The sequence below is a fragment of the Brevibacterium sp. LAARM2_SD2 genome, from assembly GCF_057364785.1.
Window position 1 is genome coordinate 172,192 of record NZ_JBNFOM010000001.1, and the last position, 107,726, is coordinate 279,917.

Consider the following 107,726-nt stretch of genomic DNA (forward strand, 5'->3'; position numbering starts at 1 on the left):
AATGTCCGAATCATCGCGGGACTGATCTTCATCTGCCTCGGACCGCCCCCGGACGACATCGCCGAGGTCGCCGACGTCATCGCCCCCTACATCGCACCCCACGACATCGCCGGGGCGAAGGTCGCAGCCCAGGTCGACCTCATCGAGGACTCGAACTGGAAGCTCGTCATGGAGAACAACCGCGAGTGCTACCACTGCGAAGCCGGCCACCCGGAGCTCACCTGCACCTTCTTCCCCACCTACGGATACGCCGCCGACGAGATCCCGGCCCGGCTGCAACCCGCCTACCAGCGCTTCCTCGATGCCGAGCGCCGACTCCACGACAACTGCGACCGCAACGGCGTGCCTTACGCCCTCGTCGAAGACCTCAGCGGACGCCCCACCGGATTCCGCATCGAACGGGCAGCCCTCGACGGGAAGGGTGAGTCGTACACGATGGACGGATCGGCCGCCTCGGCGAAGCTGCTCGGCGACCTCGACACCTTCACCCTCGGACGCGCCTCCCTCCACATCCAGCCGAACATGTGGTTCCACGCGATGGGCGATCACATCGTCACCTTCAGCCTCGTCCCCCTCGCCGCGGATCGGACGCTCGTGCGCACGACGTGGCTCGTCGACGCCGAGGCGGTCGAGGGCGTCGACTACGACCTGGAGAACCTCACGACGGTGTGGATGAAGACGAACGAACAGGACGCGACGTTCTGCGAGCGCGGGCAGCTCGGGGTGTCGTCCCCGGCGTACCTGCCGGGACCCTACGCCCCCACCGAGGCGCACCTCGACGAGTTCTGCACGTGGTACATCGAGAGGCTCACGGCACACCGGGAGAGGATGGACGGGCGATGAGATACATCCGGTCACCGTTTCCCATCGAGGCAGGCCCGCGGCCAGGGGCGGCGGCGAGCAAGGCGACGTTCCGCGTGCCGGCGCGGGGTGCGGGTGCGGCGGTCCCCGCATCCTCGGCCGCCACGGCAGCCACAGCTGCCGTCGCAGTGAGCGGCGTGCTGACGGCAACGGTGCCGTCCGCGACGATGGCCGGTGAGGCCGAGGGGATCACCGGTCTCGCCGAATGCGTCGGGATCACCCGGGTCACCCACGACATCATCACGATCGAACTCCGCGCACCGTGGCTGGCCTCCGCAGACTTCGAACCCGGGCAGTACCTCACGGTGCGCGTGCCCGAGCTCGGTCTCGAGCGCTGCTACTCGATCTCCTCGGCGCCGTTCGGCACGAACACGTTCACCCTCACCGTCAAGCGCGTGCCCGGCGGTGCGGTCTCGACGCATCTCCACGACGTTCTCCGCATCGGCGACACCCTCCACGTCGACGGCCCCTACGGCCTCTTCAGCACCAGCTTCCACCCTGCTGACAAGCACCTCTTCGTCTGTGCGGGCTCGGGGACCACCCCGATCATGTCGATGATCCGCGCACTCCTGGCCAACCAGTTGCCGGATCCCGTCGACATCGTCCTCATCCACAGCGCCTCGACGCCTGAGGACATCGTCTTCCGGACCGAGCTCGACCAGCTCGCCACCGTCCCCGGAGTCCGCGTCGTCGCGCACTGCTCCCGGGACGCGGCCGAGGAGAGATGGACGGGCCCGCGCGGGCGGATCGGCCGGGAGATCCTCGCCGAGGCGGCCCCCGATGCCTGCGATCGCGAGACCTTCGTGTGCGGCCCGGCTCCGTACATGGACACCGTTCGCCCGCTTCTCGCCGCGGTGGGTGCCCGGAGAGTGCACGAGGAGTCGTTCGTCTTCGGCACCGCGCCCGCAGACCGGGTGGCCAGGCACCGGGCCGAGCAGTCGGTCGTCCCGGTGCCTGGCGCGACGTTCGCGATCGACTTCGCGTCGAACGGCACGCGGGTCGCCTGCGATGCCGCCACCACCGTCCTCGAGGCCGCTGCCGCCGCCGGCCTGCCCGTCCCTTCGTCGTGCGGAGCGGGAATGTGCGGGACGTGCAAGTCGACACTCGTCAGCGGCGAGGTCGACATGCGCCACTCCGGGGGGATCCGTCCGAAGGAGATCGCCGCCGGCAGGTTCCTGCCGTGCTGCTCGACGCCGCTCAGCGACCTCGTCATCGAGCGGTGATCAGCGCAGCACGAATCCCGGTACGAGATCGTCCCGCGGGTCGACCTCGAAGGTGCACGTCGCGACCCGGTGTGCGGTGCCCGTGACGAGCGGGACGACACTGTCGGCAGAGGCCCAGCCGTTTCCACTGTCCCCGAGACCGTCAGCGCCCCCAGTGCCCACTCTGTCCCCGTGGTCGTCACTGCCCTCGAGTTCGGCGAGGACCCTGGCCCGGAACCGCGTGCCGACGATCGATTCGTGGAGCAGCGTCTGCCCCGAGTCGAGTTCGCCCGTCGCGCTCAGCGCCGCGATGCGCGCGGCCGTGCCCGACCCGCAGGGCGAGCGGTCGACCTGACCGTCGGCGAAGACCGTGACATTGCGCTGCCAGACCTCACCATCGACGCTGGTGCCGAGCCGGTTGACGATGATCGTCCCGTAGACACCGCTGAGGCGGTCATCGCTCGGGTGCGCGGTGGCCGGATGCCCGGCGAGAGCGGCCTTGACCTCCCTCCCGAGGGCGATGAGCTCGCCGAGGCGGTCCGGCTCGACCGCGATCCCCAACGCGTCCCCGTCGACGAGTGCGTAGAGCGCCCCGCCCCATGCGAGATCGACGGCGGCCTCTCCCCGTGCTGTCGTCACCGGGAGGCCGGTGGCGACGAGGCGGCTCGGCACATTGACGAAGTCGACCGAGGTGACCCCGCCCGTCTCGTCCGTGTGCACCGCCGCCCGGACCCTGCCCGAGGGGACGTCGATGACGACCTCGGTGATCCCGGAATCGTCGGCCTGAATGAGTCCCGACTCGACCGCCCAGACGCCCAGAGCCATCGTGCCGTGCCCGCACGCGGTGGAGAATCCGTCCTTGTGCCAGAAGAGCACGCCGAAGTCGGCGCCGTCGTCTTCGGGTGGGACGAGGAAGCCGCCGTACATATCGGCGTGCCCGCGCGGTTCGAAGCAGAGGAGCTGCCGCAGCCCGTCGACCTCGGCCGAGCGGGTCGCGAATGCCCGCCGGTCGGCGACGGTGGTCCCGGGGATGTCGACCGGGGGCTCCGGGACGATCCGGAACGGCTCACCGGCCGTGTGATAGTCGACCGTCGTCACGGTGCCCATGTCGCGCGGCCCTCCCCGGTGGTCGTCCGTCCTGCTCATCGACCCACCCCCATCCCGACCCGCAGGCCCTCGAGCACGGCGGCATGGACGTTGCGGGAGGCGACCGCGTCACCGATCCGGTAGAGCGCGAACGAGCCGGTCGCCTCGGCGGATGGATCCGGCTGCGGCTGCCCGCGCACCCACGCATCGAGGTCGATCTCCCCGCGATTGGACGCCCGGTCGCGCAGCTCGAGGTAGATCTCATCGTTGGGCAGCGTCCCGTGATCGACGACGACGGCATCCGTCTCGATCTCCGTTTCGAGGTCCGAGTATTCGCTGGTGAGGACCGCTCGCACCCCGGTGCCGTGCGGCTGCGTCGTCGTCAGGCGCTCGCCGAGGCGGACCTCGACCCCGCATTCGGAGAACGTCCGCAGGTAGGCCGGGGAGTTCATCGACCCGACGTCGATGCCGATCGTCCGCTCCGGGCTGACATAGGTGACGTGCTGGCCGGCGCGGGCGAGCCGTTCGACGGCGTCGAGGGCCGGGTACGCCCCGTGGTCGTCGAAGACGATGACGCGCTGTCGACCGCGGAGGTGATCGTCCATGACGTCCCACACGTCGAACGCGGCGAGGTCACCGGAGTCGGGGATGCCGCCGGTCGCGACGATGACGACGTCGGGGGCGAGCGCCAGTACCGCCTCGGCGTCGGCATAGGTGTTGAGGCGCAGATCGACGCCGTGCTTGCGGCACTGCTCGACCCGCCAGTCGACGATCCCGATGAGGTCGCGACGACGCTCGGACCGGGCGGCGATGCGGACCTGACCGCCGGGCGCGGAATCGGCTTCGAGCAGGGTGACCCGATGCCCGCGGACCGCGGCGACGCGGGCGGCCTCGAGGCCGGCGGGACCGGCGCCGACGATGACGACGTGCTTCGCCTCGGCGACGGAATCCGCGGGCACCTCCTGCGGCAGATCCGCCTCGCGGCCGGTCGCGGGATTGTGGATGCACGTCGCCGATCCGGACGTGTAGATGCTGTCGAGGCACATGTTCGCGCCCACGCACGGGCGGATGTCGTCCTCGCGGTGCTCGGTGATCTTGGCGACGAGGTAGGGGTCGGCCAGCTGTGCCCGGGTCATCCCGACGAGGTCGAGGCAGCCGTCCTCGATCGCGTAGCGCGCGGTCGGGACGTCGGCAATGCGGGCGGCGTGGAGGACGGGGATGTCGATGGCCTTGCGGATCCGGCGGCACGTCTCGAGCCACGGTGCCGAGGGCGTGCCCATCCCGGGGATCGCCTCGGCGAGGACCCGATCGGAGGAGATCGTGCCGACGTTGAGATTGAGGAATCCGAGGCCGTGGGCGGCGTAGGTCTCGAGCACATCGGTCGCCCGGTCCTCGCGCATGCCGTCGTCGCGGAGTTCGTCGACGGCCATCCGGATGCCCACGAGGAAGCCCGCGGGCACGGCGGCGGTGACGGCGTCGATGACGCGCAGCGGGAAGCGCATGAGCGCGTCGAGGTCGCCGCCCCACTCGTCGCTGCGCTCGTTGAGCCAGGACGCGAGGAAGGAGTCGAGGAGGTGACCGGCGTGCATGATCTCGAGGCCGTCGAACCCGGCAGCGGCGACCCGGGCGGCCGCGGCCGCGAAGTCGGCGACGATGCGGTCCATGTCGAAGTCCTCGAGGGCCTTCGTGAACGACCGGTGCGCGGCCTCCCTGGTCCGTGACGGCGAGACGAGCGGCAGCCAGTCCCCGGCGAAGTTCGACGAGCGCATCCCCAGATGCGTCGCCTGGATCATCACCGCGGCACCCTCGGCGTGGCAGTCCTCGGCGATCGCGCGCAGCCAGGGGATCACCTCGTCGGTCGTCAGGTCGATGTTGCCGAACGCGGCCGGCGAGTCCTTCGACACGATCGCGGACCCGCCGATCATCGTCAGCCCGACACCGCCGCGCGCCTTCTCCCGGTGGTAGAGGCGGTAGCGGTCCGTCGGCATGCCGTTCTCGGTGTAGGCGGGCTCGTGCGAGGTCGAGACGATGCGGTTGCGCAGGGTGAGTCCGCCGAGGTCGTACGGCTGGAGCAGCGGGTCGTCCATTCCTCCTCCATCGCAGGAACGGGTTCCGGAGCCGGAGCGGGGTTACCGGGCTGGAACGGATTGTCGGGCTGGTATGGGTTGTCGGGGTCGTGGTTCGCGGTGCTGGAGCGGATTGCGGTGCGGGACTGGTTGCGGTGCCGGTACGGCTTGTCGGGCCGGTACTGATTGTCAGGTAATCGATTACCGACTACCTGTCTTCCATCGTGGATTCTCCGGGCTATGCTGTCAATAGTTCTGGCAGGGGAGGTCGAGAGTTCCGGCAGGGGGAGATGGCATGGACCGAGCGAAGCAGCCCTCGCTGCGCGAGCATGCGCTCTCGATCATCCGCGACGCGATCGCCACGGGTGAGCTCGCCGAGGATCGGATCTATTCGGCCGCCGGGCTCGCGAAGCAGCTCGGCATCTCGCTCAGTCCGGTGCGTGAGGCGATGATGGCGCTCGTCACCGAAGGCACCGTCGAGGCGGTGCCCAACCGCGGCTTCCGCCTCGTCCCGATCACCGAGGCCGACCTCGAGGAGATCATCCGCATCCGCGTCCTCCTCGCCGTGCCGGCGGTGCGGCAGCTGTGCGATCGGCTCGCCGAGGCGGGGCCCGGGTCTGCTGTGGGCGCTGGCGAATTGGATGACGACGTCCCCACGGGGACGGGCGGTGCGGGGTCGGCTGCCGGTGCTGGCGGTTCTGCGGCCGTCGACCTCGAGGGCGCCGACAGGAGAAGCGGTGGCGGTGCGGGTGACACCGTTCCCACGGGGATGAGAGACGGAGTCCCCACGGGGACGGGCGATGCGATCCGCGACGAGCTGCGCCGACTGCGCACCCATGCCGAGGCGACGGTGGCCGCGGCCGTTGCCGGCGACCTCGTCGCGTTCTATACCCATGACCGCCGGTTCCACGAGTCGCTCCTCGCGTTCGGCCTCGGACGCCGTGCCGCGGAGATCAGCCTGCGGCTGCGCGACCAGTCCCGGATCGGCCATCTCTCGACCGTCGACGCAGGACCCAGTGATGCGGAAACCGGCAGCGCGGAATCCAGCGGTGCGGGTGGCGGAGCCGAAGCCCAAGCGACTTCGGGAGCGGGATCCACCGGTGCAGGGGCTAAAGCCGACGCCGCGGCGGACAGTACGAGCGCCTCGGTGACCGGATCCGGCAGCTCACGGTCTGTCGGGAACGTCGCGGTCACCTCGGCGAAGGAGCTCATCGACATCGTCGACCTCATCGAAGCGAACCGGCCCGACGCGGTCGCCGACCTCGTCACCCGCAACCTCTACTTCTTCAGACGCACCGAGGCCTCCGTCTCGGATGCCTCGGAGTGAACGGCACCGCTGGACCTCTCAGCAGACGACATCGCCCCTCCCGCGCTCACTGCGCGGAAGGGGCGATGCTCGATGCCGGTTCGTCGTGACTGGTCAGGGCGGCGAAGTCGGTTCAGACGCAGCCGCGTCGCCTCAGGTCAGATCACTTGCTCGGACTGTGTCACTTCCCGGCGCCGATCGGCATGGTCTCGGGGTCGATGTCGGGATTCTCGTCCTGACCCTTGGCGAGCTCGACGGCCTCTTCATGCGAGGACACCGTCGGGAACGACCCGAGCAGCGGCCGGTGCGCGGATTCGCGCATGAAGAACACGGCGACGAGCGCGATGACCGAGAAGAACATGATGTAGAAGGCCGGCATGTACGAGTTCCCGGTGAGGTCGATGAGTGCCTGGCTGAACAGCGGCGTCGTGCCGCCGAACAGCGAGACGCCGAGGTTGAACGTCAGGCCCATCGCGCCGTAGCGCGACGCCGTCGGGAACAGCGCCGGCAGGGTCGAGGCGAGGCACGCGATGTAGAACGCCGCGGGCAGCGCGACCATGAACAGTGCGATCGTCACCGCCCACATCTCGCCGATCTGCATGACGGCGAAGGCGGGAACGATGAGGACGATCGTCATGCCTGCGGCCAGCCCGAAGACGAACCGGCGGCCGAGCTTGTCGGAGAGCCGACCGATGAGCGGCAGGCAGATCGACATGATGACGAGCACCGGGATGGTGACGACGGCGGCCTGGATGTTCGAGACCTTGACCGTCTCCTCGAGGTAGGTCGGCATGAAGCTCGTCAGCGCGTAGCCCACCGTCTGCGAACCCGCGACGATGGCGATGCCGATGAGGATCTCCTTCCAGAAGTGGCGGATGACGCCGATGAGGCCGTGGCGGGCGAACGGGTCGTCCGCGCTCTTCGTCACCAGGCCCTCCTCCTGGGCGGCCTCGAAGCCGGGAGTCTCCGGGATCTTCAAGCGGAACCAGATGGCGACGACGCCGAGCGGGATGGCGACGAGGAACGGGATCCTCCAACCGCCGTCGACCATCGCGGTCTCGCCCCAGATGCTCGTGGTCACCACGCTCGTGATGGCCACCGTGCCGGCACCGGCGGCGAAGCCGAGGTAGGAGCCGACGTCGAGCCAGGCGGCCCAGTAGCCGCGGGACTTGTCGGGGGCGAACTCGGAGACGTAGGTGGTGGCACCGGCGTACTCGCCGCCGGTGGAGAAGCCCTGGATCATCTTGAGGATGTAGAGGGGGATGATCACCCACAGGCCGACCTGTGCGGCTGTGGGCAGCACGCCGATGAGTGCGGTGGCCGTCGCCATCGTCGCCATGGTGAAGAAGAGGACCTTCTGGCGCCCGATCTTGTCACCGAGCGGTCCGAGCACCATGCCGCCGAGCGGGCGGACGAGGAAGGACACGGCGAATCCGAGCAGCGTGACGAGCAGTCCCATCTGCGGATCCATGCCCTCGGTGAAGACGGCGGTCATCGTCACGGCGAGGTAGCCGTAGACGCCGAAGTCGAACCATTCCATGAAGTTGCCGACGGTCGTGCCGCCGATCGCGGTGCGGATGGACTTCGGCTCGACGACGATGCAGTCGTCGGCTTCCAAGCGCTTCTTCTTCGTCGACCGCCGCTTGATGCGGAAGGGCTTTCTGCTCTCCGCGCTCGGTTCGGTGTGGCCGGATGTCATTGCTGATTCCTCACGTTGACTGAGATGAAAACGCCGCGGCAGCGGCCGGCGGCGTCAAGGCAATGGAGTTCATCTTTGCGCTGGGCGCAAGCACTGTCAACAGCAATTGTGAACCAGATCACGCACAGCACCGGCCGCCCGATGCGGATTTCGCACCCGCGCTTCGGTGCTCTCATGCGGCAAGCGGCGCTGTGGCGCCGCGGAGATCGCCGTGATCCTATTCACGTGCGAATCGTGACGGGGGTCACATCGCGAAACGGATGATTCCGTCAGGGAATCCTGCCGCGGTTCCGGCTCCCGAAGAGTGGGAAGGCTCTTCCGCCGAGGTGGTCGCGCGGTCGACGACGACGGCGCGCACTCAGGGACTCCCGCCCCGGCGTGCGCGCCGTCAATGTGGTGGATGCTGTCGGCGTCAGACCTCGTGAATCTGTGGTTGCCGTCAGTTCTCGTGAGTGTGCGAGGGAACGACGACCCGGAAGTTCGCGAGCTCGGGGTCGACGCTGCCGCGCACGTGTCCCGAAGGGCTGGCTGCGACCGCCTGCAGGAAGTCGATCGTCTCCTGGGTGATCTCCTCGCCGGGCAGGACGTTGGGAATGCCGGGAGGATACGCGGCCAGCGAGCTCACGCTGATCCGGCCGGCCGCCTCGGCGGCGGAGACGACCTCGGACTCAGCGAAGAACGCGTCGCGCGGAAGCATGACGAGGTCGCCTGCCGTCGGCAGCGGCGGGATCTCGACCGGAGCGTCGTCGGCGGACGCGGGTGCCGCACCCTGCTCGATCGTCCCGACGACCTCAGCGTCCGCCTCGGCGAGGACGTCTGCCTCGGCGTTCTCCAGGCGCAGCTGCTCGAGGGCGTCGAGGAGACGGCTGATGTCCGGGGACTTGCCGAGTCCGATGAGCGCGACGAGGGTCGTGGCCGTGGCCATCTCGGCGAAGATCCCGAAGTCCTCGGCCAGGCGCTTGCGGACGGTGTGCCCGTCGAAGCCGGTCGCGGTGATGTCGATGGGCAGGCGGAACGGGTCGATGTCGACGACGTCCGGGGAGCTGAGGAAGTCGGCCGAGAGCAGCCGGTAGTGCCCCGACCCCTCGATCTGGGCGCGGGCGTGCCGGATGTTCGTGAGCGACTCCGCGATCGCGTCCTGGGAGTTGACGAGATCGCGGCGGGCGATGTCGATCGAGGCCATGAGGTGCGCGTTCTCGCTCGTCGAGGCCGTCATCATGAACGCGCGGGCGAGTGCCGGTTCGAGGCGGTCGGCGAACTCGGTGTCGCCGAGGTGGAGGAGCGCGGACTGCGTGAACGAGCCGGCGAGCTTGTGGGTGCTCATGATGACGACGTCGGCGCCGAGCGTGACCGGGGAGGCAGGAAGGTCGGGGTGGAAGCCGAAGTGCGCACCCCAGGCCGCGTCGACGATGAGGATCGCGCCGGCCTCGTGGGCCACCTCGGCGAGGGCTGCGACGTCCGCGACCGCACCGAAGTAGCTCGGGGTGACGAGGTAGACGGCCGTGACCGTCTCCGGGTGGCTGCGGATCGCGTGGCGCAGCGAATCGGGGGTGACGCCGTGGGCGATGCCGTTGACCTCATCGACGTTGGGCGAGACGAAGCGCGGATTGATTCCGGCGAGGACGATGCCGTCGATGAAGCTCGAATGGGCGCTGCGCTGCGTGACGACGCCCGAGCCGAGGGTGCCGATGGCCAGCGCCGCCATCCGGTTGCCCTGTGAGGAGCCGTTGGTGAGGAACCACGTGCGGCGGGCTCCCCATGCCTCGGCGGCGAGCTCGAGGGCCTCGTCCTTCGGGGTGTCGACGCCGAGGTCGATGCCATCGAAGAGCGGCGGGATGTCGAGGGCGAGCACGTTCTCGCCGAAGAAGTCGGCCTGACCTGCGGAGATGCCGTCACCGTTGCCGCCGTGACCGGGAGTCTGGAGAAGCAGGGGATTGCGGGCGGCGGCCTTCGCGAGAGCGTCGGCGTACGGGGCGTGAGTGCGCGCGCGACCATCCTCGTGGGGGGTCGCGGGCACGGCGGAGTCCTGGTGCACGGTCATGCCTTCAGGGTAGGGAATGAGGGCCTTGGGGAGAATAGCAAGTTTCCTCGCCTACTCTATAGACAGTATTGAACTCATCGAGGGAGAGCTATGGAAGTTCTGGACACTCGCGGGCTCGTCGCGCTCCGCGCCGTCGCCGATGCCGGATCGGTCGCGGCAGCGGCGACGCGGCTCGACTGGAGCCAGCCGACCGTCAACCATCACCTCGCGAATCTCGAACGCACGCTCGGGGCGACCCTCATCGAGCGCACCTCCCGCGGTTCGCATCCGACGACCGTCGGCAGCCTCGTCGTCACTCGGGCGGTGGAGATCCTCGGTCTCGCCGACCGCCTCGTCGACGAGGTGGCGCTGTGGCGGGATTCGCAGGCGGTGCCGGTGAAGATCGGGGCCGTGCCCACGGTCGGCGAGCGTGTCATCCCGCTGCTTCACCACGAGCTGCAGAAGCGTCCGCGGTGGCAGGTCGCCGATGATGCGTCGGCCACGGTGCTCGGGGCTGCGCTCGACGTCACGATGGACGAGCATGCGAAGCTCGTCTCCCGGCTCGAGGCCGGCGACCTCGACCTTGCGCTCCTCGTCTCCACCGACGTCGACAAGGTGTGGATCCCGCCGAGCCTCACGGCGAAGAAGCTCTACTCCGAGCAGCTCTTCCTCTGCGTGCCCAAGGCCGTGGGGCCCGTGCCGATCGATCCGCACGGGCTGCCCGACTTCGCGGCGCTCGTCACGCAGTCGTGGGCGTTCAGCATCGACCCCGGTGACGCCATCGACGAGGTGATCCGCGCGTTCTGCCTGGCCGCGGGCTTCGAACCCCGGGTGGGGATGCGGATGGACGACTACGCGGCGATCAACAGGATGATCGCCGCGGGCCTGGCGATCGCGATGATCCCCGAGTCCTCACTGCCCACCGACCCCGAGATCGAGATCGTGCCGATGCCCCTGTCGGCCGCCCGCCGGGACGTCCTCCTCGTCTCCCGGGCACCGCAGCTCGGCCCGCGGCAGAAGTCCGCGCGGCACGATCCGATCGTCGCCGCCCATTCCGCTGCAGTCGCCGAGGTGGTCGCCGACGTCCGCACCGTCACCGCGGTCTGGAGGTAGGCAGGCGGGCTGTGTGGACCGCAGTCTGCGGCCCGCGGCGCTGGTCGGTCGGAGCGCCTCGGCGAGGTGGGCCTCAGTGCGGCTGCCAGGCGTCTTCGATCGCGACTCTGTCCGTGATCTCCGGGGGCAGGGTCTTGACCGCGAGGTCGGCCATCGTCACCTTCTCGAGGACATCGCGCAGGGCGAAGCGGGCGGCGACCCACACCTGTTGGAGGCATTCGGCGGCGTCGTCGTATTCGACGGCCTCGGGCCGCTGGCCGTAGATGGAGACGAGAGGGCCGTCGACGGCGCGGATGACATCGGCGGCGGTCACCTCGGCGGCTGGGCGGGAGAACCGCCACCCTCCGGACTTCCCGCGGACGGAGACGAGGATCCCCGCGCGACGCAGGTCGGCGAGGATCGACTGGAGGAAGCCTTTGGGTATGTCCTGCCGGCGTCCGAGCTCGTCGGCGCTGATGGGATCGCCGTCAACAGCGCCCGCGATCTCGATGAGCGCGCGCAGGGCGTAGTCGGATTTCGTCGTGACCCGCATCCCGATATGCTACCGCGCACGGCGGTTCGGTAGCACCCCGTCGTGCCGTCTGAGGGTGCGGAATACGACGGGCGCAGTGCGCTGGTGTCGGGCTGTCTCACGTTGGCGCGGACACTGCAGCCTCGCGGGTCGTGCTGACCCGCGAGGCTGTCCGTGACCCGTGGCTGGCTGGCCCGAGGCTGGTTGGCCCATGCCTGGCTGAACTGAGCCTGGCTGAACTGAGCCTGACTGATCCGCGCCCGGCTGACCTCGGGGTGGGGTCGGCGGGTGTGGTCTCAGGCCTCGGCGCCGACGGGTTCGGCAGCGGCCTCCGCGCGACGGGTCCTGCGCTCGAGCCGGACGACGTGGATGAGCAGGGAGATCCACCCGAGTGCCAGCGCCGCGAGGATCGTCGAGACCACGGGGGTCGACGCACCGAGGGCGAGGGAGATCGTCCGAGCGTTCGTGAGGATGATGATGCCGCCGGCCGCGATCGCGAGGACCTTGGCCGGGAGGATCTTCACGAGCCACGCCGCGAAGGGTGCGGCGATGATGCCGCCGACGAGCAGAGCGCCTGCGATCGACCACTCGATGCCCTGGGAGCCGAGGGCGAAGAGGAAGCCGAGCGACCCGCCGACGGCGACGACGAATTCGCTCGTGTCGATCGAGCCGACGACCTTGCGGGGCTCGAGGCGTCCCGAGGACAGGAGAGTCGTCGTGCCGACCGGGCCCCAGCCTCCGCCGCCGATCGCGTCGAGTGCGCCGCCGACGAGTCCGATGGGAACGAGCAGACCCTTGCCGGGGCGGCCCTTGAATGTCGGGCGGGCGCCGCCGAGGGCGAGGAAGCGCCAGATGACGTAGACGCCGAGAGCGAGCAGCAGACCGGAGATCCACGGGGTGGCGGCGTCGCCGTTGAGACCGGCGAGGAACGTCGCACCCGCGAAGGCGCCGACGAAGCCGGGGACCGCGAGGATGAGGACGGTGCGCCAGTCGACGTTGCCGAACTTGTGGTGGGAGATGCCGGAGACGAGCGAGGTGCCGATCTCGGAGAAGTGCACGGCCGCCGAGGCGGTCGCCGGGGCGATGCCGGTGGCCAGCAGCAGGGTCGTCGACGTCACGCCGTACGCCATGCCGAGGGATCCGTCGATGAGCTGGGCGATGAGCCCGACGATGCCTAAGACGATGAGCTGCCTCATGGTGGCCGCCTCTCCGTTGTGCGAAGCTGAGTGAGATTGTTGAGCAGTTTCACGTGCCTCCCACACAATACTCATTAAGTTGAGTGAATTACTACACTATGAACTTCTGTGACGGGGTGAGGCGGCAGACGAAGCGGGTGAGTGAGTCGCAGATGCGTGTGACGGGGCGAACTGCGGTGCGCACCGCGGGGCGAAACAGCGCTGCGCACCGCGCGTGCTCTCGACGGGACGTAAGGCGGGCGACGACAAGGCGCCGGTTCTGCGCCGCATCCATGGCGATCCCCGTGTTCTGCGCCAGGTCCATGGTGAAATTCGCGTCCAGATCACCATGAATCCGGCGCGCAATCGCCATGAACGCGGCGCACATTGCTCAACTATCGCCGCGACCCGCGACTCGGCGCCGCGACTCGGCGCTGCGACGCCGACAACGACCCGCGCCGCATGCGACCTGAAGTCGGCCCCGGTGCCACCCGAGGCAGGGACTTCCGGACGCAGAGTGTCGATTTCGGACTCGATCATCGACACTCTGCGTCCGGAGAACGACGACGCGGGCACAGGAGTCGTCGGGACGGCGCGTAACTGTCGGTTCACCGCGTATCTGTCGTGACACTGCGTCGGTGGGCGGGGTGGTTGGGGGTGCAGCCCCGTGCCGCGACGGGTTGATTCCCCTCAGTCGAAGGGCTGCGAGGACCGCGAGGACTGCGGGGCGTGGGCCTGTTCGGTCACGCGGAGGACGTCGAGGTCGACCTGCCCGTCGATGCCCGCGACGTTCGCGAAGTAGTGGACCTGCCACATCGTCCACTCGCCGCCGGGCCGGACGAAGAAGTTCGTCACCCACTGCGGGCGGTCGGCCAGCGTCCCGATCGAGTAGTCGGAGGTGAAGGAGCCGCGCGCATAGACGAGGAGCTCGCGGCCCCACGCCTCCTCGACGATGCGCCGGAAGTCCTCGAGCTCGGCGTCCACCGCCTCCTGCGGCGGTCGCTCCTGACAGGCGCCGATGAGTTCGAGGTCGATCGCCGGCGCCAGCGCCTCGGGTTCGGGCGGGGCGGCAGCGAGGAAGTTCTCGGCCTGCTCGGCACCGGGGGAGCAGAGGGTGAAGAAGTGATAGGCGCCGCGGCGCACGCCGGCGGTCGCGGAATCCGTCCAGTTCGCGGCGAATCGGGGGTCGACGTAGTCGTTGCCCTCCGTGGCCTTGATCATCGCCGCGGCGATGTCGTCGGAGGCCACTGCCCTCCAGTCGATGACGCCCTGGTGGTTGGAGACGTCGATCGCGTGGACCTCACCGGGCTCGAGCGCGGGCCGGGTGTTCGGCACCCACGCGAACCACCAGACGGCCACAGCGAGGACAGCGACGACGACGGCGGTCGCCGTGAGGGGAAGCGGACGGCGCCAGCGCGGGGTGCGGTCTCGGCGGGGTGCGGTCACACGACCAAATCTACCCGGCGGCCCCCTCCACCTCGCGGACGATCGGCAGCTCGCACGTCGTCGGCGCGTGCTGCCGGTACCCGGAGAGGAACTCGCCGAGGCGGTCGATCGATTCGGTGAGCACGTCGACCGACGGCAGTGTGACGAGCCGGAAGTGATCGGGCCGCGACCAGTTGAAAGCGGTGCCGTGCGAGACGAGGATCTTCTGCTCGCGCAGCAGGTCGAGAGCGAACTGCTCGTCGTCGGTGATCCCGAACTTCTCCGTGTCGAGCTTCGCGAAGAGGTAGAGCGCCCCGTCGGCGCGTTCGGCGCTGACGCCGTCGATCGAGTTGAGGCCCTCATGGGCGACGGTCATCTGCTCGCCGAGGCGGCCGGTCGGCAGGACGAGATCCTCGATCGACTGCTTGCCGCCGAGGGCCGCCTGGATCGCGTGCTGGGCGGGCACGTTCGCGCACATCCGCATGTTCGCGAGCAGGGTGATGCCCTCGATGTAGCTCTTCGCCTCGGACAGCGGTCCGGTGATCGCGAGCCACCCCGCCCGGTAGCCGGCGATCCGGTAGGCCTTCGACAGCCCCGAGTAGGTCAGGCACAGCACATCGTCGCCGGTCAGGGTCGCCATGTTGATCATCTCGACGCCGTTGTAGGTGATCTTCTCGTAGATCTCGTCGGCGAAGACGATGAGGTGGTGGCGGCGGGCGATGTCGGCGATCGCGGCCAGCGTCTCCCGCGGGTAGACCGCACCGGTCGGGTTGTTCGGGTTGATGACGACGATGCCGCGCGTGCGCTCGGTGATCTTCGACTCGAGATCCTCGAGGTCGGGCAGCCAGCCGTTCTCGTCGTCGCAGAGGTAGTGCTTCGGGGTGCCCCCGGACAGCGCCACCGAGGCGGTCCACAGCGGGTAGTCGGGACTGGGCACGAGGATCTCATCGCCGGGATTGCACAGGGCCTGCAGCGAGAGCGTGATGAGCTCGCTCACCCCGTTGCCGAGGAAGACCTCCCGCGTGTCGAGGTTCGTGATCCCCTTCGACTCGTAGTGCTGGACGACGGCTCGGCGCCCGGAGAGGATGCCCCGCGACTCCGAGTAGCCCTGCGCGACGGGCAGGTGGCCGACGATGTCCTGGACGATCGTCTCAGGCGCTTCGAAGCCGAACGGTGCAGGGTTGCCGATGTTGAGCTTGAGGATCGTGTGTCCCGCTGCCTCCATCGCCTCCGCCTCTTCGAGGACAGGACCCCGAATGTCATAGAGGACATTGGCCAGCTTCGACGACTGCCTGAACATGTGTGCCTTTCTCCAGCGACTTCTGCCACTTCCACGCTAGGGCCCGGACCTGAGTGCTTCCGACCAGACAGAGGCGCGTTTCGAACACCTTTGTCCGCGCCGACGGACCGAAGTGCAGACCTTTGGGCAGCCGCTCGCGCTGTCCGAGCGGACCCCGCGTCCCGGCTCCCGGCAGGCGACTAAGCTGAGTAACGTGTCCGATCCTGCACCGCGCCGCCGCGGCCGTCCGCCGAAGTCCTCGCGCGGCGACGCCCGCCAGGCGATCGCGAAGGCCGCGGCCGACGAGTTCTCCGACCGTGGGTACGATGCGACGTCGATGCGCGGCATCGCCCGCCGCGCCGGCGTCGATCCGGCGCTCGTCCACCATTATTTCGAGTCGAAGGCAGCCCTCTTCGCCGAGGCGGTGAGGCTGCCCGTGCGCCCCGACCGGATCGTCCGGCGCGCGCTCGACGCCCCGCTCGACCGCCTCGGCGAATCGATCGCCGGCACGGTGCTCACCGCCTGGGAGGATCCGAGGATCAGGCCGATCGGCATCACCCTGCTCAAATCCGTCATCGGCGGATCCGCGGCCGGCAGCCTGCTGCGGCAGTTCATGGTCCGCGAGCTCGGGTCGGCGATCACCGGCAAGCTCACCGCCGAGGGCATCGAATCCGCCGAGGCGGAGCTGCGGTCCTCGCTCGTGCTCAGTCAGATGGCCGGCGTGCTCATCATCCGCCACGTCGTCGCGCTCGAACCGCTCGCCTCGGCGCCGCTGCCGGAGGTCATCGCCCGGACCTCGCTGTCCGTGCAGCGGCACATCGACGGGAACACGCAGGTCAGCGACCCGGACCCGGGCGACGACCGTCCCAGCGACTGACCCTTCTACGGCCGTGCGGCGAACAGCGCGTCGTCGCGGAAGGCGGCTCGCGCTCGCCTGAGCGCGTCGATTCCGGACAGATTCCCCTTGACGCCTCCGACGAAGAGGCGTCTAATTCATCGTATGATGAATAATGTCATCGAGACCCGCGGCCTCACGGTCCGGCGCGGACGCACGACGGTCCTCGACCGGCTCGATCTCGACGTGCCGTCGGGCGCGATCGTCGGACTGCTCGGGCCCAGCGGCAGCGGAAAGACGACCCTCATGCGCGCGATCGTCGGCATGCAGATCACCCGCGGCGGCACCGTAACCGTGCTCGGTCGGCCCGCCGGGACGCGGGCGCTGCGGCATCGGGTGGGCTACATGACCCAGCAGGCGAGCATCTACGACGATCTCACCGTCGAGCAGAACCTCCGCTACTTCGCGCGGATCGTCGGCGCCCCGGCCGCGGATGCCGCCCGCGTCATCGAGCGCACGGGCCTGACCGGGCAGACGCGTCAGCTGGCGCGCACGCTCTCGGGCGGGCAGGCCAACCGCGTCTCCCTTGCCGCGGCGATGCTCGGCACCCCCGACCTCCTCATCCTCGACGAACCGACCGTCGGCCTCGACCCCGTCCTCCGCGCCGACCTCTGGGACATCTTCCGCCGGCTCGTCGACGACGGGGCGACGATCCTCGTCTCGAGCCACGTCATGGACGAGGCGACCCGGTGCGATCGGCTCCTCCTCATGCGCGACGGCCGCATCATCGCCGACACCACCCCACCCGAGCTCCTCGCCGCGACGGGAGCCGAGACCGCCGAGGACGCCTTCCTCACGATCATCGAACGCGATCGCACGGGAGGCCACCGCCTCCTCGGCGCAGGTCCGGACGGAGGCACGCGATGACGGCCCGGCGCACGTTCGCCACCGCCGGTCGCGTCCTCCTCCAGATCGGCCACGACCCGCGCACGATCGCGCTCCTCCTCGTCGTGCCGAGCCTCCTCATCGGCCTCGTCGCGTGGATCTTCGACGAGACCGAGGTCTTCGCCGACATCGGCCCGGCGATGCTCGCGCTCTTCCCGTTCATCGTCATGTTCCTCGTCACGAGCATCTCCACCCTGCGCGAGCGCCGCAGCGGCACGCTGGAGCGGCTGCTGTCGATGCCGCTCGGCAAGGGCGACTTCATCCTCGGCTACACGCTCGCGTTCGGTCTGCTCGCCATCGTGCAGACGGCGATCGCCGGGACCTACGCGATCTGGGTGTGCGGACTCGAGATCGAGGGGTCGATGGTCCTGCTCTTCGTCGTCGCGATCGCCGATGCCCTCCTCGGCACCGCGCTCGGCCTGCTCGCCAGCGCCTTCGCGCGCACCGAGTTCCAGGTCGTTCAGTTCATGCCCGTGCTCGTCTTCCCGCAGATCCTCCTCGGCGGGATCTTCCTCGCCCGGGACCGGCTGCCGGAGGTGCTCGAGACCATCGGCGACTGGCTGCCGCTGTCGCACGCGATCGACGCGCTCACCGCCGTCGCCACGGGATCCGAGGACGCCGACTGGGTGTGGCTGCGGATCCTCTTCATCGGCTGCTGGATCGTCGGTGCGATCGTCGTCGGCTCGCTCACGCTGCGCCGGCGGACCCCGTAACTGCGCGCAACTCCGCAGGTGTGTGCTCAGGAGGCGCTGACTCCGCGGCTGTGCGCTCAGGCCCGCTTGCGGTCGGAGGCGAGCATCCCGAAGACGAGAGTGTCCGTCCATTCGCCCTTCGACCACCAGTCGCTGCGCAGGTGGGCTTCGCGTGTCATGCCGATGCGCTCGGCCAGCTTCGCCGAGGCGGTGTTCCGGGCATCCATCTGCGCGACGACCCGGCGCAGCTGCGCGTCGTCGAAGGCATGGTTGAGCACGGCGAGCGCCGCCTCGGAGGCGAAGCCGTGGCCACCGGCGGCGGGGTTGAGCACCCAGCCGACCTCCGCCTTCGTCTCGTCCGCGGAGTCGAGCCAGATCGCGATGTCGCCGATGACGGTCGAACCCGCGAAGTCCTCATGATCGTCGTCGGTCTCGATGACGAGGGCGAGTGCCTTCGCCTCCCCGCCCAGCCCCGTACGGGGGATCCGCTTGCCGATCTCGGTCCGCGCCACCTCGGCGGTCCAGGGGTCGCAGAGAAGGAACCGCGAGACGTCCTCGCGCGCGTAGATCGGCAGCAGCGCCTCGGCGTCGGAGGGCCGGTAGGTGCGCAGGCGCAGCCGTGCGGTGCGGACGGTGAGCGCAGGGTCGGTCATGTCGTCTACCGAACCACGCCGCCACCCCCGGGTCAAGGTGCGCACAGACGGTGCCGCAGGGCGGAAACGCGAACGGCACGGTCGTCGACCCTCGGCACGGTGGGGAACCCGTGCCGCTGGTCGATGACCGTGCCGTTCGGAGAGGCGTGAGCCGAATCGGCTCACGCCGGACTTGGCGTCAGTGCTGCTCGCGTCAGCGCGGCCCGCTGCTCAGATGTTGATGAGCTTGCGGCGCTGGGCGTAGCGGACGAGGGCGGTGCCGCCGATGATCGCCGCGACGCCGAAGAAGATCGCCGCGCCGATCTCGACACCGGTGCGCGGGAGGGTGCCTCCGCCCTTGCCGGCGAGTCCGGGGCCCTGGTCGCCGCCGGAGGAGCCGTTGCCCTCACCGCCGCCCGAGCCGCTGTTGCCACCACCGGCGCCACCGGCGCCGTTCTCATCGGAGTTCCCGTTCGACTCATCGCCGCCGGCATCCGCACCGCCGGCATCGGCCGAGCCGTTCGACTCGTCCCCACCGGCGTCCGCGGATCCCTCGGAGGTGCCGCTCGAGTCATCGGAACCGGCGGGGTCGTCACCCGGGTCGCCGGGCACCTCGGCGTCGGGGTCGAGGCCGAGCCCGTCGAGGATCGTGAAGTGCGTGTCCGTCTGGTCGGTGAGTCCGACGACGTTCGCGGCTCCGGGGCCGTAGGCGGCGATGCGCACCTGCGAGCCGGTGTGGCTCTGCGAGTTGCCCTCTTCGGCGGTGCCGTACGCGACGGTCATCGGGCTGCCGTCCTTCGTCTCCAGCGTGCGGCTCAGGCCCGGCGTCGTCGATCCCGTCTCGACGATCTGGCTCGTGTGAGCGTGGTCGGCGGTCGTGATGACGAGCGTCTCACCGTCCTGCTTCGCGAAGTCGAGGGCCGCGGTGACGGCCTCGTTGAGGTCGACGGTCTCACCGATCTGACCGCACGGGTTCGCCGCGTGGTTCTGCTTGTCGATGCTCGCGCCCTCGACCTGGAGGAAGAAGCCCTTGTCGTTGTCGAGGAGGTCGACGGCCTTCGTCGTCAGCGCCTCGAGGCTGGGCACGGCGGAGGTGCGCTCGGGGTTGTCGGTGCACTGCGCGGCCGGTTCGCTGCCGCCGGTGCGGGTGGCCAGCGGGCCTTCCCAGCGGACGGGGAAATTGCCCTCGGAGAAGAGGCCGAGGACGGGGGCGTCCTGGTTCGCCTCGGTCACCGAATCGAGTGAGGACGCGTCGTCGACGAGCTGGTAGCCGCGCTCCTCGGCCTGCTGGCGCAGGGTCTTGCCCTCCCAGTCGCCGGCCTTCGCGGTCTGCTCGAAGGAGGCCGAGCCGCCGCCGAGGGTGACATCGGCGCGTGTGTCGAGGATCTGCTCGCTGATCGACCCGAGCCCGCCGTTCTCGAGGGCGGCCTCGGAGCAGTCCTGGCTCGTCTCCTCGGGGCCGTAGCAGCCGCGGGCGGAGATGTGCGAGGCCTGCGCGGCCGGAGTCGCATCCTGGATCTCAGAGGTCGAGACGTTTCCGGTCTTCAGGCCGTTCGCCCGGGCGATCTCGACGAGGGTCTTCTCCGGGGTGCCGTTGCGGTCGATGCCGAGCGCGCCGTTGTACGTCTTCACGCCCGAGGCCCAGCCGGTGGCGCTCGCCGCGGAGTCGGTGACGTAGTTGGGCTTGCCGGTCTCCTGGTCGACCGCGTACGTCGTGTAGCTGCCGGTCAGCGGCAGTTCGTCGATGCCGGAAAAGCGGCCGTTCGCGCCCTCGGCGTAGTTGCGGGCGACGGTGATCTCCGAATCGCCCATGCCGTCTCCGATGAGGAGGATGACGTTCTTCGCCCCGGCGTCCTCGATCGATTTCCGGATCGAGTCGGTCATGTCGCCGTCGAGCTGGCGGGCACCGCCGGGTTCGTCGATGCCGGCCGCCGCGGCGGGGGCGGCGACGCCGAAGAGTGCGAGGCTGAGCGCGCCGGTTGCTGCTGCGAGACGCAGAGTTCTCCTGGCCATGGTTGTCCTTTCGGATCGTGGTGCGCGATTGCGCGGATCTGCCATTCCAACCTACTCAGGGAACTCGCAGACTGGATTGATCCGGGATGAAGGGCGCGTGAATTGCCCTGTCACATGACCACCATGCGGACGACCGGCGACGTGCTCACGACCGGCCGAGCGCCTGCTTCCACGACACCTTCGGGCCCGACCTCAGGATCGACTGCTCGAAGATCCGGGTGGCCAGCAGCAGGGCGAGCAGCGTCGTGACCACGAGGATCGCCAGGGACACGAGCGGCTCCCACCAGGCGGTCGTGCCCATGAACACCCGCATCGGAACCGCGACGGCCGCGGAGAACGGAATGTAGCTGAGCACCGCCATGATCGCCTCGTTGTCGGAGAAGAGGACGACGCCCATGTAGGGCAGGAGGATGAGCATCATGATCGGCGTGCTCGTCGACCCGAGGTCCTCCGACCGGGAGACCATCGACGCGGCAGCCGCGTAGAGCGCGGCGATCATGACGAAGCCGACGACGAAGAGGGGGATGAACCACGCGATCGGGTCGGCGAGACGACCGAGGACGAGGTCGTTGCCGCTGATCGCGGCGCCGACGAGCACCGCGACCGCGGTGAGCGCGACCTGCGCGAACGCGAGCACCGAGCACGCGATGACCTTGCCGAACATGATCGCCCGCGCCGAGGTGGAGGCGAGCAGGATCTCGACGATCCGCGACTGCTTCTCCTCGACGACCGATGAGGCGATCGTCATCCCGAACGTCATCGCCGAGGAGAGGAAGATCAGCCCGAGGCCGAGCCCGATGAAGCGCGTGAGCGCCGGATCCGGGGCATTCGGGTCGAGGATGTCGACGGTCGGGGTGAGGCTGAGCGCGCCGCTCAGCGACTCGGGCGCCGCCCGCAGGGCGATGATCGTCGTCCCGGTCGGCGAGTCGGCGGAGTCGACGACGGCCGCGGTGACCTCTTCGCTGCGCACGAGCTCCTCGGCCTCCTCGGTGCTGCCGACGACGACCGGTTCGATGCCGTCGATGCCGGCCACGGAATCCGCCGAGGTGACCGCCACCTTGTCCGTCGAGGCGAACAGTGAGGGCAGCGACCCGGAGACGGCGACGACCGCGCCGAAGAGGATGACGCCGAGCAGAGTGGAGACGACGAAGGCCTTCGACCTCAGCCGGACCATGATCTCGCGTTCGATGACGAGACCGATCGCCGTGGTGAAGCTCGCCCGGGTCGTCGTCACCGGTGTCGAGAGATGGGTTCCGGGAATGGGCTGGTGTGCGCTCATGCCTGCGTGACCTCCTGGAAGAGACGGTTGAGGGGAACGGAATGGGGGGCGAACGCGCGCACGGACGACAGGGTCATCGCCTGCCGGAGGACCGCCTCGGCGGCATCCCCGTCAGGGGCGGAGAACCGCACCCACGTACCGTCGAACTCGGCGACGGCGACGTCGGGAAGGTCCCGGACCCATGCGAGATCCGCATCGGCCTCGAGGATCCACTCCGGGCGGCTGCGCTGACGGCGCAGCTCGTCGGCGGTGCCGGTCGCGACGAGGCGGCCCTGGTTGATGATGACGAGATCGTCGACGAGGCGTTCGACGAGGTCGAGCTGATGACTCGAGAAGAGGACGGGAGCACCGGTGTCGGCGAAGTCGGTGAGCACGTCGAGGGTGCGTTCGACGGCGATCGGGTCGAGACCGGAGAACGGCTCGTCGAGGACGAGCGCGCGGGGGCGGTGGATGAGGGCTGCGGCGATCTGCACCTTCTGCTGGTTGCCGAGGCTGACGGATTCGAGCGTGTCCGTCGGCTTGCCGCCCAGCTCGAGCCGCTCGAGGAGTTCGAGGCCGCGGCGCTTCGCCGAATGCCGGCTGAGGCCGTGGAAGCGGGCGAGGTAGACGAGCTGATCGATGATCGGCATCTTCGGGTAGAGCCCGCGCTCCTCGGGCATGTATCCGATGGTGCTGCGGTCGGCGGCGGTGATCGGCCGGCCGTCGACGGTGATGCGACCGGCATCGGCGGCGAGGACGCCGAGGAGGATCCGCATCGTCGTCGTCTTGCCCGAGCCGTTCGCACCGACGAAACCGGTCATCCGGCCGTCGCCGATGGTGAACGAGAGGTCGTGGAGGACCTTCTTGTCGCCGAAGCTGCGTGCGATGTTCTCTAGCGTGATCATGTCTCCACGCTATGCGGGGACACGGTTCCCGCGGCTCAGCCGAACGGGCGAGATCCGCCTCCTGCTGCCGGGGGAGCGGTCGCCCTGCGGTGCGGCGAACCGGTCAGTCCCGCGGCTCAGGCGGTTCGGGTTGGGCCTGCTCGATGAGGAGGCAGGCGAGGTTGACGGAGCGGTCGATGTCGACGTCGTCCAACGGCGGGGAGTGGGGGATGAGCGAGCGCATGAGGAACGCGCCGACGAAGGTCTCCATGAGGGCGTCGAGGTCGACGGCGTCGACGACGATCGCGTCGCGCGCGGCTGCACGGTCGAGGATCTCGGTGAGCACCGCCATCCGCTGCGGGAGGAAGCCCTTGACGAAGGCATCGGCCGCCTCGGCGGGGCCGTCGTGCATGTGGGCGAGCCACGCGGGCATCGCCGCGCGGACGAACGGATCGTTGAAGATCGCCGCCTGCTGGGATTGGAAGGCGCGGAGGTCGCCGGCGAGAGTGCCGGTGGGCTCCGGGGTGTCGAGTGGGTGCCGCCGATCGACGAGCGCGGGGATGAGGTCGGCGACGCTGGCGAAGCGGCGATAGAACGCGGGTTTGCTCGTCCCGGCGGCGGCGACGATCGCTGCGATGGTCGCGGAGCCGTAGCCCTCTTCGATGATGATCTGCGCCGCGGCATCGAGGATGCTGAGGTCGATCGAATCGTCGCGTGGCCGACCGGAGAATCGATTGGTGCTGATGTCGATCATCCTTCACATCGGTCGTGCGGTCGCAGAATTCGCTCTGACTGTAGCAGAGGAGAGGGGTGGGGTTGCCGGTTCTTTATCATTCCGTTACGCTACGTAACGAGCGGTGGCATACCATCCGCTCACCCCTCATGAGCAGTGCTCGTGATCCATCCCCAATGGACGTGGAGGCAGCGGCGCTGTGGACAGCAGCGCCCTGCTCCGTCCGTGGGGTGAGGTGCCCCGTCGGAGGTGGCGCCGCGAGGGATGAGGCGCCGAGGTGGTCACGTCGTCGGCGCGGACTCCCCGACGCGGACGACACCGTTCTCATACGCCCAGATGACAGCGTGCGTGCGGTCGCGGATGCCGAGTTTGGCGAGCAGGTTCGACACGTGCGTCTTCACCGTGGCCTCGCCGAGGTGGAGCTGACCGGCGATCTCGGCATTGCTCAGGCCCGTGGCGAGGAGGCGGAGGACCTCCTGTTCGCGCTCGGTGAGGAGATCGAGCGCGGGCGAGGGCTGCGCGGATGCGGCCGGGGAGCTCACCGAGCGTTCGATGACGCGGCGCGTGACCTCGGGGGAGAGCAGGCCGTCCCCGCTGGCCAGGGCCTTGACAGCGTCGATGAGCTGTTCGGCTTCGGCGGTCTTGAGGAGGAAGCCGCCGGCTCCTGCGGCGAGCGCTTCGAAGAGGAAGTCGTCGCGATCGAAGGTCGTGAGCATGAGGACGGCGCTGCCGGTGTCGCGCCGGACGATCTCCGCAGTGGCGGCGAGGCCGTCCATCACCGGCATCTGGACGTCCATGCAGATGACGTCGGGTGTGAGCTCGATGGCGCGGTCGATTGCGATCTGCCCGTTCTGGGCTTCGCCGACGACGGCGATCCCGTCCTCGGATTCGAGGATCGTGCGGAAGCCGGTGCGGACCATCGACTGGTGTCGACGAGGAGGACTCTGATCATGCGTGCCGTGCCTTTGCGCTCGGAGGTGCGGGTGTCCCTGACGGTGCGGTGGATTCCGGGGAGGCGTGCGCCGAGGCGGCGCGGTCCGTGGTCTCGGCCGCAGGCATTTGGTCTGCCATCGGTGAGGGAGAAGTCTCTGGCGTCGCAGTCGATGACGCGGTCGCCGCGGTCGATGGAGAGGTCTCGGGTGCCGTCGCCGCTGTCGCGGGCGAATCCGGGCGCGTGTAGGGGATGCGGGCGCGGACGAGCCAACCGCCGCGTGACTTCGGGCCCGCGTCGAGGGTGCCGCCGAGGGCGCTCATCCGCTCGCGCATCCCGACGATGCCGAGCCCTGTGCCCTGCGACCGGCCGGTGCCATCGGACCGTCCGGTGCCATGCGACTGCCCGGGTGACTGCCCCGTGCCGAGTGACGGATTGGCGCGCTCGCCGGTCGGGGAGGTGTCGCTGACCTCGACCTCGAGGTCGCTCGGGCCGTAGCGGAGACGCACCACCACCTCGGCGCCGGGGCCCGCGTAGCGCTTGGAGTTCGTCAGGGATTCCTGGATCACCCGGTAGACCGAGAGCTCGGTGATGGCGGTGAGCGGATGCGGTGTCCCGTACGTCGCGACGTCGAGGTGCTGCCCGCTGCGGCGCGCGTCGGCATAGAGGTCGGGCAGGTCGTCGAGTCCGGGGGTGCCGCTCGTCCGGTTCGCCGCAGCGGTCGCGGAGCTCGTGTCGCGCAGGGTGTAGACGAGGGTGCGGAGCTCGTCGACGGTCTCCCGGGTCGACGCCTCGATGGTCTGCAGCGACTCCCGAGCGCGGTCGGGGTTCCTCTCCAGGCTGCGCCGGGCGGCCGCGGCGTGGATGCCGACTCCCGCGATGTGATGGGCGACGCCGTCGTGGAGTTCGCGGGCGATGCGGACGCGTTCGAGGTCGAGCGCCTGGTCGGCGAGCTGCTGCTCCTGCCGGCGCACCTCGTCGTTGGCGGCGCGGAGTTCGCCGACGAGGTGCCGCTGGGTCCAGGCGCGGTCGCCGAACATCCATGCCCCGCCGAAGAAGAGGAGGTTGATGAGGAACGTGATGCCGGAGTTCGCCGCGTACTGCAGGACGGTGAGCTCACCGAGGCCGGAGAGCTGAACGACGGCAGCGCCGATGAGCGAGGCGAAGATCGCGATGCAGAGCAGGAGCCGCGACATGAACGCGGCCTGGCGGTTGCTCTGCCAGGCCCCGATCGAATAGACGGCGAGGAAGAGGGTGATCTGCGAGACGCCCGGCTCCATCATCCCCAGGAACTGGGCGGCGATGTAGAGGGCGGAGACCACCCACGCGACGAGGCTCGGATGCGTGCGCCGGAAGACCAGGGGCAGCGGCACGATGAGGGAGGCCAGGCAGGACGCCCACAGCGGAACCTTGAACGGCCAGAAACCGCCGGCGTTGTAGAGGGCGGCGAAGACGGCCGAGCCGATGCCGAGTGCGGCCACGAGGTACCAGTCCCGGGCTCGCGGTCGCCTCTCCGCGGCGGTGATCGGCTCTGCCATTCCTCCAGCTTAATCAGAGGGAGGTCGCCGGGGACATCCCTCGGAGAGCTGATTCGCCTCCGCCGCACGGGGGAGGGGCAGTGCTCACTCCCGTGAGTCGCGGCGAGAGACGACGAGCCATACGGCCCCGGCGAGCGGTGGGAGGAAGAACGCGATGCGCACTGCCGGCGGGATCTCGATCTGGGTGACGTTGTAGGCGGCGACAGCGAACCCGAGGGTCGTCAGCACGGCGGCCGACCACCAGCCGAAGCGCGACCGCTCGAGAGGGCGCACGGCGAGGAAGGCGAGTGCGACGAGCAGTCCGGTGCCGGCGATCGCGAAGAGGTAGGTCAGTGTCAGCGACGACGCCTCCTCGAGGCTGACCCCGGATGACGTGGGGTACTGGTAGGAGCTGAGCAGTGCGGGGCGGATCTGTCCGGCCGAGACGATCGTCGCAGCGATCGCCGCTGCGCTGGCGAATCCACCGATGAGCGCGACGGTGCGGGTCCGAGTCATGATGACCTCCGAGGTCGGGAGACATGATTGAGACATTATGTATCAATCGCGTGATGCTAGATTAAAGAGACACTATGTCTCATGTCAAGGAGGATCGCATGCCGCGCGCTCACCGATCGGTCGAGGAGACTCGCACACTGGTCGCCGAGGCGATCGTCGACTACGTCGCCCATCACGGCATCGCGGTGTGGCCCGAGATTCCGATGGAGCGCATCCTCGAATCCGCCGGCGTCTCGCGCGCCTCCGCCTATCGCATCTGGCCGGGCAGATCGGCCTTCGGAACGTTCGCGCTCGAGCAGTGCGTCGCCGGTCATGCGATGGCGACGCTCGATGAGCAGCGGGCGCTCGCCCTTGCTCGCGAAGTGCTCGGTGAAGCACCCACGGGGACCGCGTCACGAGTCGACAGCGCCGCGCGCTTCATCGCGCGCGCCGCGGAGGAAGAGCTCGATCTGCTGCTGAGCTCGGATCGGTGGCGAGCCTTCGTCCGGTTCCAGGCGGTGGCACTCGACGCGCCGACGCCCGAGATCCAGGAGCTGCTCGACCGCATCGACACCGAGGATGCGGCCCGGCTCCACGCGGTCTATGCGTCGGTGGCCGAGGTGTGGGGTCTCGCGCCGGTCATCGCCGGTGGGACCTCGGCGATCGCCGAGGCGGCTCTGCTGCTCGCGCGCAGCGCCGTGGCGAGGATCGTCGCCGGTCGCAGCGAGGGACGGCTGCGGTCGACGTATGCGACCGCTCTGGCGGCGCTGGTCCGCGGCTCCTTCCGCGAAGTCCCGCAGGGCGCGGTCGACCTCGAACGACTGACGGCGAGCTGAACCACGATCTTGTCTGGGGGCGACCGCGGCCTCAGCCCTCAGAGCTCGACGGCGACGACGGGATCGGTCGTCGGCTGCGGGGAGCCGCCTTCGGGTTCGACGGTGATGCCGAAGAGATTGCCGGCGGCGAAGTCGCTGCCGTCGATGTTCTCGGCGTCGCCGACCATGAGGCCCACGCTCTTCGGCCCGTCGTCGCCGATCACCCACATCTGCAGGGATGTGCCTTCGGCCGGGGTGACATCGCGCGAGGTCACATGGATGAGCTGTTCGGTCTCGGAGGACACGACGGTGACCGAACCGCCCGCGGCGAGATCGGCCGTCGTCGTCCTCAGGTCCGGGGCGTCCATGAGCCGCGCCGTCTCATCGAGTCGCTGCTGCGTCTCCGCCAGGGTCGCCTCGAGTTCGTTCTGCCGCTGCTGCATCTGCCAGGCGCTGATGCCGAATCCGCAGACGACGATGAGAGCGGCCGCTGCGGCCGCCCAGGGCAGCCAGCTCCGCTTCCGCCGTCGTGCGGCGAGATCGATGGGCTCCTCGGCACGAGACGCCGCGCCGCCGGCCCGAGTGCTGGGGGAGGAATCGGAGTCAGCGGCCGCGGTTCGGTCAGCTGCCTCGGTGGGCCCGGTGTCAGCGGTACGGTCTCCCGCCTCGGCGAGGATCCGCTCGTCACGGGACGGGGCATCGGTTCCGGCTGAGTCGCTGTCCGGACCCGCCGGGGCGGCGGTGTCCGGCGCCGCACTCCCCTGGGGGAGACTCTCCTGGGAGAGGTGGTCGGGCAGGGAGAGGATCGCGTTCTTCGTCTCCTCGCTCACGGCTGCCGGAGCGTCGGAGGCGGCCATGAAGGCGGCGGTCTCACCGTAGGCGGCGACTTCGGCCTGGAACTCGGGGTCGGTGTCGGCCAGCGCCTGCGCCTCGACGAGCTCATCGTCGCTCAGTCCGCCCAGCGCCAAGCCGACGGCCAGGTAGTCACGATCGGCGCTCATCGGCTCGCCTCCAATTCTTCGCGCATCTTCCTCATGCCGTCTCGGATTCTCGATTTGATCGTGCCCAACGGGACCTTGAGAGTCTCGGAGATCTGCGCATGGGTCATTCCCTGATAGAAGGCCATGACGATCGGTCTCGCCTGATCGTCGGGCAGGAGCTTGAGGGCGGCGACGGTGCGGTCGGACTCCGCCCTGTCGATGACGGTCTGCTCGACCTGTTCCCCGACCTCGGCCGCCGACCGCAGTCCGTCGGCGACATCCCGGTCACGGGAGGACTGGACGCTGCGGACGCAGTCGATGCCGCGTCGCCGTGCCATCGTCACGAGCCATGCCCGCCCGCTGCCGCGCTGCGGATCGAAGCTGCCGGCCCTCGCCCACACTTCGGCGAAGCACTCCTGGAGCACCTCCTCGGCGAGCGATCGGCTCATCACGATCCGCACGATCACCGCCATGAGGATGGTCGACTGCGTGGCGAAGAGCTCTTCGAAGGCGCGACGGTCACCGGCGGCCACCTGGATGAGCAGCTGCCCACAGGGGTCCGTCTGCGCGTGCGCCTCACCGTCTGCCCGCATCGTCCGACCGGGCGGCGATGCCCCGGGATCATGGGAAGTCATGATTACATCATGTCATCCTCGCCGAGGTGGTGCTCACCTCAGGTCGGGTTGTGCGGGGACGACGGTGACTGAGCCAGCGGGGCGGGGCGTCGAGGGGAGTGCCGGGATCGCGTGCTGCCGAGAAAGCATGCTGCCAGGGACCGGCCCGAGACCACTCGAGCCAGGCCCCTGGCAGCACACCGCCTCAGCGGTCCCCGATCACTTCGGGGGCATGAGCACGCTGTCGACCATGTAGACCGTCGCGTTCGCGGTCTTCACGCCGCCGCACACGAGCTTCGCGTCGCCGAACGTGAGGTCGTCGCCGCTGCCTTCGATCGTCACGGTCGAGCCCTCGACGGTCTCCTGGTCACCGGCAACCTCGTCCGGTGAGAGCTGGCCGGGGATGACGTGGTAGGTGAGCACCTTCGTCAGCTCATCGGCGTTGCCCGCCACCGCGTCGAGGTCCTCCTTCGGGATCTTCTCGAAGGCCTCGTTCGTCGGTGCGATCACCGTGAACTCGTCACCGTTGAGAGTGTCAACGAGGTTGACATCGGGGTTGAGCTCACCCGAGACGGCCGAGGTCAGGGTCGAGAGCATCGGGTTGTTCGAGGCAGCCGTGGCCACCGGGTCCTGGGCCATGCCCTCGACCGAGCCGGCACCATCGGGGTTCTGCTCGGCGTAGGCCGCGCAGCCGGGTCCGACGAGCTCTTCACCGGCCATGGCCGACGAATCCGATGCCGGAGCGGAGCTCTCGGAGGATTCGCTCGACTGGGTCTCCGAGCCGCCCGACTCCGTGTCGCCGCCGGAGCTTCCGCAGCCCGACAGTGCGAGGATGCCGATTGCACCGGCCGAGAGGAGGGTGGCAGTGCGAGTGCGCAGTGTTTTCATCGTTCTACTCCTTGTTTCTCCGTTTTCACGGTCGTGCTCTGGTCGACACAGCCTGGTGTGTCCTGCTGTGTTACTGGGGGTTCGCAGCGACCGAGGTTCCGGATGGGTGATCGGACGGGTTTTTCTCCTCTTTTCCGGATCTTCTTCGCCGGATCCCGCAGCCGGAGGCAGAGAACACCGAGGTGACGGGGGAGGAATGCGGGTGTGGGGCGGGGCTGCGCGTTCGGGCGAATCCCGGGCACGGCCGGCTCACTCGACGGTGAACTGGATGCGGTGGTGACCGGTCGCGGAGTTCGGGATGGCTTCGCGGCGCTCAGCGGTCTGGACGGTGCCGTCCTTGTCGACGGCGCGCACCGTGACGCTGTGGAGGCCCGACCGGACGTCGTCGAACTCGGCCCGCCACTGCCGCCATGTGTCGACGGTCGCCTCGGCGCCGAGTTCGGCCTCCGTCCAGTCGCCGTTGTCGAGGCGCACCTCGACGCGGTCGATGCCGCGGGTCTGCGCCCAGGCGCTGCCGCCGACGGTGATGGTCCCGGCGGGGAGTTTCGCCAGGGGACGGGGCACATCGATGCGGGAGGCGACGAGGATCGGCGCCTTCGCGTCCCATCCGCGCTGCGTCCAGTACGCCTCCTTCTCGTCGAATCGGGTGACCTCGAGTTCGGTCACCCACTTCGTCGCCGACACGAAGCCGTAGAGACCGGCGACGACGAGTCGGGCCGGGAAGCCGTGCACGGGGGTGAGCGGCTCGCCGTTCATTCCGACGGCGAGCAGCGCGTCCCGGTCATCGAGCATCGCCTCGAGCGGCGTCGACGCGGTGAAGCCGTCATGGGAGTGGGAGAGCACCATGTCGGCGTCCGGGCTCGGCCCCGCACGGCGCAGCAGCTCCCGGACGGGGTAGCCCAACCACGTGGCATTGCCGACGAGGTCCCCGCCGACGGGGTTCGAGACGCACGTCAGCGTCGTGTGCTGCTCCTGCAGGGGCAGCGCGAGGAGCTCGTCCATCGTGATCGTCACCTCTTGGTCGACCATCCCGCGGATCGTCAGCGACCAGTCCTGCGGGTCGATCGTCGGTGGGGCGAGGACGGTGTCGATGCGGTAGAAGTCCTTCTGCGCGGTGACGAACGGGCGGATGCCCTCGACGTCGAGGCTCGCCCCCGCGGGGATCGGTCCCGCCGTCCGGGCGGCGCGGGGGAGGACGAGGTTCGCCGCCGAGGCGGCCGCCTCCCTGGTCAGGGCGACAATCGATTGGCCCGTCGCCACCCCGACGCGCCGACGGCCGCCGCGATCCCGGTGAGCGCGAGGAAGCGCCGCCGTGAACCGGCCCGCTGTGCGCGGTCGGCGGGGGAGTCCCGGGTGAGCAGCGGGGTGCGCGCGGCAGTGGTCGATGCCTGCGCCTGTGCTGCCGTGGCCTGTGCGGCCCAGCGCAGGCCGACCCACAGCACCACGACCCCGGCGGCCAGCCCGACGAGGGTGGGAACGACGTCGATGAGCGTCGAACCCGTCCGGGTGAGGACGGCACCGGCGGGCACGAGGCCGGCGACGATGAACGCGGCCAGCGCCACCCGTGGTCGCGTCCCGCCGAGCCAGCCGATGAGGGCGCCGAGGATGAGGGCACCGAGCGCGACGGTGGCGACGAGGACGATCTTGTCATTGGCGCCGAAGAGCGCGATGACGGGTTTGATGACGCTCGTCGGGGTGAGCGGGATGATCGCCTGCCCGAGGACGAGCAGCGGCGCCGAGGTCGGTCCGATGAGCCGGGCGACGAGGTCGGCGAGGCCGAAGAGGAGGAGCGTCGCGGCGACGCCGACGAGGATGGAGCGCAGACGGAGTCTCATGTGGGGGATTCGGAGCGGAGGGACCGGCAGATGGTCCGGCCGCGCGTCCGCAATTCGCGAAACGTTCAGCCGGGCGTCTCCCTGCTGTCGTAGCATGGATTGATGACTGAGAATCCCGGATACGCCGAGCCGCAGGCGCGCCCCGCCGACTCGGACGACGAACCCAAAGGCCCCAACGCACCGATCTACACCGCTCGGGTGGAGAACCTCGGCGGCACGTCGGGAGAAGTGCGCGTCGAAGACGGTCCGACTCTCGCCACCGCCCCGACCTCGCACACGGAGCTCGGCAGCAACCCCGAGCAGTTCCTCGCGATGGCGTGGAGCACCTGCCTCGGCGAGACCCTCAAGGTCGTCCTCGCCGTCAACGAGGTCGACGCCCTGTCACGGGTGCGCTGCGAGGTCGACCTCCACAAGGAGAAGTCCGGCGGCTTCTACTTCGTGCCCCGCGCCTTCATCTCCGTCGAGGGAGTCTCCGACGCGGATGCGGAGAAGTACGCCGCCCGCGCCCACGCCCGCTGTCCCATCTCGAAGCTCCTCAAGGGGATGGGCACCCCGGTCGTCGAGATCGAGGACTACAAGAACCCCGACAACTTCCAGCTCAGCTGAGGCACCGCAGCCGGGACAGATGAGCGCATCGACCGTGCGCCTCCGCGATGAGCGGGGGCGCACGGTCGCGTGCTACCGGGCGCGCACCTCGGCGACGATGCCGGCGATGGCCTCGGCCGCCTCGGCGGGACGGATGAGCCACCGCAGATGCGAGGAGTCGAGCGTGATCACCCGGTAGGGATTGTCCGGGGTGAGGGCATCGCCCTCCCGGATGAGGCGGTCCTGCATCGGCAGGGGAATCGATCGATCCTCGCCGAGGCGGATGAACGTCCGCGGAATCGTGCCCCAGGTGTCCGCCTGGGCGCGGTCGTCCGGGCCGCCGGCGTCGAGGTTCTCGTCGGGCTGGAACGTGCCGACGAAGGTGAGGAACTCGTCGGCCGTGGCGTCGGCGCAGAAGAGGGCCTTGAGCGAGGCGAGCTGTTCGCCGGTGGCGCCGCGGAAGTTGCAGCGCAGGGCACCGAGCTGCCCCGGATCGCCGACGAGGAGGGACGCGAGGACGCCGGCATCGACGTCGGCCATCTCCGGTTCGGCGTTGTAGGCGGCGGCCTCGAGGTCGACCGGGGCCCACGCCGAGGTGTAGACGAGGTGGTCGAGCAGCTCGGGGTGCGCATTGCCCAGGGCGGTCAGGGCGATTCCGCCTCGGCTGTGGGCGAGGGCGATGACGGGTCCGGTGTCGCGGAGGCGGCCGATCGCCTCGGCGAGATGGGCGACGGTGTCGGCCAGGCTCACCCCGGCCATCGCACTCGGGGCAGTGGCCAGCGCCCCAAGATCCTGCGGGGGCTGATACCCGTCGGGGATGACGGCGGAGAAGCCGTGGCCCGGCAGGTCGAGCGCGGCCGAGCGGACCCCGTGGGCGGCGAGTTCGGCCTGGAGCGGGGCGAACGTCAGCGAGTTCGCGAACGCGCCGTGGATGAGGACGACAGTGGGTTCGGACATGCACTCACCCTAGCGGCACACGGTAGTGCGCAGGCGGGACGTGGTCTGACGCCACCGCGGCGGGGGCTCACGCAGGCCGAGTGCGTCGGTGGCGGAATGCGGAGCGCCCGGCCCGCATTACAGTGGGGGCGACAGTGATTGGGAGAGCAGAGGAGAGGTCATGTCATTCACGGAGACCGTGCTGCTGGTGCTCGACCTCCTCGGCACATTCGTCTTCGCAATCTCCGGTGTGCTGCTCGCGGCACGCCGCGGCTACGACATCACCGGCGGCCTCGTCCTCGGTCTGCTCGCGGGAATCGGCGGCGGCATGATCCGCGACATCCTCCTCGACCGCGTGCCCAATGCGCTCGCCCACCCGATCTACCTCGCCCCGCCGCTGCTCGCGACCCTGCTCATCTACCTCATCGGGCAGCGCACGCTGCGCGCCCGGATCTGGATCATCGTCTTCGACGCGCTCGGCATGGGGCTCTTCAGCCTCACGGGCACGGCGATCGCGCTCGAAGCCGGCGCCCAGGCGCCCGTCGCGCTCCTCATGGGCGCGCTGACCGCGTGCGGTGGCGGACTCCTGCGCGATGTCGTCGCGAACGAGGATCCCGCGATCTTCCGCGGCACCGACCTCTACCTCATTCCCGCCCTCTTCGGTTCGGGGCTGACGATCCTCGCCGATCGGCTCGGTCTCCTCGGCGGCGTCACCTCGGTGCTCATCGCGGCGTTCGCCTTCGGGTTCAGGATGCTCGCGTGGAGACTGCAGTGGCGGGTGCCGCAGCCGATGCGCCAGTGGTCGCTGCGCGCCAGGGACGGGCAGTCGCGGCGCAAGCGCCTGCCCGCGGTGTTCCGCCGCCCCGACTGAGCCCGCGGTCGCGGTGGACACGCTGCGGACGGGGGCTGTGCCGGTGACCTGCGCGGTCGTTGGGCCGGTCGTCCCGGACTCGGTCGCTGATGCGGTCAGAGGATCGGCGCCGAGGAGGCCGACGACGTCATGGCGAGCACGGCCCTGGCGATCTCCTCGATGATCTCCTGGGATTCCGGTGTCGCCTCGGCGGCGCTGACCTGTCCGCGTTCGATCTCCTTGAGTCGGGTCGCCACCTCGGCGTTCCACGGCATCCGCGGCTGGAGCTGGACGTAGACCTGAGCCGCGGAGATGAGCGCGATGATCGCAGCGGTGCGCGCATCCGGAGCCCGGCCGTCGTCGAGGACGGCGGTGACACGGTCGCGGAGGGCCGCCTCGGCGCGCACATCGAGCGTCGGCCACCGGGTCGTCGGGAGCACGCCGAGGACCTTCTTCGTCTCGCGGAGGATGATGCCCTTCGCGGCCAAGCGGTCGAGCACGGGCTGGCGGACGTCGAGGTCGAGACCCGAGATGAGGCCGTACGCGGAGTGCTCGCGCGTGCCCATCGCCCGCAGCGCCTCGGCGAGGATCGGATCGATCTGCGGGTCGGGGGTCGTGCGCTTCGCATGGATGAGGGTGCCGCCGACCCGGCGATGCGAATGGACCTCGAGGCGGCCGGTGAGCGCGAGTTCGGCGAGGACGGCGCCGGGCAGGACGCAGTGGAGGACCTTCGAGCCGGCGATCGCGCTGCCGTCATCGGCCAGGAGCAGGAGCATGAGCTCTTCGACGATGAGCAGTTCGTCTTCCATGGGGCGCCCCTCCCGCTGCGGTGATTCCAGGGTAGGCGATGGGATGCGGTCTCGCCCAGGGGTCGTCGGGTCGCCGGGGCCGGGGATACGTGAGTCTGTGGGTCCGGGGACGGCAGGTCGCCGGGACCGTGACTTGCGGGTCACTGGGTCCGTGACTTGCGGGTCACTGGGTCCGTGACTTGCGGGTCACGGCGTCCGAGGATTGTGGACGGCCGGTTGCCCACCTGCGAAGATGATCGCATGAGCAGCCATTGGACCGAAGATCCCCAGCCCCTTCTGCGCGTCGACGAGGGCTTCCGCCTCGCCGATGTCGATCCGGAGGCGACCCCCGGCTACGAAGGCGACAAGAAGACCGGTCAGAAGGAGCTCGCGGCGACCGCAGCGCAGCTCGATGACCTGCAGGAACGCCTGTTCGCCGCCCATCACGACGCGGAGACGGGCCCTGCCGTGCTCCTCGTGCTCCAGGCGATGGACACGGCGGGCAAGGGCGGGATCGTCCGTCACGTCGTCGGGTCCGTCGACCCGCAGGGCGTCGAGCTCGCGGCGTTCAAGAAGCCCACCGACGAGGAGCTCGAGCACGACTTCCTCTGGCGCATCCGTCCGCATGTGCCGGGGCCGGGGATGATCGGCGTCTTCGACCGCTCGCACTATGAGGACGTGCTCATCGGCAAGGTCCGTGAGCTCGCCGATGCCGAGGAGATCGAGCGCCGCTACCAGGCGATCAACGACTTCGAGGCCGAACTCGCCGCGGCGGGCGTCATCGTCATCAAGGTCATGCTCCACATCTCACCCGACGAGCAGCGCGACCGCCTCCTCGAGCGCCTCGACCGGCCCGACAAGTACTGGAAGTACAACACCGGCGACGTCGACGAACGACTCCTCTGGCCCGAGTACATGCAGGCCTACCAGGATGTCTTCGACCGCACCTCGACCGAGGTCGCGCCCTGGCACGTCGTTCCCGCCAACCGCAAGTGGTACGCCCGCCTGGCCGTGCAGCGCCTCATCCTCGATGCCCTCGAGCGCATCGACCCGCAGTGGCCGCCGGCCGACTTCGACATCGAGGTCGAGAAGAAGCGCCTCCTCGCAAGCTGAGGCGGGTGAGCGCCCCCGCGCAGGTCAGTCGCGGCGGACGCTGTAGCTCACGGGAGTCGCGTGCTCGACAGTGCGCGAGACCGTGCAGTACTTGTCGTGGGAGAGTCCGACGAGCTTCTCGATCTGCGCATCCGCACGGCGGCCCGCCTCATCATCGGGGAACGCGAGGTCGAAGTCGAGGTGGACGTTCTCGAGCCGGTTGGCGCCGTCCTCGACGATCTTGTCGGCGCTCGCCCGGACGTCGAACCGTTCAGCGTCGGTGTGACGGCTCGTCACGGTGTCGACGTCGATCGATGAGCATCCGGCCACCGCCGCCAGCAGCAGTTCGACGGGGGTCATGAGCCCGTCACCGCGACCGAATTCGATGCTCGCGCCGTTCGGGGCAGTGGCGCGGTAGTGGTTGGGGGCGATGCGGGTCAGTTCGATGCTGCGCTTGTCTTCGCTCATGGTCCCATCATGGCAGAGGCAGAGGCAGAGGCAGAGGCAGAGGCAGACGACGGTCTACTCCCTCGCCGACCGCCGGTCAGGCGGGGTCGCGCCGTGTCACCGGGTGCCGAAGTCGATGTCGGCGGATTCCTTCACCGCGGCGGTGCGACCGGGTCCCGATTCGAATCCCCAGTAGAGGTTCGTGTGGGAGACGACCATCTCCGGCTCTGGCGCGCCCCATGCGGTGAGGTCCTCGGTGGTGTGCGCGTCGGAGACGAGGGTGACGTCGTAGCCGCGCGAGAACCCGCCGTGGATCGTCGAGCGCACGCACGCATCCGACTGTGCGCCGGTGACGACGAGGTGGCCGATGTCGCGGCTGGCCAACACGTCCTCGAAGTCGGTCTCCTCGAAGGTGTTGCCGTGGGTCTTCTCGACGATCGCCTCACCGTCGGCGGGAGCGAGCGCGTCGACGATCTGCCACTGCGGGGAGTCGACCGGCATTTCGTCCGAGCTGTGCCGGACCCACACCACCTCGGTGCCGGCATCGCGCGCCCGGTCCACGAGACCCGAGATCGTGTCGATCACCTCGGGGGCCTTCCACGATTCGGCCATCACGCCGTTCTGCACGTCGATGACGATCAGAGCGGAGTCCGGCCGGTCCGCGGGGCGGGCGGGAGCGGGGGTGGATGCTGAGTCAGCAATCATGTGATCCTCCTCGATCCCTTCGATGATCTGCCAGTTCGGCTCGCCGGTCAAGGGCGGTTCCCGAACTCAGCCGAGGTTGGCGGAGGGACTGCGGCGGGCCGCGATGAACGAGCGGATGCCGAGGATGATGTAGATGATGAGGAGGACGAACGTGATCGTGCTGACGATGACGGCGGCCGGGCGCTCGGCGGTGCCGGCGAAGAGGGCGCCGAGCTGCAGGACGTTCATGAACGTGCCGATGACGCCGAGGAGGGCGACGACGAGCGCGATGTGGATCCCGATCTTCGGGCGGCGGATGCCGATGACACCGCAGATCGCGATGACGAGACCGAGGAACGCGGGGATGAGCGCGGTCACGCTGGCCATGGCGGTGGCGAACCACGCGATGACTCCGAGGACGATGAGGACGATTCCGAGGCCGATCGTGATCTTCGGCATGAGCAGACTCCTTGGTCAGGTGCGCTGTGTGCGCAGATGTGCGTCCGTGGACCAGCCTAGTGGGGGTGGTTCCGCGACGTGAACGATCCCCTAGTGTGGGACGCGGGCGCTCGCGAGATGGAATGCCGGGTTGTCCCCACGGTCGGCCTGTCCGGCTGGTGGAGTCGGCCGCGTCCGACTGGCATGATCGGGCGGTGCAGTCCGACTGGAGCGATAGGGCAGAGAGGAGAGCGCCGAGGTGATCGAGACCCGCGCTGTCGCGTTCACTCCGATCAAGGGAACTCGGCACAGCGTCCAACCGGACGCCGAGTTCGATGCGCACGGTCCGCTCGGCGATCGTCGCTTCTGCCTCATCGATGCCGTCCGCGGGCGGGTTCTGCGGACCGTGCAGCATCCGTCGCTGCTCTCCGTCGTCGCACGCCTGCAGGGTTCTCAGCTTTCGGTGACGCTGCCCGACGGCACCACGGTCGCCGAAGCGCCTCAACTCTCCGGTGAGACGCTGACCTGCGATTACTGGGGACGCTCCGTCGAACTCTGTCTGACGACCGGCGCCCACAGCGAGCTGCTCTCCGACCACCTCGGACAGGCGGTGCACCTGGCTCAGGCCCCGCGCGGAGCGATCGTCTTCGGACAGCCGCTGACAATCGTCGCCACAGCCTCAATCGCCGAAGTGGCCGACAGTGCGGAGGAGAACGGCACCGGGACAGCCGGGCATGCTGCGGTGGCCGACGGTGAACGGGCTCGGACGATCGGTGATACCGCAGTGGCTGATCTCTTCCACCGCTTCCGGGCGACGCTTCTCGTCGAGACCGACGAGCCGTTCGTCGAGGAGACGTGGCTGGGGAGGGTGATGACCGTGCGCGGGGCGGTCGACGGGCTGCGGGTGCGGATCGAGGGACCGGTGCCGCGCTGTGCGGTCATCGATTTCGATCCGATGACCGGGGAGCGCACCGGCCGTCTGCTGCGGACGCTTGCCGCGACGAGGGCGACGAACCGTGTGGGCGAGCCCTTCTTCGGCGTCTACGCCGAGGTGGTCCAGCACTCCGGATGCTGAGGGACTCGGCGCAGAGCGGCCGAGCGATGTGTTGTCGAGCGCAGAGCGGCCGAGCACTGTATTGCCGAGTGCCCTGAGGGTTGCTGAGATCCGTCGCTCGCGGCCTCAGGTGACCGCGCCGCGAACCTGATACTCGGGGGTGTCCCACAGGCGGTTGTCGAGGATGTCGCGCAGCGCTTCGACGGTGTCCCACACGTCGGTGAAGCCGAGGTAGAGCGGGGTGAGGCCGAAGCGGAGGATCGAGGGCTCTCGGTAGTCGCCGATGATGCCGCGGTCGATGAGCGCGCTCATGATCGCGAATCCCTCCTCGTGGGCGATCGAGACCTGCGAACCGCGGTGCGCATGGTCGCGCGGGGTGACGATCTCGACCGAGTGCGCGGCCAAGCGCTGCTCGACGAGGTCGATGAAGAGGTCGCTGAGTTCGAGCGACTTCGCCCGCACCGCGCTCATGTCCGCGCGCGCGGCCACGTCGAGCCCCACCTCGGCGACGGACATCGACACGATGCCCTGCGTGCCGGTGAGGAAACGGCGGATCCCGTCGGCGGGGGCGTAGTCCGGGCTCATCTCGAACGGCTTCGCGTGACTCCACCACCCCGACAGCGGCTGGGCGAACCGGTTCTGCAGGTCCTCGGACACCCAGATGAAGGCCGGGGACCCGGGGCCGCCGTTGAGGAACTTGTACGTGCATCCGACGGCCATGTCGGCGCCGTCGCCGGCGAGGTCGATGGGCAGGGCGCCGGCCGAATGGCACAGATCCCAGATCGCCAGGGCGCCGCCGGCATGGATCGCCTCGGTCGTCGACCGCATGTCGAATAGCCGGCCGGTGCGGTAGTTGACGTGGGTGAGGACGACGAGGGCCACCTCGTCGCTCATCGACTGGGGGAAGCCCGCGGTCACCTCGGCGTCGTCGACGAGGCGCACTTCGTACCCGTCGTCGAGCTGCTCGGCGAGGCCCTGGAGCATGTAGATGTCGGAGGGGAAGTTCTCCCGCTGGGTGAGGATGATCCGGCGGTCGGGGGCGTCCTCGCGCTGGATGCGCAGCGCCGCCGAGGCGGCCTTGAAGAGATTGATCGACGTCGTGTCCGTGACGACCGTGCTGCCGGCACCGCCGCCGACGAGGCCGGAGACCTTCTCGCCGAGTGCGGCCGGCATCTCGAACCAGCCCGCGGTGTTCCACGAGCGGATGAGGCCGGTGCCCCATTCCTCGGCGATGACCTCCTGCGCCCGCTCGGCAGCGCCGCGCGGACGTGCGCCCAGCGAATTGCCGTCGAGGTAGATCGTGCCCTCGTCGATGATGAAGTCGTCGCGGAAGCCGCGCAGTGGGTCAGCGGCGTCGCGGCGTTCGCAGGCGGCGCGGTCGATCTCGGTCATCGAGGGTCCTTCCTTCGCAGGTCCGTCACAGTCGGGCGGCGACGACGGTGACTCGTCGGGTCGCCTTCCCATCGTGCCAAAGATGCGAGAAGATCGATGCGGAAGTGAACGATCGACGGAAAACCTCAAGGAGAACGGTGAATCATTCGAGTCTCATCGCCGATCACCGTGCCGAACCCGGTGCACCCCTGGCCGCGACCGACCTCGCGATCCTCCGCGAGCTCAGCGCCGATGCCCGGATCTCGAACAAGGTGCTCGCCGAGCGGGTGGGACTCGCGCCCTCGACGTGCTCGGGCCGGGTGAGCGCTCTGCGCCGGCGCGGGGTCATCAGGGGCTTCCACGCCGACATCGACTGGGAGGCGCTCGGTCTCACGGTCTTCGGAATGGTCTCCGTGCGGATGACACCGGTCGGACGCGCCGCGATCGCCTCGGTCATCGCCCGTCTGCTCGACGTGCCCGAGACCCTCGAGGTCTTCCAGGTCTCCGGCGAGCGCGACCTCCTCGTCCACATCGCCGCGAGCCACCCCCGCGGTCTCCACACGTTCATCGAGGAGCATCTCTCGGACACGACGATCGCGCACACGCAGACGAGCCTCGTCTTCGGCCATCACCGCGGGTGAGCTCGCCCGCCGAGGTGAGGTCGGGCAACCCGCACCCGCCGAGGCGGGCGCATGCAGCCGTGACCGTTGACTCGGCGTCGGCGACCGGTGAGGATGAGGTGCGGCACCGCACCCACGCGATCACCCCACTGCGAAGGAGCAGTCATGTCCCAGATCTTCGTCAACCTGCCCACCCTCGACCTCGAACGGGCGAAGGCCTTCTACTCGGCGCTCGGCACGCAGATCGTCCCCGAGTTCTCCGACGACAACGCCGCGTGCGTGAAGTGGGACGACGCGATCTTCTTCATGATCCTCACCAAGGAGTATCTGCAGACCTTCACCGACAAGCCGATCGCCGATCCGCACTCCGTGGCGCAGGTGATGACCGCGCTCTCCCGGGACTCCCGGGCCGATGTCGATGCGATGCGCACCGCGATCCTCGAAGCAGGTGGCGGAGAGAACCGCCCACCGACGGATCACGGGTTCATGTACGGCATCAGCATGACCGATCCGGACGGGAACATCCTCGAATTCATGTGGATGGACCCGGCTGCCGCCGAGGCGGGACCGGAGGCGTTCGCGCAGACGGAGGCGACGGCCGATCAGCCTCTGTGAGCCGCGAGGACCTCGAGCACCGCGTCGCCGTAGCGTTCGAGCTTCTTCAGTCCGACACCGCTGACCTGGCCGAGGCTCTCAAAAGATGTCGGTTTGGCCTCGACGATGCCGTAGATCGTCGCGTCGGGGAAGATGACGTAGGCGGGCACGCTCTGCTCCTTCGCCTGTCCCGCGCGCCAGGACCGCAGGGCCTCGAACAGGGCGGAGTCGGCGGGGTCGAGCGCGACCTCGGGACCGCCTCGGCGCTTCGATCCTGAGCGCGAGGCACCGGACTTCTTCACCGGATCGACGCGCATCGACACCCCGGTCTGCCCCCGCAGCACCGCGTCGGCGGCGGGCCCGAGGACGAGCACGCCGTAGTCGCCGTGGGACTCGAGGAGTCCGCGGGCCAGGCTCTGTCGGATCACGGCCTTCCATTCGCCCTCGGACAGGTCGGCGCCGACGCCCCACACGCTGAGGCTCTCATGGTCAGAGGCCCGCGAGCGGTCGTTGGCGCTGCCGCGGAGGACGTCGATGACCTGGCCGGAGCCGAAGCGCTGGCCGCGTTCGCGGTCGAGGCGGATGACCGTCGAGAGCAGCTTCTGCACGGCCACGGTCGCGTCCCACGTCGCCGGCGGCGTCAGGCACGTGTCGCAGTTGCCGCACGGACCGGACTCCTCGTCGAAGTAGCGCAGCAGCTGGACGCGGCGGCAGTCGACGGTCTCGCACAGCGCGAGCATCGAGTCGAGGTGGGCCATCACCCGGCGCTTGTGGGCCTGGTCGCCCTCCCCGGATTCGATGAGGCGGCGCTGGGAGACGACGTCGCCGAGGCCGTAGACCATCCACGCATCCGCGGGCAGGCCGTCGCGTCCGGCTCGTCCGGTCTCCTGGTAGTAGCCTTCGACGCTGCTGGGCAGGTCGAGGTGGGCGACGAAGCGGACGTCGGGTTTGTCGATGCCCATGCCGAAGGCGATCGTCGCGACCATGACGAGGCCGTCCTCGCGGAGGAAGCGGGCCTGGTGCTCGGCGCGCACCTCGGCGGGCAGGCCTGCGTGGTACGGGAGGGCGGGGATTCCGCGGGCCACGAGCGCCTCGGCGAGCTGTTCGACCCCGCGCCGGGACAGGCAGTAGACGATCCCGGAGTCGCCGGGGTGTTCGGTGGTGATGAAGCTGATGAGCTGGGAGCGGGCCGAGGCCTTCGGTTCGATCCGGTACGTGATGTTGGGGCGGTCGAAGCTCGCGACGAAGTGCTCGGCGTCGCGCAGCTGCAGCCGTTCGGTGAGCTCGGCGTGCGTGGCCGGGGTCGCCGTCGCGGTCAGTGCGATGCGGGGGACCGTGGGGAAGCGGTCGGCGAGCACCCCGAGGCCGAGGTAGTCGCTGCGGAAATCGTGACCCCACTGGGAGACGCAGTGCGCCTCGTCGATCGCGAAGAGGGAGATGTCCGCCCTCTCGAGCAGCTGCATCGTCCGCGGCAGGACGAGGCGTTCGGGGGCGAGATAGAGGAGGTCGAGCTCCCCGTCGAGGAGGCGGCGCTCAACGTCCTGCGCTTCGTCGATGTCGAGGGTGGAGTTGAGGTAGGCGGCCCGCACGCCGAGGTTGTCGAGCGCTGCGACCTGATCGGCCATGAGGGCGATGAGCGGGGAGATGACGATCCCGGTGCCCTCGCGCACGAGCGCGGGGATCTGATAGCACAGCGATTTGCCGCCGCCGGTGGGCATGAGCACGACGGCATCACCGCCGGAGATGAGCTGGTCGACGATCGCCGCCTGTTGGCCGCGGAAGTCCTCGTACCCGAAGACATCGTGGAGGACGTCGAGGGCGGAGGTCGTGGCTGGGGCGGTCATGCGCCCAGCCTAGTGGACGACCCTGACGCGAACGTTCAGGGCCGGAGCGGGAGCCGCGATAGGCTGGAGGGGGAGACCCACCGACGAGCTGAGGAGAGCTGCATGGAACCGAACAGGCGCACGATGATCACCTCCGCGGGAGCTGTCGGGACAGCCGCGGTCGTCGGACTCACCTCGGCGTGCAGCCCCGACGATTCGGAATCCGGTTCGGGGTCCTCGGCCTCGGCGCCGCCGGATGCGACTGTGCCGGCGAGCGACGTGCCCGTCGGGTCGGGCATCGTCGTCGACGAGGCCTACGTCGTCACCCAGCCGAAGGAGGGGGAGTTCCATGCCTTCTCCTCCGTGTGCACCCATCAGGGGTGCCAGGTCCGCACCGTGACCGAGACCGAGATCGTCTGCCCGTGCCACTCCTCGCGCTACTCGGCGACGAGCGGCGAAGTGCTCTCCGGTCCGGCGACCGAAGCGCTGGCGACCTACCAGGTCACCGACTCCGGCGGGACCCTCAACCTCTCGGCGCAGTAGCCGAACCGCACAACGCAGTAGCCGGACCGCACGGCGCAGCGGCTCACCTTCTCAGCCGAGCGCATGAACCTTTCGGCGCAGCAACTGCGGCCGCGGCGTCGTCGCTGAGCGGGGCGCGCCCGTCCTCAGTCGCCGGGGGAGTCGGGGCGGTCGTCGGGCTTCTTCGCCGACTGGACGCTGTAGGCGCCTCCGATGCCGACGAGGAAGCCCATGACGGCGAACGGGACCGCGAAGAGCGGATCGAAGAGCAGGAATCCCACGATCCCGCCGAGGATCGCTGCGATGACGGCGGTCGTCCACGATGATGCGTTCGGACGCGGGAGCTGTCGATTGACCATGATGCATTCTCCTTGAGGTGTTCTCTTGCGTGTCGTCTCTCGAGTTCTCTGATCGGCGGTTGTCGGTGCTCTGAACGGCGGTCGTCAGTGCTCTCAACGGCGGTCGTCGGCTGGCGGTGCCCAGCGTCGCGACCGATGGCATTCACCCCAGGAACAGGCCCGGGAGGACGAGTGCTCCGGCGATGGCGGCGGCGAACGCCGCTCCGATGATGAGGCGCGGCATCTCACCGCGTGCGACCTTCGGATCGGCAGCGCTCCACGGCAGGTCCGGCCACACCGAGGCGGCGCGGAACGCCGCCCAGACGCAGGCGACCATCACGGCCAGCCATACCCAGAGCGCGGCGTCCGTCCATCCCCCGAACGCCCCGATGAGACGGATGAGCAGGACGAACGCGACGGCCGGGAGAAGGCCCGCGAGCAGCTGTCGGCGCGACTGCGCTCGTCGGGCGGCGGCCAGCGCGGTCCACGCGGCGTACGCGAGGACGAGGGTCGTGACGATCGTTGAGACGAGGGCTGCGCTCATGAGCGTTCTCCTTCGGTCCAGGCGGAACGGGGTGCGGTGGAGTCGGGGACGGATCGCGCCGAGGCGGCCCCCACCTCGGCGGACTCCGTGAAGTGGGACCCGGCGGAGGCAGCCCTGGTGGGTGTGGGCGCGGCGGAGCCCGAAGCAGTGGAGATGAGGTCGATGGCGCGTCGACGGAGATCGCGGAGTCGGCGAGGACGACGATCCCCGTGCCTGCGTCCGCAGTGAAGCCGAGGAACGAGCTGTACCCGCCGGTGCCGCCGTTGTGCCAGGTGACGGCCGGGGTGCGCCCTGTCGTCGTCATCCACGCGAAGCCGATGCGGTCGGCCGCGTCGAAATCGGCCCGCGGCACGGCTGCGGCGGCTCCCGGCGCGGTGCCCTCCATCGTGGCGCGCAGCCAGATCGCCATGTCGCCCGCGGTCGACCGGATCGCCCCCGCCGGAGCGGACGCACCCAGGGTCCACGGGGCCGCCGGCAGGCCCGATGCCGTGTACCCGTGCGAGAGCCCCGTCGCCGAGGTGGGCACGAAGGTCCGCGTCATCCCCAGCGGCTGCGTGATCCGCTGCTCCACGAGTTCGCGGTAGCTCAGGCCGCTCACCTTCGCGAGCGACTGCCCGAGGACCGCGAACCCGAAGTTCGAGTACTCCGGGGTCGTATCGCTGACGTCGGTGTCGCCGAGGGTGCGGATGAGGTCGTCGACGCTGCCGCGGTACGGATCCCGGTGGAGGTAGGTCGCGAAGACCGACGCGACCGCATCACCGACGCTCGGCGCCGGCTCGACCCGCGGCAGTCCGGAACGGTGCATCGCGAGTGAGGACAGCGTCACCTCGGCGACGTGTCCCTCGAGCTGGGGCCAGATCTCGCCGAGGCGGGTCTCCGCGGTCACCTCACCCCGGTCGATCGCATCGGCGAAGAGGGCGGCGGTGAAGGTCTTCGTCAGAGAGCCGATCTCGAACTCCGTGGTCGCGTCGGCACCTGTTCCCGCCGTCGTCACCGTGTCCCCGTCGACCTTCGCGACGGCGACGTGCTGCCAGTGCCCGCTGCCGAGCGCGGTAGCGGTGGCCGCCATGAGCGCTTCGTCGCCGGTGACCTCACCCTGGAATCCGCGGGGGAGAGGGGTGAGGAGGACGGCGACGATCGCCGTGAGAGCGGCCGCGGTGATGGCGATTTCCCTGCGCCGAGGCGACCGCCGGGTGTCCGTGTCAGTGGCGGATGTCACAGTCATGGCAACTCCTGATATCGAGTGATTGAAGTGATGCGATGCGGAGGTGATGAGACGGGTCGAGTGGGTGCCTGGCCGGTGCAGTGCTGATCCGGTGGGTCGGGTGGTCGGTGGTGTGGGTGGTCGGTGGTGTGGGTGGTCGGTCCGGCGATTGGCCGGATCGACGATCGGTCGATGAGACGGCTGGTCGTGGTGCCGAGGGCACGTCAGGATGTGGGCGGCGCGATGATCGCCGCCGGTGGGGTCATTGGGTTCCGATGAGGATGAGGGTGAGGAGCGGGATGACCTTCTGTGCGGGCACTCGCCAGTGACCGCGCGGGAAGTTCTCGAGCCAGCCGGCGGAGGCCAGCGCCTTGAGGTGGTGATAGACCTGGCCGGTGGTGCCGAAGCGGTCGTCGGCGCTGAGTTCGGCGACGGTCGTCGTGCCCGTGTAGATCGCCTGGAGGAGCGCGAGCCGGACGGGATGACTGAACGCCGACAGTGCCGGTGCGGCCTGTGCGAAATCGATCTCGTCGAAGGCTGCCGCGGTCAGCCCCATCTGCCATGCGACCGGGGAATCGGTGCCCGGCGGCGTGACGTGACCGGCGTAGGTGACGCCGGCGTCCTCGCCGAGGCGGTCGACGAGTCCGTTGAGGACCCAGAACGTGTCGTCGTCCGGTCCGCCCGCAGAGAAGCGGGGCGCCGCGGTGCTGCGCGTGCTCGCCTGCTCACCGTTGCTCGGGCGCTCCCCGGAACGTGCCTGGTCACGAGTGCTCGGGCGATCCCCGGAACGTGCCTGGTCACGAGTGCTCGGGCGATCCCCGGATCGTGGGCGCTCACCGTCGTTCGCCTGCTCACCGTTGCTCGCCGTGGCCGGTTCCCCCGCCCGGGAGCCTTCGAGCTCCTGTGTGCTTTCGAGCTCGGCCACCCGCGCTTCGAGGGCCCCGAGACGAGCCTCGAGGGCGGTGCTCCCTGTCGCCGAGAGGTGCGCGGAATCGGATGACGAGGTGCTCATAGCTTGAGAATACGCGAATTACGTAATTACGTAAAGAGCAGAATATTCAGCCGCTGGGACTCGGTGGGGTCGGAGACCTAAACTGGACGGGTGATGAGTACTGAAGAATCCCGCACCGAACCCGTCGCCCCCGCCTCGGAGCTGCTCGCCGAGGCCAGGACGATGGGCGCGCCGATGATCGTCCGCGGCATCCTCGGTGTCCTCTTCGGCTTCGCCACCGTGTTCTGGCCGCGGGATGCGGCCAATCCGATGCAGCTGTCCCTCGGCGTCGACATCGTCGATCTGCTCAGCATCGGCTACCTCGCGCTGCTCGCGCTCGCCCTCGTCTACCAGGCCCTGCGCTCGCCGCTGTCGGTGCGCACCGCGATCTTCGGTCAGGCGATCATCACGATCCCGGCGATCGTCTTCCTCTTCATGGCCGACCAGCCCGCCGAGGTGCGCGCCGCCCTGAGCATCTGGGCCGTCCTCCACGGGCTCATCGAACTGTGGAACTACCGCAAGCTCGTCCACCACCCGATGGCCTCGGACTTCCTCATCTCCGCCGCAGTCCACATCCTGCTCGGCATCATCCTCATGTTCGGCACCGACTTCCAGGCACTGGCGATCATCGGCTTCACGGGAGCCGCTTCGCTCATCGCAGGGGTGATCTTCATCATCGGCGGGTACTCGCGCATCAGCAAGGGCAGACAGGCAGCCCGCAGCGCGGATGCCGCCGACGACGCGCACGACACCGCAGCCGAATAATCCGCACCACCGACCGACACCCGACCTCCGACCCGAAGCCTGAGGTGAGATGAGCACTGTCGAGAACGACTACGGCCATGTGTCCCCCCTGACTCCGATCTCGGCGTCCGTGTCGTCGTCGGGCCTCCTCGGCGATCTCGCCGAAGCCAGTCGCGCCCTGCCCGATGAGCTGTTCCGGCGCCTCTTCCAGGTCTCACGGTCACCGTCGCTGCTCATCGCCACCGACTACGACGGCACGATCGCGCCGATCGTCGCCAATCCCGCCGAGGCGTACCCGCTCGAGAGCTCGGTCGACTCGCTCCGCGCCCTCGCCCTGCTGCCGTCCACCTCGGCGGGCGTCATCTCCGGGCGCAGCCTCCGCGATCTCGCGGCGATGTCACGGCTGCCGCGCGAGGTCCACCTCTTCGGCTCCCACGGCGGCGAGACCGACAGCGAGGTGCACCGGGCGCTCGAACCGCGGCAGCGGACGGCACTCGCGGCCTTCCGCCGCGACCTCGTCGACACCCTGCCCGCCGAGGTGATCGAGCACAAGACGGCAGGTGCGGCAGTCCACCTGCGCGGCCTCGACGACGATGCCCGGCAGAAGGTCGAGGACGGCATCGCCGCGCTCGTGGAGAAGCACGAGATCTTCCCGACCCGGGGCAAGCAGGTCGTCGACCTCTCCGTCGTGCCCTCGTCGAAGGCCGAGGCCCTGGCGAATCTGCGCGCGGAGACGGGTGCCGAGGTCGTCGTCTTCATCGGCGATGACCGCTCCGACGAGCTCGCCCTCGAGATCCTCGGCGACTTCGACCTCGGTCTCAAGGTCGGCGACGACGGGACGGAGACCCACGCGGAGTTCCGCATCGATTCGCCCGACGTCGTCTCCGTCGTCCTCGCCGCGATCTACGAGCTGCGCAAGTCGTGGCTGTTCGGGCGCGAGGCGATCCCGATCCAGCGTCACAGCATGCTCGGCAACGGGCAGTCGACGGCCCTCGTCGACCCGGGCGGCAGCATCTGCTGGATGCCCCACCCGCTGCCGCATTCCTCGTCGATGTTCTCCGAGATCCTCGGGTCCGCGGCCGCCGGCTACTTCGCCGTGGGCGCCGAATCCGGCGTCGACCCGCTCACCCAGCGCTACCTCACGCATTCGACGCTGCTCGAGACCCGGTGGCCGGGGCTCAGCTGCATCGACTACCTCGCGCCCGTCGACGGCGCGAGCGACGACACGATCGTCGTCCGCGTCCTCACCGGCGACGCGCCCGCGCGGATCCGCTTCGCCCCGCGACTCGACTACGCCACCGTGCCGACCAGGCTCGCGCCGATCCGTGACGGGGTGCGCGTGCTCGGCACCTCGGAGCCGATCCGGCTCTTCGCCCCCGGCGTCGATTTCGAGATCGTCGAGTCGGGACAGTCCCAGACCGCCGAGGCGGTCGTCGTGCCCTCGGACTTCCCCGGCGGCCAGGTCGTCCTCGTCCTCGCGTGCGGGTCGGGCACCGGCGACGCCCGGTTCATCGCCGAGGGCGGAGAGGGCCATGTCCGAGATCGGGCGCTCAACTTCTGGCGCAACTGGGCGAGCACGCTCGCCATCCCCGGCCATCACCGCGAGGAGGTCATCCGGTCGGCGATCACCCTGCGCGCACTCTGCCACGAGCCCACCGGCGGCATCCTCGCCGCCCCGACGACCTCCCTGCCCGAGGGCATCGGCGGCGTCCGCAACTGGGACTACCGCTACACGTGGCTGCGCGACGGGTCGATGACGGCGCGGGCGCTGCTCGCCCTCGGATCGACCGCCGAGGCGGAAGGGTTCCTCTCGTGGCTGACCGGGATCCTCTCCCACACGGTCGCCCCCGAACAGCTCCACCCGCTCTACGCCGTCGACGGTTCGGCACTGACCACCGAGGCGGTGCTCGCGCATCTGCCCGGATACGCCGGGTCGCGCCCGGTGCGGGTCGGCAACGCCGCTGAGCACCAGGTGCAGCTCGACGTCTTCGGGCCGGTCACCGAGCTCCTCGACGAACTCACCGAGCGCCTCGGCGAGCTGCCCGACGCCTACTGGACCCTGACGACCCAGATGGTCGAAGCGGTGAGCCGACGCTGGTTCGAAGCCGATCACGGCATCTGGGAGGCCCGGCGTGCGCCCAAGCACAACGTCTACACGCGGGTGATGTGCTGGGTCACCGTCGACCGCGCCCTGCGCATCGCCGAGCGCTTCGACAAGCAGCTGCCGGGGGCGTGGCGTCAGCTGCGCGAGGAGATCAAGAGCGACATCCTCACCCATGGCTTCAACGAGGAGGTCGGTGCCTTCACCGTCGCCTACGGGGAGCCGGATCTCGACGCGGCAGGTCTGTTCGTGGGTCTGAGCGGTCTGCTCGAGGCCGATGACCCGCGGTTCATCGCGACCGTCGACGCCATCGAACGGGAGCTGCGCGTCGGGCCCACGGTCTTCCGCTACCGCTACGATGACGGCCTGCCCGGTCTCGAGGGCGGGTTCCACATCTGCACGACGTGGCTCATCGAGGCGTTCATCAAGGTCGGTCGCATCGACGATGCGTGGGATCTCTTCCGGCAGCTCGACAATCTGCTCGGGCCCACCGGGCTGCTGCCCGAGGAGTACGATCCCGTCGCCGAGATGCACCTGGGCAACCACCCCCAGGCCTACTCGCATCTCGGCTACATCCGCGTCGCCCAGATGCTCGACGAGTACCGTCCCAGCTGAGCACCCCGCGCCGCGCTTGGCGCGTCACAGGACTCGACGTGCTGCCTTGCTGAACGAGTCACATGACTGAACGCGTCGCCTCACTCGACGAGGAGGCTGACCATCTCCGCGATGCAGGCCGGCCTCTCCTGGCCCTCGATCTCGATGACGTGCCTGATGACCAGCTGCGTGCCCTTCGGACTGCGCGTCACCTCGGTGAGGGTAGCGGTGTCGCGCAGTCGGGAGTCGACGAGGACCGGCTGCGGGAAGCGGACCTTGTTGAGCCCGTAGTTGATCTTCATCGACACTCCCTCGATCGCGAAGATCTCGGAGGAGAACTTCGGCAGGAGGGAGAGCGTGTAGAAGCCGTGGGCGATCGTCGCGCCGAACGGCCCGGCGGCCGCGCGCTCCTCATCGAGGTGGATCCACTGGTGGTCGTCGGTGGCGTCGGCGAACGCGGTGATCATGTCCTGGTCGACGGTCAGCCACTCCGACGTCCCGAGTTCCGTGCCGACGGCCGCCTCGACCTCGTCGATGCCGGTGAGTGTGCGCATGTGGGTTCCCCTTCGATCCGATGGCGTGGTCAGGCCGACGGCCGCCATCGAGTCCCTTATCGGACATTCGATCGTCGACGGCCGTCCCCTCGCACTCTACTGCCGAACGCCGCTCCGCACACCCCTTCGATAGGTTGGGGAGATGACTTCGCCGAGCATGGACGACTCCGCACTGCTGACCCGACCGCACTCGCCGAGGTGGCTCGACCGTCCCGCAGACCACCGCACCTATGAGGCCGCATCGTTCGTCGGTCACGGGCGGGCCACGTTTGAGCGCTGCGCCGAGGAGCTGCTCCATTGGGAGGTGAAGACCCGCAGCGGCTTCGACATCGATCCCGCAGGCATCCGGGTGGCGGTGGGACAGGAGCCGACGATCCGGGTGCGTCTGGGTCCGTTCCGTCTGCCGGAGCCCTCGCAGGTGCTCGCCGTCATCGAGGCGGAGGACGTCCGCGGCTTCACCTACGGCACGCAGCCCGGCCACCCGATCACCGGCGAGGAGTCGTTCCTCCTCGTCCGTCTCCCCGACGACCGGGTCTTCCTCGTCCTCCGCTCGGCCTCACGGGCCGGAATGGGAATCTGGCGCCTCGGCGAGCCCCTCGTGCGGATCGCGCAGGTCTTCTACCGACGGCGCTATGCCCGCGCCCTGCGACGACGGTGAGGTCCGGGCCTGGTGAGCTTCGGGCTCGGTGAGCGGCGGGCTCGGTGAGCGGCGGGCTCGGTGAGCGGCGGGCGTGGCTGGGGCGATCTCCGTGCCAGGGCCGTTCCCGAGGTGGATCCGACTCGAAGAATCGCCCGATCTCGAGCCGGATCCACCTCGGGAACTCGCGGGGACCGTGTCCGTGGCACCGGATCGGACCATGGCATCGGCACCCGGGGGAACCGCCTCGGCGACGGGATTCGTCGCGGTCGAGGCCGCGTGCGGTGATACCTTCGGGGCACGTCTCGCGGGCCCGCCGCGCGACCCGTGACCACTGACACCGGAGTCTCCATGAGCCACCTCATTCCCCAGCGTTCACCCGAGATGATGAGCACGGAGTTCGCCGACCTCTGCGCTCTCCTCGATGACACGGCGATCGCCCACGTGTCCGTCATCCGCGACGGCAGACCGTTCACCTTCGGCACGCTGATCGCCCGCGTCGACGATGGCATCGTCATCCACGGTTCGACGGGGTCACGGTGGATGCGTCAGCTCACCGCCGAGCCGTGCGCGGTCGCGGTGACGAAGGTCGACGGCGTGGTCGTCGCACGCAGCGCCTTCGAGTCCTCGATGCTCTACCGCAGCGCACTCATCCTCGGACAGTTCGCGGAGGTGCCGGAGGCGAGGAAGGAGGAGGTGCTCAGGCTGCTGACCGATCGGCTCATCCCCGGTCGAACGGCGGAGGTGCGGCCCTCGACGAAGAAGGAGCTGGCTGCCACGATGCTGCTCGAGATGCCGATGAACGAATGGTCGCTGCGGATCTCCGATGACTGGCCCGAGGACCCCGACGACGATGTCGCAGGTGACGCGTGGGCGGGGAAGATCCGGTTCACGGAGCTGCGCAGCCGGTTGGAGGCGACTCCGGATCTGCGGGCGGGGATCTCTCCGACCCCAGCGATCCTGGCAGCGCAGAAGGCTGCCGGCCGACTCAGTTCCTGATGCTGCGTCGGACCTTGACGCCGATTCGCTCACTCAGCTCATCGAGCCGCGTCAGTCCTTGGTGCCGCGTCAGCCCTTGATGCTGTCGCGGGCGGGGACGTACTCCCAATGCCAGGGCTCGTACTTCGACGACTTGGCCCAGTCCGGGTTCTCCCAGCCGTACTTTCCGGCGTTCTTGACCAGCCAGTCCCACGGACCGGTCTTCGATTCGGTGCCGCCGCCGAGGTCGAGGGCGATGCCCCAGCCGTGCATCGACGTGCCCGGGCGGGCGGAGAGGCCGGGCTTGCGGCCGGCCACGGAGATCTGACCGGCGAGGTCGCGGTAGGAGTCGGTGATCGGGATCTCCTTGCCCGTCTCCTTCTTGTACGCGGCATTCATCTCAGCGAACGACACCGCGGCATCGGCGCGCAGTCGGTGCCCGCCCTTGCCGAGGTCGCAGAGCCACTCTTCGGGCAGTTCGCCGTTGCTCGCTCCCGCGCTGTACTTCTGATCGGCCGAGCAGCCGGGCAGCGCGCTCTTCTCGATCGCGCGGCTCGCGGCCTGTGCGCCGTCCTGCTTCGCGCTCGGCGCGCCGATCTCGACGCTCGTCGTGTCGTCGGAGGCCGGGATCGCGGCGTCGACGGATTCGGCGCTCACCTGCTTGGGGCCGGCCTCGGCGATCGCCTCGACCTTGACCTCGCTGCCACCGCCCGCGGTGGCGAACATCACGGCGGCAACCGCGGCACCGGTCACGGACAGACCCGACAGAGCCGTGACCGTCGTCGCACGCTTCCGGCGCACCGACCGCAGCAGCGCACCGTCGGAACCGCGGTGCCCGGAGTACCCGGCACCGACCGTTCCGTGGCCGGCCTCCTTGGCCATCGCCTCGCGCCGAGGCGACCCTGACGCAGTGCGTGCCTCCGCGGCCATCGCGGCGCGGCGGGGTGAGAGAGTCGAGTGTTGGGTGAGGTGAGAGGGGGTGGGGTGAGTGGAGGGGAGGGGTGCTGCGGGCGGGGTCTGGGGGGTCGACTGCCGGTTGCGGAGGTCTCTCCGCCGGACCGTTCCCGCTGCCGTCAGCTCACCCGTCATCATGCTCCAAGTCACCTGTGTCGTACCCATAGTTCAGCCGTCGAGAGGTCCCGACGGCTGGAAAACTCACTGTTACAGGAGTGTAACGGTTACATAACACCGTGTCATATCCGCGAACGAAACCGTGACCGATCCGGTCTGGGCATCCCACTGCCATCATCGGCCGCCTCGGTGGGGGATCCCTACTCACTCCGAGCTGCTGACGCAGGGCGATCGCCTGCGCTTCGGCATCGGGGAAGATCACCTCGGTGCGGGCACCCCCGGTGTCGGGGTCGTTGCTGAAGACCAGCCGGATCCCGAGCAGCCGCGCCTGCCCCTGCGCGATGACGAGACCGAGGCCCATGCCGCCGCCGCCGGCGGAGACGAACCGGGTCGGCCCCGTCTCGACGATGTCGGCCGGGTAGCCCGAGCCGGAGTCGGTGACGACGATGTGCTCGGGGCTCGTGGTCAGACGGATCGGGTCGGCTCCGTGTTTGATCGCGTTGACGAGCAGATTGGAGATGATGCGCTCGAACCGGCGGACGTCGGTGACGAGGAGGGCGCCACGGGCGTCGTACTGCGCGTCGATCTCATGCCCGGCGAGTGCTCCCGAGGCCGACATCGTGCCGAGCAGCGAGCGGATCGCCTGGTCGATGTCGATGCGGGTGAACTGCGGGTTCGCACGTCCCGCGTCGAGCCGGGAGACCTCGAGGAGGTCCTCGACGAGGACCTGCATCCGCTGCACCCGATCCTTGACGAGCTCGGCCGGGCGCGAATCCTCGGTGAGCAGGCTTGCGGCGTTGACGAGCCCGGTGAGCGGGGTGCGCATCTCGTGTGCGAGGTCAGCGGTGAAGCGCTGTTCGGAGTCGATGCGCTCGCTCAGCCGCGTCACCGCGGTGTCGACCGCCGAGGCGAACGCCCACACCTCCTGATCCGATTCGTCGACGACGTCGGCGATCCGGATCGACGTGTCCCCGGCGGCGATCTTCCGCGCCGCCTGTGCGCCGAGGGTGAGTCGGCGGGAGATGCGGCCGGCGACGAGCGAGCCGACACCGCCGACGACGAGGGCGGAGCCGATCATGCCGACGAGCAGGGCCTGGTCGATGCGGCCGATGAGCTCCTGGCTGTCGGCTGTCGACGCGCGCACGGAGATCACCTCGGTGTACGTGCCGACCTCGATCGGGGCCGCCGCCCACACGATCTCCTCCCCGTCGACCTCTGAGCGGATCGTCACCGACTGGCCCCTGAGCGCCTGCGCGCGGGCGTCGGCGGGCAGCTGCGGATCGTCGATGCGGGCGTTGAGCGTGAGCACCCCGGTCTCGGAGAAGATGTTGACCGCGTTCGTCAGCTGGTCGGTCACGGTCGAGCGCATCCGGTCGTCCTCGGCCCGGCGCGGACTGGCGCAGGATGATGCTGCACGAGAGCACCGCGATGATCACGGACGCGACGATGAGGAGGGAGATCTTCCAACGCAGCGACATGGCTCAGCCCGCGAAACGGTACCCGAAGCCGCGGACCGTCTCGATCATGTTCGCGCCGATCTTCTTGCGCAGGCGCTGGATGTGGACGTCGACGACCCGGGAGTCGCCGGCCCACTCGTAGCCCCACACCGTGAACGCGATCTTCTCCCGCGAGTACACGTGCTCGGGCTGCTCGGTGAGCAGCAGGAGGACGCGCAGCTCGGTCGGGGTGAGGTGGACCTCCTCCCCGTCGACTTCGACGGTGAGCCGTCCGGTGTCGAGGACGAGGGACCCCAGCCGGGTGCGGAACGGTCCGAGCTCACCGGACTCCGGGGCCGCCTCGGCGGTCGTCTGAGGTGAGGACGCGGGGCGCGGGGGGATCGCCACGTCGTGCGTGTCCGGCCGTGACGACGTGAACTTCCCGCCGGCGCCGAGGTAGGTGTCATCGGCCGCGAGACGGGACTTGATCCGCTCCCGGGTGTCCATGCCGGGGCTCGGCCCGAGGACTTCGGGGATCCCGTCGCCGGTGATGACGCCGCCGGGGCCGATGACGGTTTCGTGTTCGTCGATCGCCTCGGTGGTGGGGGAGTAGCCGAGGCGATCGGTGCCGGCGGTGATGAAACGGCGGACGACGGCGCGGATGCGGGCGTTGAGCACCTGCATGTCGAAGGGCTTGGTGAGGTAGTCGTCGGCGCCGGCCTCGAGGGCCTGGACGATGTCGATCGCATCCGAGCGGGCCGAGATGATGATGATCGGGATGGAGGAGCGCTCGCGGATCGCGCGGCAGATCGACGCGCCGTTCATCGTCGGGAGCATGAGGTCGAGGAGGAGGACGTCGGCACCGTGGGCGGCGACGAACTCATAGCCCTCACGGCCGTCGGCGAACGCCGACACCGTGTAATCGAACTGCTCGAGCCCGATCTGGGTTGTCTCGCGGATGACCTCGTCATCCTCGACCAGCACAATATGCATTACGACTCTCCATTTAGACGCGTGAAGCGTTGTCCCGGTTCAAACCTACCGTCATGCAGGCGGAATACCTGCACCGACCAGCCCGAAGGGCAGCAGTCCTCATCACCGTCGGCGTACATCGCCTCCTGCACCACGAGCGTGCCGTTCCTGCCGGGGCTGAGCGTGAGCTGATTGCCCGTGGCGATGAGCTCGAGGCGCGGTTCGCCCTCGAACTCGCTGACGACGACCCCGGCGATGACTTCGCTCATCTGCTGCGGGTTGAGCACCGTGACGACCTGGAACTTCCGGTCGCCGCTGAGGAACGGGGTGCCGAACTTCATGCACTCCTGGCAGTCGGCGACGACCTTCGCGGTTTCCGACGCCCGACCGGTCACCGCGACCCCCGAGCTGTCCTCGACGAGGGTGCGGATGTCGGCAAGCGAATACGGCTTGTCCGCGGGCCCGGAGTCCTCGTTCGACTCGTCGAAGAGCGTCGGCGAGGTGCTTCCCGCGGGCTCGACGCGCAGCCCCCTGTCCGGCCCGCAGGCCGCGAGCGCGACGAGCAGCGCAAGCGCGCAGGCACACGCGACCAGCGTCCTGAGACCGCCTCTGGTCAGGACGCCTGCCGTGACGGCAGCGCGCGACGCGTGCGCAGACCTGCGCACTGGTGTGGGGATGGGCACGCTGTCATTTTCGCGTGTTCCCCCGCACTCGTCCACTTGGTCCGGGTTCCGGGGTGTGTGCGGGTGTCGGCTTCATGGTCGCTTGGCTGTCCAGTGCAAGGGGTGCTCGAGTGCCGGGGTCAGGGCCGTTCGGCAGTCGGGTCGAGGGTCACTCGGCTGTCGCCTCTCAGCCCGAGTCGGTACCCTGGTGGTATGGCAACGTCGAACTCCGCGAAGAAGTCCTCCAGCACCGTGTCCTACAAGGATGCGCTCAAAGTGGGGCTGGTCTGCGGCGTCGCCGTTCTCATCCTCTCGATCATCGTCACCCGCGCATGGCAGGACTCCGATGCGTTCGGTTATGCCTTCATCTACGCCGGGATCGCATTCGTCCTCGTCAGCGCTCTGTCCGCGGTGCTCAACTGGGTGATGCGCAACGACACGCAGAACGACGACCAGTCCTACCCCGTCCTCAAGTAGGGTCCCCGGGGCAGGCGCGAGGATCGTCGAACCGACTCGTGCTCCCACCCGACCGCCGCCCTCACCTCAGCTCACACGTGCGACTCGGGAGCCGCCTCGGCGCAGGATGACGGCAAGGGCACCGACACCGGCGAGGACGGCCAGGCCGCCGAGGGCCGCGAACATCGGGCCATCAGTCTGGGCGACGGACTGTCCGCGCAGCGCCTGCACGGTGGCCAGGGCGACGACGCCGAGATAGAACAGCGCGACGATCCGCACGAGGCCGACCCGCACCGATGCCGGCCGCAGCCGCGGCCACCGACGCCCGAGGAGGACGAGTCCGAGGGCGGCGAACGGGATGATCTGGAGCGCGTGGATCCCGAGGAAATGGGGGACGCGGATGTCGCCCGCCTCGGTGTTCCAGCCGGTGATCGGCATCATCGGACCGCCGTCGACGGCTCCGACGCTGTGAGCGCCGGCCAGACCCTGCGCCTCGGCGGCGTCCATGTCGACGACGTTGAGCTCGCCGACGGTCATGAGGAACGCGATCGCCATGCCGATGAGACCGATCGCGGTGCCCCAGCGGATGCCGGCGGCGATGCCCCGGTCGGGCAGTCGGCGGAACGCGAGCACGATGCCGAGGACGAGATTCGCCAGCCACACCACGGTGATGAGCCCGCCCATGCCGTAGTACAGGCCCGCGTCGAGTGGTGTGCGCACGTTGAAATGGCTCATCTGGCCGCGGATGATCTGCACGACGATGAAGGCGAGCTCGACCGAGATCCCGATCGCGATGATCGTTCCGAGCACCCGGCCGATGCGGCTGCGACGGGGCAGGAACTGGAGCATCCAGGCGATCGTCACGGTGTAGATCGCGATCGAGATGCCGAACTTTGCGGCCTTGTGCCAGATCGGCGCCCCGACGAGGGTGCGGTCGTCGGTGAAGTACCCGACCGTGGCGATGACGGCGATGAGGGCGGCGAAGACCGCGGCTGCGATGAGGGGGCGATGGAGTCGGGAGAGTCCGGAGGCGATCGTCGCCGGATGCAGGGTGGTCTCGCCGAGGCGGCCCGTCGACGCGGGGGTCGCGCCGTTCTCCCGGGGTCGTCCGACGTCATTGTCAGATAGTCCGCTATCCATAAACAGATAGTAGACTATCCGGAGTGGGCGTGCAAGAGTGCTCGCCGACGGAACTGATGGGGAGGGCGATGCGGATTTCTCAGCTCAGCGAGCAGACCGGGGTGCCGATCCCGCGGATCAAGTACTACATCCGCGAGGGCCTCGTGCCGCGGGCGACCGTCACCGCCGAGGATCCCGGCGGGTACGGCAGCGACCATGTCCACCGGGTGCGGCTCGTGCGCGCGATGGTGACGATCGGCGGCATGTCGATCGCGTCGGCGCGGGCGGTGCTCGCCGAGCTCGATTCGCCGCAGCCGCAGGTGCCCGTCGCGCTCGGTCAGGCGATCATCGGGGTCAACGCCCGCCCCGGCGACCCCGATCCCGGCGGTGGGACGCCGAGCGCCCGCGAGCAGGCCGCCGCCCTCATCGCCGCCCTCATCGCCGACCGCGACTGGAATCTCGCGGCGGATGAGCCGGCGCTCGCCCCGCTCATCACCGCAGTGGAGACGATGATCGACACGGGGCATGAGGATCTGCTCGGCCATCTCGATGTCTACGCCGAGGCGGCCGAGCGCATCGCCGACGCCGACGTCGCGAGCCTCGCCCCCACCGACGACCCCGCGACGATCGTCGAGAAGTCGGTTCTCGGCACGGTGCTCGGCTCGGTCTTCATCGACAGTCTGCGCAAGCTCGCGCACTCCGACCGCGCGAGACGCCTCTTCTGGCCGGCCGAGGACCTCGCCCGCGCAGCTCGCGAGGATTCCGGGGAGGCGGGAGAGTCCGGGGAGTCCGGGAAGTCCGGCGCGTCCGGGGAGTCTGGAGGGGTGCCGTCGCAGCCGGATGCCGGGCCGCAGGAGTCCAGCGAGGGGCCGGAAGGGGCCTAGAAGTGCCCGGTCTGTCACCGGCTCTCAGGTCTGCGGAAGGGTGAAGGCGATTGTGCGCCGCCCCCAGGGTGAATTCGAAGCTGAGATCACCATGGAAGCGGCGCAGAACCTCGAGATCACCATGGAAGCGGCGCAGAGCCTTGGGGCCTGCCCCGCCGGAGGGGCCCGTCTACCGGAATCGCAGGAGCCGGAGACTATTGAGGATGACGAACACCGAGGAGAACGCCATCGCGGCACCGGCGATCATCGGGCTGAGCAGTCCGGCCGCGGCGATCGGGATCGCTGCCGTGTTGTACGCGAAGGCCCAGAACAGGTTGCCCTTGATGAGCCCGAGCGTCCGCCGCGACAGGCGGATCGCCTGCGGGATCTGCCGCGGATCCGACCGCACCATCGTGATGTCCGAGGCCGCCATCGCCGCGTCCGTGCCCGAGCCCATCGCGATGCCGAGGTCGGCGCCGGCCAGGGCCGCGGCATCGTTGATGCCGTCGCCGACCATCGCGACCGAGCGTCCGTCCGCCTGGAGTTCGTCGACGACGGCGATCTTGCCCTCGGGACGGACGTCGGCGACGACCTCGGTGATCCCGAGCTTGCCGGCGACCGCCTCGGCGGCTGAGGCATTGTCCCCGGTCAGCAGCACCGTGCGCAGACCGAGGCGATGGAGTTCGGAGATCGCCGAGGCGGCCCCGTCCCTCACCTCGTCGGCGACGAACGTCAGCCCGCGGAAGTCCCCGTCGACGGCCAGTGCGACGAGCGTCGCGCCCGCCGGAACCGCGTCGGGGGCGACGTCGACCGTGATCCCGCGTTCGCGGAGCAGATCGGGCCGACCGGCGATGACCTCGCGTCCGTCGATCCTCGCCTCGAGCCCTCCGCCGGGGATCGCGGTGAAGTCCTCGACCCTCGCCGAGGCGGTCGCCGCCCCGGCCGTGACACGCTCCGCCCGTGACGCCTCGACGATCGCGCGGGCCACCGGGTGCTCGCTCTGCTCTTCGAGGCGGGCGAGCACGGCGAAGTCCGCGTCGGACAGCTGCGAGCCGATGAGCGTCATCACGCCCGTCGTCAGAGTCCCGGTCTTGTCGAGCACGACGGTGTCGATCGACCGCGTCGACTCGAGCGCCTCGGGGCCCGAGACGAGGATCCCCAGCTGCGAACCGCGGCCCGAGGACACGGCGAGGGCCGTCGGGGTCGCCAGCCCGAGCGCACAGGGACACGCGATGATGAGGACCGTGAGCGCCGCATGCAGGCCCATCGCCCAGTCGCCGCTGATGAGACCCCATGCGAGGAACGTCAGCACGCTGATGACGAAGACGATCGGCACGAACACCGCCGAGATGCGATCGGCGAGGCGCTGTACGGCCGGTTTGCCCAGCTGTGCGCGGCTGACGAGATCGGCCATTGCCGCCAGCGTCGTCTCCGCGCCGACGCGTTCGGCGCGGACCTCGAGCACCCCTGAGGTGTTGATCGTCGCACCGGTGACGGTGTCGCCGACCCCGACCTCGACGGGGGCGGATTCGCCGGTGAGCATCGCCTCGTCGACAGCCGAGTGACCGGCGACGATGACCCCGTCGGTGGCGATCTTCTCGCCCGGACGGACGCGGAAGACGTCACCGACGCGGAGTTCGGCGATGGGCACCTGAACTTCGACGCGCTCGCCGGAACCGGACATGTCACCTGAATGACCGGACAGGCCACCTGAATGAGGGGACCCCGGACCGGAATCGGATGAGCCCTCGCCTGCCCCCGCCTCGGCACCGGGAGAACCGGGATCGGCCGCACGCAGCACGGTCGCCGACTTCGCTCCGAGGTCGAGCAGCATGCGCAGGGCGGCGGTCGCGCGGTTCTTCGCACGATCCTCGGTGAGCTTGCCGATGAGGAGGAACACGGTGATCGCCGCTGCCGCCTCGAACCACACGTGGTAGGTCCCGGGGATCGCCCAGCCGTGCCCGTCGACGACTGCCCGCAGCAGCGTCGCGTACGAGTACCCGCTGGCGACGATGATGCCGACGCTGACGAGGGTGTCCATCGTCGTCGACCCGCCCCGGGCGGCCTTGAACGCCGCGGAATGGAACGGCCACGCACCCCACGTGACGACCGGGAGGGCGAGGAGCCCGACGACCCACTGCCAGCCCGGGAAGTGCCAGCTCATCACCATCGAGACGGCGATGATCGGCACCGCGAGGATGAGGGAGCCGATGAACCGCGGCCGCAGGTGCCGGGGGTCGTAGTCGACGATCTCGGGACCCGCCGAGGCGGCTTTCCGCACGCTCGCACCGTACCCGGCCTTCTCGACGGCGGCGGTGACGTCGCCGTCGGTGAGGTCGGAGTCGATGACGACGTGGGCGGTGTTGAGCGGCAGATTGACCTCAGCGGTCACCCCGTCGAGGCGCGAGAGCCTCTTCTCGATCCGGGCCGAGCACGATGCGCAGGTCATTCCCGTGATGTCGAGATCAACCTCGCGCGACATCACTTGACCTCGTAGCCCGCTTCGTCGACCGCGGCGCGGATGTCCGCGTCGTCGAGGTCGGTGGTCGAGGTGATCGTCACGGGGGAGTCCCCGCCGGCGTTGAGGTCGACGGCGACGTCGGTCACGCCGGTCAGCGCACCGATCTCCTCCGTGACCGAGGCGACGCAGTGGCCGCAGGTCATTCCGCTGACGGTGATCGTGGTGGTGGTCATGTCTCCTGCTTTCTTCGCACGTCTCGCCGGCCGGTCGACCGGCGATCGACGCCGTGCCTCATCAGGTCAGCGCAGCCTCGGCGGGATGACCGTCCCGAGAGGAAGGGGGACGGAGCCCTGGAGGGGCGCTCAGCTCTTGATGAGTCGGGCGATGGCGGCTGAAGCCTCCTCGATCTTCTTGCGCGCTTCGTCCTCGCCGGCGGCGGAGGCGTCGACGACGCAGTGAGCGATATGCTCTTCGAGGAGGTTGATGGAGACCGCGTGCAGTGCGGCTGTGGCTGCCGAGACCTGGGTGAGGATGTCGATGCAGTACTTGTCCTCATCGATCATCTTCGCGATCCCGCGGACCTGTCCTTCGATCCGCTTCATCCGGCGTTCCAGAGCGTCTTTCTGCGGGGTGTATCCATGTTGCTCAGTCATGACCTGACTTTATACCCCCGTAGGGTATAGCGCAACCCCCGCCGAGGCGGTCCCTGTGCGATTCGTCTCATCACCCCGCCCGCGTCGCCCCGGTGCTCCTAGAATCGAGGCATGCGTGCTGTCAGACTGTTCCGCTTCCCCGTCAAGGGGTTCCCGGCAGAGGAGATCGCCGAGACGGTCGTCGATGCGAACCGCGGCATCCTCGGCGACCGGGTCGCCGCCTTCACGAACGGAAGCCTCGACGTCCCCGCCGACCAGTGGCAGCGATACTCCGCCTTCACGGTCCTGAAGAACGACCCTGACCTGCAGAGATGGCAGGTGGCCAGTGCCCCCGCCGAGGCGGTTCCCGCGCTCACGCTGACCGCGCCGGACGGGGAGGCGACGACCTTCCGCGCCGACGATTTCGAGAGCCGGGCCACCGCGGCGGAGTTCCTCGGCGCCCGCATACCCCCACAGGGCAGTTTTCCGCGCAGTCTCGTCGTCGCCGGACAGGGCATGTTCGACTCCCGTGAGTCCGGCATCTCGCTCATCAACCCCGCCACGGTCGCGGCCATCGGCGCCACCGACGAGGGGCGGGCGGCACTCGGCGCCGGCGACGACCTCGACCCGCTGCGCTTCCGCGGCAACGTCCTCCTCGACGGGCTCGCGCCGTTCGCCGAGTTCGGTCTCATCGGCCGGATCATCCGCCTCGGCGGGGTGCGGCTGGCGATCAGCCAGGCCATCGAGCGCTGCCCGGCGACGACCGTCAACCCGGTGACCACCGAGGTCGACGTCAACGTTCCGCGCCTGCTGGCCTCCGCGTGCGGCCACGTCCACTGCGGGGTCTATGGGCGGATCCTCGAGTCCGGGGTGATCACCGCCGGCGATGAGATCGTCGTCGAGGGCGAGGCGCCCCGGGAGCACGTGCCCACGGCGCGGACCCCGCGCTTCATGACGGTGCTCGACTCCCGGCAGATCTGCCACGACACCGTGGAGATCTCCCTGCGCGACGAACTCGGCTGGATCCGGGAGTTCGACGAGCCGGGGACCAATCTGCGCGTCCACCTCGAACTCGGGGCGCCGTTCTGGCGGACATATACGATCACCGACGTCACCGACGACATCGTCTCGATCGCCGTGCGCACGCAGGGCAAGGGGTCCCGGGCCGTTGCGAGCCTGCCGGCCGGGGAACGGGTGCTCGCGTCAGGACCGCATGGAACGATGACGGCAGATCGCGTCTTCGGCGGCACGACGGCGCTCATCACCGCAGGCATCGGGATCACCCCGAGCCTCGGACTGCTGCGCGAAGCGGCCCGTCAGCCGGTGGCCGTCGGGGCCGGCATACCCGGCAGCGGGGCTGAAGCACCTGCCGACGGGACTGAGGGCGTTGCCGTCGGGGCCGGCGCCTCCGTCGGCGGCAGCGCTGTGCCCGCAGCCGAGCGGCTCAGGCTCCTCCACGTCGACCGGGACCAGCGCACGGCGTGCCTGTGGAATCGGCTCCTCGACCGCGCCCACGGCACCGGTCTCCCCGTCGAGGCGCAGCATCGGGACACTGCGGTGGCCGGCCGCCCCGACCACGCCGAGCTCGTCGCGCTGCTGACCGGCTGCGACAACGTCATGGTGTGCGGGCCCGCGGACTTCACGCGCGCCGTCCTCGCCGCGGCCGATGAGGCCGGGGTGCCCGGCGTCCACCAGGAGACCTTCGCGTCCCCGCGGTCCGGGATGACCGAGGCGATCGCCGAATGGCCTCCCGCCGAGGTGACCCTCGCCGATTCGGGGACGAGCTTCCTCTGGGAGCCGACCCAGGGCACTCTCCTCGAGGCACTCGAGGCGCGCGGCATGCAGGCGGCGAGTTCGTGCCGCGGCGGATCGTGCGGCACCTGCTCGGTGCGGCTCGCCGCCGGTGCCGTCGCCTACCCGATCGAACCGGCAGCCCAGGTCGCCGCCGACGAGGTGCTCGTGTGCTCGGCCGTCCCCGCCGGTCCGATCAGCCTCGCCCTCTGACGGTTCCGACCGGGCCGGACAGCCCGGGCCGGACAGCCCGGGTGACACGATCCCGGCACGGCCGGGTGACACAATGGGGCCATGACGACCCCGGCCGACGAGACGACGCGTCCGACGCTCACGCGTGCGCTCGTGCGTCCCGTCGTGCGGCTCAGCCGTCGGGTGCGCTACGGGGTTGCCGGGCGGATCATGTTCGCGAACTCGGTCATGCTCGTCGGCATCATGGTCCTGACGACGAGCCTGCTCTACCTCCAGCTCTCGCAGATCAACACCGCCCGCCAGCAGGATCTCCTCCGCTCGGCCGCGGACAGCATCTCGCTGTCCCTCGGCATCGTCGACGCCGGTGACACCGACGTCAGCGATGACCTCCTCGCGCCGTCCTCCCGCGCCGACGTGCGCTCGATGCTCAACAACGTCGTCAACGAGTATCAGTTCGACACCGCAGCGGTCGTGCCGATCGACTACCTGCGCACCCCGCCCTCGCTCGGGTCCGCCGATCGCCGGGTCGCGATGGAGCGCAACATCGTCACCGCATCCTCGGGTGACATCCCCGATGACTCGATCGACCAGCTCGCCGCGTCGATCGGCCCCACCCGCATCCTCAGCGGGCGCTCCGTCGTCCGGTTCCTCGACGACGGCGGGGAGGGCGGCGGCACGATGTACGTCGTCACCCCGGTCTTCGCGAAGCATCTGGGCATCGACGAGGTGGGACCGAACACCGTCGTCGGCGCCGTCATCGTCGGCAACTCCGCCGACGCCGTCCGGGCCGGCTTCCTCGCCCAGAGCAAATGGCTCATCGGCATCGCGATCGCGACTCTGCTGCTCGGCATCGGCGCCTCGTGGGTGACCTCGCGCGGTCTGCGCCGAGTCACCGGCGACTACGGCGCCAACGAGCTGCGGGGCATCATCGAGTTCTACTCCTCCGTGCTCAAAGCGGTCTCCGAGGGTCTGCTGCTCATCGACCGGTCGCTCGGGATCGTCCTCATCAACGCCGAGGCGCGCCAACTCCTCGGCCTCCCGAGCGTCGGCACGAAGCGGCAGGGTGCGGGGTCGGCGGCGGATGGTACGGGGTCCGCCGAGGATGCGGGCGCGGGTCCCGGTGACGCGGCAGGCGTGGGATCCGACGAGACTCGTGGGCAGACCGGAACGACCGCGGACTCCGCAACGACCTTGGGAACAGGAACTACCGCGACCGACGGAACCCCTGCGGATTCCCGGGCGAAGCGGGACACCGAGGTGACTGCGGACACCGAGGTGACTGGGGCCTCCGCGACCGCCTCGGCGAGCGCCACACCCACCACCGCCTCGGCGAGCTCGAAGTCCACCACGACCACTCCCGACGCCGTCGAATCGACGACACCCGAGGGCGGCATCCCGCTGTCGGACCTCGAGCTGCCCGAGGCGCTCATCGACCTCCTGGCGTCGGGCCGCTGGGCCCGCAACGAGTTCCACTACACCGACGATCGGGTGCTCATCGTCAACCAGCAGCCGACCGATGAGGGCAGCGACACGTGGGTCGTGACGATGCGCGATCACACCGAGCTCGCCAGCTCACCGGTGAGCTCGTCTCGGTGCGCTCGTTCTCCGATTCGCTGCGCGCGCAGACCCACGAGTACGCGAACCGCCTGCACATGGTCATCTCCCTCCTCGAGACCGGTCATGTCGACGAGGCGATCGACTTCGCCGCGAAGGACCTCGACGACCTCAGCCGGGTCACCGGCGACGGGCAGATGAGCTTCGACCATCCCGTCCTCTCGGCGCTCCTGCTCTCGAAGATCGCCCAGGCCGGCGAGGTTGGCATCGACATGACGGTCGACACGGTCGGACTCACCGGCAGCCTCGGCGGGGATGACCGGGACCTCGCGACGATCCTCGGCAACCTCATCGACAATGCCTTCGACGCCCTGAGCAGGCAGGACGTGCTGCCGGAGAACAAGCGCGTCCACGTCCACCTCAGCGGCGCGGGCGGTGCGAGCGGGTTCACGATCGAGGTCAGCGACGACGGACCCGGCATCGCCGAGGAGGACCTCGACGCGATCTTCGAGCGGGGCTGGTCGACGAAGCACGACGGGGTGACGACCGACAGCGGGCGCGGCCGCCAGCAGACGGGCACCAGGGGAGTCGGACTCTCGCTCGTCGTCCAGGCCGTCCGCCGCCTCGGCGGGGCCATCGACGTCCAGGGCCGCGGCGAGGACGGAGACGAGTTCAGCGGGGCCGTGCTCACCGTCTGGCTGCCCGACGACATGGCCGCCGCACAGCGGACTCGGACTACCGAACAGTAGCGCCGGAGCGGGCCACAGGGAGGCTTGCCGACCGGCGCCGTCGGGCGACGACGGCCGTCGTCGCGGATGTGCCGAGCCTGGAACACATTCCCCGCAGCGCCCGTCGGACAGCGGTCTAGACTGGCGGCATGTCAGAGAGTTCTCAGCCTGATTCGAGCATCGGTGTGCTCGTCGTCGAGGACGAGGCCGTGGCGGCCCGCGCTCACGCGAAGTACATCGAGCGCATCGACGGCTACCACGTCGCCGGGGTCGCGAAGAACGCGACGCAGGCGATGGCGGCGCTGACCGGCAAGATCCTCGGCCTCGACCCCGACGGCATCGATCTCGTCCTCCTCGACATGAACCTCCCCGACGGTCACGGCCTCCAGGTCTGCCGGGCGATCCGCGGGCAGCGCGTCGACGTCGACATCATCGCGGTCACCGCCGCCCGCGACATGCAGATCGTCCAGGAGGCGCTGTCCTACGGGGTCGCGCAGTACATCATCAAGCCCTTCACGTTCCCCGTCTTCAAGTCGAAGCTCGACGCGTACTCCTCGTATCGCTTCCGCCTCGGCGCGGACTGTCCCGACGGCGAGGTGACGCAGAACGAGGTCGACACCGCGATCGCGGCCCTGCGCACGCACACCGTGACCGCGACCCCGAAGGGGGTTCCCGACGGGGTGCAGGGGGAGGTCAGGGGAGTGCTCACGGACAAGCCGGGGCAGTCCGCCGCCGAGGTGGCCACGAGCCTCGGCGTCTCCCGGGTCACCGCGCGTCGCTACCTCGAGGCGATGGCCGATGCGGGCATGCTCGAGCGCCGTCCCCGCTACGGCTCCGCCGGGCGCCCCGTCCTCGAATACACCGTCGTCGAACAGGAGTGAACCGGGACGTCCGCGGCCCGTGCGTCTGGGCGGCGGGCTCACCCCAGGGTGCGCAGGTGCTCGATCGCGAGCCGCGCGCAGTAGCCGATCGACGCATCGAGCTCCGGTTGGGAGAACGTCGCGATCGATGACCGGGTGAACACGGCGATGCTGTAGGCGGAGCCGTCGCTGTCGACGACGACCCCGGCCTCGTGCCGGAAGTTGAGGAACGTGCCCGTCTTCCCGTAGTACTGGACGGCATCCATCGGGAAGCCGGCGGCGATGCGATGGCGGAAGATCTGCTTCTGCAGCAGGCGCCGCAGCGTCGCCGACCCCTCGGGTCCGAGCAGCCGCCCGGTGTGGATGAGTTCGAAGAGCTTCGCGGTGGCGCGCACGGTGCCGGTGTTGAATGCCGAATCGGGCAGCTGCGGAACCCGCCCGGAGCGGGCGTCGGCGGCCGCGACGGCCAGGGCCTGCGCCTCATCGCCGGCGGCCACCTCGGCGAGGACGTCGTAGAGGTGGGACATCGGTGAGGTCACTTCGAACGACCGGATCCCGCCGCGGTGGAGCACGGTCATGATCCGGTCGGGTCCGACGAGGTCGAAGAGCGTGTCCGCGGCGGCGTTGTCGCTCACCGACAGGGCCATCGCGGCGAGATCGCGGACGCTCATCTCGACGGGGTCGAGGAGTCCCGCGATCCCCGTCCCGCCCGGGGTCGAGTGCGCCGGATCGACGAGGAGGCGCTGCGTGAGGTCGACGGCGCCGTCGGCGGCCGCGTCGAGGAGACCGGCGATGACGGCGACCTTGCCCACCGAGGCGAGCGGAATCCGCGCCGATTCCCGGATGCCCAGCGACCGGTGCGTGCCGAGGTGCTCCGCAAAGAGGAAGCCCTGCGCACCGAGGCCGGTCCACACTCCGTTGATCTCGTCGATGACGGTCGTCGCGCTCACGGTCGGAACAGCCTCTCATCGGCGTAGCGGCCGTCCCCGTCGGGGACCACCGCGTGCGTACGGTGGGGACGGGCCCCGAGGATCTCCGCGATCGCCGCTCTGAGCGCCGGGGCGGTCTCCATGAGTCCGGCGAGATCGCAGCTCTCCGACCCGACGACCTCGACGCGGCGGGCGAGTTCGACATCCCGGAGACTCCGGTGGGGAAGGCTGTGGGTGCGGGCCGTCTGCGGCGTGCACAGGAGCACCGACTCATGGGCGAAGACGTGGGTGACCGCGTCGAACTCGGAGTCGGCGACCCGCAGCTGCCCGAGGTGGATGCCGCGGGCGACGAGCGGGGTGAGCAGCCCGGAGTCGTGGAGGAGCCCGGCGTCCTCGGGCAGGAGGGTCACCGACTCCCGCTCTGCATGCCGGCCGAAGCCCATGCCCGGCGGCATGCCCCGCAGGTCCGCGGCGCTGATGCTCGAGGGTTCGGAGTGCGGGGCGAACCTCGGCGAGGCGGCGACGAGGTCGACGACGAGGTCGCTGACCTGACGCCGCCGTGACGTCGTCGCCGGTGCCCCGAGTCCGCGCACGTCGAGGCCCGCGTCGATCTCCCCGGCGCCGATGAGGTCATCGAGGTCCGCGGCCTCCGCCGGCGTGAAGCGCGGGGGAGCGCCGGCAAGGCGCAGCTCGCGGGTGGCGGCGATGAGGACGGCGGGGTCGAGCTGCCCGCTCACCCCGATGACGAGCCCCCGATCGCGACGGCCGGCGGTCTCGGCGAGCCCGTCGATGCGGCGGAGGATCTCGAGGACGTCGGGCAGCACCGCGCGGCCGGCGGCGGTGAGCCGGATCCGCCGTGAACTGCGATCGAAGAGGCGGACGCCGAGGTGCTTCTCGAGCTCGGCGACACCGCGGGAGATCGGCGGCTGCGCGAGCGAGAGCTCGTCGGCGGCCCGCGTGAAGCTCTCATGTTCGGCGACGGCGCGGAACATTTCGAGGCTCTTGAGGAGGTTCATCGACCCGATTCCACCTGGACGTATATCAGAAAGTGCATAGTTCGAACTCCATGTGATATTGGACATGCGAAGATGCTCCTGCCGACGATAGCACCATGAAGACCCGTTCTCGTCGGATCATCGGCGCCGCCGTCGTGCTCGTCCTCATCGGCATCGGCCTGCTCGCGCTGCGCACCCTGCCCGTCCTCCCCTCGAGCGCGGCCGAGGAGATCGCCGCCGATCTCACCTCCGGCAGCCTCGAGTCCCCGGTCTGGTCGACCGCGGATGCGCAGCAGAGCTTCGATGCGGTCGTCGCTGATCTCGCCGAGGCGGTGCCCACCCGTCGTGTCACCGTGGACTCCGTCGACGGCGGGGTGAGCTCGGCGACGGCGACGCTGCGCTGGGAGTGGGCCGTGCCGACCGGGAGCTCCGACGGTCCCTGGTCGTACACCACCGAGGTGCCGCTGCGCCGCAGCGGTGCGACCTGGGCTGCCGACTTCGCCGAGAGCGTCGTCCACCCCGACCTGCAGGCAGGCCAGGTCCTCGCAGTGACGAGGACACCGGGGACCCGGGGTCGCATCCTCGGGCAGGGCGACGAGGTCCTCGTCTCCGACGGGGAGGTCGTCGATGTCGGGCTCCAGCCGAGCAGACTCGACGATGAGACAGCGACGTTCGACCAGCTCAAGAGGTCCCTCGACGTCGATCCCGGTGAGCTCGCCGACCGCGTCAAGGCCGCCGACCCTGACGCCTTCGTCCCCGTCATCACCCTGCGCCGGGACGACTACGAACTCGTCAAGGGCGCGATCTTCGACCTGCCGGGCACGGTGTTCCGGACCCGCCTGCAGCCGCTGTCGCGGACGAAGGACTTCGCGGCGGCGACCCTCGGCAGCACCGCCCTGGCCGGCCCTGATGAGGTCGCCGCCGAACCCGAAGCGCTGACGCCCGAGTCCTACGTCGGCACGAGCGGCATCCAGCTCCTCTACGACCGGACGCTGCGGCCCACCCCCGGCCTCACGGTTCTCACACGGCCGGGCCCGGGCCAGGCGTCGACGCAGAGGCGGGACCGCCGCGGCGCCGGTGCATGAGGTCGCCGGCACCGACGGCGCGGACGTCGAGACGACGATCGACGTCGCCGTGCAGACGGCCGCTGACGAGGCCGCGAAGACAGGGACGAAGCCCACCGCGATCGTCGCGATGCGCCCGAGCGACGGCACCGTGCTCGCGGTCGCCAACGCCGATCCGCAGGGCGCGGCCTGGGACCGGGCACTGACCGGACAGTACCCGCCGGGGTCGGTCTTCAAGGTCGTCTCCGCCTCGGCGATGGTCGGCACCGGCATCGCCCCCGACGCGACGCTCAGCTGCCCGAAGACGACGACGGTCGAGGGCAAGCGCTTCAAGAACGCCGAAGACCACGTCCTCGGCGACGTCGACTTCACCGAGAGCTTCGCCCAGTCGTGCAACACCGCCTTCGTCGACTCCGCGCCCGACGTCACCCCGGCGGCGCTGAGCGAGACGGCACTGGCGCTGGGAATGGGCGAGGTCGACATCGGCACCGACTCGTACATGGCCTCGGTTCCCGAGGTCGACGACACCGTCGAGCATGCGGCGGCGATGATCGGGCAGGGCAAGGTGCTCGCCACCCCGCTGGCGGTGGCGACGATGGCCGCGAGCGTCGCCGCCGGCAGCACCGTCCAACCCCTCCTCGTCCTGCCCGACCGCAGGGACGGCGATGTCCCCGCCCCCGATCAGAAGGCGCTCGCCGAGGTGAAGGCGATGATGCGTCAGACCGTGACCGGCGGCACCGCCTCGGCGCTCGCCGACGTCCCCGGCGGCCCCGTGTACGGCAAGACCGGCACCGCGGAGTACGGCACCGACGTGCCCCCGCGCACCCATTCGTGGTTCGCCGGGTTCCAAGACGACGTGGCGGTCGCCGTGCTCGTCGAGGACGGCGGATTCGGCGCCGAGGCGGCTGTGCCCGTCGCCGACCGCTTCTTCACGGAGCTCAACTCATGAGACATCTGCTGAAGTTCCTCGCCCTGTCCGTGTGCGCCGGCATCGTCGCCGCGGGGCTCGCCATCCCCGCGGCCGGGTCCTCGGTCGCCGCCCTCGATGCGGGAAGGGATCTCTTCGACTCCCTGCCCGCCGAACTCGACGACCGGCCCCTCGCCCAGCCCTCGACGCTGCTGACGGCCGACGGGACGACGATCGCGACCTTCTCGTGGCAGAACCGGGACGAGGTGCCGCTGGAGGAGATCTCGCAGCCGATGCGGGATGCGACGCTCGCGATCGAGGACCGCCGCTTCTACGAGCACGGCCCCGTCGACGTCGAAGGCGTGGCCCGCGCCGTCGCGAAGAACCTCCTCACCGGGTCCCTCCACGGCGGATCGACGCTCACCCAGCAGTACGTGAAGAACGTCCTCATCAATGCCAGCGAGGCCGACGGCGACGAGCAGGGCATCGACCGGGCCAGGGACCGCTCCGGGACGAGCGGCATGGCGCGCAAGCTGCGGGAGATGCGGCTCGCGATCACCGTGGAGAACACGTACTCGAAGGACGAGATCCTCGGTCGCTATCTCAACATCGCCAGCTACTCGGGATCGCCCAACGTCTACGGCGTCCAGGCCGCCGCCCGCCAGTACTGGGGCGTCGACGCCGCCGACCTCACTATCGCCCAGGCTGCGACCCTGGCCGGGATCGTGCGCAACCCCTACGAGTACAACCCGCAGAAGAACCCCGAAGCGGTCATCGAGCGCCGCAACCTCGTGCTCGAGAAGATGGCCGAATACGGATTCATCACCCCCGCCGATCAGAAGGAAGCTGCGGCGTCCGGCCTCGAACTCAAGACGAACATCACCCCCAACGGCTGCGCCTCTGCCGGGGATCTCGCCTACTTCTGCACCTACGTCGAAAGCGCAGTGCTGAGCGATGAGCGCTTCGGGGCCACCGCCGACGAGCGGAAGGAGACCCTGCGCCGAGGCGGTCTGACGATCCGCACCTCCATCGATTCGGCCCTGCAGAAGAAGGCCGTCGAGGCTGTGCGCGCTCGCGTGCCCGTCGGCGATCGGTCCGGGGCGGCACAGGCTCTGGTCAGCGTCGATGTCGCCACCGGAGAGATCCGGGCGATGACCCAGAACACGGAGTACAGCCTCGGCGAGGAGGACGGGCGCGGACGCACCTCGGTCAACTACGCCGTCGACAGTCCCTTCGGCGGCGGCACCGGCTTCCAACCGGGGTCGACGTGGAAGCCGTTCGTGCTCGCCGCGTGGCTGGCCGAGGGTCGCAGCCTCGGCGACACCGTCAACGGCTCGGGGACCAACTACACGGGGTTCTCGACGCAGGGGTGCGACGGCCGCAACTACGCTGCGGCCGGCTACAACCCGCGCAATGCCGGGGACTCCGGCGGTGCGAACGGCGGGATGACCGTGCTCGAGGCGACGAAGAGGTCGGTGAACAAGGCCTACGCGGACATGGCCTCGCAGCTGAACATGTGCGACATCCGCGATACGGCGACCAGCCTCGGCGTGCGACTGGGCACGGGCGAGGAACTGTCGACGGCGACGCTCGCCGACGGCACCGAACAGGTCCTCTATCCGTCCTCGATCCTCGGGACGGTCTCCGTCTCGCCGCTGACGATGGCCTCGGCGTACACGGCGTTCGCCAACCACGGGACGAAGTGCGCACCGCAGGCGATCGTCACCGTCACCGACTCCGCAGGCACGGAGATCCGCGGTTCCGGTGGGAACGAGGGGTGCGCCGAGGTGATCGACCCGACGATCGCCGACACCGTCGCGTATGCGCTCAGTCAGACCTTCGAGGGCGGGACGACGACCAGGCTGCGCATCGGCGCACCGGCGGCGGCGAAGACGGGGACGACGAACTTCGAGGTCGGCGCGAGCTGGCTCGTCGGGTTCACCCGCGGCCTGTCGACGGCGGTGTGGACGGGGGACCCCGAGGGCATGCGGGACTGGCGGCGGAACTCGCGCGGGTCGATGCCGAGGATCGTCTACGGGGAGACCGTCTCGGGTCCGACGTGGCGGGAGTTCATGCGCTACGCGGGACCGCGCGCGGAGACCGGCGGCTTCCCGCGGCCCGCCGGGGCGGGCGCCTCCAGCGGCGGCGCCTCCAGCGGAGGTTCGGACCGGTCGGGGGAGGACTCCTCGGCACGAGATGATGTCGGCCAGCCGGGCGATGCTGGAAAGCCGGACGATGCTGCGAAGTCGGACGATCCGGCGAAACGGGATGACGAGGCAGGGTTGGGAGGGACATGAATCCGCGGTCGATCGGCGGCGCTGTCGGGTTCGGTGTCACTGCGCTCGTCGCCTTCGCGTTCCCCATCGCGATGTTCGCCTTCCTCGGGCTCATCGCGTACTCCGGCTGCTTCATCCGCTGCTCGGGTCAGCCGCAGACGGACTGGGTGGCCACGCTGTCCTACCTCGGCGTCTCCGGCCTCCTCGTCATCGACATCGGACTGTGGGCGTGGGCGGGATACCGGTGGGGCCGGGTGGTGCCGCTCATCATCGCCGCGGTCCCCGTCGTGCTCGCCGGCATCGTCTTCGGCATCGGCACCCTCGCCGGCGGGTTCTGAGACCACGGGAGGGTGCTCGGCCGAGGTGCGGACATGAGCGGAAGTCGTCCACTGAGAAGTCGTCCACTGTTGAGGAGAGAGAAGATGATGTCACTGACACTGCGAACCCGGATGCTGCGCGCTTCGGCCGCGCTGGCCTGCACGAGCGGCCTCATCCTCGCCGCCGGCTGCCAGGAGAGCGGGACGGACAGTGCCGCGGACGGAGCCGATCCCGCTGCGTCCACCTCGACTGGGGTGCCCACGGAATCGGGTGACCGGACCGCTGCGGCCCCAGCCGACGCTGCGGACTCCTCCTTCACGCAGCTCGAAGACGACTTCGATGCCCGGGTCGGCGTCTACGCCGTCGACCTCGACACGGGCCGGGAGGTCGCCTGGCGCGGCGATGAGAGGTTCGCGTACGCGTCGACGATCAAGGCGATGGCCTCGGCGGCGCTGCTCGACGAGGTGGGGACGGACGGCCTGTCGAAGGACGTGGCGATCTCACGCGACGACATCGTCAGCCATTCGCCGGTGACCGAGACGAAAGTCGGGGGCACGATGACGCTCGCCGAGCTCTGCGAGGCCGCGATGACGCAGAGCGACAACGGCGCGGCGAACCTCATCTTCGCCGAGCTCGGGGGACCGGCATCCTTGGATTCCCGCCTCGACGACCTCGGCGACACCGGGACCACGGTCTCCCGCACCGAACCCGGGCTCAACGAAGCGAAGCCCGGGGATCCGCGCGACACGACGACCCCACGCGCCTCGGCGGACAATCTCCGCGAATACGTCTTCGGGGGAGTGCTCAGCGACGACGAGGCGACGACCCTGACCGACTGGATGAAGGCGACCCAGACCGGGGACACCCTCATCCGCGCCGACCTGCCCGAGGACTGGACCGTCGGAGACAAATCCGGCACCGGGTCCTACGGGTCCCGGAATGACCTCGGCATCGTCTGGCCGGGCGACGGCGGGCCGATCGTCATCTCCGTCCTGTCGTCGAAGGATGAGAAGGACGCCGAGGCGGACGACCGTCTCATCGCCCGCGCCGCAGCCGCCGCCGTCGACGCGATCCGGTGAGTCGGCGGGCACCGCGACGACCGCGCGCTCGCTCGGCAGGGGCACCGCCGGACTGTTCGGCGACTGTGCTGCAGGCGCTCTCGGATCTGCATGACCGCCTCGGTGCTGGGCCGCTGACCATTGACGACGGTGAAAATATGTCCGGAAGCCTCCCCTGTGTCCGGGTCAGCTGATAGTCTCAAGCGCGGATCACCTGTAAGGGAAACTTGCCGGCGAGCAACCACCCTGAGTGCACCTTTCCCATGAGCGAACGGAATCAGCGATGTCCGAGTTCGAATCTGAGTCACGCCCCGGCACCGGACAGGAGTCCGGCACTCCCGAGAAGGAGCGCGGACGCCGACGGTCGATGCTCGTCGCCGCCTTCGGCACCGTCGTCGAATGGTACGACTTCTCGATCTTCTTCTACGTCGCGACGACGCTGACGACGGAGTTCTTCGGCGGGCAGGCCGATTCGCTGCTGCTCACCCTCGGCGTCGGCGCCGCCGGCTTCCTCTTCCGACCCCTCGGCGCGATGGTCTTCGGCCACCTCGGCGACCGCGTCGGGCGGAAGCAGGCACTCGTCGTCTCCGCCGTCCTCATGGCCGTCTCGATGCTCGGCATCGCCGTCATACCCGACTACAACACGATCGGCATCTGGGCGGGCGTGGGCCTCGTCTTCTTCCGCTGCCTCTCCGGCTTCTCCGTCGGCGCCGAGTACACCGGCATCATGGTCTTCCTCATGGAATCGGCCAAGCCCGGCAAGCGCGGCGTCGCCGCGTCCTGGGCGGCGGCGAACAGCGAGGTCGGTGCGCTGCTGGCCGTCGGATCCGGGGCGCTGCTGGCCAACACCCTGTCCACCGAGGCGATGGAGACGTGGGGCTGGCGTGTGCTCTTCGTCCTCGGCGCGGTGCTCGCCGCACTCATGGTGCCGCTGCGCCGGATGATGGTCGAGACGGACACCTTCAAGCGCCTCCAGCAGGCGGAGAAGAAGGACGTCGCCCTCCAGCGGTCACCGCTCATCACCGCGCTCGTCGAACAGCCGCGCGCGATCCTCGTCGCGTTCCTCATCTCCTCGATCGGCTCGGTGAGCTACTTCCTCAACATCACCTACGTCCCCACCTACATCGAAGAGGTGGCGCAGGTGCCGAACTCGGGATCGCTGGCGCTCGGCACCGTCGCCGCGGTCGTCGCGATCGTCGTCACCCCGTTCTTCGGCGTCGCCTCCGACAGGTTCGGACGCAAGATCGCGCTGGCCGGGCTCATGGTCGTCTTCGTCTTCACGACGATTCCCGCCTATGTGCTGCTGAGCAACGACTCGGCGGCCATCGCGATCGGCGGCGCGGCGTTCCTCGCGATTCCCGCCGCCGGCTGGAGCGCGGTGGCCGCGGCGATGATCCCCGAGCAGTTCACCGGAACCAGCCGCTTCTCCGGCATGGCGATCGGCTACAACGTCGCCACCGTGCTCTTCGGCGGGCTCTCCCCGCTCATCGCGACCGCGCTGATGAGCTCGACCGGCATCACGCTGGCCCCGGCGATCTACGCGACGGTCGTCGTCATCGTCGCCGGTGTCCCGGCGCTGCTGCTGGCCCGCAGCATGGGGAACAAGACGCTCGCCGAGGTCGACGCCGACCGCCACCTCGTCCCGGCATAGGACGGGTCGAGGTGGCGTCAGGGTTCTCGCCGCCGAGGTGAGGCGCCCCAGTAATCGGGCCTGGGCCTCGACCTGCGGCCGGCGAGTTACTGCGCGGCGGCCGTAGCCGGCGCATCCTCCTCGGGGGCCCGGTTCCGCTGCCGGCGGCTGAGCACCGTGAGCAGGCCGAGGACGAGTGCCGAGGCCAGGGCCGACCCGCCGAAGAGGAGGAAGTTCATCGACGGTGCGACCCCCTGCATCCCGAGGAGGATGCCCGAGACCTGCGGGGCGAGCACCGCACCGATGCGACCGACGCCGAGCGCCCAGCCCAGGGCCGTGCCGCGCAGATTCTCTGGGTAGTGTGACGCGATCGCCCCGATGATGAGCGACTGGGTGCCGTGGGTGCCGATGCCGGCGAGGACGAGCGCGATGTAGATCGCCGCCGTCGCCGTCGTTCCGCTCATCAGGGAGACGAGCGCGACTCCCGCGACACCCGCGGCGACGGTCGCCGTCGGCAGGATGCCGAACCGGTCCCCAGCCCACGCGGTGAGCACGGATCCGACGACGGCACCTAGGTTGAGGGCGAGGGTGAAGGCGAGGGCCGGACCGAGGTCGGCCCCGGAATCGCGCATGATCTTCGGCAGCTGCGTGCCGAGGCCGTACCACGCGAAGAGCGTGAAGAGGGTGGTGAGGGCGAAGAGGATGGAGAAGGTCAGCCAATGCGGACCGAGCAGGGTGCTGAACCCGGCCTTCCCCCGGCCGGCAGATCCCCGGTCCGCCACCGGCGTGCGCACGGTCGAGGTCTCCGGCAGCACCTTCCAGGCGACGGCGAGCAGGACGAAGGACACGATGGTGATCCAGAACATCGACCGCCACCCGAAGGCCGGGATGAGAGCGAGTCCGGTCAGTGCCGCGATGGCACCGCCGATCGGCACTCCCGACATCATGAGGGTCGCCATCGAGCCGCGCCAGCGCGGCGGGACGAGCTCAGCGGTGAGCGCATTGGCCGACGGCACGAGTCCGCCGAGCCCGAGCCCGGCGATGAGGCGCAGCGCCCCGAAGACGCCGGGGTTCGGGGCGACGGCGCACAGCACGGTCGCGACGGCGAAGACGATGACGCACACGAGGATCGTCTGTCGCCTGCCCAGGGCATCGGCGAGACGACCGGCGACGACGGCGCCGATCATCATGCCGAGGAACGCCAGCGATCCGAGGGTGCCGGCCGATCCCGGCGTCAGCCCCCAATCGGTGGTTTCGATGAGTGAGTTCTGCACGGCGCCGTAGACGATGAGGTCGTACCCGTCCATGACGATGAGAAGCCAGCAGATGATGACAGCTGCCCAGCGGTGCGCTTCACTGCGCACCGGGGCCTTGAGCGTGGTCTCGGTCATGGGTGACACCGTAAGGAGCGTGTGAATCCGATCACGAGACAATTCTGCTCTGCGGAATCTGTGAGTCGGTTACGGTTAGGCTATGCCGCAGCACTTCAGCATTGTCAAACGCCCTGACCATGCCATCGAATCCGTCGACAACGCTCTGCTGCTCATCGATCTGCTGCGCCGTCATCCGCAGGAGGGCGTGCGGGTCGCCGATGTCGCCGACTACCTCGGGGTCGCGCCCTCGAGTGCGCACCGGCTGCTCTCGACCCTGCTCTACCGCGGGTTCGTCACCCGCGGCGCCGCCCGCCAGTACCGGGCGGACCGGCGCTCGGCGTCGCCGATTCGCAGGGCACCCAATCCGTGCCCGGTCCCGTCCTCGACGTCCTCGCGCAGCTGAGTGCTGACACCGGGGAGACCGTCTCGCTGCTGCGTCGCCGCGGGGTGAGCGTCGAGTTCCTCACGACGGTCGAATCCCGGCAGCGTCTGCGCGTGGGGGAGCGGACCGGGACCGTGCTTCCGGCACGGCTGACTCGGGCGGCAAGGCTCTGCTCGCCGCCCTCGACGATGCGTCGATCCGCTCGCTCTACGCCGGGGGACGGACCCCGGCCGAACGGCTCGCCGCCCATGATCTCGTCAAGCTGCTCGCGGAGATGACGGACGTGCGCCGCGTCGGCTATGCCCTCAACCTCCGCCAGACCGAGGCCGACATCAGCGCCCTCGGGATCGCCGTGCCCCGTGCCGGGGGTCTGCCGCCGCAGAGCGCGGTGGCGCTCAGCGCGCCCGCGGTGCGGACGAAGCAGCTGATCTCGGAGTCCTCGATCGACCTCGTGCGCCGCGCCTGCGCCGATCTTGCCCGCATCGCGGCGGAGATCGACACTCCGGAGCCGGGGAGCGCAGCAGACAACGACTGACCCATGCAAGCGGTCTCGCCGTCGTGTTCGAGCGCACGGGACTCCACTCGGAGGTCGCGAGCGCATTCCGCGCCGGACAGAATGAGGGGTCGACCCCGGACTAAGCGGCAGGGCGGGATGCGCCGTCGCCGCTCCGAGCGGCTCGCCGGCGACCAGCGAACTCGCGTCGCATCTGTGCGAACCCGGCTGTCATCGCGACGATTCCGAAGACGATGAAGACCGTGCGAACCCACCCGTCGGAATCGGTGAACAGCTGGTTCGGCAGCACGAACAGGAAGGTCGCGCCGACGAAATACCAGACGGCTGTCGACCTCTGATCAGTGTGACCCTTCTTGCTCATCGGGAGTTCCTTCCACTCGTTCCTCGAGAGCCGCAGCTCCGCCGAGCCCGTATCGCTCTGTCCGGCAGTTCCTTCGGCCCTGGTGTCTCTTCGAGTCTAGGAATGACGCCGATGGACCCACATCCCCCAGGCGGGGGAGACCGGCGTCCGTCGCGCGATCGAAATCCGCGATCGCATCCGCATCCCTCGCGCGCAAGTGCACTGATCGCCCTCCCATCTCTCCGTCGCCGCATGAGTTCCAGGAAAGCCTCATCAACCCCAGGACGAAATGGTCAGGCATGCCCGCGCAGAATCTGTCCAGAACGACCTCAGCTCCGCCGCGACCAGTGTGCAACCGGCCCAGCACGGCGCCGCACGCCCGGCCGCCCCGCGCACTGACGCAGTGGGGCGACACATACGCGGTGAACCGACACCTACGCGCCGAACCGACGCGTCCAGTGCTCCGCGCCGCCGTTCTCCGGACGCAGAGTGTCGATCATCGAGTCCGAAATCGACACTCTGCGTCCGCGACTTCGGCAGGGGTACTGGGAGACATGCTTCTTGCGGGTGTACCGCGAAGGCATCCCCATTGGTGCACTGGAGACCTCAACCCGCCCCCGCCACCGCCTCGGCGCTCCCGGCAGATTCCGTCCAGCGGAATTTGCTCCCCTCCGGCCCCTGACGCTCGATAGCCTCGGCGCAGAATCAGCACTGTGGCCGAGGAGGTCCCGATGACGCGCCCTGCACCGACGATGACGAACCCCGATCCCACCGCGGAGGAAGCCGCGGAACTCGACGCGATGTACCAGACGATGGCCGCGGAGAACATGATCCCGCTGTGGACGCAGCTCGACGAGCTCATGCCGCCGACCCCCGCCTCGGCGGCGGTGCCGCACCTCTGGCAGTGGAAGACGCTGCTGCCGCTGGCCGAACGCGCCGGCGACCTCGTGCCCGTCGGCCGCGGAGGGGAGCGCCGCGCGATCGCGCTGGCCAACCCCGGCCTCGGCGGGGCACCGTTCGCCACGCCGACGCTGTGGGCGGCGATCCAATACCTCGGCGGGCATGAGGTCGCCCCTGAGCACCGGCACTCGCAGAACGCGTTCCGCTTCGTCGTCGAAGGGGAGGGCGTGTGGACGGTTGTCAACGGCGATCCCGTGCGGATGTCGCGCGGTGACTTCCTGCTCACCCCGGGCTGGAACTTCCACGGCCACCACAACGAGACCGATCAGCCGATGGCGTGGATCGACGGTCTCGACATTCCCTTCGTCCACTACGCCGACACGTCGTTCTTCGAGTTCGGCATCGACCGGGTCACCGACGAATCGACCCCGGACATCTCCCGGTCCGAGCGGCTGTGGGGCCATCCGGGACTGCGGCCGCTCTCGGGACTGGCGAACACCGTGAGCTCGCCGATCGGCGCCTACCGCTGGGAGCACACGGATCGCGCGCTCACCGAACAGCTGCGACTCGAGGACGAGGGCTTTCCCGCGACCGTCGGCCAGGGCCATGCGGCGATCCGCTACGTCAACCCGACGACCGGCGGGGACGTCATGCCGACGATCCGCGCCGAATTCCACCGCCTCCGCGAAGGCACGAGGACCCCGGTGACCAGGCGCGTCGGCTCCGAAGTCGTCCAGGTCTTCGAAGGACGGGGACGCATCCTCGTCGACGATCGGACGTTCGCGGTGGAGAAGGGCGACCTCGTCGTCCTTCCCTCGTGGTCGGCCGTGAGCGTTGAGGCCGACACCGGCCTCGACCTCTTCGCGTTCAACGACCGCCCCATCATCGAAACCCTGAATTTCGCTCGCACCCACGTCGAAGGAGAACACCAGTGAGACTTGCCACCATCGCCACCGGATCCACCGCCCGCGGAACCGACCCCGCCTCTGCCGCCGCCGTGCTCAGCGGCGATGACTACCTCGTCATCGACGGCTTCACCGACGTCGGCGATCTGCTCGCCACCGAGAACTGGGAGGCCACCGTCGCCGAGGCGCTCGCGAACCCCGCAGCGACCGTGCCCGGTGCCGACGCCGAGGTGCTCCAGCTCATCACGCGCCCGGGCAAGATCATCTGCGTGGGGCTCAACTACCGCAGCCACATCCTCGAGATGGGACGCGACCTGCCCGCATACCCGACGCTGTTCGCGAAGTTCGCCGAGACGCTGACCGGGCCCTACGCCGATGTGCCGTTCGCCCCGGAGGACCCCGAGCTCGACTGGGAGGGCGAGCTCGTCGTCGTCATGGGCAAGCAGGTCCGCCGGGTCGACGAGACCGAGGCGGCCGCGGCGATCGCCGGCTACACGATCGCCAACGACATCTCGATGCGCGGCTGGCAGTTCCGGACGAAGGAATGGCTGCAGGGCAAGATGTGGGAGGACTCGACCCCTCTCGGGCCGGTGCTGACCACCGCTGACGACTTCGACCCCGCCGAGGCGGTGCTCACGACCACCGTCAACGGCGAGGTCATGCAGGAGCACGCGATCGGCGACCTCGTGTTCTCCCCGGCTCACCTCGTCTCCTACATCTCGACGATGATCACGCTCGAACCCGGCGACATCATCCTCACCGGCACTCCCGGCGGAGTCGGGCGGGCCCGTGACCCGCAGGTCTACCTTTCCGTCGGCGACGAGGTGACCGTGTCGATCGACGGGATCGGGCAGATCGCCAACCGGATCGTCGACGCGGACGCCCCGGGCGCCGCCGGCGAATCCCGCCTCGCCACCGCAGGCAGCACGGCCGACGCAGGCTGAGGACCCATGGTCGCCAGACACGATCTCACGACTGACCCCGAACTCCGGGACGAGCTGCTCACCGTCCGCCGCGGCACGGCGTTCTTCGCCCGGAAGGTCACCGAGCTCTCCGACGCCGACTTCGACGAGCCGAGCCTCCTGCCCGGCTGGGCGCGGCGCCACCTCATCGCCCACGTCGGGTACAACGCGCGGGCGCTGATCCGCCTCGTCCAGTGGGCGAACACGGGCGTCGAGACCCCGATGTACGACTCGCCCGCGGCCCGCGATGCCGAGATCGACTTCGGGGCGACCCTGCCCGTGCGCGCACTGCGCCACCTCAACGACCACGCCGCCATCAGCCTCGATGTCGAATGGCGAGACAGCCCGGACGCGGCGTGGGAGGCGACGGTGCGCACCGCGCAGGGACGGGAGGTCCCGGCCCGGGAGACCGTGTGGATGCGCACCCGGGAGGTCTGGCTCCATGCCATCGACCTCGCCAACGGCGCCCGCTTCTCCGACGTCCCCGAACCCGTGCTCGCCCGCCTTCTGCGCGACATCACGGGCACCTGGCGGGCTCGCGGCACCGATGCGGGCCTCGTTGTCGCGGTCGACGGGTGGGCAGACCGCCTCGGCGACCTCGAGTCCGAGGACCCGGCGATCGTCAGCGGGGAACTGCCGGACCTCGTCCGCTGGGCATCGGGCCGCGGTGACACCGGAGTGACGTCATCGACGGGAGAGATCACGCCGGCGCCGAGGTGGCTGTAGCCGTCGTCGACGACAGCGCAGTCATCATCGCCCGCCACGACCGGTTCCGTCGTGGCGGGCGATGTGCGTTCGTGCCGGTTCCGTCGTGGCGGGCGATGTGCGCTTCTGCCGGTTCTTCAGTGAGGGGCGACGGGCGCTGAACCCTCAGGCGGCGGGAGACGTCGCCTTCCACGCGGCCACCTCGTCGCGGGCGAGCTGAGCAGCCTGCCCGACATAGGTCGCCGGGGTGAGCGCGGTGAGACGGGCCGTCTCCTCTGCGGGCAGACCGAGACCGGCGACGAACTCCTGGAGATCGGCCTGGTGGATGCGCTTGCCGCGGGTGAGCTCCTTGAGCTTCTCGTACGGGTTCTCCATGCCGGGCACGCCCTGGAGGCCGGCGGCGCGCATCACCGACTGGATCGCCTCGCCGAGCACCTCCCAGTTCGCATCGAGGTCTGCGGCCAGGGCGTCCTCGTTGATCGCGAGCTGACCGAGGCCCTTGACGAGGTTGTTCAGCGCGAGCACCGAATGGCCGTACGCGACGCCGATGTTGCGCTGCGAGGTCGAATCCGTGAGGTCACGCTGCATCCGCGAGGTGACGAGGGTCGCGGCGAGCGAATCGAGCAGTGCCGATGAGAGCTCGAGATTCGCCTCGGCGTTCTCGAAGCGGATCGGGTTGACCTTGTGCGGCATCGTCGACGAGCCGGTGGCGCCGGCGACGGGGATCTGCTTGAAGTAGTTCATCGAGATGTACGTCCACATGTCGGTCGCGAGGTTGTGCGCGATCCGGTTGAACCGGGAGACGTCGGCGAAGAGCTCGGCGTCCCAGTCGTGCGACTCGATCTGCGTGGTCAGCGGGTTGAACGTGAGGTCGAGGCTGCCCTCGACGAAGGTGCGGGCGATCTGCGGCCAGTCCGCACCGGGCACCGCGGCCAGGTGGGCGGAGTACGTGCCGGTGGCGCCGTTGATCTTGCCGAGGAAGTCCGTCGCGGCGATCCGCTCGTACTGGCGGCGCAGGCGGTGGACGAAGACGGCGAGCTCCTTGCCCATCGTCGTCGGGGTGGCCGGCTGGCCGTGCGTGTGGGCGAGCATCGGGACCTCGGCGAGGCTCTCGGCGGTCTCGGCGAGGGTGTCGATGAGGGCACGGGCGCGGGGGAGCCAGACCTCCTCGGTGGCGCCCTTGATGCCGAGCGCCCACGAGAGGTTGTTGATGTCCTCCGAGGTGCAGCAGAAGTGGACGAGTTCGCTCAGGTCCTCGGCGCCGATCGCCACTAGCGCGTCCTTGATTGTGTATTCGACGGCCTTGACGTCGTGCACGGTGACCGCCTCATGGGCGGCCAGTGTGGCGATCGTATCCGCGTCGAACCCCTCGGCCCACTTCCGCAGGGCCGTGACCTCCGCCTCGGTGAGGGTGCGCACGCCGGGAATCACGGAGTTCTGCGCGAGGTGGATGAACCATTCGACCTCGACCCGGATGCGGTTGCGGTTGAGGGCGGCCTCGGAGAGGTGATCGACGAGGTCAGCGGTGTCTTTGCGGTAACGGCCGTCGAGCGGTCCGAGGGCGATGGCGGGCGAGACTTCAGCGAGTGAAACGGTCGGCATGACCTCATTTTCTCACGGGCCCGGAGCCGTCCGCTCACGGGCACGGAACCGCTCACTCACGGGTCGGTGCCTGTGGACGGCGCGGGGACTCGCGTGCGTGGGGCCTGTGGACGCTCAGTCGCTGTCCACAGTGGCGACGCGGGGTCTTCAGCGGAAGCGCTCCGGTCTCCTAGGGTGCCGGCACAGGATCGGGCGTTGGGCTCGTGCAGGTCTTCTCGTGCAGGGGACGGGCATGGTGCTCGCGCCGCTGACAGGAGCGCGGCTCGCACTGGCCTCGCGCGACCAACGGGGACACGGCTCGTGCCGGGGAAGGGGATGGAGCGATGATCACCGACGAACTCGCGGCCAGCCGCGACGGGTGGCGGCAGCGGGCCAATGAGCTGCGTTCGCTCGCGACCGCGGCCCGGCAGATCGACGGGTGGGATTCGCCCGCCGGCCGGATGCTCGTCGACCGGCTCGGTTCGTGCGCCGAGGCGATCGCGGGCCTCGCCGACCGGGCCGACGATCTCGCCGAAGCGTACGACCTCCATCTGCAGGTCGTCTCCGTCGGCGGACGGATCCAATTGTGAGAGGGAGGGGATGATCGTGGCGGAGGCAGGCCACGGGCACGCCGCAGACGGGAGTGCCGAGGAACACCGCGCCGCCGAGCGGCTGCTCGCGTCCCGGCACGTGCTCAACCACGACCGGGCGGCGGCCAAGGACAGCGTGCTCGGCACCCGGTGGATCACCGTCGATCTCGAGCGGATCCGCCGGCTGCCCCACCGCCTGCGCTGTCTGTGGCCGAAGCAGCTGCTGCCCACCGGTGACCGTGCCGGCGCCACCGGATCTCGGGCGACCGCCTCGGCGGGAATGGTCGTCACCCCGACCGCGGCCGGCCTGCGCGAACATCCCACCGACGTCGTCCGACCCCGCGACCTCGACGTCCTCTCCGCCTGGCTCGCCGGCTTCGCGAGCGAACTCAACCTCACGCGGTTCCGGCTCGGCATCGCCGTCGGCGGCGCTGACGCCGCTCTCACCCTCGAGATCGCCGGCTGTGCCGACACCGCCCTGGCGATGCTCGCCCTGCGCGGCACGGACTTCTCCGACTTCGCCGGGTTCGAGTTCCTCCGCCGCCTCGACATCACCGATCTCGCCGTCGTCGGTGAGGAGCTCACCGACCTCATCACCGGTGACTGCGTCCTCACCCTCACGTATGCCGGGGTGCGGAACCGGTCCGGGATGGAGTTCCTCCACCGGCAGGGCGACTCCTGGCACCGTCCGCTCCTCGAGCGCGGCACGGCCGGAGTGACCGTGGCTGAGATGGAGGACGTCGGCGCCGAGGCGGTGCGGATGCTCATCGCGGCCACCCTCGCCGAGCTCTGCCGCACCGAGGAGGCGGCCCGATGATCGCGACGCGCACCCGCGGCGGCGGGCGGATGACGATCGACGACCGGGCCGAGCTCAGCGGCACCGACCTCGAACGGATCGTCCGGCGCATCGGCGATCTCAATGCCGCCGGTGCTGTCGCCGACTTCGACCTCGCCACCCTGCTCACCCAGGTGCCCTCGCCGCTGACCGCCCTCAACCTCGATCGCGCACGGCTCGTCTACCACCAGCAGCTCACCGTCGTCCTCCTCGAACTCGAGGCCACGACGCTCGCGATCCGGACGGCCGCGCTCGCCTACCGGGAGGCGGAGAAGGGGGTGAGCGAGGTCTTCGGCGGCCTCCTCGACGGGCTCGGCTACGTCACCGGCCGTGTCATCGCCATCAGCCTGCCCGTCGTCATCCCCGCGGCGGTCGTCGTCGGGATCCCCGTCTACGCCGCGGCCACGGTCCTCGACGCGGTCGGTGCCGACGACCTCGTCGAGCGACAGTTCGGGATCGACCTCGCGCAGACGACGGATCGGCTCAAGGAGGACCTCACCCGCCTCGTGTTCGAGAACTCGGACGCCACGGGCGCCGTCATCGAACACGTCCTGCCCGGCATGGTCGTCGGGTTCCTCGGTCTGCCGCCGCAGCTGCTCGCCGTCGACAGCGACACCACCCTGTGGCCCCACGACTCCGGATCGATGACCGCCTGGGTGCTCGCCGCGGCGAACCTCGTCGGCCTCCTCACCCCCTCCGAGGTCGAGGTGTGGAAGGCGGAGGGTCTCACCCCGGCCCATGCGCAGCCGCCGGCCGATGTCGCCGAGCTCTACAGCAGGGAGGCCGCGCAGCACCGCGGCGTCGACTCGGGACAGGTGCGCATCGAGGAGGTGAGGTCACCCGACGGCACGACCCGCTACATCGTCTACGTGCCGGCCACCACCGACTGGTCGCCGGAGCCGGGGGATAACACGACGGATCTGACGACGAACGTCGAGGGCATGGCCGGCAACGACACCGTGATGCGCGAAATGGTCCGGCAGGCGATCGCCGACGCCGGGATCGGCAGCGACGCCGAGGTCATGCTCGTCGGCTACTCCCAGGGCGGCATCACCGCCGGCTCCCTCGCCGCCGATCCGGCATTCCTCGCTGATGTCAACGTCACGGCACTCGTCACCGTCGGCGCCCCGATCTCCGACTTCGCCATCGACGAGAGCGTCGACGTGCTCGCCATCGAACACGAACAGGACCTCGTGCCCGACCTCGACGGGAACGAGGACCCCGCCCGGGACCGCTGGACGACGATCACCGTCGACTACGACCCCGACGAGCTGCGGAAGGCCCCGAACCTCGCCGACAAGTCCGACGCCGAACTCGACGAGATGTTCTCCTCGGCCGGCGCCGCGCATTCCTCTGCGGCGTACTCGGCCTCCCTGGCCCTCATGGTCGGTGCCGGACACCCGGCTCTGCGGCGCTTCACCACCCGCAACGCCGGGTTCTTCTCCGGAGACATCACGGAGACGAGGGACTACCAGGGCAAGCGGAAGCGGAGGTGAGAGGCACGGGATTGCCGACACCGTCTGACAGGCGACCCTTCGACATGCGACTCTTTCATGTGCGGTGGTCGGACTCCCAACCACCTCGGCGAAGATCGACAATTCCGCCTCCGGGCTTTGGCGACGCCCGCCAGGCCATCGGTGCCATCCGTAGGCTGACCACGACCGATGCATTTCGACGTCGATGCGGACCACCGGTTCGCAGCGGTGCCGACAGCACCCTGGCGGTGGCACGGGCACCCCTGATTCTGTATCGTAGGGGTACCTGTGAATCAGATCACGCGAGGGCGATTCCTTCCACCAGAGGCGTTGCCCGCAGCACACTGTCCGCCACCGGTCACCTCCGGTGCTGTATGGACCTTGAGAATAAGGAGAGCTGAAATGACCTCGAACATTTCAGTGGGATCCGGGACTGCCCACAGTCAGTCAGCGGAGCCTCGCATGATTCAGATGCTCACCGAGGACGGCAACCGCGTTGCCTCGGGCGAGTACGACGCCTTCGCCGCAGAGCTCACCGATGAGGATCTGCGCGGGTTCTACCGGGACATGGTCCTCGTCCGCCGCGTCGATGCGGAGGGCGCAGCCCTGCAGCGCCAGGGTCAGCTGGGACTGTGGGCCCCGATGTTCGGCCAGGAGGCCGCCCAGATCGGCATGGGCCGCGCCGCCCGCCCCCAGGACTTCGTCTTCCCCACCTACCGTGAGCACGGCCTCGCGTACACCCGCGGCGTCGAACCCGAAACGCTGCTCGGCATCTTCCGCGGCCAGAACCACGGCGGCTGGGACCCGCAGGAGCACCGCTTCCACACGTACACGATCGTCATCGGCTCGCAGACCCTCCACGCCGCCGGCTACGCCATGGGCGTGTCGATGGACGGCGACGTCGGCACCGGTGACCTCGAACGCGACACGGTCGCCATCGCGTGCTTCGGCGACGGTGCGACCTCGCAGGGCGACGTCTCGGAGGCGCTGACCTTCGCCGGCGCCTTCCACGCCCCCGTGCTCTTCTTCTGCCAGAACAACCAGTGGGCGATCTCCGAGCCGACGAACGTCCAGACCCCGGCCCCGCTCTACAAGCGCGGCGAGGGATTCGGCGTGCCCGGCATCCGCGTCGACGGCAACGACATCATCGCGATGTACGCCGTGGCCCGCGCGAGCCTCGACTCGGTGCGCTCCGGCAACGGCCCGATGCTCATCGAGGCCTACACGTACCGTCGCGGTGCGCACACCACCGCCGACGACCCGACGAAGTACCGCGACCGCGCCGAAGAGGAGATCTGGGCCGACCGCGACCCGATCACCCGTCTGCGCGCCTACCTCGAGAAGCACTCGGACACCGATGAGTCGTTCTTCGCCGAGGTCGACGCCGAGGCGGACACGCTCGCCGCGCGCATCCGCCACAACTGCATGACCATGGAAGACCCCGACGGTGTCGAGATGTTCGCTCACGTCACCTCCGAACCTCACCCCCTCGTCGATGAGGAACGTGCGGAGTACCTCGCGTACCAGTCCTCATTCGCCGATGCAGGTGAGGCCTGATGGAGAAACTTCCGCTTTCCAAGGCGATCACAGCCGGTCTGCGCAAGGCCATGGAGGACGACCCGAAGGTCGTCCTCATTGGTGAGGACATCGGCAAGCTCGGCGGCGTCTTCCGCGTCACCGAGGGCCTGCAGAAGGACTTCGGCCCGCAGCGCGTCATCGATGCGCCGCTCGCCGAATCCGGCATCGTCGGCACCTCGGTCGGCATGGCGATCCGCGGCTACCGGCCCGTCGTCGAGATCCAGTTCGACGCGTTCATCTTCCCCGCCTACGACCAGATCGTCACCCAGGTCGCCAAGCTCTACAACCGCACCCTGGGCAACGAGCGCATCCCGATGGTCATCCGCGTGCCCTACGGCGGCGGCATCGGCTCGCCCGAGCACCACTCGGAGAGCCCCGAGACCGTCTTCGCCCACCATGCGGGACTCAAGCTCATCAGCCCGTCGAATGCCAACGACGCGTACTGGATGATCCAGGAGGCGATCCGCAGCGACGACCCGGTGATGTTCTTCGAACCCAAGCGCCGGTACTGGCAGCGCGGGGACGTCGACACCTCGGCGAAGGACCTCGGCATGCACGACGCCCGCGTCGTGTCCGAGGGCACCGACGTCACGCTCGTGGCCTACGGGCCGCTCGTGCCCACCGCGGCCGATGTCGTCGCGGCCGCCGCCGAGGAGGGCAAGAGCGTCGAGCTCATCGACCTCCGCAGCCTCAACCCGATCGACTTCACGACGATCGAGAAGTCCGTCCAGAAGACAGGTCGCCTCGTCGTCGCCCACGAGGCACCGACGTTCCTCGGCCTCGGGTCGGAGATCGCCGCCCGCATCTCCGAGCGCTGCTTCTTCAACCTCGAAGCCCCGGTCATCCGCGTCGGCGGCTACCACACGCCGTACCCCGGCTCGCGGATGGAAGAGCACTACCTGCCCGATCTCGATCGCATCTTCGACGGTGTCGACCGGGCCCTGGCCTACTGACGAAAGGAAGCAAGAATGGCGTTCGAATTCCCTCTTCCCGACGTCGGCGAAGGCCTCACCGAGGCGGACATCGTGTCCTGGAAGGTGGCACCCGGCGACGAGGTGACGGTCAACCAGATCCTCGTCGAGATCGAGACCGCGAAGTCCCTCGTCGAACTCCCGAGCCCGCAGGCCGGGACCGTCGGCGCCCTCCTCGTCGAGGAGGGTCAGACCGTCGAGGTCGGGACCCCGATCATCCGCTTCGGAGGTGCCGATGATGCCGGCGCGGGCGCGGAGGCGATGAGCGCACCGCACGCCGAGGCGACCGCCCCGGCCTCTGACGGTGCTGTGACCAGCGACGACGAAGGCGGTGCCACCCTCGTCGGGTACGGCGCCAAGGCCGCCTCATCGAAGCGCCGTCCGCGCAAGGGCGGGGCGGTCGCCCCGTCGCAGTCGGGTGCCTCGGAGACCTCGGGCACGGCACAGTCTTCCGCTCCCGCCGCGCCTGCGCCCGCGCAGCCTGAAGCCGGGCCGGCCGCGTCCGATGGTGCGGCTGCGTCGGCCGAGACCGCCTCGGCGGGCAAGCCGCTGGCCAAGCCTCCGGTGCGCAAGCTCGCGAAGGACCTCGGCATCGACCTCGCATCGGTGACGCCGACCGGATCCCGCGGTGAGGTCACGCGCGCCGATGTCCAGGCCGCGGCCGACGGCACCGCGGCACCGGCTGTGACTGGGGCGACCGCGGCTGGGGCGACCGCCTCGGCGAGTGTCGACAACGACGCCCTCGAAGAGCGGATCCCGTTCAAGGGCGTCGTGAAGATGATGGCCAAGGCGATGGTCGACTCGGCGTTCACGATGCCGCACGTCACCGAATTCCTCGACGTCGACGTCACCGAGACGATGGCGTTCGTCCGTCGTCTCAAGGCGTCGAAGGTCCTCGGGGAGGATGTGCGCGTGTCCCCGCTGCTCATCGTCGCGAAGGCGGTGGCCTGGGCGGTTGCGCGGAACCCGCGGATCAACTCGACGCTCGAGGGCGATGACATCGTCGTCAAGAAGTACGTCAACCTCGGGATCGCTGCGGCCACGCCGCGCGGACTCATCGTGCCGAACATCAAGAACGCGCACACGATGGGCCTCACGCAGCTGGCGCAGGAGATGCAGGAGCTCACGGCCCTGGCTCGCTCGGGCAAGACTCCGCCTGCTGACCAGGCAGGAGGTACGATCACCATCACGAACGTCGGCGTCTTCGGCGTCGATGCCGGAACGCCGATCATCAACCCCGGCGAAGCCGCGATCCTCGCCTTTGGGCAGGTGCGGAAGAAGCCGTGGGTCGTCGACGACGAGATCGTGCCGCGTGAGATCACGACTCTGTCCGTGAGCGCCGACCACCGTGTCGTCGACGGCGAGATCATCTCGAAGTTCCTCGCCGACGTCGGCCGCGGCCTTGAGGATCCGAGCGTCCTCCTGGCCTGAGGGCGATGCTGGAGCCGCCTATCACCCCGCGCGCGAGGTGATGGGCGGCTTCGCTCGCCTGGTGGAGGCGGCCTCCGCCGACCACTACCCTCAGCTCCACAGACACCTCGTGGACGCGACGGATGTGGAGCTCAGCGGAGGGCGTGCGAAGCCACGGGTTGTGTTTGCCGCTCAGCGGAGGGCGAGCCGTTCCGGGTTGCCGGCTTCGCGGCAGGTGCGTCGCTGAATGCCGGGGGCTGATGATTCTGGCACCTGGGGGAGGCGGACTCTGCCGACCACTACCCTGAGCTCCACAGACCCCTCGTGGACGCGACGGTTGCGGAGCTCAGCGTAGTGCGCGCGAAGCCACGGGTAGTGTTTGCCGCTCAGCGGAGGGCGAGCGAAGCCACGGGTTGTGTTTGCCGCTCAGCGGAGGGCGTGCGAAGCCACGGGTTGTCATTGCCGCGCAGCGTAGGACGTCTTGCTGCGGGTAGTCTGTGATGCTCCGCGTAGGGCGTGCCGTTCCACGAAGGACGTGGCCCTCTCCCCGGGCCGTGACGCTCCGCGGAGGGCGCGCCGCTGCGGGTTGTCCGTGCCGCTGTGCACGAGACGTGCCGTGGTGTCAGCTGTCGAGGTAGGCGCTGTTGTCCTCGGAGTACTCGCCGTTCTTGACGAGTCGCTTGGCGAGGCAGTGGTCGCGGTCGAGACCCCACGAACGGCACTTGTCGAGCGCCGGCTTCGCATCGCTGTAGCCGGTGTCGACGACCGTCACCCAGTAGTCGCCGGACTTGTAGGCACTCCAGTCGCCGCTGTAGATGAGGATCGACCCGGGATACTTCACCTGGTTCGCCTTGAACTCGTCGAGGATGTCCTGCGCCGACCACGTCTTGCCGTCGGCCTCGAGCCCGACCTTCTTCGCGCTCACCTGGGTCACCCACTGGCCTTCGAGGCCGGCGGCCGCCTCGGTGCCCGACTTCACGAAGCCGTCGAGCTCCTCCTCCGGGGTCCCGGTGGGCTGGACGAGTTCGTCCGAGGGCGTCGGCGCTGCCGAGGCCGATTCCTCGCCGCCGACGTCGACGGGCACTGTGCCGGATTCGGGGGCGAGCCAGCGCGCTCCGAAATAGCCGAGGAGCGCGAGAACCGCGAGGATCGCGGCGATGACGATGACGACCTTCGTAACCGATCCCTTGCGCGGGCCGGAGTCGGAGACGGCCTGGCCGATGCCCGAATTCGGACCCCCCGGGCCGTAGCCCCCGGAACTATAACCCCGGGGACCATAGCCGCCGGGACCATAACCACCAGGTCCGTATCCGGCCGCACCCGAACCGGCCGCACCCGAATCGCCCGCTCTCGAATCGCCCGCCCCGGAACCGCCGGGCCCGAAGGCCCCTGCCCCGCCTGAGTCAGAGCCGACACCGGCCCCCTGAGAGGGCGCACCCGAGTGCCGGGCATAGCCGGCTGCATGGCCGACCGAACGTGCACGGGCACCGCTGGCGGCGGCATTGACATGGTCCTGGAACGGCGAGCTGCCCGCGGGGGCGAAGACGTTGGCCCGACGAGTTCGCGATAGGGGAAGGTCACCGGTGTGACGTTCGATGTATTCGTAGTAGGTCGAACCGTCGAACTCGGCATCGGCTGAGTGGGCATCCGCTCCCTGCGACCCGGGCTGCGGGCTCCGGCCGGATCGATCGGACGAATCCCAGTCATCACTGGTCGCGGGACGGATGCGCGGCCTCGGTGGAACGTCGCTCATCTGTCCTCCAGAGTGCCAGATGTGGTGGCAATCATCTTCTTACCTTGGCACGAGTTCGGTGGGTCTTCAACACGGTCGCGGCGCTCTGGCATGCCCTTCCTCGCCGAGGCGGTCGGACCCTGAGAACGGCGCCGAGACGCCCGTCGCCGGCCCCCTGACAACGGCGAACACCCGTGCGACCACGGTGAAGCGCGCGGGATCCGCGCGAACTCGGGCGACGTGGGTGCGCAGCGGTCGCCACCATGCGGCAACGGTCGTTGATCCGATCTGCCCGCAGCCTCGGCGCGAGCCCCGCGAATCCGGGGAGCGTGTGAATTTGCTCTGAAGGCCGGATCGTCTCTAAACTGGATGTCTGTTGTGTCGTAACGGGCCCGTCCCCGACGGATCTGCTATGACCGACATGGTGCTCACCCACCGCTGCACTCCAGCTTCGGCCATCTCTCACAGGCTACGGCTTCAGCGCTGGTGAGACATCTCGCCCGAACGGGCAAGCCTGTTTCGGCGTACACAATTTCCATTGCGAACGCCGCGTGCTTGCGACTCGGACCCACCGGAACGTCCCTCGACGTCCCTGCCCGGGCCCGCGTGAGCACAGCAGCATCGCGAGAATTTGTTGATGTCTTCCGACATCGGCGCAAGCGAGCCAGAACCGTCGACCGGTTCAGCTCGGGCTTGTTTCGAGAGTCGGTAACTTGTGAACTGGAGGAGAGTCATGGCAGCAACCTGCCAAGTCACCGGGGCCGTTCCCGGTTTCGGACACAATGTGTCCCACTCGAAGCGCCGCACCAAGCGCCGCTTCAACCCGAACATTCAGACGAAGCGCTACTACGTTCCGTCGCTGCGTCGCAACGTCACCCTCAACGTGTCCGCCAAGGGCATCAAGGTCATCGACGTGCGCGGCATCGACTCCGTGGTCGCCGAACTCATTGCCAAGGGAGTGAAGCTCTGATGGCGAAGGCACAAGACGTTCGTCCGATCATCAAGCTCAAGTCGACCGCCGGCACCGGGTACACCTACGTGACCCGCAAGAACCGCCGCAACAACCCGGACCGCATCGTGCTCAAGAAGTACGATCCCGTCGTCCGCAAGCACGTCGATTTCCGAGAGGAGCGCTGAGCGCACATGGCCAAGAAGTCCAAGATCGCCCGCGACAAGCAGCGTCGCGTCATCGTCGAACGCTACGCAGAGCGCCGCGCGGCCCTCAAGCGTCAGCTCACCCACCCCGACAGCACCGACGAGCAGCGTGAAGAAGCACGCCTCGGCCTGCAGAAGCTTCCTCGCGATGCCTCGCCAGTGCGCGTGCGCAATCGTGACCAGGTTGACGGCCGCCCCCGCGGCTACCTGCGCAAGTTCGGACTCTCCCGTGTCCGCTTCCGCGAAATGGCACACGACGGCGAGTTGCCGGGCATCACGAAGTCCAGCTGGTAATCTCGAGGAAGTTCGTTATCGGAAAAACGGACCGGTAACCGACCGACTTGTCCTAAGGAGGACACTTTTATGGCTAAGAACCGCAGTGAGCTCGTTGCAGAAGTTGCCGAGAAGTCCGGCCTGACCCAGAAGCAGGTCTCGGATGTTCTCGACGGAGTCTTCGATGTCTTCTCCGACGTCGTCGACAAGGGCGAGAAGCTCACCATCCCGGGCTGGCTCTCCGTCGAGCGCACCGAGCGTGCCGCTCGCAAGGGCCGCAACCCGCAGACCGGTGAAGAGATCCAGATCAAGGCCGGCTACTCCGTCAAGCTGTCCGCTGGTTCGAAGCTCAAGGCTGCCGCCGGCGCCCCGAAGTGACCTTCGCGCTTCACGCGCACGAAGACCCGGATCGATCATCGGTCCGGGTCTTCTGCTGTCCGGGCTGAGGCATCCCTCGCCGAGGCGGGGCACCGAGTCCGTGAACCCCAAGTGCCGCTGAGCGCGGATTCCCAGGGAGATCTGCGCCACCTCGGCGGGTGCGAATTGGCAGGGGCGAACCCCGGGACGATATCCTTGAGGCTATGGATTCAGCGGCGGGCAGGCACCAGTGACCTCCAAGATCATTGCACCGCTCGTCGGTTTCACAACGCGGGCTGCCGTGCCCATCGTCGTGGTCGTCGGCCTCATCGTCGCATTCCTCGCGATGCTCTACACCGGCGCCGCCGAGGCGACGCTGCTCAACGACCCCGGCCGTGTCGTCCGCTTCGGGCTTCCCGCGGCCAAGTCCCTCTTCAACGTCGCGATGTCGGTGACCATCGGGTCCCTCCTCTTCGCCCTCCTCATCCTCCCGCGCACGCAGGGTCGCACGCGGCACAAGGGCGGGAAGAAGGCCGGCGAGGCCGACCAGCCGCCGCTCGACGCGCTCTGGGAGAAGTCCCTGAAGATCGCCGAGGTCGCCTCGGTGGCGTGGACCGTCTCCGCGGTCGCCGTCCTCATCTTCACCTTCATGGACACTGTCGGCGCCCAGGCCTACATCGACTTCTCCAACCAGCTCGGCGTCTTCGTCACGCAGATCGCCTTCGGTCAGCTGTGGACGCTCATCGTCGTCCTCATCGCCGTCGCCTCGACGCTGTGCTTCGGCTCCCGGTCCTACCTGGGCATCGCGTTCGCCGGGCTCATCTCCATCGGCGTGATGATCCCCATGGCGCTCATGGGCCACTCCGCGCAGGCCTCGGGCCACACCCAGGCCGTCAACAGCATCGGACTCCACCTCCTCGGCGTCACGATCTGGCTCGGCGGCCTCCTCGTCGTCGCCCTTCTCGGCGGTCGTCTCGCGAAGTCACCGCATCTGAGCACGATCATCAGCCGGTACTCGTCGTTCGCGCTCTTCGCGTTCGTCCTCGTCGCGTTCTCGGGCGTCGTCAACTCGCTCCTGCGCGTCCAGTCCGTCGGCGACCTCATGACCCCCTACGGGCAGGTCATCATCGGCAAGGTCATCGGCACGGTCCTCCTCGGCCTCATCGGCTTCTGGCACCGCCGCTACGTCATTGCCCGCCTCGGCACCGTCGCCTCGGTGACGGCGGAGTTCTGGCGCCTCATCATCGCCGAGTTCGTCATCTTCGGCGCGACCATGGGCCTGGCCGCCGCGCTCGCCCGGTCGCAGCCGCCCGTGCCCCAGGAGCCGGTCGGCAACCCCACGCCCTCGGAGATCCTCTCCGGGGAGCCGCTGCCCCCGGAGCCGACGTTCTCCCGCTACTTCACCGAATGGTCGGTCGACCCGCTGTGGCTCGTCATCGCCGTGGGCCTGGGCATCGCCTACGTCGCCGGGTTCATCCATCTCAAGCGCCGAGGTGACTCCTGGTCGGTCGCGCGCCTCGTCTGCTGGCTCGTCGGCATGGTGCTCCTCATCTACGTCACCTCCGGCGGCCCCGTCGTCTACGGCGAGGTGCAGTTCTCCGCGCACATGATCCAGCACATGCTGCTCGTCATGGTCGTGCCGATCCCCATGGTCCTCGGTGCGCCGATCACCATGCTCATGCGGGCGACGACCCCGCGCACCGACGGTTCCCGCGGCATCCGCGAATGGGTGCTCTGGCTCGTCCACACGCCGTTCCTGCGGTTCCTCGCGAACCCCGTCGTCGCGAGCGTCAACTTCGCCGGCTCCCTCGTCGTCTTCTACTACGCGGGTCTCATGCGCTACGCGCTCGAGTACCACCTCGGGCACGAGCTGATGATCTTCCACTTCCTCGGCGCCGGCTACCTCTTCGCGCAGTCGCTCATCGGCGTCGACCCCGGGGTCAAGCGGTTCCCGTACCCGCTGCGGCTGCTCACGCTGCTCATCACGATGGCCTTCCACGCGTTCTTCGGCATCTCCCTGCTCAGCTCCGAAGTCCTCATCGAGGGCAACTGGTTCGGCAACATGGGCACCGACTGGGGATACACCGCGATCGAGGATCAGCAGCGCGGCGGCGCGATCGCGTGGGGCATCGGCGAGCTGCCGACCCTGTTCCTCGCGATCATGGTCGCCTTCCAGTGGTCGAAGTCCTCGGATCGCGAAGCCAAACGGGTCGACCGGCGCGAGGCCCGGACGAACGACGCCGAGCTGCGCGCGTACAACGACATGCTCGCGACGATCGCCGAAAGCGACTCCCGCGCCGAACAGCGCCGCAGCTGACCCCGCCGGGTCACCGGTCCTCGTGACCGGATGACCTCGCCGGCAGTGCGCCTGCGCTGACGGGCGGGACGTCAAAGCGCGTCGGCACTCCGGCGCCGCAGCCGTCCCGGCGCCACCCTGACTCCGCTGACGGACGCGACGTCCGACCGCCTCGGCGAGGGCGCGTTCATCTGCACACGACGCACACCCGCTGTGCACGAATATGCACAGGAAATTCTCGTTTTCGCGCCTCTGCGCATCCCAATCGCCTGTGAAGTGGCGCACACTGAGAGGGAACCGCCATCACCGGCTCACGGTGAGGACGGTGCGCGCAGGCCCGTGAGAGCTCTCATCGCCGAGACCCTCGCCACGGCCGCCGCACCGGACACGGTGACAGGTCAGCACGATCAGCCCGCAGAGTCGCGGCGCGGATCGGAGAATCGAGGAGAGTCATGAGTGCACAGAGCCCCACGGAGAGGAAGTCGGTGCGCGCGCAGCTGCGCAAGGTCGTCGCCGCGTCGATGGCCGGCACGGTCGTCGAATGGTACGAGTTCTTCCTCTACGGGTCAGCGGCGACGCTGGTGTTCAACCACATCCTGTTCCCGCCGTCGGACAATCCGCTCACGCCGATCCTGCTCGGCTTCGCGACCTACGCCGTCGGCTTCATCGCCCGTCCCATCGGCGGCATCGTCTTCGGCCACTACGGTGACAAGTTCGGACGCAAGAAGCTCCTGCAGCTCTCGATCATCCTCGTCGGCGCCGCGACGTTCCTCATGGGCTGCCTGCCGACGTTCGGGCAGATCGGCTACCTCGCGCCGATCCTCCTCGTCCTCCTGCGCATCGTCCAGGGCTTCGCGGTCGGCGGCGAATGGGGCGGTGCGGTGCTCCTCGTCGCCGAGCACTCCCCGGACAAGGAGCGCGGCTTCTGGTCGTCGTGGCCGCAGTCGGGCGTGCCCCTGGGCAACCTGCTCGCCACCGGCGTCCTCTTCGTCCTCACCGCGACCCTGAGCGAAGAGGCCTTCCTCTCCTGGGGCTGGCGCATCGCGTTCTGGCTCTCGGCGGTCATCGTCCTCATCGGCTACTACATCCGCACCCGGGTCTCCGATGCCCCGATCTTCGAGAAGATCCAGGCCGAGGAGATCGAGGAGGGCGTCGACTACGGCGTCAAGGCCGTCTTCAAGCGCTACCCGCGTGAGGTCTTCACCGCGATGGGTCTGCGGCTGGTGGAGAACATCCACTACTACCTCGTCGTCACCTTCTCGATCACCTACCTCGCCGTCGTCGCCCAGATCGAGGCGAGCGAGATCCTCGGCCTCCTCCTCGGCGCGCATGCGATCCACGCGCTGCTCGTGCCGATGATCGGCGCCCTCGGCGACCGGATCGGCCGCAAACCGCCGTACGCGATCGGCATCATCCTCACCGCGTCGTGGGGCTTCTTCGCCTTCCCGATGTACGACACCGGCAACCCCGGGCTCATCTTCCTCGCCCTGCTGCTCGGCCTCATCTTCCACGGGTTCATGTACGCCGGCCAGCCGGCGATCATGGCCGAGATGTTCCCGACCCGGATGCGCAACTCCGGCGTCTCGACCGGGTACCAGGTCACGGCGATCGTCGCGGGCTCCTTCGCGCCGATCATCGCGACCGCGCTCCTCGATGAGTTCCACTCCTCGGTCCCGATCGCGATCTACCTCGCGGTGGCGGCGCTCATCTCGCTCGTCGCGCTGATCTTCACGCGCGAGACGAAGGGCATCGACCTCCACTCGCTCGACCACGCCGACAAGGTCCGCCGCGGAGTCGTCGCCGGCTGAGCGGGCAGACGTCGCCAGCGGCTGTGGTCGTCCTCCCCTCGCCGAGGCGGGGCGACGACCACGGCCGGGCACGGCTCCGTGCGGGGCCGGGAGGCGCAGCCGACAGCACCCCCGATCGAGGAAAGAGGATGAGGAATGACTGTTGATCTCACCGGCAAGCGGGCGCTCGTCACGGGCGGCGCCTCCGGTCTCGGCAAGGCGATGTGCGAGGCGTTCGCCGCCGCCGGAGCGGCGGTCACCGTCGCCGACGTCGATGCCGATGCAGCCGGCGCCGTCGCCGAGTCCATCGGCGGGCAGGCCTGGGTGGTCAACCTCGCCGACACCTCGGCGCTCGAGGGGATCGACATCGACGTCGACATCCTCGTCAACAACGCCGGCATCCAGCGCATCCACCCGATCACGGAGTTCCCGCTCGAGGAGTGGCGGCTCATCATGACGCTCATGCTCGAGGCGCCGTTCGTGCTGACGAAGGCCGCGCTGCCGGCGATGTACGCCCGCGGGTGGGGACGGGTCATCAACCTCTCGTCCGTCCACGGGCTGCGCGCCTCGGCGAACAAGTCCGCATACGTCGCCGCCAAGCACGGGCTCATGGGGCTGACGAAGACGACGGCGCTCGAAGCCGGCCCGCACGGCGTGACGTGCAATGCGATCAATCCCGGCTACGTCCTCACGCCGCTGGTCAAGGGGCAGATCGCCGAGCAGGCGCGGACGAACGGGATCAGCGAGGACGAGGTGCTCGAGAAGGTGTTCCTCGGCCACGCGGCGGTCCCGAGGCTCGCCGAGCCCGAGGACATCGCCGCCCTCGCCCTCTTCCTCGCCAGCGATGCGGCCGGCGTCGTCACCGGGGCCGCCCACAGCGTCGACGGCGGGTGGACTGCCGCCTGAGAGCAACCGCGCTGCTCAGAGCACCTCGAGGACCGCGCGCACGCCGGCGCTGCGCAGCGCCTCATGGCGCACCGACGCCCAATAGGACACGCGTTTGGAGAAGAGCTCGGGGAGCACCTGGACGAGTCGGCTGTTCCCGCGCGCCGTGAAGTCCGGGAGGATCCCGATGCCGACCCGCCGGCGGTGGCGAGCACATGCGCCTGCACCGAGGTGGAGCGGAAGAACCCCTTGCCCGCGGGCAGCTCCGCGGCCGCCTCGTCGAGGTCGTCGACCTGCAGGGAGTTCTCGATGTAGTAGACGATGCGGTGGTCGGCGAGGTCGTCGAGCGTGCGCGGCTGCGGATGCGTGCGCAGATACTCCTGCGAGGCGTAGAGCTGGAGACGATAGTCGCGGATCCGCTTGGCGGCGCTGCGCGGGGCGTCCGGCCGGCCGACGACGACTTCGATGTCGACGCCCGACCGGTACTGCCGGGCGCGCTGCGTGGCGGTGATGAGCTCGATCTGCAGACCGGGGTGGCGCAGCTGCAGGGATGTCAGCGCCGGGACCGCGAACTCGAGGGCGAACGCCTGCGGGCAGGCGAGGCGGATGGTCCCCGACAGCGCGGCGGTCTCGTGGGCGTCGATGCGGCCGAGCGCTGCCTCGATGTCCTCAGCGATCGGCAGCAGCTGCCGGCCCGCGGTGCTCAGCTCCCAGCCGTCGGGCGAGGCGACGAGGACGCGCTGGCCGTACGCCTTCTCGAGAGCGGCGATCCGCCGGGACACGGTCGTGTGGTTGAGCCCGAGACTGTGCGCGGCCGCCGTGAACTTCCCCAGCCGCGCGACGGCGAGCAGGGTGAGCAGATCCTCCGGTGAGATCTGCCTGCCGGAACCGGTGGGTGCGTGAGCGGCCATAGTCTCCTCATTCTATCTGCGTGCGCGCACATTGCGGGTGCGGAAGAGGTGCCTTCCCGGGCTGATCCCCGCGCCCGCTGCTGGCGTAATGTGAAGGGGAACACATGAACAGTTGATGCGAGGAGGCATGCGATGTCGACGATTGGATGGATCGGCCTGGGGAACATGGGTCGACCGATGACGGCGAACCTGGTCAAGGCCGGACACACGGTCAAGGGCTTCGATGTGGTGCCGGACGCCGTGACCGCGGCCGCGGCGACGGGGTCACCCCGGTGAGATCCATCGCCGAGGCGGTCGCCGGTGCCGACATCGTCTTCACGATGCTGCCGAAGGGCGAGCATGCCCGCGCCGTCTACCTCGGTGACGACGGAGTGCTCGCGAATGCGGACACGAGCACCCTCCTCGTCGACTCCTCGACGATCGACTTCGATTCCGCGCGTGAGCTGCACAAGGACGCCGCCGAGGCGGGCTTCCGATTCATCGACGGTCCCGTCTCCGGTGGGGTCACCGGCGCCCAGGCCGGAACCCTGACGTTCATGCTCGGCGGCGACGACGCCGATGTCGAGACGGCGCGGCCCTTCATCGAGCCGATGGCCGGCAACATCTTCCATGCCGGCGGTGAAGCCGCAGGTCAGGCGGCGAAGATCGTCAACAACATGATGCTCGCCATCAGCCTCGAGGGCGTCGTCGAAGGCGCCGTCCTCGCGCAGCGCTTCGGCCTCGATCCGAAGGCGTTCTACGACATCGCGAAGGTCTCCTCGGGCGATTCGTGGCCGCTGCGCACGTGGTATCCGGTGCCCGGCGTGACGGAGACCGCGGCGTCGAACAACGACTTCAAGCCCGGCTTCGCGACCGCGCTCATGCACAAGGACGTCGGTCTCGCGCTCGCCGGCGCCGAGTCCCAGGGCGTCGACCTCCCGGCGGCCTCCCTCGTCTACGCCCAGCTGCAGAAGCTCGTCGACGAAGGCCTCGAGGGACTCGACACGACGGCGATCATCAAGAACATCGACCCCGCGGCTTCCGGCCTGCCGACGAAGCCCTGAGCGACCAGCGCGCTGCCTGAGGTGGTCCACACGCACCCGCGTTGCGGGATTGCGCGCCGCCTCCATGGCGGACACCCTGACTGTGCGCCGGGTTGATGGCGATTTCCGCGCTGAGATCGCCATGAACCTGGCGCACAATCGCACTCGATGCTCCGCGCAATCCGGGTCGCACGATGAGCACCTGGGCGGCGCAGGCCCGCGACCACCGTCGAGCGCCCGTGCAATGGTGCCGACAGACTGGACGGCCGCGGCTCGGCTGCGCTCGTGCGAGACTGGGAGCATGAGTTCGACCGACACCCTGACCGCAGACGAATCCGCCGACATCCGCGCCCGCCTCGACGAGGTAGCCGAGCGCACCGCAGCCGCCGCGCAGGCCTCCGGGCGCGACGCCGACGCCGTGCAGATCCTGCTCGCGACCAAGACCCAGCCGGCGGAGAAGATCCGGGTCGCGCTCGAACACGGCTTCGGTCTCATCGGGGAGAACAAGGTTCAGGAGCTCGTCGCGAAGGCCGACGACCTCGCCGACCTGCCCCATGAGTCCCACCTCATCGGTCCGCTGCAGAAGAACAAGGTCAACCACACCCTCCGGCACGCGCAGTGCATCCAGTCGATCGACTCCCTCGATCTTGCGACGAAGATCGACAACCGCCTCGGCGTCATCGATGGGACGGTCGATGTCTTCGTCCAGGTCAACACGTCTCGTGAGGACTCGAAGTCGGGTGTCGCGCCGGAGGACGCCGAGGCGCTGGTGACTGCCGTGCGCGCGCTGCAGCGCCTCCGCCTGCGGGGTCTCATGACGATCGGACTGCCGGGTCAGACGCCGGAGGAGATCCGCCCGAGCTACTCAGACCTCCGCGAACTCAGCGCTCGCCTCATCGACTCCGGTGCCCTGCCGGAGACTGCGACCGAACTGTCGATGGGCATGAGCAACGACTTCGACCTCGCGATCGCCGAGGGCGCGACGATGGTCCGCATCGGCTCGAGCGTCTTCGGTGCCCGCCCGGCCGCGTAGGCTGGCCCACCGCGTGAACTGCCCGCCCGCGCCGGCAGTCGACCACGCGCCGGCAGTCGACCGATCGACGCGGTCACTGTGTCCCACGATGACAGCCGCCCTGCCGCCTCGGCGAGGGATCTGAGACCATGGACGCATGAACTCCAGCCCGCAGAGCTCCGCGGCCACCGCCGCGGACGACGCCACCGCCGAGGCCACCGCCCCGTCCCGCCCGCGCGAACCCAAGGTGCGCGCTCCCGAACTCCTCGGCCGCCGCTGGATGAACTCCGGTGACAAGGACCTCAGCCTCGCCGACCTGCGCGGCAAGGTCGTCCTCCTCGACTTCTGGACGTTCTGCTGCATCAACTGCCTCCACGTCCTCGACGAGCTGCGCCCGCTCGAGGAGAAGTACAAGGGCGAGCTCGTCATCATCGGCGTCCACTCGCCGAAGTTCGAGTTCGAGCGCACCGTTGAGGCCGTCGACCAGGCCGTCGAGCGCTACCAGGTCGAACACCTCGTCCTCGACGACCCCGACCTCATCACCTGGCAGGCCTACACGGCCCGCGCGTGGCCGACGCTCGCCGTCATCGACCCCGAGGGCTACCTCGTCGCCACCCTCTCCGGGGAAGGGCACGCCGCCGGCCTCGGCGAGATCATCGAGGGCCTCATCGCCGAGCACTCCGCGAAGGGCACCCTCCACTCCGGCGACGGCCCGTACGTGCCCCCGCCGGCACCGGAGACCGAGCTCTTCTACCCGGGCAAGGTCACGGTCCTGCCGTCGGGCAACCTCCTCGTCGCCGACTCCGGCCACCACAGCCTCGTCGAATACGCCCCCGACGGCCACACCATCGTCCGCCGCATCGGCACGGGAGACCGCGGACTCACCGACGGCGACCTCGCAACCGCCGAGTTCAGCGAGCCCGGCGGCATCACCGTCCTCCCCGACGACATCGCCTCCCAGGTCGGCTACCAGCTCGTCGTCGCCGACACCGTCAATCACGTCCTGCGCGGCATCGACCTCGAGGCCGGCACCGTGACGACGATCGCCGGCACCGGCGAGCAGCACATGGTCGGCGCGATCGACAACGTCCGCGGCACGCACGGGGCGCTCGGGCGCTACGACGGGCCCGCGCTCGACGTCAAGCTGTCCTCGCCGTGGGACGTCCTCTTCGTCCCCTCCACCGCCGAGGTGGTCGTGGCGATGGCCGGCAACCACACGATCTGGGCGTTCGACCCGGTCAGCGGCCGCATCCGCCTGCTCTCGGGCACGATGAACGAGGGTCTCGTCGACGGCGACGCCGAGACCGCCTGGTTCGCGCAGTCCTCGGGCCTCGACCTCCACCCCGACGGCGACGTCATCGTCGCCGACTCGGAGACCTCGGCGATCCGCCGCCTCGACCCGGCCACCGGCGAGGCGAGCACGATCGTCGGCGTCGGTCTCTTCGACTTCGGGTTCCGCGACGGGCCCGCCCCCGAGGCGCGGCTGCAGCATCCGCTGGGCGTGCGCACCCTGCCCGACGGGTCGCTCGCGATCGCCGATACGTACAACGGCGCGATCCGCCGCTACGACTTCGCGACGAACGAGGTGACGACGCTCGCCCGCGGGCTGCGGGAGCCCTCGGACATCCTCGTCGTCCCGGCGACCGGCGGGCATGCCGGCGACGCCGAGGCGGACTCGGCCATCACCGGCGACGCCGCTGCCGGCGACGCCGAACTCCTCGTCGTCGAATCGGCGAACCACACGCTCACCCGCGTCACCCTGCCCAAGGACGCCCAGCGCGTCGATGAGGGAGCGCAGACGAGCAAGCGGCCCTCGACCGAACTCGCCTCCGGTCCCGTGGCGATCAGCGTGAGCTTCACTGTCCCTGCTGGTCAGAAGCTCGACGACCGCTGGGGCGACCCGACGTACCTCCAGGTGTCGTCGACGCCGCCCGAGCTCATCGTCTCCGGCGGTGGGGGAGCGGAGGGGCTGAGCCGCGACATCGTCATCGATCCTGAGTTCACCTCGGGCGTCCTCCACGTCACCGCGCGAGCGGCCGCGTGCGACGGCGAACCCGGCGGGGAGATCCCGCTCCACGCCGCCTGCCACCTCTACCAGCAGGACTGGGGCATCCCCATCGAGCTGAGCGAGGCGGCTCCGGCCGTCCTCGACCTCGACCTGCGCGGAGCCTGACGAGGTCATTCAACCGAGGAATCTCGCGCCGTTCGTCGCGATTCACTCGGTTCTGTGTCCACACACGCGCCTGGATGCGCCGACGAGCCGGTCAGCCGCGCCGTCCTCACATGATCGAGACTTCGCCGAGGCGGCGCGGTTCGACGCGGACCTGCGAGGCCCGGACGACGACGGAGCCGCCGAAGACGAAGGACAGGGTCTCATCGAGGTCGTACTCGGACGCGGTGACGATGTCGCGGTAGCGGCCCTGGATCCGCACCTCGGCTGTGGCCGGAGTGAGTTCGAGGTCGCCGCCGGAGGCCGTGAGACTGACCTTCGGCTCGCGCACGATCGACCACGTGACGTCGCCGAGGATCTCGTTGTCCGTCTCATACCCGAACACGCAGCCCGTGGGCATGAGCGTCGTCGCCTTCACGCAGCCGGCGAGATAGTCGCTGACCTGCTGCGCCACGGACTCCTCGAGCTTCGCGGTCGGCTGCGGGGAGAGGGAGACCTGCGCGGTGTCGCCGGGGGCGGTCACCTCGGCGCGCTCCGACTTCGACGTCAGGTACGTCGCGTCGAAGCCGACGAGGTAGGTGGCCGGGAAGAGCACGGGCACGGTGCCGGCGGAGACGCTGTAGCCGTTGACCGTCGCCGTCGATGAGCCCGAGACATCGAGGTCGAGTGTGGGCCACGCCTCCTGCTCGATCGCCCACCGATCGAAGAGGCCCGCGGCCGCCGGCAGCTTGACGAGGGTGAGGTCGACCGACCGCGTCTGCGAGGACAGCACGTAGCTGAGCTTGACCGTCGCCCGGTCGCCGTCGGTCGAGATCGTCTCCGCACTCGCCTCGCGGGGCAGGTCGGGGGCCGCGGCGAGGACGTCGCCGTTGAGCGCGAGCGTCGACTCCGGAGTGGGAGAGGAGAGGTAGGAGAAGGCGCGTTCGGCATTGCCCTGCTCGATCGCGCGCATGTACGCCTCGACCGTGCGCGCGGGCGTGTAGAACGCGAGATTGAGCAGCGGCACCGAGGCGACGGTGAGGACGATGACGACGAGCGCCGAGATGAGGAGTGTCCGCGGTGTGCGCATGGCCTCTCCTCGTCGGCTTGGGGGATGGGGGCGGACCGTGTCGGAGACCGACCGGTGACCGCAACAGCGTCGAATCCAGTTTAGTGGACAGTCGGCCTGTCGCTGTCCCCGGCCCATCCCACCCAGATCGCCGAGGCGGCGGCCCGGCTCAGCGGTTCAGCGCGGCTCGCGATCACGGCAGACACGGCCCCGGTGCGCGAGCCATTCGACCGCGGTTCAGCGCGGCCCGTGATCACGGCAGGAACAACCCCGGTGCGCGGGCTCACCCCGGCCCAGGTCCGGACGGGCGAGTCACTCCACGGAATAGGCCCGCAGCGCCGAGGTGTCGACCTCGACGAAGACGTGCGTGCCGACCCTGACCGCGGCGCGCAGCTGCGCGAGCGTCGCCCCGAGGCCCGGATGGAGGATCCCGAAGCCGGCACCGGAGTCAGGCCTACTGCCGTCAGCGGAATCGCCGGCACCGCCCGAATCAGCACCGCCACCGCCGAGGCGGGCGAGATCGGCGAGGTCGACGTCGAGGGCGAGCCCCATCTCCGTGTCGACGGGTGAGAGCTTCGCCTGGATCGCGGTGCCGCGGTCGCGCAGTCCGACGACGATGGCCTCGAAGACCGCCGCCGAGGTGAACGCCGGGTCGTGCTCGTCGAGCGAGACGAGGGCGCTGCGCCAGGAGAGGGTGACGAAGACCTTCCCGTCGAGCTCGGTCCGGGCGCGGACCGCGGAGTGGCCGATCGACAGCCAGCCCTTGCGCGCCAGACCGGACCAGATGTTGACCCCGGTGAGCTCGGCGGGCAGGGAGCCGCGCGGTTCGCTGACGACGGAGGCGAGCGAACCGAACGCGACGAGTTCGCCCTTCTCGATGTCGGCGACCCCCGCCTCGGCGATGATGAAGTCCGTGAGTGTGTCAGAGGAGAAGACGATGCCGCGGCCCTGGGCGGCCGCGAGGTCGGCGAGCCGTGCCCGCAGGCCGGTGCGGATGTGGCCGGGCACGCCCGCGAAGGGATCGATGAAGGTCAGCCACCGGGAGCCCGTCGCCCAGGCGGCGGCGAGGACGAGCTTTGCGCGCGCCCCCGCGTCGAGGTCGCTGAGACGTCCGCGCAGCGCCTCGGGCGGCAGCCCGAACTCGGTGCACGCCGCCGCCAGTGCCGCCTCCCCGGGATCGGCACCGGCGGCACGGAAGTACGTTCTCACCCATCTGCGCACACGCAGACGTCCCGACCGGAATCCGGTCGGGATCTGTGGGGGAGGCGCGACGCCTGACAGGGCCGCCGCGGACAGCACCACCTCGGTGATGCTGTCCGGGCTGCCCATGAGCCCGAGAACCGTCCCTGCTCGAAGACGACCGAGGTCGATCGGGCGTCTGCCGAGGTGCAGCCCCTCCAGGGACAGTTCGGTGCTCAACGGATCTTAGAACTCCGCAGGATCGTCGGCGGCCGCATCGGCGCGACGACGGGTGATGACGACGGCGGCCGCGCCGACGACGAGGAGTCCCGCGCCGAGCGCGAGTCCGGTCAGTTCGGCACCGGTGCGGGGCAGGTCGTTCGAGGCGCTGCTGCCGCTGCCGGAGTCACCGCTGCCGGATCCGCCGCCGGAGCCCGAGCCGTTGCCGTCCTCGGACACGTCGGTGCCGTTGGTGACGACGGTGAAGCTACCGCCCTGGGGCTTGTCGAAGCTCTCGGCCTGGACGCGGACGTTGTACGTGCCGAGCACGGCCTTGACCTTGGCCTGGACGCCGAAGGTCGCCTTGCCTTCGTCGTCGGCGTCCTTCGACATCGTGTAGCGGTCGACCTTGCCCTGGGCGTGCTCGACGACGATCGTGATCTTCTCACCGGGCTGTGCGCCGGTGACGCCGAGGGTCACGCCCTTGTTGAGGAAGTCTTCCGAGGTGATCTCCGTGGGATCGATGATGAGGGCCTGCGGTGCTGCCGCCGGCTGCTCATCGTCGTTCGTTCCCTCGCTCGACGAGGGCGACGGATCGCCGGTCTCCGACGGCGTGCCGGTCTCGGTGGGCGACGGCTGTGACTCCGTCTCGGACGGCGTCGGCTCCTCGCTCTCCGCCGGGCTCTCCTCAGGGCTCTCCGAAGGAGTCTGCGGCGGAGTCTGCGTCTCGGTCGGCGACTGCGTGGGAGTCTCGGTCGGCGATGCGGTCTCGGACGGAGTCTGCGTGGGCGTCTCGGTCGGCGACTGCGTGGGAGTCTCGGTCGGCGATGCGGTCTCGGACGGAGTCTGTCGGCGGGTCGTCGTCGGCGGAGTCGTCGAGGTCCTC

Annotated in this window: 101 protein-coding genes and 2 pseudogenes (1 of these 103 running past the window's edge); 53 read left to right on the forward strand and 50 right to left on the reverse strand. The window is 69.3% G+C overall.

Translation table 11 applies throughout. The features are described from left to right. Together AC2W7K_RS00765 and AC2W7K_RS00770 are read left to right on the forward strand one after the other, a co-directional pair. A protein-coding gene (locus AC2W7K_RS00765; protein ID WP_232623766.1) for an aromatic ring-hydroxylating oxygenase subunit alpha crosses the window boundary here: on the forward strand, positions 1–843 show its 3' portion. 567 nt of this gene lie to the left of the window's left edge; 843 of the gene's 1,410 nt are visible here — the last part of the coding sequence; the start codon falls outside the window, past its left edge; its stop codon occupies positions 841–843. Beyond that, a complete protein-coding gene (locus AC2W7K_RS00770; RefSeq protein WP_232623765.1) occupies positions 840–2,084 on the forward strand; it encodes an FAD-binding oxidoreductase in 1,245 nt (414 codons plus the stop codon). The genes AC2W7K_RS00765 and AC2W7K_RS00770 overlap by 4 nt, the downstream gene beginning before the upstream one ends. Here AC2W7K_RS00770 and AC2W7K_RS00775 read toward each other — a convergent pair whose 3' ends face one another. After that, positions 2,085–3,209 carry a proline racemase family protein gene (locus AC2W7K_RS00775; RefSeq protein ID WP_232623764.1) on the reverse strand — a complete coding sequence of 375 codons (1,125 nt, stop codon included), beginning with the start codon at positions 3,207–3,209 and terminating at the stop codon, positions 2,085–2,087. Further along, positions 3,206–5,236 carry an oxidoreductase gene (locus AC2W7K_RS00780; RefSeq protein ID WP_198500016.1) on the reverse strand — a complete coding sequence of 677 codons (2,031 nt, stop codon included), beginning with the start codon at positions 5,234–5,236 and terminating at the stop codon, positions 3,206–3,208. Before AC2W7K_RS00780 ends, AC2W7K_RS00775 begins: the two co-directional genes overlap by 4 nt. Positions 5,237–5,510: 274 nt before the next feature. Between AC2W7K_RS00780 and AC2W7K_RS00785 the strand changes: the two genes are divergently transcribed. Next, a complete protein-coding gene (locus AC2W7K_RS00785) occupies positions 5,511–6,542 on the forward strand; it encodes a GntR family transcriptional regulator (protein WP_232623763.1) in 1,032 nt (343 codons plus the stop codon). Between the two features lie 160 nt (positions 6,543–6,702). Here AC2W7K_RS00785 and AC2W7K_RS00790 read toward each other — a convergent pair whose 3' ends face one another. After that, positions 6,703–8,220 carry an MFS transporter gene (locus AC2W7K_RS00790; protein ID WP_232623762.1) on the reverse strand — a complete coding sequence of 506 codons (1,518 nt, stop codon included), beginning with the start codon at positions 8,218–8,220 and terminating at the stop codon, positions 6,703–6,705. A gap of 439 nt (positions 8,221–8,659) precedes the next feature. Continuing rightward, positions 8,660–10,261 (reverse strand): aminotransferase class I/II-fold pyridoxal phosphate-dependent enzyme, encoded by a 1,602-nt coding sequence (locus tag AC2W7K_RS00795; protein WP_198500015.1) that lies wholly within the window; start codon positions 10,259–10,261, stop codon positions 8,660–8,662. Positions 10,262–10,351: 90 nt separating this feature from the next. Here AC2W7K_RS00795 and AC2W7K_RS00800 point away from each other — a divergent pair, with 90 nt between their 5' ends. Continuing rightward, the gene (locus AC2W7K_RS00800) at positions 10,352–11,353 is read left to right on the forward strand and encodes a LysR family transcriptional regulator (RefSeq protein WP_486005660.1); all 1,002 of its coding nucleotides are present in this window, start codon (positions 10,352–10,354) and stop codon (positions 11,351–11,353) included. 73 nt (positions 11,354–11,426) lie between these two features. Here AC2W7K_RS00800 and AC2W7K_RS00805 read toward each other — a convergent pair whose 3' ends face one another. Both AC2W7K_RS00805 and AC2W7K_RS00810 read right to left on the reverse strand, forming a co-directional pair. Then, on the reverse strand, positions 11,427–11,885 hold the full coding sequence (locus AC2W7K_RS00805; protein ID WP_137826875.1) for an RrF2 family transcriptional regulator: 459 nt from the start codon (positions 11,883–11,885) through the stop codon (positions 11,427–11,429). Between the two features lie 275 nt (positions 11,886–12,160). Continuing rightward, entirely contained in the window at positions 12,161–13,060 is a 900-nt protein-coding gene (locus tag AC2W7K_RS00810; protein WP_198500013.1) for a sulfite exporter TauE/SafE family protein, read from the reverse strand. Positions 13,061–13,274: 214 nt separating this feature from the next. Here AC2W7K_RS00810 and AC2W7K_RS00815 point away from each other — a divergent pair, with 214 nt between their 5' ends. Further along, the gene (locus tag AC2W7K_RS00815) at positions 13,275–13,667 is read left to right on the forward strand and encodes a hypothetical protein (protein ID WP_344250269.1); all 393 of its coding nucleotides are present in this window, start codon (positions 13,275–13,277) and stop codon (positions 13,665–13,667) included. Positions 13,668–13,729: 62 nt separating this feature from the next. Here AC2W7K_RS00815 and AC2W7K_RS00820 read toward each other — a convergent pair whose 3' ends face one another. Next, complete coding sequence (locus AC2W7K_RS00820; RefSeq protein WP_211978559.1) at positions 13,730–14,485, reverse strand: GH25 family lysozyme; 756 nt, start codon at positions 14,483–14,485, stop codon at positions 13,730–13,732. Positions 14,486–14,495: 10 nt separating this feature from the next. Next, positions 14,496–15,764, reverse strand: coding sequence for a pyridoxal phosphate-dependent aminotransferase (locus AC2W7K_RS00825; RefSeq protein WP_211978560.1), 1,269 nt, complete (start codon positions 15,762–15,764; stop codon positions 14,496–14,498). A gap of 193 nt (positions 15,765–15,957) precedes the next feature. Between AC2W7K_RS00825 and AC2W7K_RS00830 the strand changes: the two genes are divergently transcribed. The 3 genes from AC2W7K_RS00830 (at position 15,958) to AC2W7K_RS00840 (ending at position 18,236) form a co-directional block, all read left to right on the forward strand. Beyond that, entirely contained in the window at positions 15,958–16,620 is a 663-nt protein-coding gene (locus AC2W7K_RS00830; protein WP_211978561.1) for a TetR/AcrR family transcriptional regulator, read from the forward strand. Positions 16,621–16,743: 123 nt separating this feature from the next. Further along, a complete protein-coding gene (locus AC2W7K_RS00835) occupies positions 16,744–17,505 on the forward strand; it encodes an ABC transporter ATP-binding protein (protein WP_211978562.1) in 762 nt (253 codons plus the stop codon). Next, positions 17,502–18,236, forward strand: a complete 735-nt coding sequence (locus AC2W7K_RS00840; RefSeq protein WP_211978563.1) for an ABC transporter permease — start codon at positions 17,502–17,504, stop codon at positions 18,234–18,236. The genes AC2W7K_RS00835 and AC2W7K_RS00840 overlap by 4 nt, the downstream gene beginning before the upstream one ends. Before the next feature lie 56 nt (positions 18,237–18,292). Here AC2W7K_RS00840 and AC2W7K_RS00845 read toward each other — a convergent pair whose 3' ends face one another. The 8 genes from AC2W7K_RS00845 to AC2W7K_RS00880 form a co-directional block, all read right to left on the reverse strand. Next, the gene (locus tag AC2W7K_RS00845; protein ID WP_211978564.1) at positions 18,293–18,868 is read right to left on the reverse strand and encodes a GNAT family N-acetyltransferase; all 576 of its coding nucleotides are present in this window, start codon (positions 18,866–18,868) and stop codon (positions 18,293–18,295) included. Positions 18,869–19,078: 210 nt separating this feature from the next. Next, entirely contained in the window at positions 19,079–20,860 is a 1,782-nt protein-coding gene (phoA, locus tag AC2W7K_RS00850; RefSeq protein ID WP_211978565.1) for an alkaline phosphatase, read from the reverse strand. A 145-nt stretch (positions 20,861–21,005) separates the two neighbouring features. Beyond that, positions 21,006–22,139, reverse strand: coding sequence for an ABC transporter permease (locus AC2W7K_RS00855; RefSeq protein ID WP_211978566.1), 1,134 nt, complete (start codon positions 22,137–22,139; stop codon positions 21,006–21,008). Next, positions 22,136–23,023 carry an ABC transporter ATP-binding protein gene (locus tag AC2W7K_RS00860; RefSeq protein ID WP_211978567.1) on the reverse strand — a complete coding sequence of 296 codons (888 nt, stop codon included), beginning with the start codon at positions 23,021–23,023 and terminating at the stop codon, positions 22,136–22,138. The genes AC2W7K_RS00855 and AC2W7K_RS00860 overlap by 4 nt, the downstream gene beginning before the upstream one ends. Positions 23,024–23,126: 103 nt before the next feature. Beyond that, the gene (locus AC2W7K_RS00865; protein WP_211978568.1) at positions 23,127–23,756 is read right to left on the reverse strand and encodes a TetR/AcrR family transcriptional regulator; all 630 of its coding nucleotides are present in this window, start codon (positions 23,754–23,756) and stop codon (positions 23,127–23,129) included. A gap of 260 nt (positions 23,757–24,016) precedes the next feature. Then, positions 24,017–24,655 carry a response regulator gene (locus AC2W7K_RS00870; protein WP_486005661.1) on the reverse strand — a complete coding sequence of 213 codons (639 nt, stop codon included), beginning with the start codon at positions 24,653–24,655 and terminating at the stop codon, positions 24,017–24,019. A gap of 28 nt (positions 24,656–24,683) precedes the next feature. Then, positions 24,684–26,204 carry a sensor histidine kinase gene (locus tag AC2W7K_RS00875; RefSeq protein WP_211978570.1) on the reverse strand — a complete coding sequence of 507 codons (1,521 nt, stop codon included), beginning with the start codon at positions 26,202–26,204 and terminating at the stop codon, positions 24,684–24,686. A gap of 84 nt (positions 26,205–26,288) precedes the next feature. After that, the gene (locus tag AC2W7K_RS00880) at positions 26,289–26,699 is read right to left on the reverse strand and encodes a hypothetical protein (protein WP_211978571.1); all 411 of its coding nucleotides are present in this window, start codon (positions 26,697–26,699) and stop codon (positions 26,289–26,291) included. Between the two features lie 98 nt (positions 26,700–26,797). On the opposite strand from AC2W7K_RS00880, the gene AC2W7K_RS00885 reads away from it, so the two are divergent. Next, entirely contained in the window at positions 26,798–27,514 is a 717-nt protein-coding gene (locus tag AC2W7K_RS00885; RefSeq protein ID WP_211978572.1) for a hypothetical protein, read from the forward strand. A gap of 38 nt (positions 27,515–27,552) precedes the next feature. Here the strand turns inward: AC2W7K_RS00885 and AC2W7K_RS00890 are convergent, their stop codons facing one another. The 5 genes from AC2W7K_RS00890 to AC2W7K_RS00910 form a co-directional block, all read right to left on the reverse strand. After that, the gene (locus AC2W7K_RS00890; protein WP_211978573.1) at positions 27,553–28,494 is read right to left on the reverse strand and encodes an anti-sigma factor; all 942 of its coding nucleotides are present in this window, start codon (positions 28,492–28,494) and stop codon (positions 27,553–27,555) included. Next, on the reverse strand, positions 28,491–29,108 hold the full coding sequence (locus AC2W7K_RS00895; protein WP_211978574.1) for a sigma-70 family RNA polymerase sigma factor: 618 nt from the start codon (positions 29,106–29,108) through the stop codon (positions 28,491–28,493). The genes AC2W7K_RS00890 and AC2W7K_RS00895 overlap by 4 nt, the downstream gene beginning before the upstream one ends. A gap of 198 nt (positions 29,109–29,306) precedes the next feature. Next, positions 29,307–29,975: a fasciclin domain-containing protein gene (locus tag AC2W7K_RS00900; RefSeq protein ID WP_211978575.1), complete on the reverse strand. Its 669-nt coding sequence runs from the start codon at positions 29,973–29,975 to the stop codon at positions 29,307–29,309. Between the two features lie 249 nt (positions 29,976–30,224). Further along, entirely contained in the window at positions 30,225–31,235 is a 1,011-nt protein-coding gene (locus AC2W7K_RS00905) for a molybdopterin-dependent oxidoreductase (protein WP_486005662.1), read from the reverse strand. Further along, positions 31,205–31,810, reverse strand: a complete 606-nt coding sequence (locus AC2W7K_RS00910; protein ID WP_486005663.1) for a hypothetical protein — start codon at positions 31,808–31,810, stop codon at positions 31,205–31,207. The genes AC2W7K_RS00905 and AC2W7K_RS00910 overlap by 31 nt, the downstream gene beginning before the upstream one ends. 102 nt (positions 31,811–31,912) lie before the next feature. On the opposite strand from AC2W7K_RS00910, the gene AC2W7K_RS00915 reads away from it, so the two are divergent. Next, entirely contained in the window at positions 31,913–32,416 is a 504-nt protein-coding gene (locus AC2W7K_RS00915) for an OsmC family protein (RefSeq protein WP_198499994.1), read from the forward strand. 72 nt (positions 32,417–32,488) lie between these two features. Here the strand turns inward: AC2W7K_RS00915 and AC2W7K_RS00920 are convergent, their stop codons facing one another. Then, positions 32,489–33,352 (reverse strand): alpha/beta hydrolase, encoded by an 864-nt coding sequence (locus AC2W7K_RS00920; RefSeq protein ID WP_211978577.1) that lies wholly within the window; start codon positions 33,350–33,352, stop codon positions 32,489–32,491. 160 nt (positions 33,353–33,512) lie between these two features. On the opposite strand from AC2W7K_RS00920, the gene AC2W7K_RS00925 reads away from it, so the two are divergent. Beyond that, positions 33,513–34,202: a trimeric intracellular cation channel family protein gene (locus AC2W7K_RS00925; RefSeq protein ID WP_211978578.1), complete on the forward strand. Its 690-nt coding sequence runs from the start codon at positions 33,513–33,515 to the stop codon at positions 34,200–34,202. Between the two features lie 95 nt (positions 34,203–34,297). On the opposite strand, the gene AC2W7K_RS00930 is transcribed toward AC2W7K_RS00925, so the two are convergent. Further along, positions 34,298–34,990, reverse strand: a complete 693-nt coding sequence (locus AC2W7K_RS00930; RefSeq protein ID WP_211978579.1) for a GOLPH3/VPS74 family protein — start codon at positions 34,988–34,990, stop codon at positions 34,298–34,300. Positions 34,991–35,230: 240 nt separating this feature from the next. On the opposite strand from AC2W7K_RS00930, the gene AC2W7K_RS00935 reads away from it, so the two are divergent. After that, entirely contained in the window at positions 35,231–36,082 is an 852-nt protein-coding gene (locus AC2W7K_RS00935) for a polyphosphate kinase 2 family protein (RefSeq protein WP_211978580.1), read from the forward strand. Positions 36,083–36,106: 24 nt separating this feature from the next. Here the strand turns inward: AC2W7K_RS00935 and AC2W7K_RS00940 are convergent, their stop codons facing one another. The 3 genes from AC2W7K_RS00940 to AC2W7K_RS00950 form a co-directional block, all read right to left on the reverse strand. Beyond that, positions 36,107–36,529 (reverse strand): OsmC family protein, encoded by a 423-nt coding sequence (locus AC2W7K_RS00940; protein WP_211978581.1) that lies wholly within the window; start codon positions 36,527–36,529, stop codon positions 36,107–36,109. 96 nt (positions 36,530–36,625) lie between these two features. After that, on the reverse strand, positions 36,626–37,213 hold the full coding sequence (locus AC2W7K_RS00945; RefSeq protein WP_211978582.1) for a cysteine hydrolase family protein: 588 nt from the start codon (positions 37,211–37,213) through the stop codon (positions 36,626–36,628). Between the two features lie 66 nt (positions 37,214–37,279). Further along, positions 37,280–37,651 carry a hypothetical protein gene (locus tag AC2W7K_RS00950; RefSeq protein ID WP_137824913.1) on the reverse strand — a complete coding sequence of 124 codons (372 nt, stop codon included), beginning with the start codon at positions 37,649–37,651 and terminating at the stop codon, positions 37,280–37,282. Positions 37,652–37,889: 238 nt separating this feature from the next. On the opposite strand from AC2W7K_RS00950, the gene AC2W7K_RS00955 reads away from it, so the two are divergent. Beyond that, complete coding sequence (locus AC2W7K_RS00955; RefSeq protein WP_211978583.1) at positions 37,890–38,705, forward strand: MOSC N-terminal beta barrel domain-containing protein; 816 nt, start codon at positions 37,890–37,892, stop codon at positions 38,703–38,705. Positions 38,706–38,810: 105 nt separating this feature from the next. On the opposite strand, the gene kynU is transcribed toward AC2W7K_RS00955, so the two are convergent. After that, the gene (kynU, locus tag AC2W7K_RS00960) at positions 38,811–40,076 is read right to left on the reverse strand and encodes a kynureninase (protein WP_211978584.1); all 1,266 of its coding nucleotides are present in this window, start codon (positions 40,074–40,076) and stop codon (positions 38,811–38,813) included. Positions 40,077–40,213: 137 nt separating this feature from the next. On the opposite strand from kynU, the gene AC2W7K_RS00965 reads away from it, so the two are divergent. Then, positions 40,214–40,696 carry an Lrp/AsnC family transcriptional regulator gene (locus AC2W7K_RS00965; protein WP_211978585.1) on the forward strand — a complete coding sequence of 161 codons (483 nt, stop codon included), beginning with the start codon at positions 40,214–40,216 and terminating at the stop codon, positions 40,694–40,696. Positions 40,697–40,840: 144 nt separating this feature from the next. After that, positions 40,841–41,290, forward strand: a complete 450-nt coding sequence (locus AC2W7K_RS00970) for a VOC family protein (protein ID WP_211978586.1) — start codon at positions 40,841–40,843, stop codon at positions 41,288–41,290. On the opposite strand, the gene recQ is transcribed toward AC2W7K_RS00970, so the two are convergent. Further along, complete coding sequence (recQ, locus tag AC2W7K_RS00975; protein WP_486005664.1) at positions 41,278–43,113, reverse strand: DNA helicase RecQ; 1,836 nt, start codon at positions 43,111–43,113, stop codon at positions 41,278–41,280. The genes AC2W7K_RS00970 and recQ overlap by 13 nt on opposite strands. Before the next feature lie 102 nt (positions 43,114–43,215). On the opposite strand from recQ, the gene AC2W7K_RS00980 reads away from it, so the two are divergent. Next, the gene (locus tag AC2W7K_RS00980; protein WP_198499982.1) at positions 43,216–43,635 is read left to right on the forward strand and encodes a Rieske (2Fe-2S) protein; all 420 of its coding nucleotides are present in this window, start codon (positions 43,216–43,218) and stop codon (positions 43,633–43,635) included. A gap of 125 nt (positions 43,636–43,760) precedes the next feature. Here AC2W7K_RS00980 and AC2W7K_RS00985 read toward each other — a convergent pair whose 3' ends face one another. The 3 genes from AC2W7K_RS00985 to AC2W7K_RS00995 form a co-directional block, all read right to left on the reverse strand. Beyond that, positions 43,761–43,973, reverse strand: a complete 213-nt coding sequence (locus AC2W7K_RS00985; RefSeq protein ID WP_198499981.1) for a hypothetical protein — start codon at positions 43,971–43,973, stop codon at positions 43,761–43,763. Positions 43,974–44,197: 224 nt separating this feature from the next. Continuing rightward, the gene (locus AC2W7K_RS00990) at positions 44,198–45,721 is read right to left on the reverse strand and encodes a serine hydrolase domain-containing protein (RefSeq protein WP_486005665.1); all 1,524 of its coding nucleotides are present in this window, start codon (positions 45,719–45,721) and stop codon (positions 44,198–44,200) included. A 241-nt stretch (positions 45,722–45,962) separates the two neighbouring features. Beyond that, a complete protein-coding gene (locus AC2W7K_RS00995; protein WP_249120978.1) occupies positions 45,963–46,712 on the reverse strand; it encodes an ArsR/SmtB family transcription factor in 750 nt (249 codons plus the stop codon). Positions 46,713–46,805: 93 nt separating this feature from the next. Between AC2W7K_RS00995 and AC2W7K_RS01000 the strand changes: the two genes are divergently transcribed. Together AC2W7K_RS01000 and otsB are read left to right on the forward strand one after the other, a co-directional pair. Continuing rightward, positions 46,806–47,456: a hypothetical protein gene (locus tag AC2W7K_RS01000; protein ID WP_211978591.1), complete on the forward strand. Its 651-nt coding sequence runs from the start codon at positions 46,806–46,808 to the stop codon at positions 47,454–47,456. 49 nt (positions 47,457–47,505) lie between these two features. After that, positions 47,506–50,151 carry a trehalose-phosphatase gene (gene otsB, locus AC2W7K_RS01005; protein ID WP_198499976.1) on the forward strand — a complete coding sequence of 882 codons (2,646 nt, stop codon included), beginning with the start codon at positions 47,506–47,508 and terminating at the stop codon, positions 50,149–50,151. A gap of 80 nt (positions 50,152–50,231) precedes the next feature. Here the strand turns inward: otsB and AC2W7K_RS01010 are convergent, their stop codons facing one another. Next, a complete protein-coding gene (locus tag AC2W7K_RS01010) occupies positions 50,232–50,684 on the reverse strand; it encodes a MaoC family dehydratase (RefSeq protein ID WP_211978592.1) in 453 nt (150 codons plus the stop codon). Positions 50,685–50,826: 142 nt separating this feature from the next. Here AC2W7K_RS01010 and AC2W7K_RS01015 point away from each other — a divergent pair, with 142 nt between their 5' ends. Then, the gene (locus tag AC2W7K_RS01015) at positions 50,827–51,342 is read left to right on the forward strand and encodes a DUF1990 domain-containing protein (protein ID WP_249120979.1); all 516 of its coding nucleotides are present in this window, start codon (positions 50,827–50,829) and stop codon (positions 51,340–51,342) included. A gap of 330 nt (positions 51,343–51,672) precedes the next feature. Then, positions 51,673–52,320, forward strand: a complete 648-nt coding sequence (locus tag AC2W7K_RS01020) for a pyridoxamine 5'-phosphate oxidase family protein (RefSeq protein WP_211978593.1) — start codon at positions 51,673–51,675, stop codon at positions 52,318–52,320. A 69-nt stretch (positions 52,321–52,389) separates the two neighbouring features. On the opposite strand, the gene AC2W7K_RS01025 is transcribed toward AC2W7K_RS01020, so the two are convergent. The 4 genes from AC2W7K_RS01025 to AC2W7K_RS01040 all read right to left on the reverse strand — a co-directional run bounded on the left by AC2W7K_RS01025 (position 52,390) and on the right by AC2W7K_RS01040 (position 56,461). Beyond that, a complete protein-coding gene (locus AC2W7K_RS01025) occupies positions 52,390–53,181 on the reverse strand; it encodes a M15 family metallopeptidase (protein ID WP_344250305.1) in 792 nt (263 codons plus the stop codon). 196 nt (positions 53,182–53,377) lie between these two features. Then, positions 53,378–54,739, reverse strand: coding sequence for a sensor histidine kinase (locus AC2W7K_RS01030; protein WP_486005666.1), 1,362 nt, complete (start codon positions 54,737–54,739; stop codon positions 53,378–53,380). Positions 54,740–54,851: 112 nt separating this feature from the next. Then, positions 54,852–55,799 (reverse strand): response regulator transcription factor, encoded by a 948-nt coding sequence (locus AC2W7K_RS01035; protein WP_486005667.1) that lies wholly within the window; start codon positions 55,797–55,799, stop codon positions 54,852–54,854. Then, positions 55,799–56,461: a hypothetical protein gene (locus tag AC2W7K_RS01040; protein WP_232623760.1), complete on the reverse strand. Its 663-nt coding sequence runs from the start codon at positions 56,459–56,461 to the stop codon at positions 55,799–55,801. Before AC2W7K_RS01040 ends, AC2W7K_RS01035 begins: the two co-directional genes overlap by 1 nt. Before the next feature lie 192 nt (positions 56,462–56,653). Here AC2W7K_RS01040 and AC2W7K_RS01045 point away from each other — a divergent pair, with 192 nt between their 5' ends. Then, positions 56,654–56,917 carry a hypothetical protein gene (locus AC2W7K_RS01045; RefSeq protein WP_137824930.1) on the forward strand — a complete coding sequence of 88 codons (264 nt, stop codon included), beginning with the start codon at positions 56,654–56,656 and terminating at the stop codon, positions 56,915–56,917. 66 nt (positions 56,918–56,983) lie between these two features. Here AC2W7K_RS01045 and AC2W7K_RS01050 read toward each other — a convergent pair whose 3' ends face one another. Beyond that, a complete protein-coding gene (locus tag AC2W7K_RS01050; RefSeq protein WP_344250311.1) occupies positions 56,984–58,036 on the reverse strand; it encodes a hypothetical protein in 1,053 nt (350 codons plus the stop codon). A gap of 68 nt (positions 58,037–58,104) precedes the next feature. Here AC2W7K_RS01050 and AC2W7K_RS01055 point away from each other — a divergent pair, with 68 nt between their 5' ends. Beyond that, complete coding sequence (locus AC2W7K_RS01055; RefSeq protein WP_344250313.1) at positions 58,105–58,899, forward strand: MerR family transcriptional regulator; 795 nt, start codon at positions 58,105–58,107, stop codon at positions 58,897–58,899. A 169-nt stretch (positions 58,900–59,068) separates the two neighbouring features. Here AC2W7K_RS01055 and AC2W7K_RS01060 read toward each other — a convergent pair whose 3' ends face one another. The 3 genes from AC2W7K_RS01060 to AC2W7K_RS01070 all read right to left on the reverse strand — a co-directional run bounded on the left by AC2W7K_RS01060 (position 59,069) and on the right by AC2W7K_RS01070 (position 61,992). Continuing rightward, entirely contained in the window at positions 59,069–61,360 is a 2,292-nt protein-coding gene (locus tag AC2W7K_RS01060) for a heavy metal translocating P-type ATPase (RefSeq protein ID WP_344250315.1), read from the reverse strand. Then, a complete protein-coding gene (locus AC2W7K_RS01065) occupies positions 61,360–61,572 on the reverse strand; it encodes a heavy-metal-associated domain-containing protein (RefSeq protein WP_198499969.1) in 213 nt (70 codons plus the stop codon). The genes AC2W7K_RS01060 and AC2W7K_RS01065 overlap by 1 nt, the downstream gene beginning before the upstream one ends. A gap of 129 nt (positions 61,573–61,701) precedes the next feature. After that, positions 61,702–61,992: a metal-sensitive transcriptional regulator gene (locus tag AC2W7K_RS01070; RefSeq protein WP_137824935.1), complete on the reverse strand. Its 291-nt coding sequence runs from the start codon at positions 61,990–61,992 to the stop codon at positions 61,702–61,704. A gap of 111 nt (positions 61,993–62,103) precedes the next feature. Between AC2W7K_RS01070 and AC2W7K_RS01075 the strand changes: the two genes are divergently transcribed. The 4 genes from AC2W7K_RS01075 to AC2W7K_RS01090 all read left to right on the forward strand — a co-directional run bounded on the left by AC2W7K_RS01075 (position 62,104) and on the right by AC2W7K_RS01090 (position 67,117). Then, positions 62,104–63,975, forward strand: a complete 1,872-nt coding sequence (locus AC2W7K_RS01075) for an MOSC domain-containing protein (protein WP_344250319.1) — start codon at positions 62,104–62,106, stop codon at positions 63,973–63,975. Between the two features lie 81 nt (positions 63,976–64,056). Then, positions 64,057–65,709, forward strand: coding sequence for a hypothetical protein (locus AC2W7K_RS01080; protein ID WP_486005668.1), 1,653 nt, complete (start codon positions 64,057–64,059; stop codon positions 65,707–65,709). Then, positions 65,607–66,257 (forward strand): sensor histidine kinase, encoded by a 651-nt coding sequence (locus AC2W7K_RS01085; protein WP_486005669.1) that lies wholly within the window; start codon positions 65,607–65,609, stop codon positions 66,255–66,257. Before AC2W7K_RS01080 ends, AC2W7K_RS01085 begins: the two co-directional genes overlap by 103 nt. Positions 66,258–66,385: 128 nt before the next feature. Next, positions 66,386–67,117, forward strand: a complete 732-nt coding sequence (locus AC2W7K_RS01090; RefSeq protein WP_198499966.1) for a response regulator — start codon at positions 66,386–66,388, stop codon at positions 67,115–67,117. A gap of 38 nt (positions 67,118–67,155) precedes the next feature. On the opposite strand, the gene AC2W7K_RS01095 is transcribed toward AC2W7K_RS01090, so the two are convergent. Both AC2W7K_RS01095 and AC2W7K_RS01100 read right to left on the reverse strand, forming a co-directional pair. After that, on the reverse strand, positions 67,156–68,046 hold the full coding sequence (locus tag AC2W7K_RS01095; protein WP_198499965.1) for a serine hydrolase: 891 nt from the start codon (positions 68,044–68,046) through the stop codon (positions 67,156–67,158). Beyond that, positions 68,043–69,041: a LysR family transcriptional regulator gene (locus AC2W7K_RS01100; protein ID WP_344250324.1), complete on the reverse strand. Its 999-nt coding sequence runs from the start codon at positions 69,039–69,041 to the stop codon at positions 68,043–68,045. Before AC2W7K_RS01100 ends, AC2W7K_RS01095 begins: the two co-directional genes overlap by 4 nt. Before the next feature lie 95 nt (positions 69,042–69,136). Between AC2W7K_RS01100 and AC2W7K_RS01105 the strand changes: the two genes are divergently transcribed. The 6 genes from AC2W7K_RS01105 (at position 69,137) to AC2W7K_RS01130 (ending at position 76,294) form a co-directional block, all read left to right on the forward strand. Then, positions 69,137–70,105 (forward strand): hypothetical protein, encoded by a 969-nt coding sequence (locus tag AC2W7K_RS01105; protein WP_486005670.1) that lies wholly within the window; start codon positions 69,137–69,139, stop codon positions 70,103–70,105. Further along, positions 70,098–71,033, forward strand: coding sequence for a penicillin-binding transpeptidase domain-containing protein (locus AC2W7K_RS01110; RefSeq protein ID WP_486005671.1), 936 nt, complete (start codon positions 70,098–70,100; stop codon positions 71,031–71,033). Before AC2W7K_RS01105 ends, AC2W7K_RS01110 begins: the two co-directional genes overlap by 8 nt. Next, positions 71,030–73,288, forward strand: a complete 2,259-nt coding sequence (locus AC2W7K_RS01115) for a transglycosylase domain-containing protein (RefSeq protein ID WP_344250328.1) — start codon at positions 71,030–71,032, stop codon at positions 73,286–73,288. Before AC2W7K_RS01110 ends, AC2W7K_RS01115 begins: the two co-directional genes overlap by 4 nt. Then, positions 73,285–73,605, forward strand: coding sequence for a hypothetical protein (locus AC2W7K_RS01120; RefSeq protein WP_344250330.1), 321 nt, complete (start codon positions 73,285–73,287; stop codon positions 73,603–73,605). The genes AC2W7K_RS01115 and AC2W7K_RS01120 overlap by 4 nt, the downstream gene beginning before the upstream one ends. 84 nt (positions 73,606–73,689) lie before the next feature. Beyond that, the gene (gene bla / locus AC2W7K_RS01125; protein WP_344250332.1) at positions 73,690–74,664 is read left to right on the forward strand and encodes a class A beta-lactamase; all 975 of its coding nucleotides are present in this window, start codon (positions 73,690–73,692) and stop codon (positions 74,662–74,664) included. Positions 74,665–74,926: 262 nt separating this feature from the next. After that, positions 74,927–76,294, forward strand: a complete 1,368-nt coding sequence (locus AC2W7K_RS01130; RefSeq protein ID WP_486005672.1) for an MFS transporter — start codon at positions 74,927–74,929, stop codon at positions 76,292–76,294. An 86-nt stretch (positions 76,295–76,380) separates the two neighbouring features. Here the strand turns inward: AC2W7K_RS01130 and AC2W7K_RS01135 are convergent, their stop codons facing one another. Beyond that, positions 76,381–77,664 carry an MFS transporter gene (locus AC2W7K_RS01135; protein ID WP_344250334.1) on the reverse strand — a complete coding sequence of 428 codons (1,284 nt, stop codon included), beginning with the start codon at positions 77,662–77,664 and terminating at the stop codon, positions 76,381–76,383. A gap of 82 nt (positions 77,665–77,746) precedes the next feature. On the opposite strand from AC2W7K_RS01135, the gene AC2W7K_RS01140 reads away from it, so the two are divergent. Further along, the gene (locus AC2W7K_RS01140; protein WP_486005673.1) at positions 77,747–78,049 is read left to right on the forward strand and encodes a helix-turn-helix domain-containing protein; all 303 of its coding nucleotides are present in this window, start codon (positions 77,747–77,749) and stop codon (positions 78,047–78,049) included. 148 nt (positions 78,050–78,197) lie between these two features. Beyond that, positions 78,198–78,563: an IclR family transcriptional regulator gene (locus AC2W7K_RS01145; protein ID WP_486005678.1), complete on the forward strand. Its 366-nt coding sequence runs from the start codon at positions 78,198–78,200 to the stop codon at positions 78,561–78,563. A gap of 100 nt (positions 78,564–78,663) precedes the next feature. Here the strand turns inward: AC2W7K_RS01145 and AC2W7K_RS01150 are convergent, their stop codons facing one another. After that, positions 78,664–78,903 carry a hypothetical protein gene (locus AC2W7K_RS01150; protein ID WP_344250338.1) on the reverse strand — a complete coding sequence of 80 codons (240 nt, stop codon included), beginning with the start codon at positions 78,901–78,903 and terminating at the stop codon, positions 78,664–78,666. 710 nt (positions 78,904–79,613) lie between these two features. Here AC2W7K_RS01150 and AC2W7K_RS01155 point away from each other — a divergent pair. Genes AC2W7K_RS01155 through AC2W7K_RS01165 form a run of 3 tightly spaced genes read left to right on the forward strand, consistent with a single transcriptional unit; the run spans position 79,614 to position 82,375 of the window. Beyond that, positions 79,614–80,717, forward strand: coding sequence for a cupin domain-containing protein (locus tag AC2W7K_RS01155; RefSeq protein WP_344250340.1), 1,104 nt, complete (start codon positions 79,614–79,616; stop codon positions 80,715–80,717). Then, on the forward strand, positions 80,714–81,631 hold the full coding sequence (locus AC2W7K_RS01160) for a fumarylacetoacetate hydrolase family protein (protein ID WP_344250342.1): 918 nt from the start codon (positions 80,714–80,716) through the stop codon (positions 81,629–81,631). Before AC2W7K_RS01155 ends, AC2W7K_RS01160 begins: the two co-directional genes overlap by 4 nt. 6 nt (positions 81,632–81,637) lie before the next feature. After that, complete coding sequence (locus AC2W7K_RS01165; RefSeq protein ID WP_344250344.1) at positions 81,638–82,375, forward strand: maleylpyruvate isomerase family mycothiol-dependent enzyme; 738 nt, start codon at positions 81,638–81,640, stop codon at positions 82,373–82,375. A 144-nt stretch (positions 82,376–82,519) separates the two neighbouring features. Here the strand turns inward: AC2W7K_RS01165 and purB are convergent, their stop codons facing one another. Next, positions 82,520–83,956: an adenylosuccinate lyase gene (gene purB / locus AC2W7K_RS01170; RefSeq protein ID WP_344250346.1), complete on the reverse strand. Its 1,437-nt coding sequence runs from the start codon at positions 83,954–83,956 to the stop codon at positions 82,520–82,522. Positions 83,957–84,279: 323 nt separating this feature from the next. On the opposite strand from purB, the gene AC2W7K_RS01175 reads away from it, so the two are divergent. From AC2W7K_RS01175 to AC2W7K_RS01200, 6 genes are all read left to right on the forward strand, one after another. Beyond that, positions 84,280–84,525 carry a hypothetical protein gene (locus tag AC2W7K_RS01175; RefSeq protein ID WP_137824949.1) on the forward strand — a complete coding sequence of 82 codons (246 nt, stop codon included), beginning with the start codon at positions 84,280–84,282 and terminating at the stop codon, positions 84,523–84,525. 10 nt (positions 84,526–84,535) lie between these two features. Beyond that, positions 84,536–85,342: a hypothetical protein gene (locus tag AC2W7K_RS01180; protein ID WP_344250349.1), complete on the forward strand. Its 807-nt coding sequence runs from the start codon at positions 84,536–84,538 to the stop codon at positions 85,340–85,342. Beyond that, complete coding sequence (locus tag AC2W7K_RS01185; protein WP_344250351.1) at positions 85,339–86,856, forward strand: hypothetical protein; 1,518 nt, start codon at positions 85,339–85,341, stop codon at positions 86,854–86,856. The genes AC2W7K_RS01180 and AC2W7K_RS01185 overlap by 4 nt, the downstream gene beginning before the upstream one ends. Positions 86,857–87,297: 441 nt before the next feature. Then, positions 87,298–88,392 carry a pyruvate dehydrogenase (acetyl-transferring) E1 component subunit alpha gene (gene pdhA / locus AC2W7K_RS01190; RefSeq protein ID WP_249356690.1) on the forward strand — a complete coding sequence of 365 codons (1,095 nt, stop codon included), beginning with the start codon at positions 87,298–87,300 and terminating at the stop codon, positions 88,390–88,392. Then, positions 88,392–89,366 (forward strand): alpha-ketoacid dehydrogenase subunit beta, encoded by a 975-nt coding sequence (locus tag AC2W7K_RS01195; protein ID WP_140954883.1) that lies wholly within the window; start codon positions 88,392–88,394, stop codon positions 89,364–89,366. Before pdhA ends, AC2W7K_RS01195 begins: the two co-directional genes overlap by 1 nt. 15 nt (positions 89,367–89,381) lie before the next feature. Further along, positions 89,382–90,815 (forward strand): dihydrolipoamide acetyltransferase family protein, encoded by a 1,434-nt coding sequence (locus tag AC2W7K_RS01200; protein WP_344250358.1) that lies wholly within the window; start codon positions 89,382–89,384, stop codon positions 90,813–90,815. A 601-nt stretch (positions 90,816–91,416) separates the two neighbouring features. Here AC2W7K_RS01200 and AC2W7K_RS01205 read toward each other — a convergent pair. Continuing rightward, positions 91,417–92,547, reverse strand: a complete 1,131-nt coding sequence (locus tag AC2W7K_RS01205) for a protein kinase (RefSeq protein ID WP_344250360.1) — start codon at positions 92,545–92,547, stop codon at positions 91,417–91,419. A 712-nt stretch (positions 92,548–93,259) separates the two neighbouring features. Between AC2W7K_RS01205 and rpmB the strand changes: the two genes are divergently transcribed. The 7 genes from rpmB to AC2W7K_RS01240 all read left to right on the forward strand — a co-directional run bounded on the left by rpmB (position 93,260) and on the right by AC2W7K_RS01240 (position 99,300). Further along, complete coding sequence (gene rpmB, locus AC2W7K_RS01210) at positions 93,260–93,496, forward strand: 50S ribosomal protein L28 (protein WP_137824956.1); 237 nt, start codon at positions 93,260–93,262, stop codon at positions 93,494–93,496. After that, complete coding sequence (rpmG, locus tag AC2W7K_RS01215; protein WP_035756283.1) at positions 93,496–93,663, forward strand: 50S ribosomal protein L33; 168 nt, start codon at positions 93,496–93,498, stop codon at positions 93,661–93,663. The genes rpmB and rpmG overlap by 1 nt, the downstream gene beginning before the upstream one ends. Before the next feature lie 6 nt (positions 93,664–93,669). Beyond that, positions 93,670–93,975: a 30S ribosomal protein S14 gene (gene rpsN / locus AC2W7K_RS01220; RefSeq protein ID WP_009376593.1), complete on the forward strand. Its 306-nt coding sequence runs from the start codon at positions 93,670–93,672 to the stop codon at positions 93,973–93,975. Between the two features lie 69 nt (positions 93,976–94,044). Beyond that, on the forward strand, positions 94,045–94,332 hold the full coding sequence (locus tag AC2W7K_RS01225) for an HU family DNA-binding protein (protein ID WP_137824957.1): 288 nt from the start codon (positions 94,045–94,047) through the stop codon (positions 94,330–94,332). Between the two features lie 280 nt (positions 94,333–94,612). Further along, positions 94,613–96,628, forward strand: a complete 2,016-nt coding sequence (locus tag AC2W7K_RS01230; protein WP_344250366.1) for a bifunctional copper resistance protein CopD/cytochrome c oxidase assembly protein — start codon at positions 94,613–94,615, stop codon at positions 96,626–96,628. A gap of 431 nt (positions 96,629–97,059) precedes the next feature. After that, the gene (locus AC2W7K_RS01235; protein ID WP_269780026.1) at positions 97,060–98,415 is read left to right on the forward strand and encodes an MFS transporter; all 1,356 of its coding nucleotides are present in this window, start codon (positions 97,060–97,062) and stop codon (positions 98,413–98,415) included. 135 nt (positions 98,416–98,550) lie between these two features. Then, positions 98,551–99,300, forward strand: coding sequence for a 3-hydroxybutyrate dehydrogenase (locus AC2W7K_RS01240; protein WP_198499946.1), 750 nt, complete (start codon positions 98,551–98,553; stop codon positions 99,298–99,300). A gap of 254 nt (positions 99,301–99,554) precedes the next feature. Here the strand turns inward: AC2W7K_RS01240 and AC2W7K_RS01245 are convergent. Then, positions 99,555–100,190 (reverse strand): annotated as a pseudogene (locus AC2W7K_RS01245) (LysR family transcriptional regulator); the annotation flags it as partial. A 132-nt stretch (positions 100,191–100,322) separates the two neighbouring features. Between AC2W7K_RS01245 and mmsB the strand changes: the two are divergent. The 3 genes and pseudogenes from mmsB to AC2W7K_RS01260 all read left to right on the forward strand — a co-directional run bounded on the left by mmsB (position 100,323) and on the right by AC2W7K_RS01260 (position 104,397). Next, positions 100,323–101,233 (forward strand): annotated as a pseudogene (gene mmsB / locus AC2W7K_RS01250) (3-hydroxyisobutyrate dehydrogenase). Positions 101,234–101,513: 280 nt separating this feature from the next. Next, positions 101,514–102,245, forward strand: a complete 732-nt coding sequence (locus AC2W7K_RS01255; protein WP_344250371.1) for a YggS family pyridoxal phosphate-dependent enzyme — start codon at positions 101,514–101,516, stop codon at positions 102,243–102,245. A gap of 136 nt (positions 102,246–102,381) precedes the next feature. Then, on the forward strand, positions 102,382–104,397 hold the full coding sequence (locus tag AC2W7K_RS01260; protein ID WP_344250373.1) for an NHL domain-containing thioredoxin family protein: 2,016 nt from the start codon (positions 102,382–102,384) through the stop codon (positions 104,395–104,397). Positions 104,398–104,503: 106 nt separating this feature from the next. Here AC2W7K_RS01260 and AC2W7K_RS01265 read toward each other — a convergent pair whose 3' ends face one another. From AC2W7K_RS01265 to AC2W7K_RS01275, 3 genes are all read right to left on the reverse strand, one after another. Next, the gene (locus tag AC2W7K_RS01265) at positions 104,504–105,463 is read right to left on the reverse strand and encodes a hypothetical protein (protein ID WP_211978598.1); all 960 of its coding nucleotides are present in this window, start codon (positions 105,461–105,463) and stop codon (positions 104,504–104,506) included. Positions 105,464–105,754: 291 nt separating this feature from the next. Continuing rightward, complete coding sequence (locus AC2W7K_RS01270; RefSeq protein ID WP_344250375.1) at positions 105,755–106,861, reverse strand: ABC transporter; 1,107 nt, start codon at positions 106,859–106,861, stop codon at positions 105,755–105,757. A gap of 6 nt (positions 106,862–106,867) precedes the next feature. Then, a partial coding sequence (locus AC2W7K_RS01275) for an LPXTG cell wall anchor domain-containing protein (protein ID WP_486005674.1) occupies positions 106,868–107,726 on the reverse strand: 859 nt, incomplete at its 5' end.

Coding starts and splice junctions, on each gene's coding strand:
- AC2W7K_RS00770 (WP_232623765.1), top strand. CDS start 840: ATGAGATACATCCGGTCACCGTTTCCCATCGAGGCAGGCCCGCGGCCA.
- AC2W7K_RS00775 (WP_232623764.1), bottom strand. CDS start 3,209: ATGAGCAGGACGGACGACCACCGGGGAGGGCCGCGCGACATGGGCACC.
- AC2W7K_RS00780 (WP_198500016.1), bottom strand. CDS start 5,236: ATGGACGACCCGCTGCTCCAGCCGTACGACCTCGGCGGACTCACCCTG.
- AC2W7K_RS00785 (WP_232623763.1), top strand. CDS start 5,511: ATGGACCGAGCGAAGCAGCCCTCGCTGCGCGAGCATGCGCTCTCGATC.
- AC2W7K_RS00790 (WP_232623762.1), bottom strand. CDS start 8,220: ATGACATCCGGCCACACCGAACCGAGCGCGGAGAGCAGAAAGCCCTTC.
- AC2W7K_RS00795 (WP_198500015.1), bottom strand. CDS start 10,261: ATGACCGTGCACCAGGACTCCGCCGTGCCCGCGACCCCCCACGAGGAT.
- AC2W7K_RS00800 (WP_486005660.1), top strand. CDS start 10,352: ATGGAAGTTCTGGACACTCGCGGGCTCGTCGCGCTCCGCGCCGTCGCC.
- AC2W7K_RS00805 (WP_137826875.1), bottom strand. CDS start 11,885: ATGCGGGTCACGACGAAATCCGACTACGCCCTGCGCGCGCTCATCGAG.
- AC2W7K_RS00810 (WP_198500013.1), bottom strand. CDS start 13,060: ATGAGGCAGCTCATCGTCTTAGGCATCGTCGGGCTCATCGCCCAGCTC.
- AC2W7K_RS00825 (WP_211978560.1), bottom strand. CDS start 15,764: ATGTTCAGGCAGTCGTCGAAGCTGGCCAATGTCCTCTATGACATTCGG.
- AC2W7K_RS00835 (WP_211978562.1), top strand. CDS start 16,744: ATGATGAATAATGTCATCGAGACCCGCGGCCTCACGGTCCGGCGCGGA.
- AC2W7K_RS00840 (WP_211978563.1), top strand. CDS start 17,502: ATGACGGCCCGGCGCACGTTCGCCACCGCCGGTCGCGTCCTCCTCCAG.
- AC2W7K_RS00845 (WP_211978564.1), bottom strand. CDS start 18,868: ATGACCGACCCTGCGCTCACCGTCCGCACCGCACGGCTGCGCCTGCGC.
- phoA (WP_211978565.1), bottom strand. CDS start 20,860: ATGGCCAGGAGAACTCTGCGTCTCGCAGCAGCAACCGGCGCGCTCAGC.
- AC2W7K_RS00855 (WP_211978566.1), bottom strand. CDS start 22,139: ATGAGCGCACACCAGCCCATTCCCGGAACCCATCTCTCGACACCGGTG.
- AC2W7K_RS00860 (WP_211978567.1), bottom strand. CDS start 23,023: ATGATCACGCTAGAGAACATCGCACGCAGCTTCGGCGACAAGAAGGTC.
- AC2W7K_RS00865 (WP_211978568.1), bottom strand. CDS start 23,756: ATGATCGACATCAGCACCAATCGATTCTCCGGTCGGCCACGCGACGAT.
- AC2W7K_RS00870 (WP_486005661.1), bottom strand. CDS start 24,655: ATGGTCCGCACCGGCTTCCGCACGATCCTCGAATCCGAGGACGGGATC.
- AC2W7K_RS00875 (WP_211978570.1), bottom strand. CDS start 26,204: ATGGCAGAGCCGATCACCGCCGCGGAGAGGCGACCGCGAGCCCGGGAC.
- AC2W7K_RS00880 (WP_211978571.1), bottom strand. CDS start 26,699: ATGACTCGGACCCGCACCGTCGCGCTCATCGGTGGATTCGCCAGCGCA.
- AC2W7K_RS00885 (WP_211978572.1), top strand. CDS start 26,798: ATGCCGCGCGCTCACCGATCGGTCGAGGAGACTCGCACACTGGTCGCC.
- AC2W7K_RS00890 (WP_211978573.1), bottom strand. CDS start 28,494: ATGAGCGCCGATCGTGACTACCTGGCCGTCGGCTTGGCGCTGGGCGGA.
- AC2W7K_RS00895 (WP_211978574.1), bottom strand. CDS start 29,108: ATGACTTCCCATGATCCCGGGGCATCGCCGCCCGGTCGGACGATGCGG.
- AC2W7K_RS00900 (WP_211978575.1), bottom strand. CDS start 29,975: ATGAAAACACTGCGCACTCGCACTGCCACCCTCCTCTCGGCCGGTGCA.
- AC2W7K_RS00910 (WP_486005663.1), bottom strand. CDS start 31,810: ATGAGACTCCGTCTGCGCTCCATCCTCGTCGGCGTCGCCGCGACGCTC.
- AC2W7K_RS00915 (WP_198499994.1), top strand. CDS start 31,913: ATGACTGAGAATCCCGGATACGCCGAGCCGCAGGCGCGCCCCGCCGAC.
- AC2W7K_RS00920 (WP_211978577.1), bottom strand. CDS start 33,352: ATGTCCGAACCCACTGTCGTCCTCATCCACGGCGCGTTCGCGAACTCG.
- AC2W7K_RS00925 (WP_211978578.1), top strand. CDS start 33,513: ATGTCATTCACGGAGACCGTGCTGCTGGTGCTCGACCTCCTCGGCACA.
- AC2W7K_RS00930 (WP_211978579.1), bottom strand. CDS start 34,990: ATGGAAGACGAACTGCTCATCGTCGAAGAGCTCATGCTCCTGCTCCTG.
- AC2W7K_RS00935 (WP_211978580.1), top strand. CDS start 35,231: ATGAGCAGCCATTGGACCGAAGATCCCCAGCCCCTTCTGCGCGTCGAC.
- AC2W7K_RS00940 (WP_211978581.1), bottom strand. CDS start 36,529: ATGAGCGAAGACAAGCGCAGCATCGAACTGACCCGCATCGCCCCCAAC.
- AC2W7K_RS00945 (WP_211978582.1), bottom strand. CDS start 37,213: ATGATTGCTGACTCAGCATCCACCCCCGCTCCCGCCCGCCCCGCGGAC.
- AC2W7K_RS00950 (WP_137824913.1), bottom strand. CDS start 37,651: ATGCCGAAGATCACGATCGGCCTCGGAATCGTCCTCATCGTCCTCGGA.
- kynU (WP_211978584.1), bottom strand. CDS start 40,076: ATGACCGAGATCGACCGCGCCGCCTGCGAACGCCGCGACGCCGCTGAC.
- AC2W7K_RS00970 (WP_211978586.1), top strand. CDS start 40,841: ATGTCCCAGATCTTCGTCAACCTGCCCACCCTCGACCTCGAACGGGCG.
- recQ (WP_486005664.1), bottom strand. CDS start 43,113: ATGACCGCCCCAGCCACGACCTCCGCCCTCGACGTCCTCCACGATGTC.
- AC2W7K_RS00980 (WP_198499982.1), top strand. CDS start 43,216: ATGGAACCGAACAGGCGCACGATGATCACCTCCGCGGGAGCTGTCGGG.
- AC2W7K_RS00985 (WP_198499981.1), bottom strand. CDS start 43,973: ATGGTCAATCGACAGCTCCCGCGTCCGAACGCATCATCGTGGACGACC.
- AC2W7K_RS00990 (WP_486005665.1), bottom strand. CDS start 45,721: ATGACTGTGACATCCGCCACTGACACGGACACCCGGCGGTCGCCTCGG.
- AC2W7K_RS00995 (WP_249120978.1), bottom strand. CDS start 46,712: ATGAGCACCTCGTCATCCGATTCCGCGCACCTCTCGGCGACAGGGAGC.
- AC2W7K_RS01000 (WP_211978591.1), top strand. CDS start 46,806: ATGAGTACTGAAGAATCCCGCACCGAACCCGTCGCCCCCGCCTCGGAG.
- otsB (WP_198499976.1), top strand. CDS start 47,506: ATGAGCACTGTCGAGAACGACTACGGCCATGTGTCCCCCCTGACTCCG.
- AC2W7K_RS01010 (WP_211978592.1), bottom strand. CDS start 50,684: ATGCGCACACTCACCGGCATCGACGAGGTCGAGGCGGCCGTCGGCACG.
- AC2W7K_RS01015 (WP_249120979.1), top strand. CDS start 50,827: ATGACTTCGCCGAGCATGGACGACTCCGCACTGCTGACCCGACCGCAC.
- AC2W7K_RS01020 (WP_211978593.1), top strand. CDS start 51,673: ATGAGCCACCTCATTCCCCAGCGTTCACCCGAGATGATGAGCACGGAG.
- AC2W7K_RS01025 (WP_344250305.1), bottom strand. CDS start 53,181: ATGGCCAAGGAGGCCGGCCACGGAACGGTCGGTGCCGGGTACTCCGGG.
- AC2W7K_RS01030 (WP_486005666.1), bottom strand. CDS start 54,739: ATGCGCTCGACCGTGACCGACCAGCTGACGAACGCGGTCAACATCTTC.
- AC2W7K_RS01035 (WP_486005667.1), bottom strand. CDS start 55,799: ATGCATATTGTGCTGGTCGAGGATGACGAGGTCATCCGCGAGACAACC.
- AC2W7K_RS01045 (WP_137824930.1), top strand. CDS start 56,654: ATGGCAACGTCGAACTCCGCGAAGAAGTCCTCCAGCACCGTGTCCTAC.
- AC2W7K_RS01050 (WP_344250311.1), bottom strand. CDS start 58,036: ATGGATAGCGGACTATCTGACAATGACGTCGGACGACCCCGGGAGAAC.
- AC2W7K_RS01055 (WP_344250313.1), top strand. CDS start 58,105: ATGCGGATTTCTCAGCTCAGCGAGCAGACCGGGGTGCCGATCCCGCGG.
- AC2W7K_RS01060 (WP_344250315.1), bottom strand. CDS start 61,360: ATGTCGCGCGAGGTTGATCTCGACATCACGGGAATGACCTGCGCATCG.
- AC2W7K_RS01065 (WP_198499969.1), bottom strand. CDS start 61,572: ATGACCACCACCACGATCACCGTCAGCGGAATGACCTGCGGCCACTGC.
- AC2W7K_RS01070 (WP_137824935.1), bottom strand. CDS start 61,992: ATGACTGAGCAACATGGATACACCCCGCAGAAAGACGCTCTGGAACGC.
- AC2W7K_RS01075 (WP_344250319.1), top strand. CDS start 62,104: ATGCGTGCTGTCAGACTGTTCCGCTTCCCCGTCAAGGGGTTCCCGGCA.
- AC2W7K_RS01080 (WP_486005668.1), top strand. CDS start 64,057: ATGACGACCCCGGCCGACGAGACGACGCGTCCGACGCTCACGCGTGCG.
- AC2W7K_RS01085 (WP_486005669.1), top strand. CDS start 65,607: ATGGTCATCTCCCTCCTCGAGACCGGTCATGTCGACGAGGCGATCGAC.
- AC2W7K_RS01090 (WP_198499966.1), top strand. CDS start 66,386: ATGTCAGAGAGTTCTCAGCCTGATTCGAGCATCGGTGTGCTCGTCGTC.
- AC2W7K_RS01100 (WP_344250324.1), bottom strand. CDS start 69,041: ATGAACCTCCTCAAGAGCCTCGAAATGTTCCGCGCCGTCGCCGAACAT.
- AC2W7K_RS01105 (WP_486005670.1), top strand. CDS start 69,137: ATGAAGACCCGTTCTCGTCGGATCATCGGCGCCGCCGTCGTGCTCGTC.
- AC2W7K_RS01115 (WP_344250328.1), top strand. CDS start 71,030: ATGAGACATCTGCTGAAGTTCCTCGCCCTGTCCGTGTGCGCCGGCATC.
- AC2W7K_RS01120 (WP_344250330.1), top strand. CDS start 73,285: ATGAATCCGCGGTCGATCGGCGGCGCTGTCGGGTTCGGTGTCACTGCG.
- bla (WP_344250332.1), top strand. CDS start 73,690: ATGATGTCACTGACACTGCGAACCCGGATGCTGCGCGCTTCGGCCGCG.
- AC2W7K_RS01130 (WP_486005672.1), top strand. CDS start 74,927: ATGTCCGAGTTCGAATCTGAGTCACGCCCCGGCACCGGACAGGAGTCC.
- AC2W7K_RS01135 (WP_344250334.1), bottom strand. CDS start 77,664: ATGACCGAGACCACGCTCAAGGCCCCGGTGCGCAGTGAAGCGCACCGC.
- AC2W7K_RS01140 (WP_486005673.1), top strand. CDS start 77,747: ATGCCGCAGCACTTCAGCATTGTCAAACGCCCTGACCATGCCATCGAA.
- AC2W7K_RS01150 (WP_344250338.1), bottom strand. CDS start 78,903: ATGAGCAAGAAGGGTCACACTGATCAGAGGTCGACAGCCGTCTGGTAT.
- AC2W7K_RS01155 (WP_344250340.1), top strand. CDS start 79,614: ATGACGCGCCCTGCACCGACGATGACGAACCCCGATCCCACCGCGGAG.
- AC2W7K_RS01165 (WP_344250344.1), top strand. CDS start 81,638: ATGGTCGCCAGACACGATCTCACGACTGACCCCGAACTCCGGGACGAG.
- purB (WP_344250346.1), bottom strand. CDS start 83,956: ATGCCGACCGTTTCACTCGCTGAAGTCTCGCCCGCCATCGCCCTCGGA.
- AC2W7K_RS01175 (WP_137824949.1), top strand. CDS start 84,280: ATGATCACCGACGAACTCGCGGCCAGCCGCGACGGGTGGCGGCAGCGG.
- AC2W7K_RS01180 (WP_344250349.1), top strand. CDS start 84,536: ATGATCGTGGCGGAGGCAGGCCACGGGCACGCCGCAGACGGGAGTGCC.
- AC2W7K_RS01185 (WP_344250351.1), top strand. CDS start 85,339: ATGATCGCGACGCGCACCCGCGGCGGCGGGCGGATGACGATCGACGAC.
- pdhA (WP_249356690.1), top strand. CDS start 87,298: ATGATTCAGATGCTCACCGAGGACGGCAACCGCGTTGCCTCGGGCGAG.
- AC2W7K_RS01195 (WP_140954883.1), top strand. CDS start 88,392: ATGGAGAAACTTCCGCTTTCCAAGGCGATCACAGCCGGTCTGCGCAAG.
- AC2W7K_RS01200 (WP_344250358.1), top strand. CDS start 89,382: ATGGCGTTCGAATTCCCTCTTCCCGACGTCGGCGAAGGCCTCACCGAG.
- AC2W7K_RS01205 (WP_344250360.1), bottom strand. CDS start 92,547: ATGAGCGACGTTCCACCGAGGCCGCGCATCCGTCCCGCGACCAGTGAT.
- rpmB (WP_137824956.1), top strand. CDS start 93,260: ATGGCAGCAACCTGCCAAGTCACCGGGGCCGTTCCCGGTTTCGGACAC.
- rpmG (WP_035756283.1), top strand. CDS start 93,496: ATGGCGAAGGCACAAGACGTTCGTCCGATCATCAAGCTCAAGTCGACC.
- rpsN (WP_009376593.1), top strand. CDS start 93,670: ATGGCCAAGAAGTCCAAGATCGCCCGCGACAAGCAGCGTCGCGTCATC.
- AC2W7K_RS01225 (WP_137824957.1), top strand. CDS start 94,045: ATGGCTAAGAACCGCAGTGAGCTCGTTGCAGAAGTTGCCGAGAAGTCC.
- AC2W7K_RS01235 (WP_269780026.1), top strand. CDS start 97,060: ATGAGTGCACAGAGCCCCACGGAGAGGAAGTCGGTGCGCGCGCAGCTG.
- AC2W7K_RS01240 (WP_198499946.1), top strand. CDS start 98,551: ATGACTGTTGATCTCACCGGCAAGCGGGCGCTCGTCACGGGCGGCGCC.
- AC2W7K_RS01255 (WP_344250371.1), top strand. CDS start 101,514: ATGAGTTCGACCGACACCCTGACCGCAGACGAATCCGCCGACATCCGC.
- AC2W7K_RS01260 (WP_344250373.1), top strand. CDS start 102,382: ATGAACTCCAGCCCGCAGAGCTCCGCGGCCACCGCCGCGGACGACGCC.
- AC2W7K_RS01265 (WP_211978598.1), bottom strand. CDS start 105,463: ATGCGCACACCGCGGACACTCCTCATCTCGGCGCTCGTCGTCATCGTC.